Source organism: Polynucleobacter sp. UK-FUSCHL-C3 (assembly GCF_040409815.1).
Taxonomy (GTDB): Bacteria; Pseudomonadota; Gammaproteobacteria; order Burkholderiales; family Burkholderiaceae; genus Polynucleobacter.
Genome location: NZ_CP099959.1, coordinates 918,722 through 1,034,064, shown reverse-complemented (window position 1 = coordinate 1,034,064; position 115,343 = coordinate 918,722). Strand labels below are relative to the sequence as shown.

Here is a 115,343-nt window from a genome sequence, read left to right as displayed (position 1 = left end):
CGAGCTCAATGCGCTGTATGCAAAATTAGACCCCAATAAAGAGACAGTGGTTTATTGCCAAAGTGGGGTACGTGCCGCTGAGACCGCAACCGTTCTACAAAATCTTGGATACAAGAACGTCAAGATATATGACTCGTCATGGTTAGGGTGGGCCAGTCATTTAGCCTCCCCCGTTGCTGATGAGACCTATCTGAACGTTGGGATGCTCAACGCTAGGATTGCTGCGATGCAAAATAAGATTAATGAGCTTGAGACCGCATTAAAAGGAAATAAAAATTAATTTTTCCTAAGGTGATTGCGTATTGTAAGGATTCAGCTAATATCAAGCCATTGTGCCAAAACCAGCCACCAAATACTTTCCGGAAGGAAATTACACCGAACTGGATTTAGTCAGCCTATCCTACGTTAGTGATGCGGCTGAAGAGTTCGGTATTTTGAGTTTGATGCAAATGGTTGATAAGGCTTCGCGCCGCAATAAGGCTCTAAATGTAACGGGTGTCCTGTCCTTTGATCATGGACGCTTTGGACAAATCTTAGAAGGGAAGCCCAAGGATGTTGAGGCAATCTGGGAGCTAATTCTGAATGATCCCCGTCATACTAATGTAGTTTCTTTAGGTATGAAGAAAATTAATACTCGGCGCTTTGCTAATTGGTCGATGCGCTTGTGTGGCCGAGAGGAGATTGTGGCAGCCGAGCCACAGCTAAAAATATAACTACTTGTTCAGGTGACACACCAGAATCAGTGAGCCATCGGATAGTCGAGCCTCTAAAGCATCGGTCGTTTTGCCCACATACACCCTCACTCCTTGGCCATCCCCAATATTATTCACATTCGTAAAGTGGGCAGTCTTCTCATCTAAACGCTTGAAATTTGCAATGATTGTGGGCTCACCAATGCTAAATTTTGATCCGACCCAACGGTCAGGACGAATAAACTCGCCATTGACCGTCTTACCCCGGTAGGTTTTCATATAGGTGCAGTCTTTCTGATTGAGCATCATGGCGGCTGGATCCTTTGGGCGATCAAATAAACCAGCGTGCGCAGGGCTTATTAGCAGACAGGTAAGAAGGGCAGTAAATACAATAACTAGACGCATAAGCTAAACAGATCAGACTTACATCAATTAAGGACCTTGTATCCGCGACCAACGAGACACTTTTTAACAACTGCTTCTTGCGAGTCATTCCCTTTATAAGCACCACCAGCACCACCAATGATCGCACCTGCACCAGCTGCCTGAACGATCCCTGTTGTATTACTTCCGGTTACTAAGCCTAGAAGTCCGCCAACAACTGCCCCTGCTCCTGCGCCCTTTGCGGCGGTGCCGCCCATCCCAGTAGCCTGCTTTGCATAATCTTGGCACTCGGCTAAATCTTTCTCATAGCGCGCCTCATTTACGCCATTCATATCCACAATTGGGCGCACCTCGGCACCGGCGCACGCAGTAAGAAGTACGGCGCTAGCTATTAGAGAGATGGTAAGGCGAGAGCGCTGCCAGGTCATAGAGGCCTCCTTTTGATCCATTAAAGCAAACTCAACTCGTATCGTCAAGATTGGGTGATTGGTTCAGAATGGGCTGATGCCAATTAGATGCCCATCTCTTTAAATACCTCTTTGGCATTTCGGAAGCTATCAATTGCTGCGGGAACACCACAGTAGATGGCGGTTTGTAAAAATATCTCACGGATCTCATCTTTGGTAAGACCGTTGTTGATAGCGCCCTTGATGTGTAATTTCAGTTCATGGGGTCGATTGAGTGCAGTAATCATTGCCAGGTTCACAATACTGCGGGTCTTACGATCTAGTCCAGGACGATTCCAAATCTCGTTCCAGCAATATTCAGTGACCAACTCTTGCATTGGTCGGTTGAACTCATCCGCATTCTGGATTGATTGATCCACATACTCAGCACCCAAAACCTCACGGCGTGTCTTTAAACCCTTCTCAAATGCATCGCGATTCATGTTCGTCTCCCAGTGTGTTTAACAAATAGCAGTATAGTAATAATCATGCATAAGCCCAGCACCCCAAGCCTCGTTTCTTTAGCCTTGATTTTCCTGCTGACGGCCTGCGGCACTCCCCAAAGTGGATTTCGGGTTGTGAATCGGTCCGATGGCATGATTGGTGTGCAAGCAATTAAGGGCGCCAAAGAACTAGAGGCCCATGAACTGGCAGTCAAAGAGTGCAAAAAGATGGGCAGATCGTCTGCAGCGATTTCTGAGGCCAAGACCACCCACAATGATCAGTTTCCAATGATCTATATTTATCAATGTGTTCGTTAAATAGAGTAAATCGTTTATGTCCGTCTATACCCACGTCCAAACTATTCCGATCTTTCCATTAGGAACCGCTCTTTACCCAGACGGTATTCTTTTATTAAAGATCTTTGAGGTGCGTTACTTAGATATGGTCAAGCAATGCGTTCGTGAGGGATCTGGATTTGGAGTGGTTACCCTAAATGGTGGAACTGAAGTACGAACACCCGGGGAGCAGGTTAGTTTTAATGACGTCGGTACTCTTGCTCGTATCAAAGAATTTGATCCAGTACAACCTAGCCTCTTTATGATCCAGTGCCATGGCGAGCAACGTTTTCGGGTGAAGAGTAGTCAGACCCAAAAAAATGGTTTGATCACTGCCGAGGTAGAGTTTCTGAAAGAAGATGCACCTACCGAAGTTCCTGACGAGCTCAAACCCGCCTCTGAGGTTTTGGGTAAAGTAATCCAGTCATTCAAGGAGCAGGGTGCTGCAGTCGGTAAAGAATTACCCTTTCATAAACCCTATCGCTTTAATGAATGCGGTTGGGTTGCCAATCGCTGGTGCGAACTCCTGCAACTTAGCCCTGGGCAAAAACAGTTTTTCCTCGAACAAGAGAACCCCCGACTCAGACTTGATCTGGTCAATGAGTTACTAGAGGAGATGGGCGTTTATAAAGCGGTGAAGTAAACGTGAAGCCTTCATTTGAGTGCCCCACCTGCGGTAACCCCCGAGCGATGCTGGGCGATTGCCCCTTCTGCGAAAGCAAAGAAGCACCAAGTGCGAATACGGATACTGCAATCGTAAATCTGGAGATCGGTGGACCGACGCGTGAAGAGGCGCTTGATACCCTTACTCACCATATACGAGCTGCTGCTGATGTGCAAATACGTGCATTGATTATCATCCACGGCTATGGCTCATCTGGACAGGGAGGAGGCATACGACGCACCGTTCGAGAAGCTCTTGAGAACAACTTTTTCTCAGACCGAGTTGATGAGTACTATCATGGAGAAGATTTAGTGCATCGTAGTGAGCTTTATCAGACCCTCATAAAACGTCGCCCCACGCTAAAGCAGCACCTCAAGCAATTGAAAGAGGGGAATGCGGGGATGACCTTGTTAATCATGCGGCATTGATCTAGTGGACAATAGCACTGATTATTTTAATTACTGACCCTATGCCAAATTACTGGGCCCATTGTGGCTTTGATACCCTGCAAGTTAGTCCCGATAACCAACTATTGGTGACCGATGATTTCTTAAGAACCTATTTATCAAGACCTGAGTTGGCCTTGGTTCCAGAATCTTGTCCCAAAGAAAGAGCAATTCATCAGCGTCTCTTAAATAATCCCCGTGAAGAAGTGGCACAAGCAGAGATTGAGCAGATGGCTGATGCAGATATTCAGGCTAATTATGCGATTTGGTTTCGCTACCGCACCAAACTATTAGCCGCAAGCTCGCTTGAGAACTTCTACATGAGTTTGTTTGAAGGTGAGGGTGTTGATGTGCCACCTTTATTCGTTGCACAACTCACCCAAATCTTTCTCAGACATATCCTTGGTACCGAAGTAAACCCTTTTGATGCCCGAATCGCAGAGCTCTTCTTTCGACCACAAAAGATCACCATTTTAGAGGATGGCATTGTTATGGCAGCTGACCATGAGACCATTGAGCGTAATGCTCAGGCGAGTGAGTTCGGCAATATTATTGACCTTCTAAAGAGTCAGTCCATCGCCATGCGCACGGTAGATCTAGATGTCCTCCACGAAGACAATGCCAAATCCTATTGGGGTAGGGATCAAGCACATGATTTTGCAATCCAACTTAATTTTGATCAAGCGACATTGCCTGCATTAGCAAAAATCTTGGAGAAATGGATTAATCATTTCTTGGGGATAGCAACTACGATTACTCCCCTAAAAGAGATTAATGATCCCAAGTGGGTTTGGCATGTTGGTTTGGATGCCTCTGCAACCGAGATATTGAACTCCCTCTACAACAAAGAGCGGGTTGATGAAGCTACTCTTTCCAGGATTATTTGCCTCTTTAAGCTCGACTTTAATGATCCTAATACGGTCATAAGCCAAATCCGCGGCAAACCTATCTATCTTGGTATGGCCATGAATGGAGAATCCCTTCTGAAGCTTAAACCCCAGAATGTGATCTTTAACTTGCCCTTAAACCCAGTTTCTTAAGGGATTTTTAGTAATTCTTGGTATTGTGCAGCGCAATATAATTACGGGTATACTCCTAAGTATTAACCCTAATATATGGAGAATATCTTGACCCAAGCCGCTAGTATCAACACCTCAGTTGTAAGCCAAACATTTAACAACACCATTTCCGCTGGTAGCAAAGCAATCAATACCGTCATCGCTACTTTGCGTATCATTGCATCAGCTTGGGAAGAGTCCCGTGCGGAATATAAAAAACATGCCATCTTAGGTGGCGGCTGGGAATAATTGAAAACGGTTCGCATTGATTTCGTATCTGACATCGCCTGCCCATGGTGTGCCATTGGTTTGGCATCCCTAGAAAAGGCTTTGGATGATGTTGGTAGCGAAGTGAATGTTGAAGTCTACTTTCAACCCTTTGAGTTAAATGCTCATATGCCCCTCGGTGGGCAAGATGTGATTGAGTACCTTACCGAGAAATACGGCAGCACTGTTAGTCAAGTAAAAGCTAATCAAGAGAATATTCGGAAACGTGCCGCTGAGATGGGTTTTCTGTTTCATCCGGAAGGGCGCAAGCGCGTGTACAACACCTTTCATGCCCACCGCCTCTTGCACTGGGCGCAAGCTGAGCACGGGCTTGATGCCCAATACATGCTCAAGAAAGAACTCTTCGCAACGTATTTCACCTTAGCGGTCAGCGTTGATGATCCTAATAATCTGCTGGCTGCGGTTGAGCGTGCAGGATTACCGAGTGAGCGTGCTCGAGCTATTCTGGAAAGTGATGAATATGCGCAAGCGGTCAAGGATCAAAAAAAGAAGTACACCGAGTTAGGTATTAACTCAGTACCAGCCATCATCTTGGATAACAAATATATGATTCAGGGGGCGCAAGCACCTGAGATGTTTGCTAGCGCTCTGCGCGATTGCGCCCAAGAATCAAATCATTAGCGAGTCCGTTAATCGACTTACTCTTTGATGTTGTTCTGAATCACAAACTTACCCCAAATACCAATCTGCTTTGCCACAAATGCATTAGCTGCTTCTGGGTTCAAGCTTTGCACCTGAATGCCTTGGGTCTTTAGCTTCTCGGCCACAGCAGGGGTCTTCAAAGCCTTATCAACCGCACGATACATTGCATTTACAACAGCAGGCGGGGTCTTTGATGGGGCAATCACGGCCCACCAAGCGGGTGCCTCAAAGCCTGGGTATCCACTCTCCGCCAAGGTAGGAACCTTTGGCATATCGGGTGAGCGCTTTGCAGTGGTCACAGCCAAAGGAATCAAGCCGCCACTATCAGCATGCGGCTTAATTAAGAACATACTGCCAACCACTAGAGGAACTTGACCAGCAAGACCATCCTGAATCATTGGGCCGCCTCCACGATAGGGGGCATGCACCCAATCAACATCTGTTTTCTTGGCAAAGTCAGCAATTGCAAGATGGCCTAAGCTACCGATACCAATAGAGCCATAAGTAAATGGTTTCTTGGCCTTAGAGTCAGCCATTAACTGTTTCATGCTGGTAATACCAGATTTCTTACTGGCTGCTAAGACCATGGGTGAAGTTCCAATCATATTGACCGTGACCAAATCTTTGAGCGTGTCATAGGGCAGGTTATCTTTAAGAGATGGATTAACGCCATGTGTATCAAATACCAGACCAAAGGTGTAGCCATCGCCAGTGGCTCTAGCAACCGCGGTGGTACCAATCACACCCGACGCGCCACCAATATTCTCCACAATCACATTTTGCTTAAGCTCCGCTTGCAAAACCGGTGCCAATATACGAGCAACTTGATCAACCGATCCACCCGGAGGAAAGACCGCAATAATTTTGATGGGGCGTTGGCTTGGCCAATTACCTACATCACTCTGGGCAATTGCAGGAGTAATCACGCAAAGGGCAAACAAGACAGAAACGATCTTTTTCATTAGGGTAGGCATAACGGCTCCTTTAAGTAGTGCTGAGTATCATACTGGAACTTACCCCTTGATCCTAAGCAATCAGCAAAGCAATACAATTGCCTAAACTCCAGTAAAGGATTGTATTGATGAGCCATGGTATTCATATTTCCCCCCGTGTTGAACCTTCTACCGCTGGTATCAATGCCCTACGAGGCATACCCAGCACAGTCATTAGTGATATGTTGGGGCGCACCTTAGTGGCTAATGGGATCCAACCCATTCATCGCTCTCCCATGTCTATATGCGGTAATGCGTTCACGATCAAACTACATGTTGCTGATAATTTAATGGTCCACAAAGCACTGCAAATGGTGCAAGCGGGCGATGTGATGGTGATTGATGTGGAGGGTGATACTGGATGCGCAGTCATTGGCGAGATCTTAATGACCGTCGCTAAGAGTAGGGGAGTGCTTGGTATTGTGGTTGATGGGGCTGTGCGCGATGTGGATGCCTTTGATACAAATTCATTTCCCTGTTGGGCCAAGGGGGTCAACTTGCGTGGTCCCCTCAAAGAAGGACCGGGATCCATTAATGTACCGATCTCTATTGGCGGAATGATTGTTCATCCAGGCGATATTATTTTGGCTGATAGCGATGGCGTCATTGCAGTGCCGCCTAGCCAGGCATTAGAGGCAGCACGACTCGGTCAGGAAAAAGTTAAACAGGAGCAAGAGATACTCAAAGCGATCCAGGCAGGTCAGTATGCTACGCCATGGGTAGATGAGATTCTTAAGAAAAAGGGCGTGATTTAATTACACCCTTACATCTTCAGAAGACATTGATTCGAAACACCAGCATTCCTGAGTCGCTCTGCGCCCAGTAAGCCTGCAATCTCAAGTAAACAAATCGCTCCACTCACTTTGGCTCCCGTACGCCCAATCAGTTGATGAGCTGCCATGATGGTGCCGCCGGTAGCCAATACATCATCGACAACCAAGACAGAATCATTGGCACTTAATACATTGGTGCTAATTTCTAGGGCATCGTTGCCGTATTCCAAGCCATAAGACTCGCGATGGGTCTCGGGTGGTAATTTATTTGGCTTGCGTACCAATACTAAGCCTTTGTTCAGATGGTTTGCTAAGGCCGCGGCGAAGATGAATCCGCGGGATTCAATACCGAGAATGTGAGTAAATGGATAAGCCTGAGATAGTTGACCCATGCCCTGAATAGCGGAGGCAAAGGCGTCAGTATTGGCAAGTAGGGGGCTAATATCTCTAAACAGGATGCCCGGTTTTGGAAAGTCAGGAACGCCTGGTAAAAAGTCTTCAAGTCTCATGGGATTACACTCTCAGTATGACTGCCAATCAAATCCCAATCTTACTGCTAGTGGCGCTTAAAAATGAACTAGAAGCGATTTCAATACCAAAGAGTATTCCTATTGCATATACCGGTGTGGGGAAGATTAATGCAGCGACTGTAACTCAGACCGCAATTGCGCATCATCAGCCGCAACTTATCATTAACTTTGGCACTGTTGGCAAAATCAATCCAGATCTATCAGATCTCATCACCATCAAGCGCGTTGTGCAGCGTGACATGAACGCAGAGCCATTGGCCCCCAGAGGCGTTACGCCATTTTGCTCAAAGCCAGCGGAGTATCAGGCGCAATCTGGCCTATATACCTGTGGCACTGGTGATAGCTTTGTCACCAGCACAGACCCTTGGTTGGTCGAGCAGAAGATTGATGTAGTAGATATGGAACTCTTTGCTATTGCAGCAATTGCTCACCAGCATCACATCCCCTGGCTATCATTTAAGTTTATTAGCGACTCTGCTGATAGCAAAGCAGGCGAGCAGTGGCATGAGAAGATCAACCATGGTGAAGAGTTATTTATGGAACAGTTAAAACAGCTGATCTCTTAAAAATACAATCGTAAATTACAATATTGATCATTGAGTATTGCCAACAATAAAATAGAAAGTAATCATGAGTACTACTTACGTTATCAATCCCCCAGAGATCCCATCTCTCCCTGTACAGGGGGACACTAAACGATTTGCAGTTAATCGTATTTATTGTGTTGGCCGTAACTACGCTGACCATGCGCGCGAGATGGGGCATGACCCAGACCGCGAGCCACCATTCTTTTTCATGAAGCCTGCTACCGCAATTGTGGCTGATGGCAAGAGTATGGCGTATCCCGCTTTATCGAAAGACGTGCATCATGAGATTGAGATGGTTGTTGCACTCGGTAAGGGTGGTTCGAACATTTCTGCGGATAAAGCGCTCGAGCATGTCTGGGGTTATGGTGTTGGTCTTGATATGACCCGCCGTGATCTCCAAGGCGAGGCTAAAAAGATGGGGCGCCCTTGGGATACTGGTAAAGCATTTGATCAATCAGCACCTTGCTCGGCGCTAGTACCAGTTAGCCAATGCGGACATCTTGCGAAGGGACGGATTCATTTAAAGGTAAACGGAGACGTGAAGCAAGACGGAGATCTAGCGATGATGATCTGGAACGTATCCGATACGATTGCTTATCTATCGACCTTATTTACTTTGATGCCTGGTGATCTAATATTTTCAGGAACCCCAGCGGGCGTTGCTGCAGTATCTCGAGGTGATGTTCTGGAAGGACATATCGATGGCCTGCCAACACTCAAGACCACGCTGGTCTAAATAGACTAGAGCTCGGTTTGGTTCTCAATCGAGAACAGTTTTAAGGTATCCAGATCAACGTGATCGAGAGCATTCAGATGAGTGCTCTCAAGTTTTATAAGAGGCGCACAGCCGTTGGCAAGTGCTTCTTGCCAACGGGTGATACATAGGCACCATTGATCACCAGCTCTTAGACCCGGAAACTGAAACTCAGGACGAGGTGTAATGAGATCATTACCCCGTTGGTAACTAAACTCTAAAAATTCTTCGCTCATGATGGCGCACACCAAGTGCAAACCAATATCCTCTTGATTAGTTTTGCAACAGCCATCCCGAAAAAATCCTGTTAGAGGATCAAACGAGCAGGGAACCAGAGGTTGTCCAAAGACATTGCGAACGATATCTGGCATTACTTTCCTTTCCACTGCGCAGGCTCACCTGCTAAAAACGAACGCACTCCATCTTTAAAGTCAGAGCTGCCATACACCTCACGGATTAAATCACTGCAATCAGGTAAAGAGTGATGGATTACCCGTGCCATGATCTGCTTCGATGCCTTCTGAGTCACGGGAGCCAAGGCTGAGAGCTGTTCTGCTAAGTCAAGTGCCATTTGCTCAAGTTGTTCTTGCTCACCAATTTTGTAGACGAAGCCTTGGGTATGTAGCTCGGATGCGGGGATTAACTCTGCTAGGAGCAACATCCGTTTAACAATAGCAACACCAAGGTGGGCCACTAACCAAGCAATATTACTCGGCGATAAAGTGTTACCAAGAGTACGGGCGATGGGAACTCCGAACTTAGCGGTAGGCGTTGCAATTCGGAAGTCGCACAGAGATGCAATTGCTAAGCCGCCACCGACAGCTAAACCATCAATGACCGCAATGGAGGGCATGCATAATTGCTGGAGAGGGCCTAGGTAGTGATCAATGAGTTTCTCATACCGAACTCCATCCTCACCATCCTTAAAAGCAGTGAACTGCGCAATATCACTTCCAGAAACAAAGGATTTACCGCCAATACCTCGCAAAATAACTGCACGTACTTGAGAGTTCTGATTAAGCTCCAGACAAATACTGCGCAATTGCTCATACATCTCTTGGGTCATTGCATTGCGTGCAGCGGGCTGATCAAAAAAGAGATGCGCAAACTTCCCTTTGATCTCCACATAGACGCGAGCATTGGCATTCATGCGGCAAAGGCTCCTTGTTGTTCTAATAATTTAATCTCATCATCTGTAAATCCTGCTTGCATTAGGACCTCTTGGGTATGCTCACCCAGAAGAGGAGGATGACGCCGAACTTCTTGCGGAGTACCTTGCATCTTGACCGCAAAACCAATGTTGGGGACCTTACCCTCAAGCGGGTGATCGATCTCGATACGCATTTGGCGATGCTTACCATGCTCGCTGTCAAATGCTTGCGGATAATCTAGGATAGGACCCGCTGGTATGCCTTGCGCCAAGAGTAAATCAATCCACTCATCCGCAGTCTTTAAGGCAAAAGAGCTCTCAAGCTCATGAATTAATTGCTCGCGCTGACCTAGGCGACCCGCAATGGTTTGGTATTGGGGATCTTGGATCAGGTCAGGCCGTTGCAAAATCTCACAGAGTTTCTGCCAGAGTTTGTTATTGGTTGCACCCATCACAAAATAACCATCCTTGGCTTTAACCGCCTGATACGGCGCGGTCATGCGATTAGCGGTGCCTAGTGCAACTGGTGGTTGACCGGTGCCCCAGTATTCGGAGGTATCCCAGATGGAGAAGGCCAAAGCAGAATCAAATAAAGAGGCATCGATGTATTGTCCTTGACCGGTATTCTTCGCCCCAATATATGCGGAGAGAGCGGCATACGTTGCAAAGAGGGCACAACCAATATCAGCAACCGGTACTCCCGCTTTCACGGGTTTACCATCACCATGCCCGGTGACACTCATGATCCCTGACATCGCCTGAGCCATTAAATCAAAACCTGGGCGCTCAGCCCAAGGACCGCTCTGACCAAAGCCCGAGATGCTGACATAAACGAGCGCAGGATTAATCTTGCTCATGACCTCATAGCCAACGCCTAAGCGTTTCATGACACCAGGACGATAGTTCTCGACCAAGATATCGGCTTCTTTAACCAGCTTAAACAGAACGGATTTGCCTGCTTCCGACTTGAGATTGATCGCAATGCTTCGTTTATTACGATTCATATTGAGAAATCCCATGCTATCGGGACCCTTCATCTTGAATCCCATCGCACCGCGTGTTTGATCGCCTCCACCCGGAGGCTCTATCTTAATAACATCGGCACCCATATCCGCCAGTAACATGCAGGAGTAGGGACCGGCCATCACTTGACTCACATCAAGAACTTTGACACCAGCCAGAGGAAGGGGGCGTTTAGTGCTTTCTGTAGAAGAATTCATCACAGCATTCTAAACATAAAACCCTTTTGGTTAATACACATTGCTCTTGTAAAATTCACCCCATGAGAATTTGCTTATCATTTGCAACAATGTGCCCCTCCTTTAATTGTTTGCAATGCCTAGTGATTTAAGTCGAAATCGAAGCGGTTTAATACAAAGAGCTCTCATAGGGCTCAGCATACTACTTGGTAGTTTTGCTGTTCATGCTCAGACTAATTCATCATGGCCTAGAGAGACCATCCGGATTGTGGTGAGCTTTACCCCGGGTGGTGCGCCTGATACCTTGGCGCGAGTCTTGGCGGAGGATTGGCAAAAGACCTTAGGTGTTCCCATTCTGGTTGATAACCGCCCTGGTCATGGCGGCAATATTGGCGCAGATCTAGTTGCTAAAAGTAATCCAGATGGCTATACCTTATTGATTGGAACCGTAGGTATTCATGCGATTAATGGCGCTCTTTACGAGAAGTTACCCTATGACCCGATTGCGGATTTCACGCCCATTAGTTTTCTAGCAAGCACCCCCAATGTGCTGATTGTTAACAAACAGCTAGGTGTTCAATCGCTCAAAGAGCTTATTACTCTGGCCAAGTCAAAACCCAATGAGCTAACCTTTGGCTCCTCTGGTACGGGAACTTCAATCCATATGTCCGGGGAACTCTTTAAAGATCTGGCAGGTGTTCAGATCCGTCATATTCCATACAAAGGCAGAGCACAATCTCTCCCCGATCTTGTAAGCGGACGCATCTCCATGCTCTTTGATAACTTGGCATCAGCACAACCATTAATTAGAGCCAATGAAGTCATCGCCTTAGGTGTAACAACCCTCAAGCGCTCGCCATCAGCCCCAGATATTCCGACTTTGGCAGAGCAGGGATTAAGAGGGTTTGAGGCGGTATCGTGGTTCTCCTTGATGGCCCCAGCTAAATTGCCTAAAGAGATACAAGCTCGCCTCAATCAATTAACCGTTCAGACCTTATCAAAACCAGAGATTCGGTCTCGTCTCTCAAACGGGGGGTTAGATCCTAACCCAGGCAGCCCTGAAGAGCTCAGTCGCTATATTCAGCAAGAAGCCTCTAAATGGCGCAAGATTGTTCAGCAGTCTGGTGCAAGGGCGGAATAAAATAAAGGTAATCATGTCAGCCAACATGGGATAGCGGGCGTTAATAGTATGTATAAGACCTTGCTATCACCCAAATAGGAGATAAAGATGAGATTAATCAGGTATCTGCCTTTTTTGCTCATCATCACAGCCAGTTCATTGGCACAAGCAGCACCGCAGTATTCATGGAATATTTCAGTAGGAACTGGGGTTGGCTATTACGGCAGGCCATATGTGGGGCCTTATTACCCTCGACCCTTTTATGGACGTCACTACAATCCTTACTACCGAGCTTATTATTCGCCGCCACCTGTTTATTACCCCGCACCCTATTACGTAGCACCCGCAGTGCTTCCCTTGATCTCACAGTCACAACCGCCCGTCTGGTATTACTGCGAACCACAGCAGCAGTACTACCCGATTGCAAGTTCGTGCAATGAAGCATGGAAGGTCGTACCAGCAACACCGCCTCAGTCTACAAACCCTTATCATCCATCTACTAATCACTAATTTAGGTTGCTCGTGAAACTACACTCCATTCTTTTAGTCGGCGTTACCTTATCCAATCTGGTTCTGACCGCTTGCGTCTCTGCCCCAACAGGGCCGACCATCACTGTTATGCCTAGAGAAGGAAAGCCCTTTGAAGTATTTAAAAAAGAAGATCAAGAGTGTCGAGAGTTTGCTCAAAATTCTGTTCAAGATGGCAATGCAGCTGCTCTCAAGGCTGGAGCCATTAGTGCAGCAACTGGGGCAGCCATTGGCGCAGCAGCGGGGGCGATGTATCAAGGCGGAAGTGGTCCGAACGTTGGCACAGGAGCGGCGATTGGAATGGTAGGAGGCGCTGCTGTTGGAGCAATGGGTGCATCCAATAAGGAGACCCAAGCGCAAACTCAATACAACACTGCTTATCAGCAATGTATGTACGCTAAAGGTAATCAGGTTCCTGGTTTTAAACCGGTTAATGAGTTCAAGCCGATTAAGTGAGTGGTCTTACTGCAACACTACATTAGGATTTTAGAGATTCTTGAGCTTCCATCTTCGTAGAGAAACTGGATTTCATATTCGCTGATGATTTCAGCCTTTTTCAATATGCTAGGACCATAGGGCACTTCAATAACGAGGCCTAATTCTTTATCCTCAACTACGGCTACTTTTTTGGTTGAGTCAATAGATTTAATGACAAATGGACTAGTTTTCTTAAAAAATCGCTCCAGCATAAATCCACATTTCTATTTAATTTGTATAAGTTTATGAAAATTATATTATTTTCCATGGATACACAAATAAATAGCCTGCAATGCTTAGGTCTTTGCTAATAATTGAAGAGGGGGGGGATTTGGTAAGAAAAGGATCGTTCATACACCCAAGGGCTAATCAGGTGTAAAATTTGATTTATTATTTTTGGTAATCCAACTTATATTTCCCCATAATTACTATTAACGGGACTGCTATGGACCTACTGTCTAATTACTTTAGTTTTGCTGAAAGTCGTGACAAGATTCATCTTAAGTACAAGGTAAGTCATCGTGAGTGCATCATTCTTCGCATGATAGCTAGCGCCCATTATGAGGGTCATAAATTAACAGTGTCTGATGTGATTCAGATGAAATCGATTGCCTCACCTGCAACTTCGCATGCTTCTTTGAAGGCCCTGATCGAGAAAAAATTGATTGAGAACAGGCCGTGTGCCAAAGATGCTAGGGTAAAAAAATTAATACCCACTGAGAAAGCAATGAAGCTCTATAAAGAGCTTGGCATGTTACTCATTCAAGATAAGAAGAACTAGACCGTGACCGGCGGCTTAGTTCTTTCATAGTGGGCTGCCGTTCTTCTAAAAATCCAGAGTAATAGGGCAGCAGCTACAGCTAGACTCAAACTATTTGCAATCCAAAATCCATTGACTCCTTGTAATAGTGTTGGCGTATTACCAAACACATTAAAGCCCAAGAGATAGCCGCCGCCTAGACCGATACACCAGAGAGAGCCGGCATACACAATCATTGGCAAGAAAGAGATGCGATAGGCCCGCAGAATAAATGCAGCTACAACTTGTACTGAGTCTACCAATTGATAAAAGCAAATAAATAAGAATAGAGGCGCTGCTAATAGTTTGACATCGGGAGTTGGGTCGTACAGATCAAGCAACTGAAATCGCAGCACCCAAACTAATAGACCAATCACAATACATAAGCCGCCAGTGAATAGAACGGACGACCAACCAATTTCTTCTGCGCGATGTTGTTTGCCTGCCCCAATCGATTGGGAAACAAGAGTCATGGTCGCAATTGCTAATGAGAGTGGCACCATATAGATTACCGTACCTAAATTAGCCACGATCTGATGCCCTGCAAGGGTAGTAGTTCCCAGACGAGCAATAAATAGGGACATAAAGGTATACGAGGTGACCTCAATGAAATAACTTAAACCAATGGGTGCGCCTAAGCGTAATAGTGTCCAGATACGATGCCATTTAGGCCAGCTAAAGCGCTCAAAAATATTAAAGGGCTTATAAAACTGACCCCACAGCACAATGATCAAGATTGAGAAAAACCACAACCAATTAATGATGACGGTGGCAACGGCACAACCGGGGCCTCCCATTGCATCAATGCCAAAGCCGCCGTAGATGAAGAGCGCATTAAGCGGAAACTTAGCGGCTAAACCAATCAACTGAAGGATGGTAATAATGCCTGGTCTGGAAACGGCATTATGAAAAGACATTAAAACCCGCATGCCCATGCTGGCAGGTAGGCCTAAGGCAAGGATCTGAAGATATAAGCGGGCTTTGTTCTCTAAATCAAGATTGACCTGTGAGATCGCTAGCAAGTGGTCAGCGTTCAAAAGAATCAGGGTGCCAACGATCGTCAAGCCGACCGCCAGCCAGCCAGCCTGACGAACCTCTTCACCAATCTCCGCATAATGCTTTGCCCCAAAGAGTTGACCCGCAATGGGGGTGAGGGCGGCAATTACACCGGTCAAACCTACATAAACACTAATAAAGATTGCACTTGCCATCGCTAATGCCGCAAGATCTTCTGAGGAATAGCGTGCGGTCATTGCCGTATCTAAGACCCCAAATGTAATGACGGCTAGTTGGCCTACCAAAAGAGGACCGGCTAATTTGAGAAGCTCAGGAATATCTTCTCGCAATCGCGAGATTCGATAAAAGGACATCGTGATCAGTTACTCAGACAAGACCTGATATAAACGCAAACGCTCCGTGCGGTCAGATGCCCGACGATCCTCCCACAATAGCTTGAGTTTCTTATCGTTGAGGGCCGAGAACGCAGAGGCGGTGCTGGCATTATGAGTCAGCATATAGGGGCAATTGGGGTTGTCGGCCAAGGCTAGTTTTGTGAAGTAACTAAAGGATGCCAGCTGGGCTAGGCCTAAATAACTGGTATCAATGCACTTAGCATCTGCCGGTACCGCCTTGACCAAACGCTCAGCCACAAAACGATAGGTCTTGGCATAGTTAATCGTAGGAAGCCATAAGGTCATCAAAAGAACCCACATCAGGGTTGTGCCAGCTGCTGAGATAACCAAGCAGCGCCAAATAACCTTTGGCGCGCGTGAGGTACGCCATTGCACTACCCATAACCAAAGTCCTGTAATGATGAGGGCAATCACAAGTGTTAGCCCACTAAACTGAGCCTCAAAGCCAGGAATGAAGCGCGCCACATTAGCAGCGATCGGTGCAGGATAGCCAGTGGTCTTTGCAAACCAAATGAACCAAATCGCAATAGCAACGATCGTAAAACTCAACATTGCAAACCAATCAATAAAGCTAATGACACTACGACGCAAGATGGGCAAACTAAATGCAGCCAAAATAGCCATCGGCGGTATCAACACAATCAGATCATGTTCATTAGCCTCAACGCGAAATAGCACATAAATAAAACCAGCCAGCAATAAACCAAGCGGAATACAAATGTGTGGAGCACGCCATGTGCCTGCATCGTGGTTGCGACCCCAGTGAACCAAAGATACCAAGGCTAAAGGCCAAACAGGCCATGCGTAAGCCCAAAAATTAATGCTCATAAACTGCAAGGAGCCCCAAGCAAGATAGCGATGCATGGGCGGCGTGTTAGCCCACGCGTTTAGGGCGGAATCTTGCAACTCTGGACTGAGATGAAACACGTGCCACAGTAAGGGCCAAATACCAATACCAAGAATTGCTATCACAATAGAACTAAGGGTCCACCGAAAACGAAGTTTTACCTGACACAGCAAAACTGCAAGACCGATGGCCAGGGCAATTAAAGCAGTCAGCGCCCAATTACTTGAGAGCCCCAAAATAACTAAGCCCAATCCGGTCCAAGCGCCTCCTTGCCAAGGCTTATCTAAGCCACGCACAGTGCCATACAAAATAATCGAGAGCCCCATCAGGTGAGCCATCATGGGGGTGGTCTCATGAGAACGCTGTGCCAAACCAATGCAGGCTAAGAAGATGAGCAATGCCCCATCCGCTAAGGTCATGCCATAGTCGCGTGTATTAGGTTGACCGCCTAAGGCAAAACTCATGGGCTGCACTTCCTGACGACGTCCTAATAAATACGTGGCATACCAAATCGCAATGGCAGAAGTAAAGAAGCAAAGCGCTGAATACAGTCTGGCTGCATTGGCGTCACCGATTATTGAACCAAATAGATCAATGAATGTTGCACCTAACCAGTAGGGCAGTGGTGCACCCATGGAAAGATCACGACCAGCAAGCCCCGGAACCAACCAGTCTTGCCAAGAACCTAAATGCAAATTCCACATCACCCCAAAACCAATGGAGTCTTCATTCTTCCAAGGATCACGACCAAAGAGACCCGCTAAACCATAAACGAGGGTCAACGCAAAGATCACAATGCGTGGAATTGAGACGGTGGCGGCAGCAGTGAGTTTGACCATACTAAAAAGAATAAAACAGAAATAAAAAAGGCAGCAAACGCTGCCTTGTGTACATCAAGTCAAGATTAAAACCATGCCGAAGCAATTACTTCGCTTTCTTGGTAGCCACTTTCTTGGCAGCAGGTTTCTCGGTCTTCTTGGCTTCAGCAGCTGCAGCGCGTTTCTCAGCAGTCTTAACAGCGCCGTCACCAGTGGACTTCGCAGCAGCCTTACCACCAAATTTCTGGCGGAATTTCTCAACACGACCAGCGGTATCGATAATCTTCTGGGTACCGGTAAAGAAGGGGTGTGACTCGGAAGAGGTCTCAATCTTAGCTAATGGATACTCATTGCCATCTTCCCATTTGATTTTCTCTTTGGTGTTGATGGTAGAGCGAGTTTTGAAGCTAAAGTTGTTGGAAACATCAACAAAAACAACTTCGCGATATTCGGGGTGAATGCCTGGTTTCATAATCAATATCCTTGGTACGGGTAGCCGTTGAAGGTCAAAAAAGGGATTCCCTCAATACTTGCCCAGGTGGTCAATACAGCAAAAGCGAAATTATGCCACAAAATCAATAGGAAAGCATCGAAAATGCCTTCCCAGGCCCTTAGCCGCCACGGCGCATGAGGTCAAAGAACTCAGCATTATTCTTGGTTGATTTGAGCTTATCCACAATAAAGTTCATGGCCTCGATCTCGTCCATATCAGCCAGGAGCTTACGAAGCACCCAAATTTTCTGGAGATTCTCGGGTTTAACCAGGAGTTCTTCACGGCGGGTACCCGACTTATTGAGGTTGATCGCAGGATAGACACGGCGCTCAGCTAGGCGACGCTCTAAATGCACTTCCATATTGCCGGTGCCTTTGAACTCTTCATAGATCAGGTCGTCCATTCGGCTTCCGGTCTCAATTAAGGCGGTTGCCAAAATAGTGAGGGAGCCACCTTCTTCAACATTACGAGCCGCACCAAAGAAACGCTTTGGACGTTGCAAAGCATTGGCATCGACACCGCCTGAGAGTACTTTGCCAGATGAAGGCACTACCGTGTTGTAAGCACGTGCTAAGCGTGTAATCGAGTCGAGCAAAATAATGACATCTTTTTTCATCTCAACCAAACGTTTGGCTTTCTCAATCACCATCTCTGCAACTTGTACGTGACGCACGGCAGGTTCATCAAAGGTAGATGCAACGACTTCACCATGCACCGAGCGTTGCATCTCAGTAACTTCCTCAGGACGCTCATCAACCAGCAAAACAATCAAAATGGCTTCTGGATGATTCTGGGAGATCGCATGCGCCACATGCTGCATCATCACGGTCTTACCTGATTTAGGAGAAGAAACAATCAAGCCACGCTGACCAAAACCAATCGGCGAGATCATATCGATAATGCGACCAGTCAGATTCTCTTCTGCCTTGATATCGCGCTCTAGAGAGATAGTGCGATTGGGGTGGAGCGGTGTTAAGTTCTCAAACATGATGCGGTTTTTGAGATCTTCTGGGGCCATGCCATTAATCTTGTCTACCTTCACCAAGGCAAAGTAACGTTCACCTTCTTTGGGAGTGCGCACCTCACCCTCAATGCCATCACCCGTATGTAAATTAAAGCGACGGATTTGAGCAGGGGAGATATAAATATCATCAGGCGAGGCCATGTACGAGGATTCAGGAGAGCGTAAGAAACCGAAGCCATCGGGCAGAACCTCTAAGACCCCATCCCCAAATACCTGTTCACCTGCCTTGGCTCGCTTTTTAAGGATAGCAAACATCAGCTCTTGCTTACGCATGCGCTGGGTGTTCTCGATCTCAAGGCTAGCAGCCATCTCAAGAAGTTGGGAAACGTGGAGTACTTTTAGTTCAGTCAGTTGCATGGTGTGCTTATGGTTCTATCAAACAGGAAAAAGGAAGGGAAATAAGAGGAAGGGGGAGAAATTAGAGGGGTTTTGGGATCGCCAATCGGGTATACAAGACGGCAATGCAAAACAGTGATAACGAAATTAGCTTAAATCGAAATGAGTAATCAGGGTATTAAAGGTAGATTGGGAGAGAAACTAGAAATTTTGGGGAGAGCCGCAAGCGGACTCTGCAATGAGATGTAATTTTACACTAAAAACGCCCAAAACCAGAATACTTCAAGAAGCTTGGCCTAAAAACAACATCAGGCTCAACTCCTGAGCCTGATATCGGTCATTCTAGCGGGTAAATTGTAATGACTAAGAACTGCCTCAAATATTGCTATCGATGAACGCTGAGAGCTGGGATTTGGCTAATGCACCCACTTTCTGGGCTGCAACGGTGCCATTTTTGAACAAAATAAGAGTTGGAATGCCCCGAATATTGAACTGGGCAGGAATACCTTGGTTCTCATCCACATTCATCTTGGCAATCTGGATGCGATCGCCGTACTCAGCCGAAAGTTCCTCCAATATGGGACCAATCATCTTGCAGGGGCCGCACCACTCAGCCCAAAAGTCGAGAAGAACGGGTTTGTCTGCTTTTAGAACGTCTTGTTCAAAAGATGCATCACTTACATGTTTAACACCGGCACTCATGAATATTCCTTATCAATTTATCGGGTTGGAACTGCTCTCATTCGAAAGCGTCCCAAGCCCTTATATTATCAATAAGCTGTGAACCATGCCCAATTCCCTTAGAACGATTGCAAAATAAGCACTCGCTATGCAAACCCTGACGATCACCCCCAATCAAAATGCCCTTTTGGAGATGGCGGAGCATATTTGGGAGATTGCTAAGAGCAGCAAGACTAGACCGCTCGTGATCCTGCCCACTGCTGGACCGAATGCCAGTTTGCGCCAAGCCCTTGAGCGCATTCGGCCTTCCTTGGATCAAGCAAATGTTCCCTTTTTGCCAGAGGTGCACAGTCTTAGTGATTGGTTAGAGCTGGCGCCAGATATTTTCTTAATACCCGATCAACAATCGCAAACCGAGCGCATCTTACAAACCTATGCTTCGATTGATGCTCACCCTGAGTTACAAACTTGGTTTGCTGCCGAAGGAGAGGGCGGGGTGTGGAGTCTTGCGCAAGCCATTGTGAGCGCCTGTGAGTTACTCTCACAAAGCATCATGCCGCATTTATCGTGGGATCCGAATACGCTCGATCTCAAGGGCGATATGCAAAAGCTTGAGTCTGTCTTGCAAAGTGCAATCGACACAGCATACCCAAAACTAGCGCACGCCTTGGTTAGCAAAGAAGCAAATGTCCTATTGGCATTCTGGAGATACCTAGGCTCGGTCCGCGATCCCATCATTCGGAAGCATTTGGCCTTAGCCTCTTATGTGCAGCAGTTTGCACAACACCCACAGTCGCGCAGACCCCTAATCTGGATTGATACCGTCGAGCCGCAACCTGCGCAAGCTAGTATGCAAACCCAATTCTTGGAAGCCTGCACACCTTACATACCAGTGCATCGCTTGCAAATGGATTGGAGCTCAGTCGCCTTGTGGTCTGAGGCCGTCAGCGCGGAAGTTGGTGCACAAGAAGAGGCGCAAGCTCAGCACAATATTCATACCCTAAAAACCAAAACCATTCACTGCATTACTGCGAATCGCTTTGAAGATCTAGCCTGGGAGGCAACACGACGGATTGAGACGCATCTAAAAGAGGGGCGCAAACACATTGCCTTAGTCGCACAAGATCGATTGTTGGCCAGAAGAACCCGTGCACTATTGGCGCGCCTAGGTCCTAGTTTAAGTATTGCCGATGAGACCGGCTGGAAACTGTCTACGACACGCGCTGCTGCGGCACTGCATGCATGGCTTGAGTTATTGCGTTCTCCCAGCGAAGGACCAAGCGCTAGTACATTACTGGAGTTCTTAAAAAATCCCTTTCTGGATCTCGAGCATCTTCTTAATACCCAAGAGAGTAATTGTGATCTGCTCATCACCGAGTTAGAGAACGCTTTACTGATTAAACAGGCACACTCCTCCTGGGTCAGTTTCTATCTAACAATAGAGGCAGGAACTAGCTCAGAATACGATCCGCGCTTACAGACCCTATTGCAAGTGATTCGGCAACGCGTGGGGCAATGGCAGAGCAAAGCAATGCAAACACCGTATTGCGCAGAAGCTCTCTTACAACTTCACGAAGACCTATCAGCCTTTGGAATGAAGCAAGGCTTTGAGCAAGATGCTGCGGGCCTGCAGTTGCTCCATATGCTGCAAACACTTGGAATGCAACAAAGCAAGTTAGGCCAGTTGCGCATGCCTCTAAACGAGTGGTTGATCTTGCTAAAGACCGTCATGGAGGAAGAGGTCTATCGAGAGCAGGGTGCACAAACCAGTGCGCGCGTATCGATCTTGCCACTGAGCTCCACCCGCTTGCGCTATTTTGATGCCGTGGTCATGGTGGGTTGCGATGAGCGCCAGTTACCCGCGTTTTCAGAGCCCCCCTTATTTTTCTCGGAGACGCTCTGCCAAGTATTGGGAGGGTCGAGTATCGCTTGGCAATTCCGTCAGCAAGCAAGAGATCTCTCACAGCTAATCGCCAGTTATGAGCACATCGATCTTCTTTGGCAGAGTGAGGGAGCTCGAGGAGAGCCATTGCGAGCAGCACCGTGGATACAGAGACTGCAAAATCACTTACCAACATTGGCGACCATTCAGGCAAAGGCAGAGCAACGCACCGCACAAGCAAGACCAAGCGCTATGGCTAGCGCACATCGACTACCTGGTCTTCCGATGCCAACCCGCATGAGCCCCAGTGCCTACCGAGCACTTCGATCCTGTCCCTATCAATACTACGTGCGCAACTTATTAGGCTTACGTAAGCGCAAAGGACTTGACGAAGAGCTCGATGCATCCCTGCTGGGTCAGACCTTACATCAGATCTTGCGCAACTTCTTTCAAGAACTTAAGAGCACTCAGATCCGTGAACCCCGTTTACAGGATCCGCAATACCGACAAACCTGGATGCAAGAGCATTTGCACCATGCTTCAGAGCAGGGCTTTCTAAAACTACTTGAGGGTGATAAACGAATTTTAGGAAGCTTGCGGGATTGGCAAAAACAAATCCCAAGCTTTGTCGCGTGGCAATTGGAGCGCGAGAGTCATGGCTGGCAATTTCATGATGCTGAGCTCAAGGTCGGCTTTGAGTTTTCATTCGCTGATGCTCACCACCAAGAACATACTGTCCGCATTGAAGGATATGCCGATCGATTAGACATCAATACAACTCTCAGACAAGCGGCGGTGCTCGATTACAAACATCAGAGTCCCGATAAGATCAAAAAACGAGCAGACCAACTGATGGATGACCCGCAACTCCTGCTCTACACCAAGGCTATTACCGAGGAGCAAAAGGCCACAGACCATCCGGTCATCGAGGCCGATTGGGTCGCTCTCAAAATGAATCTCAAGAAAAAAGATTCCAGCGAGCGCTCGTTCAAGCTTAATCATTTATCGGATCAGGTCTTGGTCCTTGAGAAACAGTTACAACAAGACCTCAGTGCGGTTTGGTCAGGATCGGCTATGCAAGCCTTTGCACCCGAGAGTGCCTGCCGCTATTGCGAGGCCCGTGGTATTTGCAGAAAAGGAATGTGGTGATACCCATGCCTAGCAAACTCAATATCCCACTAGTCTGCAATCCCGCTCGCTCGGTCGTAGTCTCTGCGTGTGCAGGGAGTGGAAAGACCTGGTTGCTAGTGGCGCGCTTAATTCGGATTCTGTTAGCAGGAGAGTCGCCTCGCTCTATTTTAGCTCTTACCTTTACCCGTAAAGCTGCCCAAGAGATGCGTGATCGACTCTATAGTCTTCTGCACGAATGGTCTCAATTGACCGACAAAGATTTAATCACTGCATTGGAAGAACGGGGCCTTACTCAAAGCGAGGCAATGCAATCGATCCATCCGGTGCGCGCTTTATATGAGACCTTGTTGGCAAACCCGCATTCGGTCGTCATCGATACCTTTCATGGTTGGTTTGGTACTCTCTTAAGTGGTGCACCGGTATCGATGGGAGCACAGCAAGGATTTAGTCTACGCGAGGATGCAAAACGATTACAAACTGAATGTCTAGAGGATTGGTGGGCATCATTACCCAAAGAGATTGAAGCGCACTATGAGGTCTTGCTCGATCATCTAGGTTCTTACCAAACTACTCAATTTCTGTTGGGGTCGAGTAGCTTGCTGCGACAGAAGGGCGCTTGGGTCTTCTTTGAGAAAGCTTGCAAGGCGCAAGGACTGACCCCTTTAGAGGTTCTCAAAGCCTATTGCAAAGACCATCAAAGCCCAAACCCACTCCTTGATGCCTTAGCTAATCAGCATGCACTAGAAGAACTAAAACAGATACTCGATGGTTTACAAAACGGCGGCAAGAAGGACCAAAATTTAGTTCCTGATCTTGAGCTCACGATCGAGCATCTCGCAAACAATGACCTTGCCAGCGCAGTCACCATAATTGTTCCAGTGTTCATGACCCAAAATGAGTTACCCAGTTATCGCAAGGATAATGACAGTGCTAGTAAGACCATCTTGGCCTATCTCGAAGCGCAACAGCACAACTCCCAAGAGTTCATTCAAGTTCGGCAATATTGGGGACGAGTGTGTGAGCAATACATTGAATGGCGAACACAGCGCGACGCAATTGCTCTGAACCAAGCATGGTTTGCAGTGAGCGCCGCAATCTTTAAACATACCCAAAGAGCGAAGGAGCGTCTGCGGGTCCGAGACTTTGATGATCTCGAACTCGGTGTCGCACAAATGATCGCAGACCCACGCATCGCAGCTTACTTACAAGCACGTTTGGATGCGCGCTACAAACATATTTTGATCGATGAGTTTCAGGATACCAATCCATTGCAATGGCAAATCCTCAAATCATGGCTAGAGGCTTATGGCGAAGACGCTAATCGACCCAAGGTATTTATTGTGGGCGATCCGAAGCAATCGATCTATCGCTTTCGTCGTGCTGACCCACGTTTGTTTACAGCAGCCACACATTTCTTAGAAAAGCACTACGGCGCTGCACTGGAAGAACAAAATACCACCCGACGCAATGCCCCGAAGATTGTGGAAGCGGTCAACGCCATCTTTTCTGCAGACCGTATACCCGAGTCCTATCCATTTAAAGAGCAAGATACTCATTGGACCGCACCGTCATTGCCAGAGCCAGCTGTTTATCAAAGCGGCGAGGCTTATCGCTTGAACCTTATTCCCTATGAGGAGCCATCAGAAGATCAACGCTTTGGCAATGCCCTCGAGGCAGCTTTGGTTGATCCTCACGAGACCCCTGCAAAAAAACAGCGTGCGCAAGAAGGGCGAAGAATTGCGAGCCTTATTACGCATCTAATGCAAACTCGACGGGTCTTAGACGAAGAGCTCGACACAAGTAATAGCAAGGTAAAGCGCATCGTCTGGCGACCAGTACGACCAGGAGATTTTTTACTATTAGTAAAGCGCCGTGCTTACTTATCAGAGTATGAGACAGCACTACGTGACGCTGGACTTCTCTATGAGAGCCCGCGCTTAGGTGGATTGCTAGAGACCCTTGAGGTCGATGATCTAATTGCCTTACTTACTATATTAGTAACTCCTGGTAATGATCTCGCTTTGGCACAGGTCTTACGTAGTCCACTATTTGCGCTCGATGAAACACAAATGCAAACCTTGGCTGAGTTGGTACAAAGTAATCAGGGTTACCGCAATTGGTGGGAGGCACTGACCCATGGTGAGAGCCATTCCCATCAGGCCCAATTCCAAAGCATTACCCAACACATCAAGCAATGGATTGATCTAGCCAAACACCTACCGGTTCATGATCTGCTCGATCATGTGTATTTCTCGGGGGATGTCCGGCTTAAATACGCGAGTCATTGTCATGAGAGTGATCGCGATCAGGTATTAGCCAACCTAGATGCCTTCTTAGAGCTAGCGCTTAATCTTGATGGCGGTCGCTACCCAAGCTTGGGACGTTTTATTACTCAACTGAATCGGATGCGACGCGGCGATGAAGACGAGACCCCAGACGAAGGGGAGATGAGCGCAGAGGCTCAGAACGAAGACCCCGATGATTTTGATTCAGACCATGAACAGAGTGATGTGTTGCACGAGCAAAGTGGTCGACGTGCACAGCGGGTACGCTTAATGACCATTCATGGTGCTAAAGGATTGGAGGCACCCTTTGTGATCTTGCTCGATAGTAATAACACTGCTGCACCTCATTTTGGAAGTGGTGTCTTACTCGATTGGGATCCCGAGCAAGCCGGACCGAGTCATTTATCCATGTTCACCAAACTCAGTCTGGGTGCAGGACGCGAAGACCTCAAGCAACAAGAAAAAGAGATTGTCCTGAAAGAGAACTGGAACCTACTCTATGTAGCAATAACCAGAGCTAAGCAAGGTTTTTGGATGAGTGGTGTGGAGAGCTCGCAGAATCGAGAGGACGCTGGGGTGAGCAAAGATAGTTGGTACGCACGCGCACGCAGCGCAGAGCTTCCCCTCTTTACCGAGCTCGATGACGATCTGCAGTCATCGATTCGGATACAAAAGCACATAGCAACTAAAGCACCAACACCAGATACACCATCAACACAATTTGAGCTAAGGGATTTGGTCTTGAGCTGGTGGGGTGATGAACTAGTTGGGGGTGATCCCCTCAGCATTAGCCCCGAGCGACAACAGGCTTTGGATGAAGGATTATGGTTTCATGGGGTATTGCAACGCATCAGCCCACAACAATATCGACCGGTCTCTCACACTATTCCGGAGCCTAAAGCGATTGCAAGTGCATTCATGATCTCGCTTGCAGATGCAGAGCGCGCCTTACAGCGCGCCATCACGGTTTACCAGGCACCTGAGCTACAGACTTATTTTGATCCTAAGCAATATCAGGAAGCGTGGAATGAGCTCGATCTGGTGAGCACCGAAGGTAAAAGTATGCGCATTGATCGTCTAGTCGAGCTTAGTGATTGCTTAGTGATTCTGGATTACAAACTCACACTCCCTAAGCTCGATGATCCGCTCTACCAACAATACACAGAACAATTAACAAACTACCAAGTCGAGGTGCAACGTATTTACCCACATAAAGCCATTAAGGCGATCCTAATTGATGCCCAAGGAAAAAGCTTGCCGCTAATTCACTAGCAGCAACTAAATCTCAACAATCATCTCAATCTCCACACAGGCTCCCAAGGGAATCTGTGCAACCCCAAATGCGCTGCGAGCATGCTTGCCCGCATCACCAAAGATCTCACCAAGAAGCTCAGAGCAACCATTGACCACTAGGTGATGTTCTGTGAACTCGGCGGAAGAGTTCACGAGACCCATGAGCTTCACAATTCGCTTGACGCGATCTAAGGAGCCTAAATGGGCATTAAGGGTTGAGAGAAGATCAATGGCAATACTGCGAGCCGCTGCCTTACCCCTTGCGGTATCCATATCAAGACCCAGCTTACCAACCCAAGGCTTGCCATCTTGTTTGGCAATATGACCTGAAAGAAAGACCTGATTGCCGCTGGTAACTGCCATCACGTAGGCAGCGGCAGGGGTGCCAGGCGTGCTGAGGGTGATTCCGAGTTTGGATAATTGTTGGGCAATAGCGCTCATCTGTACCTTTCAAATAAGTGGGGGAATAAGGGTGCTATTAGAGCTTGCGCTCAGACACCCATCAGTATAAGAAATTGGCAAAAATACCTGACAAATTCCCTCTCCGCTATACTTCAGCCTACAAAATATTAACCATGTTGCAATACGCTTAAGCATATGAACAAAGCCATCATTTTCTCAATCGGCACAGCACTAATTGCTAGCCTATTTTCTATTAATGCCCAAGCTCAAGACGTCAAGGGTACTGCCCAAGCCGGTCAAGCCAAAGTATGGATCTGCGTAGGTTGCCATGCGATCCCTGAATACCGTGCCGATTGGCCACAGGTTTACCGAGTGCCTAAATTGGGTGGACAGAACGCTGAGTACATTATTGCTTCCTTAAAAGCCTACAAGTCAGGGGAGCGCAAGCATCCCACCATGCGCGGAATTGCTGGCAGCCTGAGCGATCAAGATATGGCTGACATTGCTGCCTACTATGCTGCGCAGAATGCGAACTCACCCCGTAACCCATTAAAGTAATTGGAATAGAGACCATGATTAAATCCGCTCTTATTCTTGCCTTACTCAGCGCCTCTGTAGGAATTGCGCATGCAGCCGATATTGCCAAAGGTAAAGAACTCGTTGAAAAGAACAACTGTGCAGCTTGCCACGGTGCTGGCTTAAAGGCGCCTGTAGCAGCTGCGTATCCAAAGATTGCTGGCCAGTACCAAGACTATTTGTACTTCGCATTGAAGTCTTACACTGTAAATAATGCGAATGTTGGTCGAAACAATGCGATCATGCAATCCCAAATGAAGCCATATAGCGATAAAGATCTACGTGATATGGCTGCCTACATCGCTTCATTACCAAGCGACCTAGTGGTCAAGAAATAAGTTCCAGACTTATTAGCAGAAAGCCCCGTAAGTCGGGGCTTTTTATATTCTGACTTCTATTTAGCAGCCTCTAAGCCTCGGGCTAGATGCGTGCGCATGGCTTGCTCAGCCGCAATGGGGTCACGCTTGAGAAGGGCTTTCAGAATCTCACGATGCTCCGACAAGGAGGATTGCAAACGACCTGAACGACTTAACGAGTCCTTGCGCTGTAACTTCAATACTTTGCGAAGATCCGCAATCACACTGGTCATCCATGGATTATTGGCAATAGCAATGATGCGTTCATGAAACCGTACATTAATCTCAAAGAACTGATCTAGATTGCGATCGGCCGCAGCCTTCTCTAAACGCAAGTGCATGTCATCCAAGTCATTGAGATCTTTCTCCTTCGCTTTGCTGGCAGCCTCTTTGGCGGCTTCACCCTCTAATAGGGAAAGGATCGTAAATATTTGCTCTAAATCACCCCGATTAACCTCGGTGACGTAAGCACCCCTGCGCAGCTTCATGGTGATGAGCCCCTCGGCCGCCAAGACCTTGATGGCCTCCCGCAGGGGAGTGCGGCTAATCCCAAACTCTTTAGCCAGACTTTGTTCGTCAATCCAGGCGCCTGGAGCCAGATCATGGGCAAAGATCCGTACCCGCAGCTGGTCTGCAACCTCTTCGTAGAGCGGCCTAGATGCGAGTATCTTACTCATATTAATCTCTTAAGGTACTGTTTATAAACATTTTTTTCTAAAATGATCAATATTCTGAATTCATAATTATGTATCCAATTCTATAGACAAATAGATTAAAGTCAAGCAAAATACCTGTATTCCTACCCATTGATGGAAAGCACATGAGTCAGAAATCCCCAAAGGCTAGAGCAGTCTGGCCAGACGCCCCAACCCCCAATCAGGAGGCTTGGCAAGAAGCTGCAAGCAAATCAGCACCAAATGGTAATGTCGATGGCCTCGGCTGGGAGACCCCGGATGGGATCCATTTAAAGGCCTTGTATACCCAAGCTGATTTGGCTGGAGTGCCTTATACCAATAGCCTGCCAGGGTTTGAGCCTTATCTGCGGGGCCCGCAGGCAACCATGTATTCCGTTCGTCCTTGGACCATTCGTCAATACGCAGGGTTCTCCACCGCCGAAGAGTCCAATCTCTTTTATCGCAAAGCATTAGAGGGCGGCGGTCAAGGTATATCCGTAGCATTTGACCTCGCCACACATCGTGGTTACGACTCGGATCATCCTCGGGTTGTGGGTGATGTCGGTAAAGCAGGTGTGGCAATTGATTCAGTGGAAGACATGAAGATATTGTTTGATGGCATACCGCTAGACAAGGTCTCAGTCTCGATGACCATGAACGGTGCTGTTCTCCCTGTGCTTGCTGGTTACATTGTGGCCGGTGAAGAGCAGGGTGTTACGCAAGCCCAATTAAGCGGCACGATTCAGAACGATATTCTGAAAGAGTTCATGGTGCGCAATACCTATATCTATCCACCCGCACCATCGATGCGCATCGTTGGCGACATCATTGAGTACACCGCCAAGAACATGCCTAAGTTCAACTCGATCTCCATCTCGGGTTATCACATGCAAGAGGCTGGCGCTAATCAAGCACTCGAACTTGCATTCACACTGGCCGATGGTAAGGAGTATGTCAAGACCGCATTAGCAAAAGGTCTTGATGTGGATGCGTTTGCTGGCCGCCTTTCATTCTTCTTTGCAATCGGGATGAACTTCTATCTAGAGGTAGCCAAACTACGAGCTGCGCGTATGTTGTGGTGGCGCATCATGAAAGAGTTCAATCCTAAGAACCCCAAGTCATCGATGTTGCGCACGCATTGCCAAACCTCGGGATGGTCCTTGACCGAGCAAGACCCCTATAACAATATTGTGCGTACCACTGTAGAAGCGATGGCTGCTGTATTTGGCGGAACCCAATCCTTGCACACCAACTCCTTTGATGAAGCGATTGCCTTGCCATCGGAGACCTCATCGCGCATTGCGCGGAATACGCAATTGATTTTGCAAGAAGAGACCCATATCACCAGCGTGGTGGATCCATGGGCAGGTTCTTACATGATGGAGAAGCTTACTCAAGAGATGGCTGATGCGGCCTGGGAAATTATTGCCGAAGTTGATGCAATGGGTGGTATGACCAAAGCGGTAGAAAGCGGTTGGGCCAAACTCAAGATCGAATCAGCAGCTGCCCAAAAGCAAGCCAAGATTGATGCTGGTGCAGATGTGATCGTCGGTGTCAATAAATACAAACTACAGGAAGAGAGTTTGGTAGATGTCTTGGTGATCGATAACGATAAGGTACGCGATAACCAGATCGCTCGCCTGAAATCGATTAAAGCTAAACGCGATCCTAAAAAAGTACAGGAAGCACTCGCTGCACTATCTCAAGCGGCAGAACAAAACACAGGTAATTTATTAGATCTAGCGATCAAAGCAATCCGTTTACGCGCAACGGTGGGCGAGGTGTCGGATGCTTTGGAAAACGTTTATGGCCGCCACCGTGCCGATACACAAAAGGTGACCGGAGTGTACGCAGCCGCATACGATTCAGCAGAGGGTTGGGAGAAGCTTAAAGGCGAGATCGCCGAGTTTGCAAAACAATATGGCCGTCGCCCACGAGTGATGATTGCCAAACTAGGCCAAGACGGTCATGACCGTGGTGCAAAAGTGGTAGCAACCGCCTTTGCAGATCTGGGCTTTGATGTGGATATGGGACCCTTGTTCCAAACACCCGAAGAGTGCGCGCGCCAAGCAATTGAGAACGATGTGCATGCACTCGGTATCTCGACCTTGGCAGCTGGACATAAAACACTGGTGCCAGCAATTATTCAGGAGTTACGCAAGCAAGGCGCCGATGACATCATCGTCTTTGTAGGCGGTGTTATACCAAGGCAGGATTATGAGTTCTTGTATGAGTCAGGGGTCAAAGGGATTTATGGACCAGGCACGCCGATACCAGCATCCGCTAAAGATGTCTTAGAGCAAATCCGAAAGCACCAAACCTAATCCATGCCCGCCGATCAAACCGATGAGCAACTGATTGCAGCCTTGTTGGGCAAACCGTGCCCAGCACAGCGCCGTGCGCTTGCTAAAGCAATTACTCTCTTAGAGTCCACCCGCACCGATCATCGTGAGCGTGCCGATACCTTACTCAATACGATCTTGCCCCATACCGGCAAATCATTCCGTTTGGGGATCTCTGGCGTGCCGGGTGTGGGTAAATCAACTCTGATCGAGAACCTTGGGATCTACTTAATTAAACAAGGCCATCGGGTAGCAGTGCTAGCAATAGATCCATCCTCGAGTTTGTCGGGCGGATCAATCTTGGGCGATAAGACCCGCATGGAGCTTCTCTCTGTGAACGAGAACGCATTCATTCGTCCTAGCCCTTCATCCGGAACACTCGGTGGTGTCGCAGAGCGAACTCGCGAGGTGATGCTCTTAGCAGAAGCCGCAGGCCATGATGTCGTGATTGTGGAGACCGTAGGAGTTGGCCAAAGCGAGATTGCGGTTGCAGGCATGACCGATTTGTTCATGTTGTTGCAATTACCCAATGCTGGTGATGATCTACAGGCGATCAAAAAAGGGGTGATGGAGATTGCGGATCTCATCGTGATTAATAAAGCAGATATTGACCCCGGCGCCGCAACACGTGCTCAAGCCTTTATTACAAGCTCACTTCGTTTAATGGGATTTCAGGGGAACCCCGATCATGCTACCCATGTGAAGGAGGAGTGGCACCCCTCAGTTTTGCGCATGAGTGCACTCTTGGGTGAAGGGATCGATGAATTGTGGAGCGAAGTAAAGCGTTTTCAGAAACTCGAGACCGCCAATGGTCATCTGCAAGAGAGGCGTAAGCAACAATCCAGCTCTTGGATGTGGGAGCGGATCGATAGTGCTCTCAAAAGCCAGTTCAAGAACCATCCAGCCGTCCAACACTTACTGCCCGAGATGAGCGTTGCGGTTAATCAAGGAAGCATAGCCCCATCGGTTGCTGCCCGTCGACTACTCGAAGCGATGAAGTCATAAGACTACCCAATTTATTACAGGAGTTTGTATGCAAGACATTATTTCTCAACTAGAAGCCAAGCGCGAGTTAGCTCGCCTTGGTGGTGGTCAGAAGCGGATTGCTGCCCAGCATGCCAAAGGTAAGTTAACTGCTCGTGAGCGCATTGAGCTCTTACTCGATGAAGACTCCTTTGAGGAATGGGATATGTTTGTTGAGCATCGCTGCACCGATTTTGGGATGGCCGATCAAACTGTTCCGAGTGATGGGGTAGTAACTGGTTATGGAATGATTAATGGCCGCTTGGTCTTTGTGTTTTCACAAGACTTCACGGTCTTGGGTGGCTCGCTCTCGGAAGCGCATGCCGAGAAGATTTGTAAGATCATGGATCAGGCCATGAAGGTGGGTGCACCCGTGATTGGGTTAAATGACTCTGGTGGTGCGCGGATTCAGGAAGGAGTTGCATCGCTCGGAGGGTATGCCGAGATCTTTCAGCGCAATGTCTCTGCCTCAGGAGTGATCCCTCAAATATCGCTGATCATGGGGCCCTGTGCGGGCGGTGCGGTGTATTCACCGGCTTTAACGGATTTCATCTTCATGGTGAAAGACACTTCTTATATGTTTGTGACCGGTCCTGAAGTGGTCAAGACCGTTACGCATGAGGATGTCAGTGCCGAAGATTTGGGAGGGGCAAGCACGCATTCATCGGTTTCAGGAGTGTGTGACCTGGCCTTCAATAATGATGTGGAGGCGATCATGATGTTGCGTCGTTTCTATAGTTATCTGCCACTGTCTAATAAAGAGAAAGCACCATTCTTGGGCGGCTTGGTCTGGTCAGATGAACCCGATTATTCCTTAGATACCTTAGTACCGAATAATCCCAATCAGCCCTATGACATGAAAGAGCTGATTCATAAGGTAGTTGATGATGAAGACTTCTTTGAGTTACAGCCGGACTATGCCAAGAACATCATCATCGGCTTTGCACGCATTGGTGGACAAACCGCTGGCATTGTTGCAAATCAACCCTTAGTCTTGGCCGGTTGTTTGGATATCAAATCATCTATTAAGGCAGCGCGCTTTGTCCGTTTCTGTGATGCATTCAATATTCCAGTAGTAACCTTGGTTGATGTGCCAGGCTTTATGCCAGGAACCGCACAAGAGTACGGCGGCATTATTAAGCACGGTGCTAAATTGCTCTATGCCTATGCCGATTGCACTGTACCTAAGGTAACGGTGATTACACGTAAGGCCTATGGTGGTGCCTACGACGTGATGGCTTCTAAACATTTGCGGGGCGATGTCAACTTTGCCTGGCCTTCTGCAGAGATTGGTGTGATGGGACCCAAAGGTGCGGTCGAGATTATTTTCCGTGAGGAGAAGGGCGACCCCAGCAAGATTAGTGAGCGCGAGGCCGAGTACAAGGCTAAGTTTGCAAACCCCTTTGTGGCAGGACGTCGCGGTTATATCGACGATGTGATCATGCCGCACGAGACTCGCAAGCGCATTGCACGCTCTCTAGCGATGTTACAAGACAAAGACCTACAAAACCCACCCCGTAAGCACGGCAACATTCCTCTTTAATTGAATGACCAGAACACATTATGTTTAAGAAAATACTAATTGCGAATCGAGGCGAGATCGCCTGCCGAGTAATGCTTACAGCGAAACGGATGGGCATTCAGACCGTTGCTGTGTATTCAGAGGCAGATGCGGAGGCGCGCCATGTGCGCATTGCCGATGAAGCAGTGTGCATTGGACCTGCGCCATCGCGAGAGTCGTATTTGCAGATGGATCGCATTATTGCAGCCTGTAAAGAAACAGGTGCACAAGCCGTTCATCCAGGCTATGGATTCTTATCCGAGAACGAAGAGTTTGCTAGACGAGTTGAAGAAGAAGGCATTATCTTCATTGGCCCCAAGCATCAATCGATTGCTGCGATGGGCGATAAGATCGCTTCTAAGAAGCTGGCTCTAGAGGCTAAGGTCAATACCATACCAGGTCACAACGCAGCGATTGATCAACCTGAGGATGCGGTAAAGATCGCCAAAGGGATTGGGTATCCAGTGATGATTAAAGCCTCAGCGGGCGGTGGAGGCAAGGGCTTGCGCGTTGCTTATAACGATCAAGAAACTGCCGAAGGATTTGTGGCCTGCAAGAACGAAGCGCGTAATAGCTTTGGTGACGATCGTGTCTTCATTGAGAAATTTGTTGAAGAGCCACGGCATATTGAGATACAGGTGCTCGGTGATGCTCATGGCAATACCGTGTATCTGTGGGAACGCGAGTGCTCGATTCAGCGTCGTCATCAAAAGGTAATCGAAGAAGCTCCATCCCCATTTTTGGATGATGTGACCCGTAAAGCAATGGGAGAGCAGGCGGTTGCATTAGCGAAGGCTGTGCACTATCAATCGGCAGGAACTGTTGAGTTTGTGGTGGGCAAAGATAAATCCTTTTACTTCCTCGAGATGAACACACGACTCCAGGTAGAGCACCCTGTTACAGAATGCATCACTGGCTTAGACCTCGTTGAACAAATGATCCGAGTAGCAGCAGGTGAGAAATTAGCCTTTGGTCAAGGTGAGATCGCCCGCAAAGGCTGGGCAATGGAGTGCCGGATTAATGCCGAAGACCCATTGCGTAATTTCATGCCATCGACCGGCCGCTTGGTGAAGTATCAACCACCCGCACCACAGAATGGTGTGCGAGTCGACACAGGAGTGTATGAGGGTGGCGAGATCCCCATGTATTACGACTCGATGATTGCTAAGTTAATTACGCATGGTGCCAATCGAGAAGAGGCGATGAGCAAAATGCGCAATGCTCTTAACGAGTTTGTGATTAGAGGTATTCATTCGAATATCCAGTTTCAAGCGGCACTCTTGCAGCATCCTCGGTTTACATCGGGCAACTTCAATACAGGATTTATTGCCGAAGAGTTTCCCAAAGGCTTTCAAGCTAATTCAGTGACACCGGCCGACCCTAATCGCTTGCCAGCCCTGGCAACCTTTGTGCATCGTCGTTATCTCGAAAGAGCAAAACTACTCGAAGGACAACTCCTTGGCCATGAAATGAAACTCACCCAAGAGTTTGTGGTGATGGCTGGTGAAGATTCTTACAACACTAAGATCGAGCACAAGGATCAGGGCTATCAAATTTCAGTGAAGGCCAATCAAGGCAAACGACTCATTAAGGAGTACCTCTTGGAGAGCGATTGGGTGCCAGGATCAATCCGATTGCCATATCAAATCGATGGTGAGCCAGCGCTCTGTGCCCAAATCGAACGCCCAGGCTTGGGTTATCAAATCATGCAAGATGGTGTAGGCTTTGCATGCATTGTTCTAAGCCCCTTTGGTGCAGGGATGCAAGCCCGTATGCCATACAAAGCACCACCCGACACCTCCAAGCTATTGCTCTCGCCAATGCCAGGCCTCTTAAGTAAGTTGCATGTTGCCAAAGGCGATAAGGTGACCGCAGGACAAAAGTTAGCAGTCATCGAGGCTATGAAGATGGAGAACACCTTATCGGCAGCGCAAGACGGTATTGTGGAAGAGATCTGCGTAGCCGAAGGATCAAGTCTGGCGGTTGATCAAATCATTATTCAATTTGCAAAGTAATAACCATGACACGCCCATTCAAAATACTTGGAGTTCAACAAATCGCAATTGGCGGCACCGATAAACAGAAACTCAAAACATTGTGGGTTGATTTATTGGGATTTCAGTACAAAGACACCTTCGTTTCAGAGCGCGAGAATGTTGATGAGGATATTTGTGCAATTGGGAAGGGTGCCCATGAGATTGAGGTCGACCTAATGCAACCCCTCGATATTGATAAAAAGCCTGCAGTCCATCAAACTCCCTTAAATCACATCGGCCTTTGGGTCGATGATCTACCCAAGGCTGTTAATTGGCTAACAGAGCAAGGCTTGCGTTTTGCACCGGGCGGTATTCGTCCAGGAGCAGGCGGACACGACATCATTTTTGTGCATCCAAAGGGTAATGAAGAGTTTCCATTTGGGGGCGAAGGTGTCCTTATCGAGCTTGTTCAAGCACCACCGGAGATCATCAGCGCTTTGGCGTAAATCGCTATTGGTTGCAGTGCAACATATCGGGCATAATAGAATTTAATTTGTCATTTATTCCTCAAAAACCCATAGGAGAATTCATGTCTGGCGCCCCAACCATCGAGTCCAACGGCATTGAGCTAAAAGCAAAGCTAAATCCGGACTTCGCATCCGTTGTTTCCCCCGAAGCACTGGAGCTTGTTGCGAAACTCCATCGTGCCTTTGAGCCTCGTCGCCAGGAGCTCCTAAAAAAACGTGTTGAGTTAGCCAAAAAACTGGATGCGGGTCAGAAACTTGATTTCTTGCTTGAGACCAAATCGATTCGTGATGGAGATTGGAAGATCTCTCCAGTACCAAAAGCACTTGAGACCCGTCGTGTGGAGTTAACGGGCCCTGTAGACGCCAAGATGGTGATTAATGCCCTGAACTCAGGCGCTGATTCTTATATGGCTGACTTCGAAGATTCCAATAGCCCATATTGGGAGAACATTATTCAGGGTCAGGTCAATCTCAAGAAAGCAATTCGCCGTGATATTGCACTCAATCTCTTTGGTAAAGAATACAAACTGAATGAGAAAACCGCCACGTTAATTGTTCGCCCACGCGGTTGGCATCTGGATGAGAAGCATGTCTTGGTCGACGGCCAGCGTGTCTCGGGCGGTATCTTTGATTTCGCCATCTTTACCTTCAATAACGGTAAATACCTTGAGACCCGAGGCTTAGGCCCATTCTTCTATTTGCCCAAGATTGAGAGTCATTTAGAGGCTCGATTGTGGAATGAGATCTTCACCATGACCGAGCAAGAACTTGGTATTAAGCATGGCTCGATCAAAGCAACGGTTTTGGTCGAGACCATTAACGCCACCTTTGAGATGGATGAGATTTTGTATGAGCTGCGTGATCACAGTGCGGGTCTGAATGCCGGGCGCTGGGATTACATCTTCTCGGCGATTAAAAAGTTCAAGCTCGATAAAAACTTCTGCTTAGCCGATCGTGTGAAGGTCACCATGACCTCACCCTTTATGCGTTCCTACGCCCTTTTCTTATTAAAAACCTGCCATAAGCGGGGTGCACCCGCCATGGGCGGTATGAGCGCCTTCATACCGATTAAGAACGATCCTGAGAAGAACGCTATTGCACTAGCCGCGGTCTCAACCGATAAGCGTCGTGAGGCAACCGATGGCTATGACGGCAGTTGGGTCGCTCACCCAGGTTTGGTTGAGCTTTGCATGAACGAGTTCAAGGCCGTATTGGGTGACAAGGGTAATCAGTTTGATCGTCAACGTGACGATATTCAGGTAACGGCTGCCGACATCCTCAGTTTTGCACCCGAGGGTCCGATTACGGAAGCTGGCTTGCGGTACAACATTAATGTGGGTATCCATTACATGGGTGCTTGGTTAGCAGGTAACGGTTGTGTACCGATTCATAATCTGATGGAAGACGCTGCTACTGCTGAGATTAGTCGCTCGCAAGTTTGGCAGTGGATCCGTTCTCCAAAAGGTGTCTTAGATGATGGACGTAAGGTCACGATCGAGCTTGTACGCAAAATGATTGGGGAAGAGCTCAACAAAGTGAAGGACTCTGGTGCAGTCGGCCAGTTTGACCGCGCTGCCAAGATCTTTGATGATCTGGTCGCCAATGATCAGTTTGTAGAGTTCCTGACCCTCCCATTGTATGAAGAGTTTTAACAGCTAGAGCATCATGTTCTAGTTCTGCTCGCATGCGAATACTGGCCATCGACACTTCGACCTCGTGGTGTTCGGTGGCCTTGTCGTTTGATGGACAGATCCAACACCGCCATGAACTCATTGGTGCAGGTGCTAGCCAACATCTTCTACCTTGGATTAATGAGCTACTCCATTCCGTAAACGCTCAATATCATGATCTTGATGCAATCGCAGTGGGGATTGGCCCCGGTGCATTTACAGGTGTGCGTCTATCGGTCGCCATTGCGCAAGGCTTAGCAGTCGGAGCCAAACGACCCGTAATACCCTTAGCTAGTCTTGATGCCATGGCGATGCAAGTGGTCCAGAGCAATACATTCCAAAGAAGCTCACCAGCAGCCGATACTCAGTTCTTAATTGCCTTGGATGCCCGTATGGGAGAGGTGTATTGGGCACGCTATCACGTTAATCCCATTTCTAATCAGCCTCCCAAGCGCATTGGAGAGATTGCCTTAAGCAGCCCCGAGAGTATTAACCTTGATGGTCTTGCATATGCGGCCGGCAATGCATTCCAGGAGTATCCTAAACTCCTTGAGTCATCACCATTAAAGGATCGTATGGATACTCAACTGGTACCCAATGCCCTTGGTATCTTGGACTGGGCGAAGCCTCTACTAGAGGCTAAACAAACTATTGCGGTAGAGCAACTAGAGCCTTTGTATATTCGGAACAAGGTAGCTCTTACCACTGAAGAACGATCTGCCGCAGCACACAGTACCCCAACCGGTCATTCTGTTGGCTGAGTTAGTGCTAGAGCTGATGAGCGATGCTGACCTCGACGAGGTTCTGCTGATGGAGTATGCATCGCACGCCCATCCTTGGAGCAGAGGTAATTTCTTAGACTCGATTGCCGCTGGGCACTGGACGTATTGCATGCGCGAGGCCAATGAAGAGCCAAAAACAATTTGGGCCTATTGCATCCTTCTTCCCGCAGTCGATGATTTACATCTTCTCAACATTACAGTCAATCCAAGTATGCGGCGCCAAGGACTAGCACTGCGTTTGATGCAAGCGATTGAGTCGATTGCCCAGAATTTACAAATCCCACGCATTCTATTGGAAGTACGTCCCAGTAATTTTGCTGCAAAAGCTCTCTATACCAAGATGGGCTTTACCGAACTCGCAACTCGCAAAGCCTACTATCCCTTAGAATCCTCCACGGGTCAGCGTGAGGATGCGCTGGTAATGACTAAAACACTGAAGCAACACGCCAATCTGTATGAGCACTGAACAAGCCTCGATCTATTTAAAAGAAATGGGCATTAGCGAATGGTCCTTACGCGAGACAGGCCCTAGTTTTACTAAGGAAGAGCAAGCTTCGGCCCCAGAAACTCCATCCCAAACCAAGACAAACTTGGTACCCAAAGTGTATTGGCTGTTTTATGGCAAAGCGCCTTCTGGCGATGCAGAAGTATTGTTTAAGAACATCGTTCGTGCTCTTGGCCTATTGCAAAGTGAGTGGGAGTGGCGTGAACCTAGCAATACTAAAGCGCCAGATACCAGCTTACCTTGTATTGCATTTGCGTTTGGTCAACAGGCGGCACATTCTTTAAGTGGCGAGCATGAACCCTTAGAGAACCTGCGTGATGTTGTTCTAGAACTCGGTGGACTGGATTTACCTCTGGTGGCAAGCTTTGATCTAGCCCATCTGCTACAGAAGCCAGCAGATAAGGCGCTTGCCTGGCAGGACCTACTCTTAGCGCGCTCCGTACTGCAGTCTCTCTAAACCTAGTGCTTAGACTCACCAATTAAGTGAAGTGAGTCATACTCAGCTTGATTGGCCTGATGTTTCTTGATTACCAACCACATGGTGACTGCAACCGTAATGCCAAAGCCTGTAATCACAATCGGTACGGGCACATCAAGCCAAATCAATAAGGCATAGAGCATCAACATCATGAGAACTGAGAGGTTCTCATTAAAGTTCTGGACCGCAATGGAGTGACCCGCTGACAATAAAACGTGACCACGATGCTGTAAGAGGGCATTCATGGGCACCACAAAATAACCCGCCAGCCAACCCACAGTAATTAGCAATACATAGGCTGGCAAGAGATTAAAGTTAACTACAAAGCCGCCGACCGTGAACAAGGCAAAGGAGGGAAGATATTCAATATGGTAAATGGCCATGACACAAACCAATAAACCCATGACCACCCCATAAGGTAAAACTTTCAGGGCAGACTTCAATGGAATCCGCGAGGCAGCCCAAACCGCACCCCCTGCAACACCAATAGCCGAAACTGCTTGAAGGATGGCGCCTTGGGAGAGGTTCATGTTGAGAGCTGTCTCTGCCCACTTAAGCACAATGAACTGCAGGGTTGCACCGGCACCCCAAAACAGGGTGGTTACTGCTAATGAAATCTGACCTAAGCGATCACGCCAAAGGACATGAAAGCCCACAAAAAAATCCTTTGTGAGCTGAACTGGATTAATCTTTTGTTCTGGATAGCGAGCGCCTGTATCGGGAATTCGTAAATTAAAGAGTGCCGCAATCAGATAAATGAACATGATGATTGAGATGGCTGACTCGGCAGGGCTATCCACCCCAGTGGTGATTGCTGGTAAGTCAAAGCTCATTAAGCTATTAGAGACGGCAGTACTAATTAATACCCCACCCAAAACTGTGCCCGCAATAATCGACCCTACGGTTAATCCTTCTATCCAACCATTGGCTGCGACCAATTTCTCGGGGGGCAGGAGTTCGGTCAAAATTCCATACTTGGCCGGTGAGTAAGCGGCAGCCCCTAAACCAACGATGGCGTAGGAAGCTAAGGGATGCGCCCCAAATAACATAGCAGCACAACCCACAATTTTGATGGTGTTGGTGATGAACATGACTTGACCCTTGGGTCGAGAGTCTGCGAAGGCAGCCACAAATGCAGCTAAGAGAACATACGATAAAACAAAGAACAGCTTAAGAAGTGGGGTCATCCACGCAGGAGCAGCAAGCTGAGCCAATAGGGCAATCGCCGCGATTAGGAGAGCATTATCTGCGAGCGACGAAAAAAATTGCGCCGCCATAATAGTGTAAAAACCAGGTTTCATTCGTACAATTGCTTCATTTACTAGATTAGAGCATGAAAGGGGAGTTTTCTGGAGCGCCCGATTCTCGCATCGATTGATACAGGTGCATTAAGCCACAACTTGGCAAGAGTCCGTGAGTTAGTAGGTAATTCTCGGATATGGTCTGTGGTTAAAGCCCGTGCTTATGGGCATAGCCTGAAGGCTGCCTTGGCCGGCCTAGGCCAAACGGATGGCTTTGCACTCCTCGATCTCGATGATGCCCGTTGGCTAAGAGCCCAAGGCTGGGATAAGCGCATTTTGCTTCTAGAGGGCTTATTTAATGAGGATGACCTCAGCTCGGTCATTGAGCTCCGGTGTGATCTAGTGGTCCATTGCGCCGAGCAAGTTAGTTGGCTAGAAAAGCAAAGCCATCCCATCACCGTGTTTCTAAAACTCAACTCTGGAATGAACCGTTTAGGATTCACCCCTGACGCCTACCGCCTTGCCTACCACCGTTTGCATGCGCAAGGTCACCACGTTCATCATATGACCCATTTTGCCAATGCAGATCGGGTCGATCGTGAGCCTTCTGTTGGTGCACAAATGGAATGCTTTAGCAAAACGATTGATGGCCTTCAGGGCGAGACCTCCTTAGCAAACTCTGCCGCCGTACTTTGGCATCGAAATGCCCTAGGCGATTGGGTAAGACCCGGGATCATGTTGCATGGCATCTCACCCACTGGCGCTTATAAAGACATTGAGCACGCTCATCTTAAAACCGTAATGAGCCTCTCTAGCAAAATTATTGCTGTACAAGAGCTCCAAGCGGGGGATGCAGTGGGCTATGGAGCGCGTTATGTAGCCAAACAGGCAATGCGCATTGGGGTGATTGCGTGTGGCTATGCAGATGGCTATCCACGACATGCCGTAGACGGCACTCCTGTTTGGGTCAGCGGACCCACTGATAAAACCTCAGGGATTATCTGCCCCATAGCCGGGCAGGTATCGATGGACATGCTCACCATTGATTTGAGTCATGCGCCGTGGGCAACGCTTGGCACTTCGGTGGAGTTGTGGGGTAAAAATCTACCGGTAGACGATGTCGCTAATCAAGCACAAACGATTGGGTATGAGCTCGTATGTGCGATCGCACCTCGAGTACCCGTCGAGATTATTTAGTCACCCAGAACTGCCACCACCTGCGTTCTTTCTGAACCCGAACGCCGGTTTTAAAGATCTGACTATCGGGAAAGTTCAGCTTAAAGACACGCATTGCGTCGGAGCTAAGGTCATTCATTCCAAGGGCTTGATAGGATTGCACCAATATGTAGAGCGCTTCTTCAACAGCAGGTGCGCGATCGTAATCACGGATAACCAACTGAGCGCGATTGGCAGAGGCTAAGTAAGCTCCGCGTTGAAAGTAATAACGCGCCACAATGACATCTGCCTCAGCGAGTGAGTTGACGATATAGCGCATGCGATCAATCGCATCCGGAGCATACTTACTATTAGGGAATCGCTCGGCCACGACCTTGAAGGCCTCAAAGGCTTCTTTGGCTGCTTTGGGATCGCGCTCGCTCAGATCCTGCCCAGTGAGCTTGCCCATAAAACCCAGATCATCATTAAAGGTAATTAAGCCCTTAAGGTAATAGGCGTAATCAAGATTAGGGTTACCTTGGTGTAATTTAATGAAGCGATCAATTTGCACGAGGGCTTGAGCAGGCTCCTGCGCTTTCCAGAAACAGTAGGCCGAGTTAATTTGTGCTTGTTGCGAGTACGGACCAAAGGGGAACCGAGCCTCGAGTTTCTCAAAATACTTGCCGCATTTATCAAAGTCACCCTCAGCCATCTTATCTTTGGCTTCGGTAAAGAGTTTGGCCTCAGACCAGGCTGCAGTTTCATCGGTATTGGTATTTGCACAAGCACTCAAGAGCGCGCCAGCACAAATCAGGAGGGTAAGCTGGACAAGCCTTACACTAGCAAGATGGCGCCCCACGGTGGGTAAGTTCAACACAATAAGGTCCTTCAAGCGTGGCATTGCCGCAAACTCCTAATCCGAATCCCTCTGATTATATCGATGATGAGGATTTCATTGCTCTAGAGATTCCAGACCATATGGCCGGTGAGCGATTGGATAAGGCATTGGCTCATTTTTTGAGTGACTATTCTCGTAATCGTTTACAAGCTTGGGCGACCCAGGGAGCAGTGTTAGTAGACGGCAAAGTGGTCAAGGCTCGCCAAATCCTGCGTGGCGGCGAGCAAATTCGGGTCTTTCCCCAAGAGATGCCGGAGCAACATGCCTTTTTGCCAGAGAACATCCCACTTGATTGCATCTACGCAGATGACACAATTCTGGTCTTTCATAAAGTAGCTGGAATGGTGATGCACCCAGCTGCTGGTAACTGGAGTGGCACCGTTCTGAACGGCTTACTCTTTCATTACCCGGAGTTACAACATCTACCGCGCGCAGGCATTGTGCACCGACTCGATAAAGATACCTCGGGATTATTTGTGGTGGCACGTACTGCGATTGCACAAACAGCCCTAGTGCGTTTATTACAAGATCATTTAGTGGAACGGCGCTACTTGGCATGGGTCTGGGGCGATACTCCATTACGTGGCACGATTGATGCCGCCGTGGGTCGTGACCAGCGTGATCGTTTAAAGATGGCCGTGGTGAGCGCAAGCCAGCAAGGCGCAAAAGCGGCGGTGACCCATTACAAACGTTTAGCACTTGGATCGATGGGAACTGCTAAGGTCTCTTTATTAGAGTGTCGCCTAGAAACTGGTCGCACCCATCAAATTCGTGTTCATCTTGAGTCATTGGGATACCCCCTCTTGGGCGATCCGGTGTATCGCAAAAAGATACCTGCAGCAGCCAAGGAACTGAACTTGCATCGACAAGCTTTGCATGCCTTTGCACTGCAGTTCATCCACCCTAAGACCCAAAAGCCCATGAGCTGGTTTGCCCCAGTGCCTGCGGATCTCTTGGCATTAAATAGCGCAGTGCAATTAAATGAAGCGGTCTTGCCCACTGCAGCATCCAGTGCATTATCTGAGGCTAATTAGATGATCGCGCTCACAGTGATTCGGGCTCAATGGCCAGCACCTGGTCATGTTCATGCGTTCACGACCACTCGTCACGGCGGCTTTAGCAAAGCCCCCTTTGATGGTTTCAATCTGGGTGCTTACGCTGGTGACGAGCTCGAAGCAATTCTGCAAAACCGTAGGGTCTTAGATGCCTTGCTCCCTCAAGGCCCTTATTGGATTAAACAAGTACACGGTACCCGAGTAGTCAAGGTGCAGGGAAGCAATCCAGGTATTCATGAGAATGTGGTCGAGGCAGATGCCTCGTTCACCCAAACACCCCAAACAGTATTAAGTATTTTGGCGGCAGACTGTATGTCGGTCTTGTTGACTAACCAAGCAGGTACAGCGATCGCCGCAGCACATGCAGGCTGGCGTGGATTGTGTGAGGGAGTGCTTGAGAACACCGTGGCCCTATTTTTACAAGAGCAGTCCGAACTGGCAGATCGACTCATTGCTTGGATCGGACCGAGTATTTCTGTAAAGCACTATGAGGTGGGAAGTGAAGTACGGGATGCCTTCTTAAGGGCAGCTGAGCACAGAGGACATACGCTCAGTGATTCTTGTTTTGAGAAAAGTATAAATGCCAAGCGTTATATGGCCGATTTACCTAGAATTGCAAAAGAACGTCTATACGCAATGGGTGTGAAGCAGGTATTTGGTGGGGATCTTTGTACCTACAGTGAGCCTGAGCGTTTTTACTCCTACCGTCGTCAAAACCCCACCGGGCGCTTTGCCAGCCTGATCTGGTTTAACCCAAAGCCTTAGAATCAAGGGTCCTGAGGAATAGACCGCCCTCAAAACCTCATTAGGGCTAGGGTTAGTGCTTATAACCCTAGAGCAATAATCGTCTGAGAATAGGGCTGTACTTTTTGGTTTTACATATTGCTTAAAGATTGCACCGATTATGAACTTGGGAAATTCACCAACACTAGCACCGCAATACATGGCGATGATTCCACCTGTAAAACTTTCAGAGATCCAAAAAAAATACCTCGAGGATTTGGGTAAGTTGGGCAAGGATCCTGATGCTCTCGAGATTAAAGATCGGCGCTTTCAAGGGCAGGCTTGGCAAAACCCGTGGAGTAAAGCATTGGTCTCCACCTATTTACTCAACTCACGTTATCTCAATGAACTCGTGAATGCGGTAGAAACCGACCCCAAGACCTTGCAGCGCATTGAGTTTACGACCCAGCAAATGATTGATGCCTTATCGCCCGCCAATTTCTTTGCCACCAATCCTGAGGCCTTAGAGACCATCTTGCAAACGCAGGGGCAGTCTCTGCAAAAGGGAATCGTTAATTTATTAGGCGATTTGGGTAAAGGTAAGGTTAGTCAGACCGATGAGAGTGGCTTTGAGGTTGGTCAGAACTTGGCACAAACCGAAGGTGCTGTGGTGTTTCGGAACAAACTCTTTGAACTCATTCAATACAAACCGCTGACCGATCAGGTCTATGAGCGCCCATTTTTAATGGTGCCGCCGTGTATTAATAAATATTACATTCTGGATCTGCAACCCGATAACTCGGTGGTGCGCTATATGGTGAGCCAAGGGCATACGGTGTTCATGGTCTCCTGGAAAAATGCCGACGCCAGCATGAATCAAATCACTTGGGATGATTATGTTGGTCAGGGGGTCTTAGAAGCGATTCGGGTGACCCAAGAAATTAGTCAGCAAGACAAGATCAATATCTTGGGATTTTGTGTTGGCGGTACCTTAGTCAGCTCCTCGCTAGCGGTCTTAGCGGCACGCAAGCAAGAAGCGATCGCTAGTCTTACCTTACTCACTACCTTACTAGACTTCACTGATACAGGGATCCTCGATGTTTTCATCGATGAGTCTTTGGTTAAGCTGCGTGAGAAAACTATTGGTGGAGCAGAGGGGCGCTACGGACTTCTCTCTGGGTTGGAGTTGGGTAATACCTTTTCTTTCTTGCGACCCAATGAACTGGTCTGGAACTACGTAGTGGACAACTATTTGAAGGGTAACTCACCGCCACCATTTGATCTACTCTACTGGAACGGTGATTCCACGAACTTACCAGGCCCGATGTATTGTTGGTATTTGCGTCACACCTACTTGCAAAATGATCTAGCTAAGCCTGGGGTACTGAAGGTCTGTGGTGAGTCGGTTGACCTTACTAAGATTAATTGCCCAGCATATGTATTTGCATCGCGCGAGGATCACATCGTGCCTTGGCACTCTGCTTATCAAAGCACGCAAATTCTGAAAGGGCCTATTCGTTTTGTGATGGGCGCTTCTGGTCATATCGCCGGTGTGATTAATCCGCCCCATAAAAAGAAGCGTCATTACTGGACCAATTCTCAGTTACCCAAAAAAACAGAGCAATGGTTAAAAGGTGCCAAGGAGGTTGCAGGAAGTTGGTGGCCCGATTACACCGAGTGGTTGGCCGAGTACGGTGGTAAGAAAGTAGTCGCCCCCAGCCAATACGGTGGTGGGAAGTATAAAAAATTAGTTGCCGCGCCTGGCACCTACGTCAAAGAGAAGGCGCAAAAGGTTTAAGTGGTTGATCGATCACACCAATAACAAGGAGTAAATCATGGCTCAACGAATTGCATATGTGACTGGCGGTATGGGTGGTATCGGAACCTCAATCTGTCAGCGTTTATCAAAGGGTGGATTTAAGGTGATTGCAGGTTGCGGTCCAAACTCACCGCGCAAGGATCGCTGGATCGGCGAACAAAAGGCACTCGGTTATGAGTTCATTGCATCGGAAGGTAATGTATCCGATTGGGAGAGCACCAAAGCCGCCTTTGAAAAGGTCAAGGCTGAAGTGGGCCGTGTTGATGTGCTGGTCAACAATGCCGGCATTACCCGTGACAGCGTATTCCGTAAGATGACCCCCGAGGATTGGAAGGCGGTGATTGATACCAATCTGAACTCACTCTTTAATGTCACCAAACAGGTGATCGACGGCATGATTGATAACGGCTGGGGCCGCATCATTAATATCTCCTCCGTGAATGGTCAAAAAGGCCAGTTTGGACAAACCAACTATTCCACTGCGAAGGCGGGTTTGCATGGGTTCACGATGGCCCTAGCGCAAGAGGTAGCTAGCAAAGGTGTAACCGTTAATACAGTCTCCCCAGGCTATATTGCAACCGATATGGTCAAAGCGATTCGGGAAGATGTGCTTGAGAAGATCATTGGCACCATTCCAGTCAAGCGTCTTGGAACCCCAGATGAGATTGCCTCAATCTGTGCCTGGATTGCCTCGGATGATGGCGCATTCTCTACCGGCGCAGACTTCTCCCTCAATGGTGGTATCCATACAGGCTAAACTAGGGTAAATTCTGCATTGCACCATATAGCAAGGGAAACCATGTCATCACGTACCAAGAAGGCTGGCGAAGAACGGTTAATTAAGAAGTATCCGAACCGGCGTCTTTATGACACCCAGACGAGTGCCTATGTCACCTTGTCTGATATTAAAGAGTTGGTCATGGCGGCGGAGGCCTTCAAGGTAGTCGATGCTAAAACCGATGAAGACCTAACCCACAGCATCCTCTTGCAAATCATTTTGGAAGAAGAGGCCTGTGGAGTGCCAGTGTTCTCGACCCAGATGTTGCAGCAAGTGATTCGTTTTTATGGCCACTCGATGCAAGGTCTGATGGGTAATCATCTTGAGCGTACGATGCAATCCTTTATGGATATGCACCAGAAATTAAACGATCAAAGTAAAACGATGAGCGGTGGTGGTACCGAAGCCTGGACCCAAATGATGAACTTGCAAAACCCCTTTATGCAAAATTTGATGTCGAGCTATATGGATCAGAGCAAAGATCTCTTTCTAAAAATGCAAGAGCAAATGCAAGGATCAAACACTTTATTTACTGGATTTCCGTTTAATTCAAAAACACAGAACTCCGACAAGGATTCTTAGAACAAAACCCAGCGCACCCGCGCATGGGTATTATTTCTTTTTCATAAATAGATAGGGCATTTGGCGTGGTTGCAAAAGTTGGATTTGTGTCATTAGGTTGCCCAAAAGCCTTAGTGGATTCTGAGTTGATCTTGACCCAACTCAGCGCCGAGGGTTATGAGACCGCCAAAGAATACGCTGGTGCAGACCTCGTGATTGTGAACACCTGCGGCTTTATCGACTCTGCTGTGGAAGAGAGCCTCTCAGCCATTGGTGAGGCATTAGCTGAAAACGGTAAGGTAATTGTGACCGGATGCCTGGGTGCCAAAAAAAATCCCGATGGGAGCGATCTTGTCAAAAGTATCCATCCTAAAGTCTTAGCTGTGACCGGACCCCATGCCACTGCAGAGGTAATACAAGCAGTCCATGCGCATTTACCAAAGCCGCATGATCCATTTCTCGATCTAGTGCCACCTGCTGGAGTTAAGCTTACTCCCAAGCATTACGCCTATCTCAAAATCTCAGAAGGTTGTAATCATCGGTGCAGCTTCTGCATTATTCCCAGTATGCGTGGCGATCTAGTATCACGACCGATTGGTGATGTTCTTAAAGAAGCCAAACAACTTTTTGAGGCAGGCGTAAAAGAGTTACTCGTGGTCTCGCAAGACACCAGCGCTTACGGAGTTGATATTCAGTATCGAACTGGTTTCTGGGATGGCAAACCCGTGAAGACCCGCTTGTACGATCTAGCTCTAGCCCTTAATCAATTGGCTAAAGAGTATCAAGCCTGGGTACGCCTGCATTATGTATATCCCTATCCACACGTCGATCAGATTGTGCCGATCATGGCGGAGTTTAAAGAGCATGGTTATGGCTTATTGCCCTATCTCGATATTCCCATGCAACATGCACATCCTGATGTACTTAAACGCATGAAGCGTCCTGCGAGTGGCGAGAAGAACCTAGACCGTATTGAGCAGTGGCGCGCCGTATGTCCAGACCTCGTGATCCGCAGTACATTTATTGCTGGCTTTCCTGGCGAGACCGAAGAGGAGTTTCAGTACCTCCTAGACTTTATGCAGGAGGCGAACATTGATCGAGCAGGCTGCTTTGCCTACTCGCCGGTTGAGGGGGCTGCTGCCAATGAGCTCGATCATCCGGTTCCGCAAGCAATACGGGAAGAACGCCAAGCCCGCTTTATGGAGGTAGCCGAGACGGTCTCGACCAAGCGGATTAAGCGCTTAGTAGACCAACGGATTCGGGTCTTGGTGGACCGTCTGGATGATCAGGGTGGTATTGGCCGTAGCGCCGGAGATGCCCCTGAGATCGACGGATTAGTACGCATACTACCCCCCAGTAAGCCCTCTAAGCGTTATCGGGTAGGAGACTTTATTAAAGCGACCGTAATCCAAACGCAAGGACACGATCTGATTGTGGAAGTGTAGATAATGTTAGAAAACTAGCTATTAAGCTAATATGGCTGGTCAACGGCTAATGTAAATGAGAGGAATGATGATGAGTAGAGACGTTGTAGTGTTAAGTGCGGCCCGTTCTGCGATTGGTGGATACGGTGGCAGCTTAAGCAGTGTTGAGCCCTGCGAACTCGCTGGTACGGTCATGAAAGAAGCGGTTGCCCGATCTGGTGCAGACCCTGCCAAGATTAACTATGTAACGGTTGGTAATACGATGCCTACCGATAACCGCTATGCCTATGTTGCCCGAGTAGCCTCTATTCAAGCAGGACTGCCGATGGACTCGGTTGCGATGGCAGTTAATCGTTTATGCAGCTCTGGTTTGCAAGCTATTGTGACCACTGCCCAAGGCATCATGCTCAATGACTATGACTATGGTGTTGGTGGCGGTGTTGAAGTGATGTCTCGCGCTATGTATGGTGCAACCGCAATGCGTAATGGTGCGCGGATGGGCGATACCAAGATGATCGATCTGATGGTCTCGGTTCTCACAGACCCATTTGGGGTGGGCCATATGGGTATCACCGCAGAGAACTTAGCAGAAAAGTGGAAGATTACGCGTGAAGAGCAAGATGCGTTTGCAGTCGAGTCACATCGTCGTGCTGCGCTTGCTATTAAAGAAGGTCGTTTTAAATCACAGATCGTACCGATTACCATCAAGACCCGCAAAGGTGATGTGGTGTTTGATACGGATGAGCATTGCAAGCCCGATACCACCATGGAGACCCTGGCAAAGATGAAGCCAGCGTTTAAGAAAGAGGGAGGTACCGTAACGGCTGGTAATGCATCGGGTGTGAACGATGGTGCGGCATTTATGGTGCTAGCAGCTGCTGATGTGGCTGCCAAGGCTGGTCAAAAACCGATTGCACGCTTGGTCTCCTATGCGGTAGCTGGCGTACCTAATCACATCATGGGTGAAGGTCCCATCCCGGCAACCAAGATTGCATTACAACGCGCTGGTTTAACACTCGATAAGATGGATGTGATCGAGTCCAATGAAGCGTTTGCTGCTCAAGCAATTGCCGTTACAAAAGGTTTGGGATTAGATCCTGCCAAGACCAATGTGAACGGTGGCGCAGTAGCGCTCGGTCACCCCGTAGGTTGCACTGGCGCAGCGATTGCCACCAAAGCGATTCATGAGTTGCATCGCACGAACGGTAAGTATTGCCTGGTCACCATGTGTATTGGTGGCGGACAGGGGATTGCTGCGATCTTTGAAAGGATCTAAAAGAAGATCAAACCACAAGAATCTAATTTGCTATAGCAGTTGCAAGACTGCATCTAAGCCGACAAAGTCAAGTGCAATGTCGGCTTTTTCTTTGACCACTTGCTTTGCACGGTAGGCAACACTCAAGCCAGCATCAGCCATCATCAACAAATCATTGGCGCCATCGCCCATCACCAGTGCATTTTTTTTGGTGAGACCGAGGGTAGTGCAAGCAGAGATAACGTAGTGATTCTTGGCTGTTCCATCCACAATCTCACCCAAGACTCGACCGGTGAGTATTCCATCGACGATCTCGAGTTCGTTCGAATGGGTCTCACTCAGATGTAAGCGTTCTTGCATACGACCCGTAAAGAAGGTAAATCCGCCGGATACCAAGAGGGTGTGCATATGACGTTCATGTGCCCCCGCAATCAATAACTCAGCACCGGGGTTGAGTTGCAAACGTTGCTCATAGACCGAATGCAGAGCGGTATGGGGAACACCTGCTAGGAGGGCAACGCGTTTAGAGAGACTCTCAGAGAAATTAACAATCTCCCCACGCATGGTGGCAGCGGTGATCTCAGCAACCGCAGCTTTCTTACCTGCAAAGTCAGCGATCTCATCAATGCACTCGATATTAATCAGGGTAGAGTCCATATCCATTGCCAATACCTGTAAAGCATCGGCCGAGAACTGAGCTGGCAAGATTGCGAGGTCATGAGAACGTACTGCACAAAACTGCCGCAGGCCATTACGCTCAAATAACTCAAGCTCTCTACCAAGTAAAAAACGCTGCTCTACTTTTGTGTAAGCAATTTCTAACTTCACCAAGGCTTTCTCAAGACCGATCAAGACCTCTGACGAAACAAGCCCTGGGGCTAAAACTTGGACTACTGGAAAAGGATGGGGGGAAGACTTTGCCATGATTGCATTATGCAGAAAGTGCCGGTGTAGGCAAGGCTTGAGCACTAGCGACCAAAGCGCTACTGAGTAATTTCATGAGCTGCCGAATACCTTCAATGCGCTGCTCTAGTTTCTCAAAAGAAGCGTCCTTGGGAGGCAGGTACTTAATCCGATCTTGACCGTTTAGATGGATGGCAGGATTGGATTGCACAATCCGAATAATCTTGACCGGATCGAGTGGTGGCTGAGGTATAAACTGCAGCTGAATGGCTGAAGTACTCGCATCAATTTTCTTGATACCCAATAAACTCATCTCTAAACGCAAGCGGTGGGTTTCATAAAAGGCTTTAGCCGCATCGGGTAAGTTACCAAAGCGATCAATCAACTCCTCTCGCAAGAAACTCAAGTCTGTAAAGTCTTCGCAACTAGCGAAGCGCTTATAAAGCGAGAGACGTTCGTGAACATCCGGACAGTAATCGGCGGGTAATAAGGCGGGAGCACCTAAGCTCACATCGGTTGTTGCTTGCATCGGTGATAGTAGATCGGGCTCTTTGCCACTGCGCAACGATTTAACAGCACGGTTAAGCATCTCGGTATACAACTGAAAGCCAATTTCATGAATATCACCCGATTGCTTATCGCCCAAGACCTCACCGGCTCCTCGGATCTCGAGATCATGCATGGCCAGATAAAAACCAGAGCCCAATTCTTCCATTGCCTGAATCGCATCCAAACGTAAGTGCGCTTGCTTACTGAGCGCCTCAGGATCGGGTACCAAGAGGTAGGCATAGGCTTGATGATGCGAACGACCAACACGACCGCGCAATTGATGTAACTGCGCTAAACCAAACTTGTCAGCGCGATGCATGATGATGGTGTTGGCAGTCGGTACATCGATACCAGTTTCAATAATGGTGGTGCACAACAATAAATTACTGCGCTGAGTCACAAAATCACGCATGACCGATTCCAGTTCACGCTCATTCATTTGCCCATGCGCTACTGCAATGCGCGCCTCGGGTAGTAAAGTTTGTAAAGCCTGCTTGCGATTCTGGATGGTCTCGACCTCATTGTGTAAGAAGTACACCTGACCACCCCGTTTAATCTCTCGCAGGACCGCCTCACGGATCACGCCATCGCCTTCACGCCGTACAAAAGTCTTAATCGCTAATCGTTTCTGAGGCGCAGTCGCAATCACTGAGAACTCACGCAAGCCCTCGAGTGCCATCCCCAATGTTCTTGGGATTGGTGTGGCGGTTAGGGTCAAGATATCGACCTCAGCACGCATGGCCTTGAGGGCATCTTTCTGACGCACCCCAAAGCGATGCTCTTCATCGACGATTACCAAACCCAAGCGCTCAAACTTTGTTTCTTTCGATAAGAGCTTATGTGTACCAATCACAATATCAGCCTCTCCAGAGGCGATTGAAGCCAGTGCTGCATTAATCTCTTTGGTGGTCTTAAAGCGTGAGAGTTCCACAATCCGCACGGGCCAAGCCGCAAAGCGGTCTTTCCAGGTGGCAGCGTGTTGCTCGGCGAGTAGGGTGGTAGGCGCTAAGATGGCTACTTGCTTCCCACCTATCACTGCTACAAAGCTGGCTCTGAGAGCTACCTCGGTCTTCCCAAAACCAACATCACCGCACACCAATCGATCCATGGGATTGCCACTGGTTATATCACCAATGACGGCAGCAATCGCATTGGCTTGGTCTGGCGTTTCTTCAAACCCAAAGCTCTCTGCAAAGGCGGCGTAATGATGCGCCGAGAACTCAAAGGCATGACCTTTACGAACTGCGCGCGCTGCATAGAGATTAAGTAACTCAGCAGCGGTATCACGTATTTGTTGGGCAGCCTTGCGCTTTGCCTTATCCCATTGCCCCGAACCCAGTTGATGCAGCGGTGCTGAGTCTGGATCAGCGCCTGCATAGCGAGTAACTTGATGCAGTTGCTGCACGGGAACATACAAGGTTGCACCTTGTGCATACACGAGATGTAAGAACTCCTCAAAGGCCGGAGCCTCTTTAGAAGTAGCCATATTGAGTAAGACCAAGCCTTGGTAACGACCAATGCCATGTTCTACATGAACTACCGGATCGCCGACCTTAAGTTCCGACAGATCTTTAAAGAGCATATCGGGGTCGGTGTTACTGGTTTCTTTGCCCCGACGCTGCCGTGCGGTTTGGGTAAAGAGTTCGGATTCTGTAACGATGAGAACGCCATGGGCATGCCAAGTAAAACCATTAAAGAGTGGTGAGATACAAAGAGAAAAACGCTCAGATCCTTTTAAAAACTCTGCAACACTATCAGCGGATGAAGGATGCAATGGAAAGAGGGAGGCACTATCAGAACTCTCGCCTAAATTACTTTCTTCCATGAGCTGCCGAATGGACTCACTGCGGCCAGCACTTTCGGCACAAATAATCACACGCCAAATATTTTGCGATAGCAACTGCCGAATTAGCTTGAGGGGGTCTGCATCACGACGATGAACAGAGACGTCAGGTAGAGAAGAGAAGATGAGGCTCTCATCAAGATCTTTCTCAGCACCTTCCTGGGGACCTATTTGTAAGACAATGCGCGGATGGCTCTTGGCATGGATAAAAAATTGATCTAGCCCCAGAAATAAATCGCTGGGATTCATGACCGGACGCTCGGGGTCGTGCTTCAGAAAGGAATAGCGTTGCTCCGTATCTTTCCAAAACTGTGTAATGCTAGACTCAATATCACCCACATAGACCAAACATACTGAATCACTGGCAGCGCTCTCGCTTCGCATGAAGTAGTCAAAGATTGTGGCGGTCTCATCAAAGAAGAGGGGCAAATAAGACTCAATGCCTGCCGTCGGAATGCCCGAGCTCACATCTTTATAAATCGAGCAACGAGTCGGATCACCCTCAAAATACTCACGCCAGCGTCCCCGAAATGCGGTTCGCGATCCTTCATCGAAGGGAAACTCATGACCAGGCAGCAAACGAATCTCTTTGACCGGATAAAGACTGCGTTGTGTATCGGGGTCAAAGGCACGGATCTGCTCGATCTCATCACCAAATAAATCCAAGCGATAGGGCAAAGACGATCCCATCGGAAATAAATCAATCAAGCCACCACGGATACTGTATTCACCGGGGCGCATGACCGCGCTCACTGGGTCGTATCCTGCTTGCTGTAATTGCAAACGTAATGCCTCTTCATTGAGGTGCTCACCCTGTTTAAAGAAAAATGTGTGGGCAGATAAAAAAGCAGGGGGTGCTAAGCGTTGTAAGGCCGTGGTCACGGGTAACAATATGAGATCGCAACTCCCGTTTTGCATCTCATAGAGGGTAGCTAGGCGTTCTGAAATTAAATCTTGATGGGGTGAGAAGTGATCGTAAGGCAGGATCTCCCAATCGGGTAGTAAACGGATACGAAGTTGCGGAGCAAAAGTGGGGATCTCTTCCAAAAGCCGCTGGGCATCGAGTGCACTCGCACAGAGAACCACCATTTGGCTGTAATGATTGCGATGCGCTAAGGCGGTTTGAGCAATCAGGGCTGCATCAGAGGATCCTACGAGCTGTTTGAAGGTAAAGCGCTGCCCAGCCCGAAGCACCGGGATAGGGGGTGTTAGTAAAGCAGCAGGCCTTGGCGCTGCCGCTGGATTGACAGCATCCGACATCTAGGACCATTATAGAATCAGGTATGTATTTGAAGATGAAACGCACATGAGCAATCCCCAAAGACGCTGTCATGCCTTATTACCCTCTGCTGGAATGGGGGCTCGCTTGGGCGGAGACCAGCCTAAGCAATTTAGGCATCTGGCAGGAAAGCCCATGCTGCTCTATGTCTTAGATGCCTTCTTTGAGTGCCCTGAGATCGATTCGGTCTGGATTGGGATGAGTCCTGACTCTGATCAACTGAGCGTTGACCTTAAAGCATGCTACCCAAAACCCGTAAAGCGCTTTGAGTTCTTGCAGACCGGTGGCCCTACACGCCAACAGACTGTATTAAACACCTTGGCTGCAATGCAAAAAGCCGGAGTGCATGCACAGGACTGGATCTTGGTTCATGATGCCGCACGTCCTGGTATTACACCGGCCTTGATTGAGCGACTGATTACGCTGGTCAAAGACCAGGCGGATTCCAAACGGGATCTTGATGGCGGCTTATTAGCAATCCCTGTAGCCGATACCATGAAAGAGACCACCGAGGACGCGATGCGTGCCAAGGGTACGATTGATCGTTCACGCCTATGGCAGGCGCAAACACCCCAGATGTTCCCACTCAAGGTCTTACACGATGCCTTGTACGAAGCCATTGCAGCAGGAGCCAACATCACCGATGAGGCTAGTGCGATTGAGAGAGCCGGCGGACAACCACTCTTGGTAGAAGGTGCAACTCGCAATTTCAAGGTAACGCATCCAGCCGATTGGGAGTTGATGGAGCTGGTTCTGCGAACACCACACTAGAATAGACCCATGACACAAACAGCGCACAGTATTCCGTTTCGGATTGGCCAAGGCTACGACATTCATGCCTTAGTGCCAGGGCGTCGATTAATACTGGGAGGGGTGCATATTCCCTATGAGAAAGGTTTGTTAGGCCACTCAGATGCCGATGCGCTTTTACATGCCATCACTGATGCATTATTAGGTGCCGCGGGACTAAACGATATTGGACAAATGTTCCCCGACGATGATGAGCGCTTTAAGGATATGGACAGCAGGGTGTTGCTGCGCGCCGCCTTACAAAAGGTTCAGGCTGCGGGCTACCAAGTGGGTAATGTGGACGCTACTGTGATCTGCCAAAAGCCGAAGCTCGCCAGTCATTTACCGGAGATGATTCGTCATATTGCGAGTGACCTACATGTCACCCCAAGCCATATCAACCTCAAAGCCAAAACCAACGAATCCCTAGGTCATCTAGGCCGAGGCGAGGGAATTGCCGTACACGCCGTAGCTCTACTCTGTAAGGCATTGTAGAATCTACCTTTTATGTGAATTCTTGGCTGGGTAGTGTCTGCAGCGCTTGGGATATAGCGAGGATGGCGAAATTGGTAGACGCACCAGGTTTAGGTCCTGACGCCAGAAATGGTGTGGGGGTTCGAGTCCCCCTCCTCGCACCACAAGGCTCGGCTTAGTGTTCACAAATAACCTTGACTAAAGAGGCTGTAGTGCAAATCGAAAACTTAGGTAGCTTAGACCGCAAAATGACTCTGCAATTTAATCGTGCAGATATTAATCAGGCACGTGAAGCCCGTTTAACCAAAATTAGTAAATCCATGAAGATGCCGGGATTTCGTCCAGGCAAGGTCCCCAAGAAAATGGTGGAGCAGCAATATGGAATGCAAGTAGATTTTGAAGTGCAATACGACAAAGCCACGCAACTCTTTTATGAGCTCAGCAAACAAGAAGGTCTTAAGTTAGCCAGTCAACCTCGCCTTGAGCCCAAGAGTGAGATCGATGCCGATGAGATTGTGTTTGATGCATTCTTTGAAGTGCTCCCCGAGGTCAAGATCGGTGACTTCAGCGCCTCGGAGCTCACCCGTTACACAACTGAAGTGAATGACCCTGAGATTGATCGTGCTCTAGATGTCTTACGTAAGCAACGCGTGCATTACCACTCTCGTGGTGAGGCTGGCGACCACGGTGATGGCGGCAGTGATACGAGCGCTCAAAAAGATGATCAAGTCACTATCGACTTTGTTGGCAAAATTGATGGCGTTGAGTTTGCTGGAGGCAAAGCAGACGATTTCCAGTTTGTAATTGGCGCAGGACAAATGTTGCCTGAGTTTGAGGCTGCCACATTGGGCCTTAAAAAGGGTGAAAGCAAAACCTTCCCAATGAAGTTCCCGGATGATTACCATGGTGCTGAAGTGGCTGGCAAGACCGCCGAGTTCACCGTGACCATGAAGGATGTCGCTTGGCCTCATATGCCGCCTGTGGACGAAGAGTTTGCGAAGTCGCTCGGTATCACCGAGGGCGGCGTCGAGAAGATGCGTAGCGAGATCAAGACCAATATGGATCGCGAAGTAAAACGTCGCACCGAAGCGCTCCTTAAAAACCAAGTGATGGATGAGTTGGTCAAGCAATGCCCCTTGGATGTTCCTAAGTCGCTAATTACTGGTGAGCAAGAGCGTTTGATGGAGGCGGCACGTAATGATCTCATTCAGCGTGGCATCCCCAATGCCAAAGATGCCCCCATTCCTCCCGAGATGTTTGCCGAGCAAGCTAATAAGCGAGTCCGTTTGGGATTGATCCTCTCGGATCTTGTAAAGCAACAAAATCTGACCGCAACCCCCGAGCAAATTAAGGCCTCAATTGAAGAGACCGCAGCGACCTATGAGGACCCTAAAGAGGTCATGCGTTGGTACTACAGCGATCCTAGCCGCCTGAAAGAGGTTGAGGCCGTTGTCTTGGAAGAGAACGTGGTGAAGCATATTTGTAGCTTGGCGAAGGTCACCGATAAAGCGGTCACTTTCGAAGATCTCAGCAAAATGAGTTAATCTAGACCTATTACTAATAATTGTTGCACCAATCAGAAAGTTAGCAGAGCACATGAGTCCGATATACGAGCCAATGAGCGCACTAGATACCCAAGCCCTGGGTTTGGTCCCCATGGTGGTCGAGACCTCAGGACGAGGTGAGCGTGCCTACGATATTTACTCCCGCTTATTAAAAGAGCGTGTGGTCTTTTTGGTGGGCGAGGTCAACGACCAAACAGCTAATTTAGTGATCGCTCAATTGCTCTTCTTGGAAAGTGAGAACCCCGATAAAGAGATCTCGCTCTACATTAATTCTCCCGGTGGTTCAGTATCTGCTGGGCTTGCGATCTACGACACCATGCAATTTATAAAGCCCCATGTCAGCACCTTGTGCATGGGTATGGCCGCCAGTATGGGCGCGTTCTTACTCGCTGCGGGTGAGAAGGGCAAGCGTCATGCATTACCCAATGCTCGAGTCATGATTCATCAACCCTTAGGCGGAGCTCGTGGTCAAGCATCGGATATCGAGATACAAGCGCGGGAGATCTTGTACTTGCGCGAACGTCTCAACAAAATTTTGTCAGATCGAACTGGCCAAACCATTGAGACCATCGCCAAAGATACCGATCGTGATAACTTTATGTCAGCCGAGCAAGCCAAAGACTATGGCTTGGTTGATAAGGTGATTGAGAAGCGCGGTAGTTAAGCGCTCTAAGAAAGGACACAATGAGCGAAATCCTATCAAGCGATAAAACACTCTATTGTTCCTTCTGTGGTAAAAGTCAGCACGAGGTCAAAAAACTCATTGCTGGACCATCAGTTTTTATCTGCGATGAGTGCATTGACCTTTGCACCGACATTATTCAGGAAGAGATTGCTAAAGAACCCTTAGCAAGTAAGCGTGATGCACTGCCATCCCCTCAAGATATTCGTCTTAATCTCGATCAATATGTGATCGGACAAGACCTTGCCAAGAAGACCTTAGCAGTGGCGGTCTATAACCATTACAAACGTCTCATGCATCTGCCGGCGCCTAAAGTGAAACAGGTCGAGGAAGATAAACAGGATGCCAGTAAGACTGCCAAATCGGGTCCAAATGCAAAAGCGGGTAACAACAAACCACTCGTCGATGGCGTTGAATTAGCCAAGAGCAATATCTTATTAATTGGCCCAACGGGTTCAGGCAAGACCTTATTAGCTCAGACCTTAGCGCGCATGTTGGATGTGCCCTTTGTGATGGCCGATGCCACCACCTTAACCGAGGCTGGGTATGTGGGCGAGGATGTGGAGAACATCATCCAGAAGCTTTTACAAAACTGCGACTACAACATTGAGAAAGCCCAACGCGGGATCGTTTACATCGATGAGATTGATAAGATCTCCCGTAAATCAGATAACCCATCGATTACCCGTGACGTATCGGGTGAGGGCGTTCAACAGGCATTACTCAAACTCGTTGAGGGCACGATGGCCTCGGTGCCACCGCAAGGGGGACGCAAACACCCTAATCAAGATTTCTTACAAGTGGACACCACCAATATCTTGTTCATCTGCGGTGGGGCATTTGACGGACTCGAGAAAGTTATTCAGCAGCGCACCCAAAAGACCGGTATTGGCTTTAGTGCCGAGGTAGCAGCCAAAGATGGCCGTGGTATTGGCCAACTAATTGCCGAGGTTGAGCCCGAAGATCTGATTAAGTTTGGTCTGATCCCAGAGTTAATCGGTCGCCTACCCGTTGTAGCTACCCTTGCTGAGCTTGATGAGACCGCCTTGGTTGCGATTCTGACCGAACCCAAAAATGCATTGGTCAAGCAATACCAAGCGCTCTTGGGCATGGAAGGAGTGGAGTTAGAAGTTCGTCCTGAGGCACTCTCTGCGATTGCCAAGAAAGCGATTGCTCGTAAAACGGGTGCCCGCGGTCTACGCTCGATTCTGGAAGGCGCTTTGATGGACGTGATGTACGAGTTACCTTCCATGAAAAACGTCCAGAAGGTCGTGATTGACGAAAGTACCCTAGAGACCGGCGCCAAGCCTTTAATGGTCTATAAACAAAGCTCTGCAGATTCGGCAGGGTCAGAGCCAAGTCTTTCCAAGAAGGCTTAAACTACTCTCGTTTTGTATAAAACAGCCATTTTTGATCCATTTTTTGTAGATTTACCCCCATTTTTGGGTGATTTTCACCTTTTTAGTACCATTGGTATTGAGTTTGGGGTAGACCACCCCATATAGGTAGTATGCTTATTACAGAACTAACTGGAGACCAGCGCAATGCCAGGACAATTATTACTTCCTTCTGAACCCATCCAGTTACCTTTGTTGCCCTTAAGGGACGTGGTGGTGTTTCCTCATATGGTGATCCCATTGTTTGTGGGTCGCCCTAAATCCATTAAAGCTCTTGAGGCTGCTATGGAGACCGGCAAGAGCGTCCTCTTGGTCGCACAAAAAGCAGCTGCTAAAGATGAGCCCTCGGTAGAAGATCTCTACGAAGTGGGTTGTATCGCTAGCATCTTGCAGATGCTGAAGCTCCCCGATGGCACAGTCAAAGTATTGGTCGAGGGATCACAACGCGCTGAAGTAAGCCAAATTGAAGATAGCTTGGGCTACTTTAGTTGCGAAGCAACTCCCAAAGAGATCGAAGTGGTTGACGCCCATGAGACCGAGGCACTGCGCCGCGCGATCATGGCGCAGTTTGATCAATACGTCAAACTCAACAAGAAGATCCCGCAAGAGATCCTAGCCTCACTAGCAGGCATTGATGATCCTAGCCGTCTTGCTGATACGATCTGCGCTCACTTGCCTGTGAAGCTTGAGCAAAAGCAACGCCTCTTAGAGATGAACGGGGTCATCTCTCGCTTAGAAAGTCTTCTGACCGATCTCGAAAGTGAAATCGATATTCTCCAGGTTGAAAAACGTATCCGTGGTCGCGTGAAGCGTCAGATGGAAAAGAGTCAGCGCGAGTATTACCTGAACGAACAGGTCAAGGCAATTCAGAAAGAATTAGGTGAGGGTGAAGAAGGCGCTGATCTTGAAGAGCTCGAGAAACGCATAAAAGCTGCGCGCATGCCTAAAGAGGCTCTCAAGAAAGCAGAGTCTGAACTTAAAAAACTCAAGCTGATGTCGCCCATGTCGGCAGAAGCCACCGTCATCCGTAACTTCATTGATACCTTGGTGAACTTACCATGGCGCAAGAAGAGCAAGATCAATAATGATCTGACCAATGCTGAGAAAGTTCTGAACGAAGATCACTACGGGCTTGATAAGGTTAAAGAGCGGATCTTGGAGTATCTCGCTGTGCAACAACGGGTTGATCGTGTGAAGGCGCCGATCCTTTGTCTCGTTGGGCCGCCTGGAGTTGGTAAAACCTCCTTAGGACAATCCGTGGCACGAGCCACCAACCGTAAGTTTGTGCGTATGGCCTTAGGTGGAGTGCGCGATGAGTCGGAGATCCGTGGTCATCGCCGTACCTATATTGGGTCGATGCCAGGCAAGATCTTAACGAGTCTGACGAAGGTAGGCGTACGTAATCCATTGTTTCTGCTCGACGAGGTCGATAAGATGGGTATGGACTTCCGGGGCGATCCCGCTAGCGCCTTACTTGAGGTCTTAGACCCTGAACAAAACCATACCTTCCAAGATCACTATGTCGAAGTAGACTTTGATCTATCGGATGTGATGTTCGTAGCAACAGCAAACTCACTCAATATCCCGGGACCATTACTCGATCGGATGGAAGTAATCCGTTTGGCTGGTTACACCGAAGATGAGAAGCTCAGCATCGCTGTTAACTATCTCATTCCTAAGCAGATCAAAAACAATGGTCTTAAAACTAATGAACTCAGTATTGAAGAGAGTGCGATTCGGAACATTATTCGTTACTACACCCGTGAAGCGGGCGTGCGTGCCTTAGAGCGCGAGATTAGTAAGATCTGCCGCAAGACCGTGAAGATGCTCTTATTGAAGAAAGAAAGCGCTCCGGTGAAGGTGGATGCTGATAACCTCGAGAAGTTCCTCTCTGTGCGCATGTTTGACTTCGGAATGGCTACCAAAGAGAACCAGGTGGGTCAGGTTACTGGCCTTGCATGGACCGAGGTAGGCGGTGATCTGCTTACCATTGAAGCCGCTCTGATGCCAGGCAAAGGCACCATCACCCGCACGGGATCGATTGGTGATGTGATGAAGGAATCTGTCGAAGCTGCTCGTACAGTGGTGCGCTCGCGTGCCAAAGGTCTTGGTATTACCGATGAAGCCTTCGAGAAAAAAGATATCCACATTCACTTTCCAGAAGGCGCCACACCGAAAGACGGACCTTCTGCAGGTATTGCAATTACTACCGCACTGGTCTCCGTCTTTACTGGTATCCCAGTTCGAGCAGATATTGCCATGACCGGCGAGATCACCTTGCGTGGCGAAGTATTGCCAATTGGTGGCCTCAAAGAGAAATTACTTGCAGCTCATCGCGGTGGTATCAAATTGGTCTTAATCCCTGAAGAAAACGTTAAGGATTTGATCGATATTCCGGATAATGTGAAGAACGCGATCGAGATCGTACCTGTTCGCTGGATCGACAAGGTCTTAGAGTTAGCGCTAGAGCGCAAGCCCGAGGCCCTGCCAGACCCTAGCCCAGAAGAGCTGGCCAAGAAGGCAGCCGAGGCAGCCAAACAGACCGCAAGTACCGCAACCGGGGATGTTATTAAACATTAAGTTACAATCTCGACTGATCGTTTTTTGGGGTGCTTAGCTCAGCTGGTAGAGCGTCTGCCTTACACGCAGAATGTCAGCGGTTCGATCCCGTTAGCACCCACCATTCCTTTTAATCCATGCTCGATTCCGTCCGCAAACACCAAAAAATACTGCAGATCATTCTGCTTTTATTCATTGTTCCCTCGTTTGCGTTTTTTGGGATCTCGAGCTACTCCGACTTCTTTGACAAAGATACTGACCTCATTAAGGTCAATGGCAAAGCAATTACCTCCCTTGAGGTAGACAACAATGCCAAGCGTCAAGCAGAGCGCTTTGGGGGAAACAGCCAAATTGCACAAAGCCTGCCATTTCGGCAAGCGGTCCTTGATGAGCTTCTCCAACAACGTCTCTTAGCATTTGCAGTGAATGATCTCAAGCTCAATGTGAGCAATGCATTTCTCAGCCAGACCTTGGCACAAATTCCAGAGATTAAAGCGCTCTATAAACCTGACGGCACATTTGATGCAACAAAGTATCGACAGTTGCTTGCTAACGTTGGTATGAGCGTTGATCAGTTTGAGAACTCTCAACGTTTTGACATCATGGTGCAACAGTTGGTTACTTCAGTAGCACGTACCGAGTTACCCAATAAAAAGCTGAGCGACATTATCTCGACCATGTATGAGACCGAGCGCCAAGTACAAGCATTACGCTTTACTGCATCCGACTATGTAAGCAAGGTATCGCCCACCGATGCTCAGTTACAAGAGTATTACCAAGCCAATACCAAATTATTTGAAGCTCCTGAGAGCATCGATGTTGAGTTTCTGGTTCTAAAGGCAGACCCTAAAGAGGATGCTAAGGCTTTTAATGAGAAGGCCGATCAGTTTGCCAACATCACTTACGATCAAGCCGATAGTCTTAAACCTGCAGCAGATAAGTTAAAGCTTAGTATTCAAAGTGCAAAGGGAGTGGGGCGCAGCGGTCAAGCCAGCCTAGGCAAAGATCACCCCATGAACGATCGCAGAGTAGTACAAGCTCTTTTTAATGAAGAGGCTCTAAAGAACAAACGTAATATCGAGGCAGTACAAATAGCGCCCGGTATCTTTGTATCTGCACGGGTAAATAACTTCTATCCAGCGAAGGTCTTACCCTTTAAAGATGTGAGCGCAGAAGTAAAACGGCAGTTCAGCATCAAGGCTGCTCAAAAGATTGCGGCTGAAGCAGCGGGCACACGCTTTGAGGCTTTGCAAAAGAACCCCAATGACACCAATGGCTTTGCTAAAGCAGTCTGGGTGTCACGTAATAAGCCGACTGATCTCTTGGCACCACAACTCGATGCCATCATGGCAGTTGATCCTGCTAAGTTACCAGCGGTGGTCTCCTCCACGAACTCCGATGGCGGCATCACCCTCTATCGCGTTGACCAAGTGCGTCAACCACCTGCCAGCGATGCCAAAGTACGCGCAGCGCAAGCACAACAGATTGAAGCATTAGCAGCCCAAGCTGAGTTTGCAGCCTTCCTTAATCACATGCGTATTCTGGCAAACGTGAAGGTGATCAATCCGCTCAAGCCAGCTAGCGGAATATCTAATTAGTCGATAGCTTTCAAAAAGTTGCAATAAGCAACCTTTGTATATATAATAGTAACCATTGATATTATTACTTGGGTAAGTCATGGCAACAGCAATTAAGCTATCTTCTGTTTTTATTAAAGATGCAAAACCCTATGCTGACGCTATGCATAGGTCAGTCCCCAAACAAATCGAATATTGGGCAAGGATAGGAAAGATTGTTGAAGAAAATCCTGACCTTCCTTTTTCTATGATTCAGGATATCTTAATCGGTATTGAAGAAGTGAAAGCAGGTAAATATTCGGAATATACATTTGGATGATTGTCTCGATATCTGCAAGACTTCAACGCGTTATTAAAAAATTAGATAAGTCCGAAAAAAAAGCTTTAGACGCATCATTACATTTAATCATTGCCCAACCTAAGATTGGTTTCTTGAAAACGGGTGATTTAGCAGGAACTCGTGTTTATAAATACAACTTTAATCGACAGTCCATGCTGCTAGCCTATGTTCTAAGCCTTGATGAAAAGCATTTGGTACTTATAGGTTATGGCAGTCACGAAAATTTTTATCGAGACTTAAAACGCTAGTAATTAATTAGATTGGAGTAGGGCTCTAAAAGGTTCCATCGCCTTCCATACATTGCCAAACATAATGGGCTGCGCTTGCTCATTTGGATGAATCCGATCGGCTTGAAAGAGTTCTGGTCTAGTAGCTACTCCTTCAAGGAAGAAGGGCAGAAGAGCTACTTGTTCGGATTGAGCCAGACTCACAAATAAACGTACAAATTGCTTGGTGTATTCCTGTCCGTAGTTAGGAGGGATCTGCATACCCAGTAAGAGAACCTCGGCGCCGCTTTTCTTGCTCATCACAATCATCTCTTTGAGGTTCTTCTGACTTGCCGTCAAGGATAGACCGCGAAGGGCGTCATTAGCCCCCAGCTCAATAATTACTAGGCGAGGTTTAACCCGCTTTAAAAGATCCGGCAAACGACTTAAGCCACCGGCTGTGGTTTCACCACTAATACTAGCGTTTGTGATCTGCCACGAGCTACCTTCTTTGCGTAACTGATTACCCAACAAGGTTACCCAGCCAGCCCCACGGGGTAGACCATATTCAGCAGAAAGACTATCGCCCAATACCAAGAGTTGTGGACCAGACTGTGGGGCTTTAATGCTCTGTGCCAGCAAAGGTGAACTGGTCACGAGTAAGATGGAGGCCAATCCAACGACAAATTGTTTAAACAAAGGTTTCACATTGAGTATTGTGCATGAATCTACCCCAGTCTTGCAGGCTAGTCATGTGGGTAAAACAGTCCAGACCAGTGATGGACCCCTCGCAATCTTGCAGGAGATTGATTTCTCGATCACAGCAGGAGAGTCCATCGCCATTGTGGGTGCGTCCGGTTCTGGTAAAAGCACACTCTTAGGCATCCTGGCCGGCTTAGATCTCCCAAGTAGTGGCACTGTGCACCTGATGCAAGAGGATCTAAGCAAGCTTGATGAAGATGGCCGTGCCCGATTACGGGGTCAATACGTCGGCTTCGTGTTTCAGTCCTTCCAGCTTGTGCCGCATCTCAATGCTCTGGAGAACGTGATGCTTCCTTTAGAGATTCGGGGTGATCCACTTGCAAAGTCGCGTATTGCCGCCGCAGCCTGCTTAGCTAAAGTTGGTCTTAGTGAGCGTCTCTCGCATTACCCTAAAACTCTATCGGGTGGAGAGCAGCAACGTGTTGCCCTGGCTCGCGCCTTTGTGAGTGAGCCCAATATCTTGTTTGCGGATGAGCCCACCGGAAGCTTAGACGAGGCAAGTGGAGCACGTGTGATTGAGCTCTTGTTTCAACTCAATCGTGAGAACGGCTCCACCCTGATCTTGGTGACCCACGACCCACAACTGGCTAAACGCTGTAGCCGCCAGCTCACCCTTCAGGGTGGGCGTTTGGTCTAATCCAGGAAGCAGAACCCACGGCACTCTTATAATCACGGAATGTCATTTTTCCGTTGTCTGCCCGGGGCCGATGCCCTTTCTGTCTTCCGTCAACAACGGCTCTTAAGCCACCTTTCAACTCAAGGAATTGAGCTTAGTAGCATCACTGCACAGTACCTGCATTTTGTCTGGTCAGATCAAGAGCTCTCAGCCAGCCAAGTCGCCATCCTAGAAGCTTTATTGCATTACGGTGAGCCCTTTGCAGGAAGCAAGGCAAACCAATCCGCAATCGTGATTCCTCGATTTGGGACGGTCTCCCCTTGGGCCAGTAAGGCCACCGACATTGCTCGTCAATGCGGTTTAGAGGTCTTACGGATTGAGCGCGGTGTGCGTTACCAATGGAACGCCAACATAAATCTGAACGCCTCACAAGAGCAGATCTTGGAGACAGCATTATTTGATCGGATGACCGAAGTCATCGTTACTGCCGAGAACGATGTACAAGCTCTATACCAATCATTACCCAATCGACCATTCACACGCATTGATGTCATGGGGCAGGGTAAAGCTGCGCTCGAGCACGCTAATCAATCCTTAGGCTTGGCACTCTCTGCTGATGAGATTGGCTATTTAGAAGAAAACTTCAAGCGCCTAGAGCGCAACCCAAGCGACGTTGAGCTCATCATGTTTGCACAAGCTAATAGCGAGCACTGCCGCCATAAAATCTTTAATGCCAGTTGGACCATCGACGGTAAGAAGCAAGAGCATTCACTGTTTGCCATGATCCGTAATACCGATCGCTTGCAACCGAAGGGAACCATCGTCGCTTACTCGGATAACTCCGCCATCATGGAAGGCTGTGATGCGGATGTGTGGAGCTCAGTAGGCCCTGCGGGACACTATCAAACTAAGCGTGCATTAGTACACACCTTAATGAAGGTGGAGACCCATAACCATCCCACTGCGATTGCACCGTTTCAGGGGGCAGCGACCGGATCGGGTGGTGAGATCCGAGATGAAGGTGCAACGGGGATTGGCGGTAAACCCAAAGCAGGCCTCACCGGATTTTCCGTATCGAACTTACATATTCCTGGCACGAACCTCCCCTGGGAGAAAAGTCCTTATGGCAAGCCTGAGCGTATTGCGACCCCATTACAGATCATGATCGATGGACCAATTGGTGGAGCGGCATTTAATAATGAGTTTGGAAGACCAAACTTGGGTGGTTACTTCCGAGTGTTTGAGCAAACCATTGGCGGACAACGACGTGGTTATCACAAGCCCATCATGATCGCCGGTGGTATTGGTGCGATTGAGTCTATTCATACGCATAAGCATCCCATCGAAGATGGTGATCTCTTAATTCAGTTAGGCGGCCCCGGAATGCGCATTGGCATGGGTGGTGGTACCGCCAGCTCGATGTCGACCGGAGCTAATACCGCAGACCTGGATTTTGATTCTGTACAACGTGGTAATCCAGAGATTGAGCGTCGTGCGCAAGAGGTGATTAATCAATGCCGTGCACTAGGAGAACATAATCCCATCGTCTCGATCCATGATGTAGGGGCAGGAGGCTTATCCAATGCATTTCCAGAGCTAGCCGATAGTGCAAAACTGGGTGCACAATTTGAGCTACGCGCTATTCCTCTCGAAGAGAGTGGCATGAGCCCTGCAGAGATCTGGTGCAACGAGTCGCAAGAGCGCTATGTGATCGCGATTCATCCGAAAGACCTAGATCGTTTTGCCAAGATGTGTGAGCGCGAGCGCTGTCCGTATGCGGTCGTCGGACACACCACTCAAAACCGTCAACTGCAATTGCACGATCAACAGCAAACCAAAAATCCAGATCAACAGTACCCCATTGATATGCCGATGGAAGTACTCTTGGGCAAACCCCCCAAAATGCATCGGGATGTTCACACCACACAAGAACAGCTCTCCCCATTTAATTGCAATGCAATCGAACTCAAAGAAGCAATCGAGTTGGTTTTGCAACAACCTACTGTTGCCAGTAAATCATTTCTGATTACCATCGGCGATCGTACGGTGGGTGGTCTTAACTCACGCGACCCCTTTGTGGGTCCATGGCAAGTACCTGTTGCAGATTGTGCGGTGACCACCATGGATTACTCTGGGTATCTGGGTGAAGCCATGAGCATGGGTGAGCGTACTCCCGTTGCACTCTTTAATGCACCAGCAGCAGCCAAGATGGCAGTGGGTGAGGCGATTACTAATATTCTGGCTGCTGATATTACTAGCATCGAAGACATTAAGTTATCGGCTAATTGGATGGCAGCTTGTGGTCAACCCGGCGAAGACGCCAAACTCTATGAGTCTGTTAAAGCAGTAGGGATAGAGCTCTGCCCAGAGCTGGGTATCTCGATCCCCGTAGGGAAAGATTCTTTATCGATGGCTACGAGTTGGCAGGATCACAATCAAGCAAAGCAAGTGGTTTCGCCCGTATCACTCATCATCTCGGCATTTGCTCCTGTGCGTGATGTACGCAAGACCCTCACACCACAACTGCAACCCCAGACCGATACCGAACTAATCCTGATTGATCTAGGACGTAATCAAAATCGGATGGCTGGCAGTATTGTGACCCAGGTATTTGAGCAAACGGATACACACGCACCGAATGTCGATCACGCAAGTGATCTCAAAGCCTTTACGAATGCCATCATTGCCTTGCGTGAGCGCAATGCTATCTTGGCCTACCACGATCGCTCTGATGGTGGCTTATTAGCCTGTATCGCTGAGATGGCCTTTGCAAGCCATTGCGGTATCTCTCTAAACGTTGACCTCTTGTGTATTGATCCACAGACCGAACCAGATTATGGTGATGCCAAGAACTGGGCTTCTCAGGTCAGCGGTCGTCGTCACGAGCAAACCATCCGCGCGTTGTTCAGTGAAGAGCTAGGTGCGGTCATCCAAATTGAACGATCGCAGCGCGATGCAGTATTTGCAGTCTTACGTGAATGTGGCATTAGCGCCTTTAGTCATGTGATTGGCAAACCTAATCAAAGCGATGCCTTAGAGATCTGGCGTGATGCCAAGTGCGTTTACACCGAAAGCAGAGTGCATCTTCAAAAACTCTGGCAGAACACCAGTTATCAGATCGCTCGCTTGCGTGATAACCCCAACTGTGTAGATAGCGAGTATCAAAGCGTAGAGGATGTAAGTGATCCTGGGATGAGCCCCATCCTGCGTTTTGATCCTAATGAGAACCCCAGTGCACCATTTATTAACAAGGGCACACGACCCAAGATGGCTATCTTGCGAGAGCAGGGTGTTAATTCCCATCTTGAGATGGCCTACGCGATGGATCTCGCTGGCTTTGCTAGTCATGATGTTCATATGAGCGATCTACTTTCTGGTCAAGCCAAACTTGAGGACTATCAGGGCTTAGTAGCCTGCGGTGGATTTAGCTATGGCGATGTGCTCGGGGCCGGTGAGGGCTGGGCCAAGACCATTCTGTTTAACCCACAACTCAGCGAGCAATTTGCAAGCTTCTTCCAACGTAACGATAGTTTTGCCTTGGGTGTTTGTAACGGCTGCCAGATGATGAGTAATCTAGCGAGCCTAATACCAGGTGCTAAGGCATGGCCTAAGTTCACGCGCAATCAATCCGAGCAATACGAAGCACGGCTTGTGATGGTAGAGATACTTCAGTCACCATCCATGTTCTTTAATGGAATGAGCGGTAGCCATTTACCCATAGCGGTCGCACATGGTGAAGGCTACGCAAACTTCAAACACCAAGGTAACGCACGTGAGATTGAACATAATCAATTAGCCGCCATGCGCTTTATTGATCATCAGGGCAATGCCACTGAGCGTTATCCATTAAATCCGAACGGCTCACCGCAGGGATTAACTAGCGTCACCACAGCCGATGGCCGGTTCACAGTGATGATGCCGCATCCAGAGCGCGTTTTTAGGAATGTGCAAATGAGTTGGTATCCCAAAGAATGGAACCAAACCAAGGATGGTGCCAGCCCATGGTTACGCATGTTCCGCAACGCCCGCGTTTGGGTGAACTAAGTGGCACAAACACGTTTACCCGCTGAGCCGGTCACGTTCTCAGAGTCCGGCGGGATTCGGTATTTGCATTTAGGAACACCATGGATACAAGGAGCCATGCGTATTCGGGATCCGAGCGAGATCTATCTCGAGTACTCGCAACAGATGATGGCCTGGTTACTCTTTTTACAGAGTAAGCCCAAGATGCAAATTGCGCAATTAGGCCTAGGTACTGGCTCCTTAGCCAAGTTCGCCCTTGAGTATTGCCCAGGCGTAATCAATACCGCAGTAGAGCTGAACCCAGCGGTCATCATTGCAGCCAGAACCATGTTTGATCTGCCTCATGATCATGACCAGTTAAAGGTAGTGCAAGACGATGCCCTGAGTTTTGTGAAGAATAAACGCCATCACCAGCAGTTCGATGTCTTGCAAGTAGATTTGTATGATGCTGATGCCAAAGGGCCTGTACTAAGCTCGCTCGAGTTTTATAAGGCCTGTTTTAATACCCTAAAGGCCACTGGGGTGATGACCGTTAATTTGTTCTCACAGCACAAAAGTTTTGATATCAACCTCAATAATATGTGCAAAGCCTTTCAGGGCAGGGTGCTGATATTCCCGGAATCACACGATTGCAATGCAGTAGCCATCGCCTTTAAGGGCCCTATGATCAATGCTAATTGGAAGAATATTGAGCAACGCGCCAAAATAATCCATGATCAGACTGGCCTACCGACTAAGTGCTGGGCAAAAGGCTTACGGTCAGTTAATGCTCGCCAGGAAGAGTGCTTACAAATTTAATGAAGATACAGATGAACTTTCTGGGGAGCCCAATCGCTAGGAAATTTAAAAACTATCTGTTCACCCTGATTAGCCTCTTTATTTGCTTTGCGCAAATATCAAATGCAGAGAGCGTTGGAAAAAAAACAGAAACTGTGACTGTAGCCAGTAAGCGCTTTACAGAGTCGTATATCTTGGCTGAGATTATTGCGCAGACCCTAAAAAATAACACGGATTACGAGATTAAAACCAAATTAGGGCTTGGTAATACAACCATTCTGTTTAGTGCACTCATACAAGGCAATATCGATGTCTATCCAGAATATCTTGGCACGATTACCAAGGAGATTTTAAAAGAGGACGGCACCCTCTCTTTGGAGCAGATCAACAAAAGATTACTTCCATTCAAAATACAGGCGGGTGTATTTCTGGGCTTTCAAAACTCCTATGCCCTAGCAATGAGAAAAGATCGGGCAATGCAGCTTGGGATCACAACAATTGCGGATCTTGCAAAACATCCAAGCCTAAAGATTGGCTTTTCACATGAGTTTCTGGGTAGACCAGACGGATGGCCTTCCATTCAGAAAATTTATGGCCTTTCAAACCTGAGCGCTAAGGGACTGGATCATGGCCTTAGTTATTCCGCTCTAGAAAAGAAACAGGTCGATTTAATCGATGCATACACCACCGATGCGCAACTCAGTAATGAAAAGATTGTCCTCCTCATAGATAACCAACGATTTTTCCCCTCGTATGAAGCCGTTTTGCTTTATCGTATAGAGAGTTTTAAAGATAAGCCTAATGCCTTATTGGCCTTAGAGGGTTTATCGCAGAAGATTTCGCAAATAGAGATGCGAAATATGAACGCTGAAGTGGAGGTGCAAGGGTTAACCTTTTCCAGTACCGCCCAATCGTTTATCATCAAAGAGCAAATATCTTCTGAGCCTCTTTCATTTATGAAGCAATTATTTGGGCCAGATTTTTTGCGTCTAAGTTATGAGCATTCTATATTGGTCTTTTTGTCATTGTTCATTGCCATGATCATTGGCATCCCGCTGGGGATTTTGACCTTCTGCAATCCCTCAGTAGGTAATCCAATGTTGTATGTATCCGGAATTTTCCAAACGATCCCATCTCTTGCATTACTGGCTTTCCTGATCACAATTTTTCAAACGATTGGCCCGCTACCAGCAATCACTGCATTATCACTTTATGCCTTACTCCCAATCATTGAGAATACTAATACAGGCTTGCTAACAGTTAATCCATCATTACGTGAGTCTGCCAGAGCTTTAGGGGCTAATCGATGGGTCTGTTTAGTAAAAATTGAGTTACCTGCAGCCATCCCTAGCATTGTTAGTGGAATCAAAATTGCTGCTATTACTGCAACGGGTACAGCCACCATCGCAGCATTTGTGGGAGCAGGGGGTTATGGTGAGAGGATAGCGCAAGGATTGGCGACCAATAATACGCAGACGATGCTTGCTGGAGCAATACCAGCCGCAATTTTTGCTACTTTGATACAAGCTCTTATCAGCCTCTATGCGCGCTTTGTGGCGCGCTCTCGAGCCTAATTATTCATTGATTAATAATGTCTGATCATTGTCAGTATTCTCCCCACCCAACGGCTCAGCAGCTGCGAGAGTGGATTAATAGTGCAAATGCGCTGACTCGTAAAATAATTGAAGGGCTTGCCCCAGGAAAAGAGCTCGTTCCACAACAAGCAACTCTTAATCCACCGTATTGGGAGTTTGCGCACATTACTTGGTTCCATGAGTTTTGGATTCATCGCAAGGGTCGTCAAGAATATCCATCTTTGTATAGAGATTCAGATGCGTTATTTAATTCATCAACCGTAGCGCATGCAGATCGCTGGAGCATTCCACCTCTATCGATTGAAAGTTTGTTACGGTATAACAACGAGGTATGCAATAAAACAAGCGAGCTTCTCAGTAAACCCTTAAGTGACGAAGATGCCTACTTTATACAGTTAGTGATTCATCATTACGATATGCATAACGAAGCATTTGCCATTATGTGGCAGTCACTTGAATATCCCATGCCTTTTGAGCCATACAGTGTTTCAACCAAGACAGTCTTTAATAAAAAGTTCATTGAGTTTTCAAAAACTGATATGACTCTAGGATCGTCCACTCAGCAAGGGTTCATATTTGACAATGAGAAATGGCAACACCCTCTGACTGTAGAGCCATTTGCGATATCAAGCTCAGCGGTCTCCAATGAACAATATCGTGAGTTTGTCTTAGCAAAGGGTAGCCAAGCGTTGCCAAAACATTGGAAGCAAGAAGGCGGGGTTTGGTATGAACGCTTTTATGACCAATGGCGTGTGATGGATGATCAGCAAGCTGTACGCCATATTCATTATGAAGACGCTGTGGAATATGCCACCCAGCAACATCTTCGCCTACCTACAGAGGCTGAGCTCATCTTACTCATGGCAACAAACCCTAATGACTGGCAGGCATCAGATTTGTGGGAATGGACCAGTAGTCCATTTTTACCCTTTGCAGGATTTACACCAGACCCATATCTTGATTATTCACAACCCTGGTTTGATGGTACATACCAAGTGTTAAAGGGTTGGAGTCCATTTACAGTGGAGCGCATGCGCCGTTTAGGATTTCGGAACTTCTATCAAACAAAGCGAAATGACATCTTTAGCGGCTTTCGGGTTTGCCGTCTTTAAATGCTCTAAAAAAAGTCACAATGTGACTGCCTGACTATACCCAGTTAATTCTAGATAGCCTCGGCCAATAACAACTTGGTTCTGACTCATTTCAACTGCCCCCTCATAGTAAAACCCACCCGTGCTAGCGCGAGCATCTACCTCCTGATCTTGCATAAGGGTTTGTAATCGAAACTCTTGATTACCCACCCGAATTAAAAAGCCTTTTGGGTAGTTTGCAAGGGATCGTGGCGAACTCCATTGGTCCACCGCCTCCCAAATAGCATTTGAGTGACGTTCCAGAACCCGACCAGTTTGATCACGTCGATCCCACTCACTGAACAAAGCCTTGCCTGCCTGATCTCGTATCCGAAAGGCCATGATGCTTCCTCCATTAAGAAGATTTATCCCAATCCAATCCCATCCAACTGCACCTGGCATTAGTAAGCTACTCGACCATTCGTGATCAAACCAGCCAATCCCAGAACGTTTAAGAAGAGAGGCCTGCTTGCCTTTTGATGATTTGTCTTTAATCTCAATTTGTGCTGTTACATTCAGCTGAGGACGGCTGTAGTAATAACTAGCGAGATCAGGGCTAGGGCCTTTGGCAGAAAAACCTTGATTGCCTCTTAAAACAGGCGTTTGTGAAGGAGTAGCTTCTAAACGTATCGTGAATGTATCTGCTGGAATATCAAATTGATAGCGATCATTTATAGTCCTCTCCATTGTCCAATTAGCTAATCGTAATTTTGTATCAGCAGTGTCAAATACAGCACCCGCAGTGCCAACTCGTCCTGCGACATCCGCATGGCGTAATTTTCTTTCTTCCGGAATGGCCAAGGCAGCATGCGCAAATAGGAGCTGGGTAGGCGCAAAACGACTTGGGTTATCCGGTGAATGTTGGGTTCGACTACGAAAGAAGGTAATCTGAAAACCTATAGCATTTTCACCTGAGCCAAGCCAACCAGTGAGATACCACCATTCGGTTCTAAATTCTGGGTGTGCACCGTGATCTCGTGGGAATATTAATTTTCTTGGACGAACCGGTGGATAGGCCACTGAAGAATTTGCCCATTGAGAAACAGGTAGAGCACAAGATATTGCTAATGCCTGCATAAAATAACGACGTTTACGATGGTGCATTACCATTCCTCTCGTAATGCAGTTATTAAATTTGCTGGGTTTAAATTATGCTTTGAAGCCAATAAGGCTGCTGCAATACCTGAGCTAATTAAAGCGAGCATAAGAACAATCAAAGCAAAGTACGGTACGCTTGTATCCATCGTCCAATGAAAGGATTGTGGGTTGATGCGATGGATTAATATCTGGCTCATTAATAAACCCAATAGAGTTCCCCAAATAACAGCTAAGCCTAACAATAGGCCTGATTCTGTACTAATCCAGGCCATTCGCTGAGTAGTTGATTGACCGAGGTAGTACACCAGGGCATATTCTTTCTGACGAAGTAGGGCTTGACCTGCAAATCCTGTCGCTACTGCAAAAAGTGCCACAAGAAGGGCGGCAATCTCCAGAGCATATGTTAGGGCAAAACTTCGATCAAAGATTCTTAACGATAGGGCCCGAAGGTCACTGCGATTCATAAACTCTTGATCGCGAAACTGTGGAATGGCAGTTCGAAGCGTATTAAGAACTGCGGCCGGATCGGCTTGATTGACCAACCAAATGGCGATACCTGAATACTGTTGATCACCGCTCATCAATTGGTATATGCCAAGATCGATAACCAGCGCACCATGCTGTCGACCATAGTCTCGAAAAATCCCTGCAACCCATACTTTTTGGGAGCCATGCCGTTCATTAAATGCCGGCAGTGTCTGAATCGTACCGGGACGCCAGTCATAAAAATCAACCATTGCTTCAGAGACATAGACCATCGGTAAGGATGACTGATCAGATAAAGCACTTAGTGGGTAGATCGGTCCAATTAAAGGAAGCGTTTGCGCTTCTCGACCCTGCTGGATTGGTCTAGCGATTAAGGTTACTTCAGGCCGATCAGATTGAAAAAGGACCTTACGTTGTACGTTTAGTTCATACCGTTCAATACCCGGAACCTTCTCAAGGCTAGCTAAATAATTAGGGTTCTTCAGAAACTCATCGCCTAAATTTAGCTGTTTAAAGTTTGCATATAAATCTGCTGGCAATACTTGGTCAAGCCACTGGGTCATCGAATCTCGAAAACTAGCAACCATCACCACCATGGCTACGGTAAGCGCGAGAGCAGCAACAACACCCGCAATTAGTCCTGCAGCGTTAGCCGGAGCGTGCGCCAAGCGCCAGATTGCAAATATGAGGGACGATGGTTGCTTTTGCCAACGAGATAAACTATTTACGAGACTTAAAAAACAATACTGAACTAACCATGGAATAAGCGCTAAGCCCGCAAATAATAAACATGCAATCGAAGCATATGCAGCTAGGGGAAGTTCATTAATAGCAGGCATAAATGCTAGAACGAAGCTAGCGAGGCTCAAGATAATAGCAATGCGATGATGCATAACAGGTCGCAATACGCGTTCAGCAGAGCCCGCTCTCAATTGTTCAGTAGGCCGTCTTGATGTTGCAGCTTTTGCTGGAAAGTAAGCAGCTAATAAACCAACTGCAATGGCAAGAATCCAAAAGCCAAAAAGAGCTAAGGGATCAATCTCAATGGGCGGTACTGTGCCAGAGAAATAACCTCCTCCTAAATCACCGCCTAAAACATTAAGTAAGACAAATGCGACAGTAAGCCCCAAGCCAATACCGAATAAACCTCCCAAAGCAGAAATACCTGCAGCCTGCGCAAGAACTAGAGAAAATATCCACTGAGAGCTTGCGCCTAAGATACTGAGAAGTGCCAGTTGGGATTGTTGTCGTAATACGGAAAAGCTAATGGTCGTAAAGACCAAAAATGCACCGGTAAAGAGGGCAACTAGCGCTAAGACATTTAAGTTAACACGGTATGCGCGCGATAAATTTGAAACGCGCCGATCACGCTCTTGAGAGCTGATTAACCGTACGCCAAGATTTAATTTCTGGAGAGCATTAGCTACTTCCTCGACCCCCTTACCATCTTGAAGCTGTACATCGATGCGACTAATCTTACCAAGCCCTCCTAAACGCCACTGAAGCGTCCCCAAGTCCATCACAGCAATCGCTTGGCCAATTGCACCCGGCACAGTACCAGCAACCTTGAATCGAACAGCCTTGCCTTCGTAATCGAGCGTAATGAGGTCGCCAACTGATAGTTGTAACTTTTGCATTGCGGCAGCCGATAAAAAGATGGCGTCCTCTGAAAAGAGTTGTTGCTGTTGATTTTCAGAAACAAACGGCATCAAAGAAGGTGATACACGACCCGCTTGAAAAATATCAATTCCGAGTACACGAATTTGTGCAGTATTGCGTTCTAAAACTGGACTGATTGCGCGGATTCCAAGCTCGGTTTGATATGTAACAATTTGGTCATATAGCTGGTCCGAGAATTCGCCGGTAGGCATGATGATTTGGGCCGAAGCCTGACCATTGACTAAATCTAAGGCGCGGCTAAATTCACTGAGAGCCGAGCGATTGACTGTATGAATGGCGACTGCCAGTGCAATACCCAAAGCAACGGCAAGTGCCGCTATCAACCAGCGGCCTGGCTGTGCCCTAAAGGCAGATGATAGTAACCAATAAAACAGCATTAGTTTGTTAAAAACAAACGCCGATCTAAGCGCTCAGCTGCTTTTTCTGAATGAGTCACCATTACTAAGGCGGCATTATGCTCACGACAAGTACGACACAAAAGCTCTAAGGCGAGATTAGCAGTTACTGGGTCTAGGTTACCCGTTGGTTCGTCCGCCAGAACAACTTTAGGGCGATGGACCAAAGCTCGTGCAAGGGCTATTCGTTGTTGTTCGCCCCCAGATAAAACGGCTGGAAATTGTTCATACGTAGCAGCCAGACCCAGTTCGCTTAAAAGTACCTGTGCACGATTTTTTGCTTGGTCAAGGGGCACCCCAGCGATCAAACAGGGCACCATTACATTTTGTAGAGCATTGAGATGTGGCATTAAATGGAAAGCCTGAAAAACGAAACCGAAGGCAGTACGGCGAAGATAGAGTTGCTCATTTGCCCCCATTGTTTTGAAATCTTTACCCTCAAATAACAACCGACCCTCGTCGGGTTGATCTAGCCCCGCTAAGAGATTTAGCAGCGTCGACTTACCCACCCCAGAGGCACCCTGAAGCGCAAGTTGCTCGCCAGCAGCAAGGGCGATATTGAGGTCTCGAAACAGCCAGCGATCGGCTGAGACTCGACGAGAGATCCCCTCAGCTTGAAGTAAGATCATTAAAAAGTCTTACGTTGAAGAATAAAGAACATGTTCGTATTGTTACATTCTCTTGCTATTTATGGGATCCACCAAGAATTTTGGCAGGCGTACGCATTCTCTTAATTCTCTATACAATTTTCCTATCCATTCATTAATAAGGTACAAAAATATGTCACATTATTTAAAAGCCATTCTTTGCTTTTTACTATTTAGTACTTCAATTAGCCTTAGCGCGCAAACTGTATTACGCGTGACAACGATCCCTGAAGAGGCGGCAACCGAGCAAATCCGCAAATTTGGCCCCTTGACTAAGTATTTAGAACGTACAGTAGGAATGAAGGTCGATTTTGTACCTGTTAATGACTATCCTGCTGCCGTAGAAGCGCTTGTTAATAAGCAAGTAGAGTTGGTATGGTTCGGTGGCTTCACATATGTTCAGGCTCAAATCCGCTCAGGCGGAAAGATCATTCCAATTGCACAGCGTGAAGAAGATACTAGCTTTCGTTCAGTGTTCATCACCCAAACAAATTCTGGGATTAAACGCCTTACTGATTTAAAAGGAAAGCAAGTAAGCTTTGGTTCCCAATCAAGTACCTCTGGTCATTTAATGCCACGCTCATTTTTGTTAGAGGCTGGAATCGATCCGGACAAAGACTTTAAACGGGTGGCCTATTCGGGAGCACACGACGCAACTATTGCAGCGGTTGTAAGCGGTCGAGTGGATGCGGCAGCACTTGATATAACGGTATGGCGTAAATTTGTTTCAGAAAATAAGGTTGACACCACCAAGGTCGATGTATTTTATACAACGCCCCCTTACTTTAATTACAACTGGTCAGTACACGCAGATATGCCCGCTCCTCTGCGCGAGAAAATCACAGCAGCGCTTCTCAACCTCAATATGAACAATCCAGAGGGTAAAGAAATCTTGACCCTCAATCGGGCTACGAAATACATCCCCACAAAACCCGAAAACTATAAAGGTTTGGAGAACGCAGGACGTAGTGCTGGCTTGATTCGTTAATCACGACGTGCCAAACCAACTCTCTGCTCGTAAGGACTTTGGCATCGAGCTTAGCGACGTCACTGCTTATCATCCTGCAGCGACTGCGCAAGCTCCCCCAGCGATTCAGGGGCTTAGTTTATCTATAGAGCCAGGCGAGCATGTAGCAGTCATCGGCCCATCTGGATCAGGCAAAACAAGCCTTTTATTAGTTATTGCCGCCGCTTTAAAAGTAAAGTCTGGAAAGGTCTTACTGAACCATCAGTCTGTTTGGGAGCTAGCTACTCGTAAACTACAAGAGCTACGAGGCAATCTTTTTTTTGCACCGCAAACCCCGCCATTACCTCCAAGACAACGCGTTATTACTGCCTTACTTGCAGCCAAATTACCAAGACAATCTTTCTTCGTAAGCCTAACTAGTCTGATCTATCCCAGGGATAGTAAAGAAGCTAGTGAGGCTCTTGCGCAATTTGACCTTGCCGATAAGCTTTGGCAACGGGTAGACCGACTCTCTGGCGGAGAGCGCCAACGGGTTGGCTTGGCGCGTGCCTTACTGTCTCCCGCAAAGATCTGGTTAATTGATGAGCCGCTCTCAGCCTTAGATCCAACCCGAGCACGACAGGCGATGGATAGTTTGATTACACATGCCAAAGATCATGGGATTACATTAATTACGAGCTTGCATCAGGTGGATGTAGCAACCAGCAAATTTCCTCGTGTCATCGGTTTGCGTGATGGGAAATTAGTCTTTGATCTGCCTAGCAGTGAGGTCAGTAAGGAACTATTGGCAGATCTGTATAGACAACACGAACACGAGCTGTACCAAAATGCGCCGGTCTTACCAGATAGCCCGCCTGAGCCAGCCCCAGTTAAGATTATTCATTGTCGGTGATCAGTGGTGACTGCAACTCTAGTTCAGCCTAGTAACCCCGCGCTCAGAGACCCGGCCTGGACCGGTCGACTATTTTGGTTCATTGCGCTGCTTATTCTTTTGGTACCGGCATTCGTAGCAACCGAGTTTAGGCCTTGGATTTTGCTTGAACCCGAGAACCTCAAAGTAAGCTCCAAATTTCTAGCTGATTTTTTTCCTCCCCAGACCAATCCAGAGTTTTTATTACTGATTGCTAAAGAGGCCTGGCGAACGATTGCAATAGCCACCGCCGGTACATTTCTGGCACTAGTGCTTGCGATCCCAATGACATTGATCTCAACACGAGTGTTATCAATCTCATCCCTATCGGGACGAATGCATCTTCTCCCTTTTGCCGTGCGTCAAGTAATCCGCTGGATCTTAATCATCCTGCGCAGCGTCCCCGAGTTAATTTGGGCTCTAGTATTTGTGAGGGTCGTAGGTCTTGGACCAGCTGCTGGGGTCTTAGCAATTGGTCTAACGTACTCAGGAATGCTTGGCAAGGTCTATACCGAGATCTTAGAGAGCGGTGAGCACCACGTGGCTACTAATTTAATGCGTAATGGCTCTAGCCGATTGCAGGCATTCTTTTACGGAGTCTTGCCACAGAACTCAACCGAACTAACTAGTTACACCGTATATCGCTGGGAGTGCGCCATTCGTGCATCTGCAGTACTGGGATTTGTCGGAGCAGGGGGCCTAGGGCAGCAACTGGATAACTCCATGCGTATGTTTAATGGCGGCGAAGTAGCAACCATTCTGATCGTCTTTATGCTCCTAGTTGGCCTAGCAGATCTATTAAGTGCATGGCTCAGAAAGGTCATGCAATGATTAACCCTCAAGCAAACCCATGGTTTCGGTGGAACTGCTCAGTGTGCTGGGTCACACTAGGCTTAGTGCTATTAACCATCCTTAGTTTTTGGACCCTTGATCTTCAGTTGGGCCGCTTATTTTCAGTAGATAGCGCTAAGCGTATGGGTCGGTTTTTAGGTGAACTACTATCGCCGGACCTACGAGCAATCTTTTTACATAAACTTTGGATCGCTGGGCTAGAGACTCTTGCGATGTCGGCAGTTGGCACTATCTTGGCAGCGTTCTTTGGCTTACTGCTTGCAATACCAGCTAGTAAAAGCCATGCTAATGATCCTGCGCATTGGCGCTTTTTGTGTCGCTTAGTACTAAACGGTCTACGCTCAATACCCGAGCTAGTGTGGGCCGCTCTAATTCTTATATCGGCTGGTCTAGGACCATTCGCTGGTACGTTAGCATTAGCACTTCACACCACGGGAGTGCTCGGTCGTTTGTTCTCGGAGTCGATTGAGAACGCACCGCAAGGTGCAGCGCAGGCACTGCGGGTTCAGGGCGCTTCAGAGAGCCAAGTATTTTTATATGCCACCTTACCCACTATCATTCCACAACTCATGTCTTACACGCTTTATCGCTGGGAGAACAATATTCGTGCGGCTGCTGTATTAGGCGTTGTGGGCGGCGGTGGCTTAGGACAAATGCTTGCTTTTCATATGGGACTATTTCAGATGCAAGAGACCAGCAGCATATTGATTGCCATCATTCTATTAGTCGTTCTGGTTGATACCATGTCATACGTCGCGCAACGCCTGATGTCACGCTAACCCCACTATGAACCCCTTAATCCTACAAGAGCTCACCATTGGTTTACAAGCGAAGCCGGCGCATATTGCCCCGAAGTTCTTTTATGACGAACTCGGCTCTAAGTTATTTGAAGCCATTACCTTGCTCGATGAGTACTATCCAACTCGCACCGAGGCGCACATTATGTCGCGTTACATCCACGAGATATCAGCGGCAGTGGGGGATTGCGATGCCTTAGTTGACCTAGGCGCTGGGAACTGCGCTAAGGCAAGCGCTTTATTTGAAAGTTTGCAGCCAAAACAATATTGGGCATTGGATATCTCAAAAACGTTCCTTGATACAGCAATTGCTAATCTACAAAAACAATTTCCTAACATTGCCATGATCGCCCAAGCATGCGATCTATCGCAAGCAATTCAGTTACCTGATATCGCTGCCCAGAAGAAGATATTTTTCTACCCAGGATCATCGATCGGTAATTTTGATCCCAAGGAAGCCCATCTATTTTTGCAAGGTATCGCTCAATTATTAAATGGCAGTGGTGGTCTGCTAATTGGGGTGGACCTTGTTAAGAATAGAGAAGTATTACATCGCGCTTACAACGATTCACTGGGTATTACGGCGGCATTTAATTGCAATGTCTTATTACACATTAACCGTTTAATCGGCACTAATTTTTGTTTAGAAGATTGGGAGCATGACTCCTTTTTTAATGAACAAGCATCTCGCATTGAAATGCATTTACGAGCCAAGCGAGACGTCACGGTTAGCTGGGATGGTCATTTGGCTGAGTTTTGTAAGGGTGAGACCATCCATACCGAAAATAGCTATAAATACACTCAGGCAGGTTTCCAAGACCTATTGAAGAAGGCCGGTTTTCAGAAAGTAGTCTCTTGGACTGATCAAAACCAGAACTTCATGGTCTGTTTTGCTAGTTTTGCATGAGGCCTAAATGGCTTAAAGCATCTTAGGCTCAATAGCTGCCTAAAGCCACTGGCTAATTATTTTGCACTGCATTAAAAATAGCCCTATTTACCTATCAAACAAAACTTGGGTAACTTAATTTTTACAGATTTTGGTGTAATAATTACTTTACTCAACTTATGTGAGGTAAACATGATGAACGACACAACTTTTATCACCCTTTTTATACTCTTTGGAGCATGTTTTGGGTTTGTAACGTATTCACAGCGGCACTTGTTTAGCGAGGGTCCTCACAAGGCGAGGACCTCAGATGACAACCCATTTGAAAGTCGTATTTTTTGGGTCGCGCTTTGCGCTTTGCTTTGGCCAATTTTGGTCGTCACCAGAATCCATAGCGCCTGGCTACTTCACAAACGCAGGAAGCAAGCTCAACATGCAGTCTTGCATTGATGTTTTAAATGGTCAGCTAAGCAGTAAGAACTAGAATAAAAAAAGCCCAAGGCCTAAAACCTTGGGCTTTTGCATTACAGAGGCCTATTACTTACACACTAACCGTATCCGCCACACTACTAAAGTCTTTGATCTTGTCAAAGTTCATGTAGCGATAGACATCATCGGCTTTGGCATTAAGCGATTGCACTTGCTCAAGATACTCTGCCATAGTTGGGATTCTGCCAAGGAGGGCAGCTACGGCAGCAAGTTCTGCTGAAGCAAGATAAACACGCGTATCGATTCCTAAACGATTCGGGAAGTTACGTGTCGATGTGGATACCGCAGAAGCACCTTTACGCATCTGCGCTTGGTTGCCCATACACAAAGAACAACCTGGAGTTTCCATGCGAGCACCTGTGCGCCCCAAGATACCGTAATAGCCTTCTTCTGTGAGGATCATCGCGTCCATCTTCGTAGGTGGTGCAATCCATAAACGCGTTGGGATATCGGTCTTACCTTCTAAGATCTTGCCAGCAGCACGGAAGTGACCAATATTGGTCATGCACGAACCAATGAACACCTCATCAATCTTGTCACCCTGTACTTCCGACAAGAACTTCACATCGTCAGGATCATTGGGGCAAGCCAAGATGGGCTCTTTGATCTCGTTCATGTCGATCTCAATGACCTCGAAATAATCGGCATCGGCATCAGCCTTGAGTAATTGTGGATTAGCAATCCACGACTCCATCGCTTTAATGCGACGGGTGAGGGTGCGCTTATCTTCATAACCATTCGCAATCATCCACTTCATCAAGGTGATGTTAGAACGCATGTACTCGATGATGGGTTCTTTATTGAGATGCACAGTGCATCCACCAGCAGAACGCTCAGCCGAGGCATCGGACAGTTCAAAGGCTTGTTCCACCTTGAGATCAGGCAATCCTTCAATCTCGAGGATCCGACCTGAGAACACATTCTTCTTACCTTTTTTCTCAACGGTGAGAAGACCGCGCTTAATGGCATAGAGCGGTATTGCGTTGACTAAATCACGCAAGGTAATACCGGGCTGCATCTTGCCCTTAAACCGAATCAATACTGACTCTGGCATATCCAAGGGCATCACACCGGTTGCGGCTGCAAAGGCAACGAGACCTGAGCCTGCAGGAAAGGAGATGCCAATGGGGAAGCGCGTATGACTATCGCCACCAGTGCCACAGGTATCAGGAAGTAATAAACGATTTAACCAACTGTGGATCACACCATCACCCGGACGTAGGGCAACGCCACCGCGATTGGTCATAAACGCAGGCAACTCATGGTGCGTGCGAATATCAACGGGCTTGGGATAGGCCGAGGTGTGGCAGAAGGATTGCATCACGAGATCTGCCGAGAACCCTAAACACGCAAGATCTTTCAACTCATCACGGGTCATCGGACCGGTGGTATCTTGTGAGCCGACCGTGGTCATATGGGGTTCGCAATAGGTACCAGGACGAACACCTTGACCCTCTGGTAATCCACAGGCACGACCGACCATCTTCTGTGCCAAGCTAAAGCCCTTCTTATTATTAGGAGGACTAATGGGAACACGGAACTCGGTGGATGCAGGCAGACCTAAAGACGCACGCGCTTTCGCAGTTAGACCACGACCCACGATGAGAGGAATACGACCACCAGCACGTACTTCATCCAAAATCACTGGGGACTTCAATGCGAAGTCGGTAATCACCGCACCATTTTTATAAACCTTGCCCTCGTAAGGGCGCAGTTCAATCACATCGCCCATGTTCATTTGATTGACATCAAGCTCAATTGGCAGAGCGCCCGCATCTTCCATGGTGTTAAAGAAGATTGGTGCAATCTTGCTACCCAAACAGACTCCACCAAAGCGCTTATTTGGAACAAAGGGAATATCTTGGCCGGTCCACCACAAGACCGAGTTGGTCGCTGACTTGCGAGAAGAACCGGTACCCACTACATCACCCACATAGGCGATCTGATGACCTTTTTGTTTCAAGGCCTCAATTTGTTTCATGGGACCGCGCACACCAGCTTCATCGGGCTCAATGCCAGGACGGGGGTTCTTGAGCATGATGGTGGCATGCAGGGGAATATCGGGACGGCTCCACGCATCGGGTGCAGGGGATAGATCATCGGTATTGGTCTCACCGGTGACCTTAAAGACCGTCAGGGTCATGGATTCTGGGACAGCGGGGCGACTAGTAAACCATTCGGCATTGGCCCAACTCTGGATTAGAGCCTTGGCATTTGCATTACCTTTGTTGGCTAAGTCATTGACATCATTGAAGTAATCAAACATCAATAAGGTCTTTTTCAATGCCTCCGTAGCTGCCGCGGCACAGTCTTTGTCTTCTAAAAGTTCAACCAGCGGTTTGATGTTGTAACCACCGAGCATCGTACCCAGTAACTCCGTTGCCTTGACCTTGGAGATCAATGGAGAAGCAATCTTCCCTTTGGCAACAGAATCCAAAAACTCTGCCTTGACCTTGGCCGCCTCATCAACACCAGCAGGTACTCTATAACTAATGAGTTCTACGAGTTCTGCTTCTAAACCCTTGGGAGGATTAAGCAGTAATTTAAGGAGTTCAGTAGTTTGGTCTTTGGTAAGCGGAAGTGCGGGGATGCCTTGTGCGGCACGTTCAGCAACATGGGTTTGATATGCGTCTAACATGGGTTTCCTGATCAGAAATGAGCCTAAAAGAGTAGGCTATATTGTAAAACTTTACTGACAGGCAATCCAGCCAAAATACCCCTAAACCGGGTGCATTTAGAGGATTTCTTCGTGCTTTAAGGCCCAAACCAAGGCAACTACCCAACCCAGCAAAGACCAGCCTAAAAAGAGGTTTAGGGCAAAGATCGCCCCCGTATTGGCGCGCTTACGATAAACCGCAACCGCTGTAGGGAGCAGGTAAAAGAGGGTTAGTAGGGTGATCAGTAAGGCGGCTAGAAATCGCATCCATTGATTCTACCTAGGGCAAGCCCGAATCATCTTTTTTTAGACAGATGCGCCGCTATCGCTATAATTGCGTATTACCAACAGACGTTAAGCGATGACCAAATACGTTTTTGTCACTGGTGGTGTAGTTTCTTCCCTCGGGAAAGGAATTGCAGCCGCCTCGCTTGCCGCGATTCTTGAATCCCGCGGCCTGAAAGTCACCCTCCTAAAATTAGACCCCTACATCAATGTAGACCCTGGAACCATGAGTCCGTTTCAGCATGGCGAGGTCTTTGTGACCGAAGACGGCGCCGAGACCGATCTCGATCTTGGACACTACGAACGTTTTGTGAGCGCCAAGATGCGCAAGAGCAATAACTTCACCACCGGTCAGATCTATGAGTCGGTGATTCGGAAGGAACGTCGCGGCGAGTATCTGGGTAAGACCGTGCAGGTCATTCCACACATTACCAATGAGATACAAGCTTTTGTGGAGCGGGGTGCAAAGGCTAGTCACGATGGTAAAGCCGATGTTGCAATCTGTGAGATCGGTGGCACTGTTGGTGATATTGAGTCACTCCCATTTCTAGAAGCTGCGCGCCAAATGAGCTTGCGTCTGCCAAAAGGCGACTGTGCCTTTGTGCATTTAACTCTTGTGCCATGGATACAAAGTGCCGGGGAGCTGAAAACGAAACCAACCCAACACTCGGTACAAAAGCTACGTGAGATTGGTATCTTGCCAACCGTATTACTCTGTCGTGCCGATCGACGCATTCCAGAAGATGAACGCGCCAAGATCTCGCTCTTCTCCAATGTGCGTGAAGAAGCAGTGATCTCGGTCTGGGATGTCGACACCATTTATAAGATTCCAGAGATGTTGCAAGCACAGGGCATGGATGAGTTGATCTGCAAAGAGCTCAACATCCAAGCCAAGCCTGCTGATCTTGCGATGTGGACCCACTTGGTCTACGAGATGGAGAACCCACAGCACGAGGTCACCATTGGCATGGTGGGTAAGTATGTGGACCTTACTGAGTCCTATAAATCATTAATCGAAGCCTTACGGCATGCAGGTATTCATAATCACACCAAGATCAATATTCGGTATATCGACTCCGAGCGCTTAGAGCAAGGTAATCTCGAGTGCTTGCACGATCTTAATGCCATCTTAGTACCTGGAGGCTTTGGTAAGCGCGGCACCGAGGGCAAGATCAAAGCGATTCAATACGCGCGTGAGAACGCAGTTCCTTATCTCGGTATTTGCTTAGGGATGCAACTGGCTGTGATTGAGTTTGCCCGCCACGTTGCCAAGATAGAGGCAGCGAACAGTACCGAGTTTGATCCAGAGACCCCCAATCCCGTGGTTGCGCTTATTACCGAATGGCTTGATCGCGAAGGCAAGATTGAGAAGCGGGCAGCCGATTCTGATCTAGGCGGCACCATGCGCTTAGGATCGCAGCGTTGCCCCGTGAAAGCAAACACCTTAGCGCACAGCATCTATGGCAATGAAGTGAACGAACGTCACCGCCATCGCTATGAGGTCAACAATATCTACGCACCTAAATTAGAGAAGGCAGGCATGATCATCTCAGCGCGTACTCCAACCGAGGATCTTCCTGAGATGATGGAGTTACCGCAGAGCATGCATCCATGGTTCTTTGGGGTGCAGTTCCACCCCGAGTTCACTTCCACACCGCGTGATGGACACCCCCTTTTCTTGGCATTCATCCGCGCAGCACTCGCGCGCCAACAATCCAAAACCGCAGTTGCTGCTTAATCCAACACGCATCCATCATGTTTAAAAAACTCTGCGGCTTTGATATTGGCTTAGATCAACCATTCTTTCTGATTGCAGGACCATGTGTGATCGAGTCAGAACAGTTCTCGATCGATACCGCAGGGCAGATTAAGACGATCTGCGCAGAACTGGATATTCCATTAATTTATAAATCATCCTTTGACAAAGCCAATCGCTCGTCGGGTTCATCCTTTCGCGGCTTAGGCATGGATAAAGGTTTAGAGATCTTGGCAAAGGTAAAGAAACAAATTGGGGTGCCAATCCTCACCGATGTGCACGACATTAGCGATGTCTCCTCGGTAGCAGCGGTGGTCGATGTTCTGCAAACCCCCGCATTTCTGTGTCGCCAAACTAATTTCATTACAGCGGTGGCGCAAAGCGGTAAGCCTGTGAACATCAAGAAGGGTCAGTTCTTATCTCCTTACGAGATGAACAATGTGATCGATAAAGCCAGAGCGGCGGCCCAAGAGAAAAATCTTCCCGATCAATTTATGGTCTGCGAGCGCGGCGCTAGTTTTGGGTACAACAACTTGGTCTCGGATATGAGAAGTCTCGCGATCATGCGCAGCACAAAAGCCCCCGTGGTTTTTGATGCTACCCACTCGGTGCAATTACCAGGCGGTCAAGGAAGTAGTAGCGGTGGACAACGCGAGTTTGTCCCCGTACTTGCTAGAGCAGCGGTAGCGGTTGGTATTAGTGGCTTATTTATGGAGACCCACCCCAATCCTGCTAAAGCGCTATCGGACGGACCGAACGCTGTACCCCTAGAACATCTGAAAGAGCTCTTGGCATCCTTAAAGGCCATTGATGCTAGTGTTAAACAGAACAACCTATTTTTAGAAGATCGCTTTGCAAATTACTCGTAGTGCGATCGAGTTCTAAGACCATTTATTGAGGAGATTACATGAGTGCCATCGTTGACATTATTGGAAGAGAGATCTTAGATTCCAGAGGAAACCCCACGGTGGAGTGCGATGTATTGCTAGAGTCAGGCGTCATGGGTAGAGCAGCCGTACCATCGGGTGCTTCCACTGGATCACGCGAGGCTATCGAGCTGCGCGATGGGAATCAAGAGCGCTACTTAGGTAAGGGCGTACTCAAAGCGGTTGAGAACATCAATACCAAAATTGCAGAGACCATCATGGGCCTCGATGCGACCGAACAAGCCTTCTTGGATCGCACCCTTAATGATCTAGATGGTACCCACAACAAAGCCGGGTTGGGAGCCAATGCCACCCTAGCGGTATCTATGGCTGTTGCTCGTGCTGCAGCAGAAGAGGCCGGCTTACCCCTGTATCGCTATTTTGGTGGATCAGGTGCCATGCAACTCCCCGTACCAATGATGAATATTGTGAATGGTGGGGCGCATGCCAACAACAGTCTCGATATTCAAGAGTTCATGATCATGCCCGTGGGTGCTGAAAGTTTTCGGGAAGCACTGCGCTGTGGTGCAGAAATATTTCATGCGCTCAAGAAAATCCTACACGATAAAGATATGCCGACCTCGGTTGGTGACGAAGGTGGCTTTGCACCGAACTTCAAGAGCAATCAAGAATGCTTACAAACCATTCTGAGTGCCATTGAGAAAGCAGGGTACAAAGCCGGTGACGATGTGCTACTGGCGCTTGATTGTGCCGCAAGCGAGTTCTACAAAGATGGTAAGTACCATTTGGCTGGAGAAGGTTTGCAACTAAGTTCCACCGAGTTTGCTGATTACTTAGCCAACCTAGCAGATCAGTTCCCCATTGTCTCGATTGAAGATGGTATGCACGAGGGAGATTGGGATGGTTGGGCGACCCTCACCCAAAAATTAGGACAGAAGATCCAGTTGGTTGGTGATGATCTATTTGTGACCAACACGCGCATTCTCAAAGAAGGTATTGATAAGGGGATTGCTAATTCAATTCTGATTAAGATCAATCAGATTGGCACCCTGACCGAGACCTTTGCCGCGATTGAGATGGCTAAGCGCGCTAATTACACCGCCGTGATCTCGCATCGCTCGGGAGAGACCGAAGACAGCACCATTGCAGATATTGCCGTAGGCACTAATGCAGGTCAGATCAAAACGGGTTCACTCTCACGCTCTGATCGGATTGCGAAGTACAACCAACTCTTGCGCATTGAAGAAGATCTGGGAGACATTGCAAGCTATCCTGGTAAGGCTGCGTTTTATAACCTCCGCAATTTAGGTAAATAAGCAAAACACAGCATGCGCCTGATTATCTATTCCATGCTGGGTTTACTGATCCTTATTCAGTACCCACTGTGGTTTGGTAAGGGCGGCTGGATCAAGGTGTATGAGCTCGAGCGCCAGCTTGAGGCCCAGCAAGATAAAAATGCAGCACTTGAGATACGTAATAACAAGTTAGCCGGAGATGTAAAAGATCTCAAAGAAGGAAAGCTAGCCATTGAAGAGCGTGCGCGTACAGAGCATGGCATGATCAAAGAGGGCGAGTACTTTGTACAGATCGTGCCTAAAGACAATAGCGGGCCCAGTTCTACCACTGCGCCACCTAACCCAAAGCAATAAAACACAGTAGGGCGCTAGTGTCCCTTAGAGGGAGGCCGCACCGCATCAGTAAGGGTTGAACTAGCAAAGGCTTGCTTACAGTCCACCGGATCAAAGCGGTACTGCATCCCACAAAAATCGCAGGTGGTCTCAACCATTCCTTGCTCAACCAAGATGCTATCAACCTCTTCTTGACCCAGCATCCGAATGACATCGGCTACACGTTGTCGTGAGCAGCGGCAGGCAAAGCGTACTAAACGAGTCGGGAAACTACGCACCCCATACTGCGTGGACTCTTCTAAAAAGAGGCGGCGCAAGAGGGTCTCTGGGGAGACCGTCAACAATTCCTCATTGGTAATCGTATTACCCAAGATCTGGATGCGCTCCCAACCTTCACTCATCATCACAGGGTCGTATTGCGAGGCACCCCCTGTATCGGGCAGGCGCTGTAATAAAAAGCCACCCACTGAGTCAGGGCCACACGCTAACCATACGTGAGTATCCAATTGCTCTGAGTTTTGCATATAGAGCATGATGGCCTCGCTGACCGACTCAATTGGTTCTAGTAAACCGGGATGCGAAGGCGATGGCCGATTTAGTGCCACGATGCCTTGATAGGGAGCTTGTGAGGCTTTGCGATCACTAGGGTCTAAGGTAATGGCTAGACGTCCACTCCCTTCGGCATCGAGTAACTCCGCCAAGGTGGCGTTATCGGGGATCTCGGTAACATTGGGATTAAGTTTTACGGTCGCTCGCACCTCGAGTTGCGAAGTGCATTCCACCACTAACAACTGAATCGGACCCTGACTCTGCGCCTGAATAATTAATGTGCCATCAAGCTTAATACTGGCAGTAAGCAGGGTAGCTGCCGCCACAAACTCACCCATGAGAGCGCGCACCGCGGGAGGATCATTGCGACGCTCCACAATACTTTGCCAAGTACTGCCCAAAGACACAAACTCACCGCGCACCGGAGCGCCATCGCAGACAAAGACCAAAAGCTCATTCATAACCTGAGATAATAATCCCCATGCGTATTCGAACTCGATTTGCCCCTAGCCCCACCGGCTTTATTCATTTAGGTAACCTTCGCAGCGCTCTTTACCCTTGGGCGTTTGCCCGCAGCAAGGGAGGGGATTTCATTCTGAGGATTGAAGACACCGATCAAGAGCGCTCATCGTTAGAAGCCGTTGAGGTGATCTTAGAGGGTATGCACTGGTTAGAAATGGACCCCGATGAGGGCCCCATCTATCAGATGCAGCATATGGATCGCTATCGCGAGGTTCTCAAGCAGATGCTTGCCGATGGCAGTGCGTATTACTGTTATATGAGTGAGGATGAGCTCAACCGCCTGCGCGATGAGCAGATGGCCAATAAACAGAAACCGCGTTACAACGGATTTTGGAGACCTGAGTCTGGTAAGACCTTACCGACACCTCCCAAGGATGTTAACCCCGTCATTCGGTTTAAAAACCCGATTGGGGGATCGGTGATCTGGAACGATGCTGTGAAGGGCATGATCGAGATTAGCAATGAAGAATTAGATGACCTAATTATTGCTAGACCAGATGGCACCCCAACCTATAACTTCTGTGTGGTGGTGGATGATCTTGATATGAAGATCACCCATGTAATCCGAGGTGATGATCATGTCAACAACACCCCCCGACAAATTAATATCATGAAATCCCTCGGTGGTACACCACCGGTCTATGCACATCTCCCAACCGTACTCGATGAGAGTGGCGAGAAGATGAGTAAGCGTAATGGGGCACTAAGCGTACGCGATTACCAAAAGAAGGGCTACTTGCCCGAAGCCATACTCAATTACCTAGCTCGCCTTGGTTGGTCACATGGTGATGTGGAGATCTTTAGTAAAGATCAGTTCATTGGCTGGTTTGATCTAGAGCATTTGGGTCGATCACCCGCACAACATAATCCCGAGAAACTCCTTTGGCTCAATCACCATTACATCCAAAACGGGGACCCTAAGCGCCTTGCTCAATTATGTAAGCCGTTTGCCGATCAACAAAGTATCAACATCGCCCAAGGCCCTAACTTTGAGGCCGTGGTGGCATTACTGAAAGATCGCGCCAATACCTTATTAGAGATTGTGGAAGGGGCTAAGCTCTTTTATCAAGACCGGCCGCAACTGAGCTCACAACAAATCCAAGAGAACATCCCAGAAAATATTCGGCCCGCGATCACCGAGTTTAGAGAAGCGTTAAAGACTCAAGAAGCCCAAAGCAAGGAGCAGGTTGGGGCTCTCTTAAAGACCATATTGACTCAACACAATCTCAAAATGCCTGCTTTAGCCATGCCAATTCGGTATGCGCTCTTTGCTACGACCCAGACCCCAGCCCTTGATGCTGTGATTGCAGTATTGGGTAAAGAGGAAGTAATCGAGCGTCTAGCAAAAATAGGCTAAAATCTTGGATTGTTTTGGAAGTGCGTAGACGCGAGGGGGTATAGCTCAGCTGGGAGAGCGCTTGCATGGCATGCAAGAGGTCAGCGGTTCGATCCCGCTTATCTCCACCACCAAACAAAGTAGTAGAAAGTAAGAGAAGTTTTGGTAGTCCAAGGTCCCCATCGTCTAGAGGCCTAGGACATCACCCTTTCACGGTGAGTACGGGGGTTCGAATCCCCCTGGGGACGCCAGTCATGCGATGACAAGCATGATGCTTTATACGGAGCGGTAGTTCAGTTGGTTAGAATATCGGCCTGTCACGCCGAGGGTCGCGGGTTCGAGTCCCGTCCGCTCCGCCAATTTCTTTTGATACGTATTGACGTATTGCCCGACTCACCAAAGTTTGCTCAAATGACATGATCAATTGATAAGAACAGTGAGCTCCCAAATGAACAAAACAATCCTAACTTGCGCAGTAACAGGTAATCTCACCAAACCTGAGATGACCCCGTATCTGCCCATTACCCCAAAGCAGATTGCAGACTCCTGCCTAGGGGCTGCTGATGCCGGAGCCGCAGTAGTGCATATTCATGTGCGTTACCCCGAGACCGGCAAGCCATCGATGGAGTTGGATCACTATGCTGAAGTCCTGCATCTCATTAAGGCGCAGAACAAAGAACTCATCATTAATCTCACCACCGGTCCTGGTGGACGCTATGTGCCCACCGAAGGTGACCCCAAAGTCTTTGCACCCGGCACAACCTTATGCGACCCCCTCAAACGAGTCGAGCATGTCGCAGCACTAAAACCAGAAATTTGTTCATTGGATCTCAACACCATGAACTCGGGTGCCGATGTGGTGATGAACACCCCCAGTAACGTCCGCAAGATGGCAAAGGTTATTCGTGAGGCAGGGGTGATGCCAGAGCTTGAGATCTTTGATAGCGGGGACCTAAATCTTGCCAAAGATCTGATTGCAGACGGCACAGTAGACGGTCCTGGACTCTACACCTTTGTCATGGGCGTGAAGTACGGCCTTAATACCGACCCAGCTACCTTACTTTATATGCGCGATCAACTTCCCAGCGGGGCGATCTGGGCCGCCTTTGGTATCAGTCGAGCTGAGTTCCCCATCGTAGCCCAAGCATGGCTCTTGGGCGGTCATATCCGTGTCGGCATGGAAGACAACATCTATCTGGAGAAGGGTGTGCTCTGCGAGAGCAATGCCCAACTCGTTAGCAGAGCCAAGCGGATCATTGGCGACCTTGGAGGACAGTTAGCCAGTTCTAACGAAGCCCGACAGATGCTAGGACTATAGTCAATGACCCACGTTCATTACCTGATACGTAAGATCCTTCTATCTTTCCTGCTCATCCCGGGGTTGGTGAGTGCCATGACCATTGGTCAGACTGTGGAGCTTGGCAAGCTTGAGACCTTCGCAGGTACCAACTACTCATTGCCTGCGAATAACAGTAAAAATACCTTGGTAATGATCTGGGCCTCCTGGTGCCCCTTTTGCCAACGCCAAAATGTCTATCTCGAGAAGTTCGTCAAGCAAGTACCACCGAACAGTATCAACGTCATCACTATCTCGATTGATAAGAACCCAAAGTTAGCCAAAGACTATATGAGTAAGCACGGCTATACATTCCCAGCAGCGATGATGACCCCCGAGCTCAACCAATCGCTCGGTAAAGTAAAAGGTATTCCTATCCTCCTTATTCTGGATAAGAACAACAAGATCATCCATAAAGAGATGGGGGAGATGTTTGAGGAAGACTTTGCTGACCTAAAACGCTTTGCTAAGTAAATAACGGGAGATGTATTTATTCTGAATGGCCGTGCTATATTGAATCAGACCAGCTTTAAGAACGTTTCTTAACCGCATTGCCACTAAAGGGTGATTGCCATGAAACCAAAAAATACGGAGGGGCCATTTAATTTTGATGGTCGAGAAGTGTATTTTGATCTTGAGAAGAGTGAGTTTTGGGACTCCAAAACAGACAGCTATCTTGATCATGCGATTGGTCTGGTATTAATTGATTTGTACTTTGGCCATCAGAAAGCACCTCTAGGCCCCAAAAAATAGACTGGCTAATAAAAAGCATTCTGGGCAATTAAAAAAGGTGCTAACCTGAGGCATATTACTTACTCGTGGGGGATATATGGAGCTCGATAGCGTAACGCTAGGCCTAATTTTTTCAGGTGTGGGAGTCGCTACACTGCTGATCATTATTTTCGGTAGTCGTAAACCAAACGATCACGATCATTAAACGAAATGGCCAACTAAGGCTCACTCCCGTGACCTTATGATTGGATCGTTAAAGGCCTACGATGCATAGTTCTTCAGGGCCTTTTCTAATTCAGCTCTCACTTTTGTCTTAAGACTAGCAGGGCCAACTACTTCAACCCCATCGCCATGCTTCATGATCTCCATGACCAACTCCGGATCTTGGTTGTAATCAAACTCCAAGAGGTAGCTACCATCTTTATCAAAACTAGCAACTTGCTGGCCGTGCCAAGTCTCTGCGGAGACCCAGCGTGCTTTCTCAGGAGTAAAGCGTAATTTGGCGCGCTGTGTTGCTTTACCAGAAAAGATGCCATAGCTCTCAGCAAAGTTCTCATGAAGTTGCTTCTCAGGGATTTCATCAGCCTTATCAGTTAGCAGGTGAGCCGATAGGATGCCATCCATTGCAAAGCTGCGTAGGCCCTTACGTAAATGGCAATAGGCATCTAAGTACCAGTTATCGCGATAGAAAATAATGCGCTGGGGAGAGACCTCGCGCTCAGTGGTCTCATTTTTGCCCTTAGCGTAATACTTCAGATGAAGACGTTGGCGCTTTAGTAAAGAGACCCCAACTTCCTCAAAGTTTTCTAAGTTCTTCTTACGCGCTGACATGCCAAATACCTTAATGCGCTTGCGTAATTCTTTAGCGGACACCTTGGATTGACCCAAAAGACCATCGACGATATCCATCAGCGGTGAGATGTGCGGACTTAAAAGGCCATCGGTATCAAGATTGGCGAGTAAGTGCTGCATGAGAACGAGGGCAGTGGCCTCTTTCTCCGAGAACCATAAGCCTGGTAACTCAATCTTGGCACCGTGATTAGGCTTATCAAAACGATAACCACCCATGGAGCGGTCATGCACGATTGAAGCATTCATACGATCGCGTAGGTACTCGAGATCTCGCTTAAACGTGGCTTTGGAGATCTCTAAGGTATGTAAGAAGTCATCAATGGGAACGCAACCCCGACTCTGAATCATGTATTTGATGCGATGCAAGCGCTCCATATCGCCCATATCAGTCTCCTTAAATAATTAGCAGAGCCTATGATCGATGACTACAGGCTCATTATATGAGCTAGTATAGATAAAATTACTGGCATTGCAAAGAGCGTAAAAATGATCCACTGCTCCTAATGGGGTAGCATCAGGTCTATGCACAAGGCTTACTCCACAACTAAATCAAGATGAACCTCCACGCGGACTTCAAAGAACGTATCGTCCTTAATCATCATGCGCTGCCATGGCAGATGAGCCCAGAGCCCGGCGTAGAGCGCAAAATGCTCGACCGAATAGGAGACGAGGTAGCGAAAGCAACGAGCATTGTGCGTTACGCAGCAGGCGCAAAGTTTGCTTCGCATACCCACGATCTTGGCGAAGAAATATTGGTCCTTGATGGTGTCTTCAGTGATGAGACCGGCGACTACCCAGCAGGAACATACCTCATGAACCCGCCAGGCTCGTCACACGCTCCATTTAGCAAAGAGGGCTGCACACTCTTTGTCAAACTTCGTCATTTGGGATCTGAGCAAACCGAACGCGAGATTGTGAATACCCACACAGCGCAATGGTTGCAAGGACTCGTACCGGGGCTGACGGTGATGCCTCTCATGCGCCAAGGAACAGGATCGACGCTAGTACGCTGGGCACCGCAGACCTATTTCAACCCTCACCGCCACCATGGGGGTGAAGAGATCTTCGTGGTTGATGGAGTCTTTGAGGACGAACATGGTCGCTACGAAGCCGGCTCATGGATTAGAAGCCCCCATATGAGCATGCACAAGCCATTTAGCAAAGAGGGCTGCACCATCTTTGTAAAGACCGGGCATTTACTCTAGGGCAGAGGTGACTAAGGATTGCCCAAGTAATCGCGCTTGCCAATCACAACGCCATTGGTACGCAAGATGGCATAGGCCATCGAGCTATGAAAGTACACATTGGGGATGGCATGCCCTAATAAAAACTGCATGCCCTTGTAATGGGTTTCTTTATCACCGCGCTTGGTCACAATCGCTTTGTCCTCAGTACCATCGATCTGCTCGGGTTTAAAACTCCCCATAAACGCAATGGTTTTGGCAAGACGCTCTTGCAACTCTGCAATGCTACTCTCAGTATCTTCATAGGCAGGGATATCAACGCCTGCTAAACGTGCTACGACCCCTTTAGCGGTATCGGCCGTAATTTGGATCTGACGGGTAAAATTAAACATATCAGGATATAAGCGGTAGTGCAGTAGTGCGTTGGCATCTAACTTCTTATCTGTAATATGGTCTTGTGCTTTTTGCAAGACATTGGATAAATTAGTGAGCGCATTAATAAGTCGAGGTACGCTAGCCTGATACATGGAAATAGTCATTTTGTTCCTTAGGATTTAAAAGAGAATGAATAAGAATACTCGCATTAGCAACTAAGCATTATTTACATATCACTTTGAGCGCCCACCAAATGGAACGACTACCTTGTATTGAAATTGAGACCGCTGAGCATCCCACCGCAGCCGTAATTTGGCTTCATGGGCTTGGCGCTGATGGCAACGACTTTGCCTCCATCTTGCCCCAACTCGATCTCTCGGCATGTCCGGGTATCCGCTTTATCTTCCCTAGCGCTCCTAGCATGCCTGTGACCGTGAACGGTGGTTATGTGATGCCCGCCTGGTATGACATTATTGGCAGAAGTCCAAACGATCGCGAGGATGAGTCTGGTATTGAGCGTTCGGCTAAGGCTATCCAAGCCCTCATTGAACACGAATGCAGTCATGGCATTGCCCCCAACAAAATAATCTTGGCTGGATTTTCACAAGGCTGTGCGATGGTCTTGCACACAGGGCTGCGCTACCCGCAAGCCTTGGGTGGCATCATGGCCTTATCCGGTTACTTGCCCCTTAGAGACTCCTTTGTTAAAAACCGCAACCCCGCAAATCAACAGACCCCCATCTTCATGGCGCATGGTGAGTGGGATAGTGTGATTACGCTAGATCGCAGTGAGTACTCTAAAGACGTACTCGAAGCCAATGGCTATGCGGTGCAGTGGCAGACCTATGCCATGGAGCATTCGGTACATCCCCATGAGATTGTGGATATCGGAAATTTTCTGCGTCGGGTATTAGCTACCTAAGGCCATGCTACGCATGAGAATACTCACCCTGTGTCTCATGATGGTGCTGGGCGTTTTTCATCTCAGTACGGTCGTTGCGCAAACCATCCAATCGGAGAAACAGTCCTTTCGGGTCGTGCCACTCACTCAAGGTTTGCAATACCCGTGGTCAGTGGCTTTCTTACCCGATGGGCGACTACTCATTACCGAACGTGCAGGGCGTCTTCGGATCGTGCAAAAAGATTTCACGCTCGATCCCAAGCCCGTTAGCGGATTACCAGACATTATTGCAAGCGGCCAAGGCGGATTGTTTGATGTGGTCTTACACCCGCAGTACTCTAAAAATGGTTGGATCTATTTTGCATACAGCGCACCTGGCTCAGGGGGTTGGGGTACCGCATTGGCACGCGGCAAACTCCTCGGTGATCAAATGACCAACGTACAGGTGCTCTTTAGCATGGAGCCAAAGACTCGTTCGAATCACCATTTTGGTGGGCGCATCGTCTTTGATGAGGGAGGCTATGTCTATCTCACCTTGGGTGATCGTGGTGAGATGGCGCGAGCACAACAATTAGATGATCACGCTGGCTCGATTATTCGTTTGCACGATGACGGCAAAGTTCCCAAAGACAATCCATTTGTAAATAGGGCAGGGGCTAAGCCCGAGAAATTTACTTTAGGTAATCGTAATGTACAAGGTGTGGCAATCCATCCTAAAACAGGAGAGGTCTGGACACATGAACATGGACCGCAAGGGGGCGATGAGATCAACATCATTAAACCCGCTCGTAACTATGGCTGGCCGATTATTACCTACGGCGTTAATTACGGCTTTGGTACAAAGATTGGGGAAGGAACGGTAAAGGCGGGTCTTGAACAACCTTTGTATGTCTGGGTTCCCTCAATTGCTCCTTCTGGGATGGCCTTTTACAAGGGGAATGCATTTGCCAACTGGAACAATCATCTATTCATTGGAGCCTTACGCGCAGAGACCTTGTTACGCCTAGAACTACAAGGAGACAAAGTGGTCCATGAAGAACGCTTACTCCAAGGAAGCATTGGACGGATTAGAGACGTGCGGGTTGGTCCTGATCAATACATCTACCTCTTGACCGACGAGCGCGCAGGCGGTTTATATCGACTCGAACCCAGTAAATAGCAAGTATCTAAACGGACCTGATTGGGCCGATTTGACTTCATGGAAGTGCTGTGCCAAATTGCAGTAGACTCCATTAATCTTGAGTAAACCGCCGATCCAAGGAAAGCACGATGCCTGATATTTATCGCTACATTACCGCTGCAGAAAAAACAATCCTAGTACTCATTGCCCTCTTTACGATTTATGCCGTGGGTATTGAAATGTGGAAAGTTGTGCAAACCGGTGATGTTGCCTTAACCGATTTGCTGCTCATGTTCATCTATGCCGAGGTCTTAGGAATGGTGGCCGGTTTTTATAAGTACCGCAAAATACCAATCACGATTCCAATCTTTATTGCTATTACAGCGCTGTGCCGCTTGATTATCTTGCAAGGTAAGGGTGTCAATAGCGTGGATCTGATCTATGAGAGTGGGGCAGTGCTCTTATTAGGCTTGGCTGCTTTGGTGATTCGTTGGAACTTAATTAAATTAAAACGCGATACCAACGAACCCAATCTTTAGAGGGCTCGGTCATCACAGCGCATCCCACAACGCATCCCACAGCGCATCGTTCTCCCAAATAAAAAAGGGTCCGCTATGGACCCTTACTAAGGTACATCAATAGAAAAACTTATTGAATGCCCATTACCTTTTTGGCTTCACCAAGGCTTGCCATGGATTCGGTATGCTGACCCGCTTTGTGCTGTTCTTCACCCTTAGCGCGCAAACTCTGGACCTTGCTCATATCGGCAGAGCTTAACTTAGCCGTTGGCATCGCTGCATCAATCTTTTTCATCTCACCTGGGCAGCCGTGCGCCAAGGCAAAACTCGATAGACACATGAGGGATGTTGCTAGTAATACTTTTTTCATATGAATCTCCAAAGACGTAATTAAATTAAATCCAAACAAATAGTAATCTAAAACCAAGATTATTGTTGCTTCGAGCCCTCAACAATGCGGCGCCCCAAAGAAATGGCATAGGGAGCTGTTCTAGCACGCAACATCGGATCTGCGGCGCCTTCTACTCCGACAGGCATGATATTGGGGTCAAAGGTAATGTTTAAGCATGGACCGCTGCCATCAGGGGCGACCGCCACAATTTTGAGAACACCCAAGGTAATCTTCTTGCGTCCTTCAGGAAGGGGAACGGTTGCGTTGGTGAGCGTATCGCCTGCTTGAGCAACTTCCAGATTAAAGTTAAACGCTGCATTGCCCGCTGCGACCCGTTGGCGTAAATCGTCAAATAAGAAGTTAGGCCCTTTTGCTTTGGCTTCCTCATCGGTCAAGGTTTGTACGCCCCCAACCGGTTCAAAAATCCATTTACCCCAAACCTTCTCTTTTTTGGCATTGGAGAGGCCAAAGCCATGGACTCCCCAATAATTGGTGGCAGCATAACTAGCCGGGACTGGCTGGGAGGCAAAGTATCTACCCTGAATCAATACCTCAGGATTGGCATCGGCAAAGGCCTTCACTTTGACTGGGTCAGCAACCTTCGTAGTTGGGTCAGGCTGGGTGGATTGCAAGCGACCCATGAGTTGATCGGGTGTTGCAGAACCGAATACCGGTGCAGAAATATTCCCCATTTGCCAGACTTCATTTTTGGGAAGATTAAATTGCAACGCTAAATTACGTTGAGTCTTCGTGTTATCCGCAGCCTTGGGATTAGCACCGCCCACTGAAAAACGCACAACCACCGGAATTGGTTTGCCACTAAACGCCGAAGCAGTAGAGATCTTGCGACCTTCAGCACTGCCAATAAACTCGCCAGTGGCACAAATACCCTTTGCACCCGAGCGACGAAAGCCCTCAAACTTTCCACCGGTCGCCTCAAACTGATTGACCATGGTATTAGGGTCGGGATTGGCGTGAACGAGTGTGGGGGTCAAACTGACCAGTCCTAAGGAAACTGCCAAGGAAGATGCGAGGCAATACGTTATTGTTTTCATAAAGATAACCCTATTGAATTTAGTGGCAATCCAAATCGTACTACTGTCTAGGAAATAAATCAGGTGTCCAAAATTATTGCACTGCATTAGATTGCTGGCTTATTTCACTAATTTCACATCACCATTTAGTCAGAAGACCAAAACCACATATTGATAGAACACAGCAATAGAATCCTGTAGGAAGATCCCTACAGCAAAATCCTCCCTTATTGATTCCCAATCAAAAACTAAATCGTTAATCTAAAACTCCTCAAATCAGATTTAAAAAGGAGATGTATGTTGACAAACGAAGAGGTGATGTTGGAAGTAGATATGATGTTGGATGAAGAGCATAGAAGACTTTCGCAAGAGATTAATAAACACGAGTTCTATCTTCGTGTTGTTGAGCATACTCAGTGGATACGTCAAGACAACGATCGCCTAGAAGATTTACTCCGTATCTATAGAGATAAATTGATCGAAGAAGCTAGACTAGAACAATTAGACAGTCCATTCGATAGCAATAAGACCAATCACTAACCTCTAAAGGAAATAAAATGCTACTCGTCGTAGAGCTTGTTCATCTACGCTCAAAATTCATACGCTTTGAGTTCGGAGCACTCTTTCTGGTCTTAATCATGGTGTTCATTCTGCTAACCGGATCATTTGGTTACTACTTTGGATCCTTCGTTGGATTAATGAAGTGATATGAACGATAATGGTGGTGTAGTCACACTGCACCACCCATCATGACCCTTAAATCAACCGACCTCGCCAAACGCCAAGGGCTCACCATTGCCCACCGCATGAAAAACGCCACCAAGGCGGATCTTGCCAAGAAGACCGGCAAGGGCAAAGACGGCATTAAAACGAACCCACTTTTGCAATCGATCCTGGGTAAGGTCAACAAAGACAACAATAAAGACTAATTAGTAGTCACCCCGAGTCATCTAGACTCATCTATAGTAATTGGTTATAAAAGAGAGCAATATGCAAACTATTGGTTCTCAAAACCCCAATTTAGCCCTCAAAATAGCCATTTTTTGTAATAGACTAGTTCTCATAGTAATGAATCAGGGAGATGAGCATGCAAGCCGGTCAAGCAATTAGCACAGTGGGAAGTATTCCGGGGTATATAAAAGGAAGTTGTGCTTGGCAGGGCAAAGACATCCAAGAGAGCCCAAGTTGGATCGTGCACTGGACCCCCGCGCAAATTGCTGAACTAGAAACTGCTGCCGATCACTTTGCTAAAACCGGCATTGCACTAGAGAACATCACCACCGAGTCTTTCCCAGTAGCGACCCTAAAACCATTTATCGCCGATGTATTGCATGAGCTCATGCAAGGCCGTGGCTTTGTGATGCTGCGCGGCCTACCAATTCAGAACTGGTCGATTGAGAAAGCAGCCACCATCTATATGGGCATTGGACGCCACATGGGGAGCTTGCGCAGTAGTAATGGCAAAGGCCATCTCCTTGGGCATGTTCGTGATCAAGGCGCCAAAGTCGAAGCAGGCGCTCGTTTTTACCAAACCAATAAGAAGCTTGATTACCACACCGACTCAGCTGACATCGTTGGCTTACTCTGTTTACAAAAAGCCAAAGAGGGTGGGGAGTCATTTATTGCTAGCTCGATGGCGCTCTATAACGAAATGGTTAAGCGTCGCCCCGATCTGATCCCAGCAATGTTCACCCCGTACCCAACGGATCGTCGCGGTGAAGTACCCGAGGGCAGAGACCCATGGTTTGAGATCCCCATCTTTAATTGGTATCAAGGGCATCTATCGTGCGTGTATCTGCGCCACTATATAGAAGAAGCCCAAAGTAGATTCCCCAATGCACCACGACTCACTACAGAACAAATCGAGGTGATGGATCTGATCGATGCGATCTTGCAAGAACCAGGCTTTCCTCTGCAGATGGCCTTTGAACCGGGTGATATCCAGTTCTTACACAACCATCAGATCTTGCACTCTAGGAATGATTTCTTTAACTGGCCAGAACCAGAACGGGCCCGCCATCTGCTGCGTCTGTGGATTGCACCCACCACCGCTCGACCACTGCCCGATTACTTTGCCTCCCGCTGGGGCTCTGTAACCCCCGGAGATCGAGGCGGCATCATCGTGCCAGGAACCAAACTATCGGTAGAGCTAACGGTCTAGAAGATCCAAGGTCTTTAAAAGACCTAAAGATTTTATGGTCAATTGACCTAGTTAATACCCTTATTGGATTGCCCCCAACTGGCTTGTACTATGGTCAGTTCTATATAGAACATCCCAATGTGGAGGAGACCCCATGTTTTTAAGTAAACGCCTTATTGCTAAGTCAGTGATCACAGGGGCATTAATAGCTGCCCTCGGCACAGGAACTGCATTTGCCCAAAGTTACCCCAACAAAACGATCACCCTCGTAGCACCGTATGCAGTGGGTGGCGATAGCGATTTCTCAGGCAGAAATCTCTCGGTCGTTGCAAGTAAGCTCATCGGGCAGTCGGTCATTGTTACTAACATCGTTGGTGCCTCAGGTACGATTGGCTCACAGCGCGTTAGAACTGCAGCCCCAGACGGATACACCTTATTGGTATCACGCGGTGGCTCACAAGCAATCACCCCAGCACTCGATAGCAGCACACCGTATAAGTGGAATGATTTCACATTCATTTCACTACTCGATTTCAATCCCGTGGTGTGTGTCGTGAAACCCGATGCGCCTTACAAAACGATGAAGGATCTGATTGATGCCATTCGTGCAAATCCTGGTAAGTTGAACTATGCAACCGCTGGTCCTGGAACAACCCAACACTTAGCAGTGGAAGTCATCCTCAGTCAATTAGGATTGCCATCCACCGCGGCGATGATGATTCCGTATAAGGGAGGTGGCGAAGCAACCACGGCATTACTTGGCGGACAAGTACAGTTCATTTGTAATAACCTCACCACCATGGTTGGTCAGATTAAGGGTGGCGCGATGCGCGCACTCGTAACTTCAACACCCAATCGCCTAAAAGAATTCCCAGACGTGCCTACAGCAAAAGAGATGGGCATTGGTAATCTAGAGCAAGTGATGGGATGGAGCGGACTCTATGGCCCACCCGGACTTCCTGCTGAAGTCGTTACGAAATGGCAAGCTGTCCTCAAAGAAGTAGCAAAAGATCCAAACTGGCTACGTGGTAACGATACGGTTGGTGCAATCCCAGCGATTCGCTCACCACAAGATACCGAGAAATTTGCCAAAGAGCAATTTGATCTTTATAGCAAACTAGGTACCCAGCTAAATCTCAAAAAATAATCGAGTAACACCTGCACGAACGGCCCACAAAGATAGCTGCGTGGGCCGTTTTGCTTCCCGTACCCATTCAAGAAATACGCCATGACCACCCCAGCCATCATCTCTGTTGCGATTACCGGATCCGTCCCTCGTAAAAAAGACTGCTCTGGATTACCAGTAACCGTCAGCGAACAAATTGAGTCAACCCATGCGGCCTATGAAGCAGGCGCAGCTCTGGTGCACATTCATGTGCGCAAGCCCGACGAGAGCCCAAGCTCAGACCCGGATCTTTTTGCCCAAGTGCAAGAGGGCATTCGTAAACATTGCCCAGACATGATTGTGCAGTTCTCTACGGGTGGCAGAGGGCGCAGTCAAAGTGAGCGCGGTGCAATGCTCAAGCACGCTCCCGATATGGCATCCCTCGCAACCGGATCAGTGAACTTCCCCAACATGATCTATGAGAACCCACCATCACTCATCGACGAGCTCGCCCAAGCGATGCAAACGTATCGCGTCAAGCCAGAAATCGAGATTAAATGCAAGAAATACCTATGATTTAGTATTCAGGCATCAAGACATGGGGGGGTGGGTCTCTAGCCAATAAAAAACTCAACGGTGCTGCTTAATTGCATAAGAGATTATTAATTAAAAATATGATAAAAATATAAATCTAATAAATTTCTGGAATTCTCAGTGCGAAAATTTATAAATAAGTTTCTAGCAAGTCGGGGTTACGAGGTCAATAAAATTGGACGAACAATCTATTTTTTAGACAGGCTTGTTAAAAAACAAGGTGAAATAAGTTTTATACAGGTGGGTGCAAATGATGGCATCAGCTTCGATAACATCTATCCTTTTTTTAAGAGTCGCAAATGTAAAGGTCTTTTAATTGAGCCTTTGCCATACTTTTTTGACAGGCTAAAACTTAACTACGCTGACTCACCAAACATCATTCCTCTTAATATTGCCTTGCACCCTACAGCAGAAAAATTTAATATCTATTCAGTCAACCAAAAAGAGTTACATAAATATCCTCATTGGGTGTCAGGCATTGCATCGTTTAATAAAGAGCATCTAATTAAAAATAGCGTTAAAGAGAGTGACCTAGTCGCTGAAGCAGTGACTTGCAAACCTCTATCGAAATTGCTTGAAGAGTACGAACTGCTTAAACTTGATTATTTACAAATCGATACCGAGGGCTTTGATGATGAAATTATTAAGATGATTAATTTTAGCCAAGTTAAACCCAAGCTAATTAAGTTTGAATCTGTACATTTAAGTTCGGAAAAGAAATTATCTACTGTCAATCTACTAAAGTCTCAGGGCTACAAGATAATCGATGAAAGAAGGGATATGGTTGCTCTCTTAGAGCGATTCTTTAACTAAATCTCCCAACTTTTGGATTTGTTAGATTGATTTCAACCTTGCTTGACCCACCAGCAGAACCAGTCCACTTAGCATTTAAAGTTCCATATTGACCAGCCTTCTGAAGTACCACTTGCATTGACGACCTTAGAATCTCCTCAATTACGGCTTGCTTATCTTCTGGCACTAAATATTCTTCATGTATTGGAATAAGTGGCAAATCAATGGCGTCAGCAAATTTCAATACTTGATGCGTTACCGCCCCGTCAAAACCCTGAAGCTGCAATCCAATTCCAGAACCTACGGCATCTATAAAATCAGGGTGCATTAGCTTAAAGTTGCCAATAAACTTTTTGACCTCATCATCATCTTTAAATATTGGACTTCCCCAACGCTTCTTTTTGCCCCTATAGTCCTCCAGATATTCTTTGTGCCGTCTTGCCTGACCCGTCCACTCTTACCACTTCGTGTCGCTGTAGCCCCACAAACTGCACATACGCATAGTCCACTCAATGGATGAACACTGTGACTATCTCTGGTGCTCTTAGAAGCAACACCTTGAAACCTAGTCTTAATCCAGAGCTTCTCAGAGATAACTCTAGGGTAATAATTCTCATGCCTTACACCATCAGCAGTATTTAATAACCCTAGTACCGCTTCAGAGTTCAGCACCTTCTTAACGCTAGATATTCCCCACCTAGTAGCCTTGCTTGTCGGAGGAGAAACACCTTCATCATTAAGTAGCGTAGTAATCCTCTGTCCACCAAGACCTTCAGCAGATAGCCTGAAAATTCTCTTAACTACTGCAACCTTATCGGCAATAGATTTAGTCCTATCTTCCTTAACAATCCAGAAAGGCACTCTCTTTGTAAGCTGCACACCATCGGCAACTCTAAGCATCTTTTGTCGCCAAGCTCTACTTACCCTATCTGCTTTCGTTGCAGATTCCTCATGAGCTCTAGACATCAGCATGATTGCAAACATAAGGCTCATGCCACTGTCTTCATCCATCGAGACGCTGGTATAAACCTTATTGTCATTAAGTGTTACAACAACAATTCCTTCATCAATCAAGGCACCAAGTTGAGCAAGAGCTTTTCTGGGTGTCTGTCTACTTAATCGGTCTAAGGACTCAACCAAGAGATATGAACCTCTTTCAATCTTCCCATCCTCAACTAAGCGATTAAACACACCCAATGAACCTTTGGTCTGAGCAACTCCTTTATAGGCACTCAACCCTTCATCAGTAAGCTGTAAGCTGGTGTCCAACTCTAAACCTAGCTGAGAATTACGCTCTATGTACTCAGATGCTAAGTCTTTCTGCCTGCGAATGCTGTCACCCTTAGCCTGCTTCTCAGAGCTGAACCTAATGTACGAATAAGCAATTGGCATAAATATTTCCCTTATGATGGGTATATCTTATACATAATTGAGATCTTTGATCTGGCCATGCTCTATAACGCAGTCAATCTGGTTGAGCGCGGACTCATCGCCTCACCAGCGCATGTGCAATTTGTGATGGGTGTACCCAATGCCATGCCAGTCAAACGTTCGGTCTTGGAGTTTTTGATTAAAGAACTCAAGGAGGTGATGCCAGAAGCCACTTGGACCGCAGCTGCGATTGGCAAACATCAACTCACGATGAACGAGTGGGCACTTGAACTAGGCGGTCATGTGCGTACCGGGTTAGAAGACAATGTGCGCTTTGATAAAAGCCGTGTGGCTAATAGCAATGCGGAGCTTGTAGAGCGCGTTGCCCAACTGGTAATTAGTAAGGGCAGAACGGTGGCCAGTGCAAGGGAGGCACGTAAACTCTTAAGCCTTTAGAAGAGGCCCACCACCTTGCCATTGATCAGATCAATCTTATCGGCCGATGGCACTTTTGGAAGGCCTGGCATGGTCATGATGTCACCACAGACCATCACCACAAACTGAGCACCTGCTGCAAGACGAACCTCACGGATATTAATCACATGATTATTCGGAGCGCCACGTAACTTAGCATCGGTTGAGAACGAGCTTTGGGTCTTGGCAACGCATACGGGATAGTGGCCATAGCCTTGCTCTTGCAAACCTTGGATCTGCGCTCTAATCTTGGAGTCTGCGGTCACCTCGCTAGCACGGTAGACCTTCTTCGCAATGTGATTGATCTTGTCCCACAAGGAGTCAGTCTCTTCATAGACAAACTGCATTTGGGAAGGAGAGTCGCAAAGCTGCACCACAATCTTTGCTAGCTCTTCTGCACCTTTGCCACCATGGGCCCAATGCGAGGCAATGACTACTTTGACACCTAGTTTCTCCATGCGCTTCTTGATGAGATCGATCTCAGCAGGCGTATCGCTTAAGAACTGATTGATGGAGACCACGCAAGGTACTTGATAAACCTGTGTGATGTTCTCAACATGGCGCTCTAAATTAACGAGACCTTTCTCAAGCGCAGAGAGATTCTCTTTGGTGAGATCAGCTAGCTCTGCATAGCCATGGTATTTCATGGCGCGTACGGTAACAACGATTACTGCAGCAGCAGGGCGTAAGCCTGACTTGCGGCATTTGATATCAATAAATTTCTCAGCGCCTAGGTCAGCACCAAAGCCCGCTTCGGTCACCACATAGTCGGCTAACTTCAAGGCTGCCTGCGTGGCAATCACCGAATTACAGCCATGCGCAATATTGGCAAAGGGGCCACCATGCACAAAGGCAGGATTGTTTTCAAGAGTCTGAACTAAGTTTGGCGCAAGAGCGTCTTTGAGTAAAACGGTCATTGCGCCATGGGCATTTAGATCCTTCGCCAAGATGGGCTTGAGATCCCGCGTATAGGCCGCCACAATGTTTGAAAGACGCTCCTTGAGATCATCAAGAGAAGTTGCAAGACAAAAAATTGCCATGACCTCAGAGGCCACCACAATATCAAAGCCATCCTCACGCGGATAGCCATTACCCGGGCCACCCAAGCCATTCGTGATGTGACGTAAGGCACGATCATTCATATCCACGACACGCTTCCATTGAATGCGCCGACTATCAATGCCTAAAGCATTGCCATGGAAAATATGGTTATCAATTAATGCAGCCAGAAGATTATTAGCAAGCGCGATGGCACTAAAGTCACCCGTGAAGTGCAAATTAATGTCTTCCATCGGCACAATTTGTGCATAGCCACCACCCGCAGCACCGCCTTTGACACCAAACACCGGACCCAAGGAGGGCTCACGCAAACAGATCATGGCTTTCTTACCAATATGATTCAGAGCATCGCCTAGACCAACGGTGGTTGTGGTCTTGCCTTCACCAGCAGGGGTGGGATTAATGGCAGTTACTAAAATCAGCTTGCCATCTGGCTTACCCTTTAGGGTCTCTAAGTAGGGCAGTGATACCTTCGCTTTGTAATGGCCGTAGGGCTCTAGATGCTCATCCGCTATCCCTAATTTTTCCTTAGCAACTTGCGCAATACGCTTCATCGTGGCTTGTTGGGCTATTTCAATATCGCTTGGCATTAAAACTCCTATTTAAGGGTTAGTCCTAGTGTTAACAGTTGCTAAACAGGCAAGCATTCATCTAATATGTTACTAATATATATCAGAAGCATTAGTCACTCAAGGAGAATTCAGTGAACACTTTTTCTAGACCCATGGTGATGACAGATCGGCAGAAGAAGTTTCGTGAGAGCTATGTCAATCAAATTAGCCCCTTCTATAACGGCTTATTTCATATCGGAGTCATGTATACCGCAGGCATTGCGGCAATCTATTACTGCGCTACGCAACTTGACAATCCCACATGGGCATGGCTCACCATTATCCCAGTGGCAATCGCCGGTAACTTTGTGGAATGGGGTATGCATAAATATGTGATGCATCGCCAAATCGATGTCTTTGCACTGCGTGCTATCTATGATCGCCATACGCGCCAACATCATCAATACTTTACGGATACCGACTACACCATTGATACGGTTAAAGAGCATCGGATCGTTTTCTTCCCATGGCGAGTTTTAACAGTCTTGGCTGTTTCTGGCACCATCTTTGGCTATATCGCTGCCCAAATCTTCACCTCTAACGTGGGTTATATCTTGTTTATGACCATGGTAGGTCATTACATCCTCTATGAGACCTTTCATTATTGCTGCCACGTGAAAGAGAACTGGTTTGTACGCAATATGCCATTCATTAATACGATTCGTCGCCATCACGCGGCACACCATAATCTTGGCATCATGATGCACAAGAACATGAACCTGACATTCCCGATCGCAGATTGGATGATGGGCACGAGTGATCTAAAGCGTAGTTTGATTGGAACGCTTCTGAACGGTTTTAGCCAAGAGCATATTGATCCCAAGCTCAAACCCATCATTGAAAAGTTTCAGAATGGGCGAGTTCAGGACGAGAAAGTAACCCTCGAGGGACCCATCCTCGATCAACACGAACAAAAAGCGCTCCAGTCCTAGGATATCGCCATGACCCAAGCCGTACTCTTTGATGTGCTCCCAAAGCCTGGGCATGTTGATCAGTATTTTGAGATGGCGGCTCAATTAAAACCAATCGTGCAACAAAATCCTGGGTTCTTGTCGGTAGAGCGCTTTGCTAATCTTCAAAAACCAGATTGGTACTTGTCGTTCTCCTGCTGGAAAGACGAAGAATCACTAGCACAATGGCGTTGCCAGCCTGATCATAATGGCGCACAAGTATGTGGACGACATGAGGTTTTTGCTGATTACCGCTTACGGGTCTCTGCAGCCAAGGCAAAAGAAGGGCTTAGCGTAGCTCTTAATGCAGCTCATTCCCGAGAGTTGGTCATGCTTCTGATTGGCGACTATGAGGCAATACAAAAGTCATTACAGGAAGGCGTATTACGAGAGCAAGCAGCCAAATCGTATCAAGGCGTATTGGATCCAAAGCGTGGCTTATCGGTGTGCGAGTTTCCTGCCCATACATCCCCTCATCCAGATCTACTGGGTCTGAGCGCTACAGAGGCAATTGATATCCATTGGTTTGGGGTATTGCGCGACTATGGCATGTTTGATCGAGCGGAAGCACCTACACAGTTTGCATAATGCCAAACGGTAAAACATCTAACCTCGCCTTAGTGATTAGCGCTGAAGAAGCCTCACTTTCCGATCAGGCCTATAGCCAAATTGAAGAAATGATTGTGACCATGCAGCTCGCACCTGAGACGCCGGTATCAGAAGCTCAGCTATCTGCATTCTTAGGCATAGGGCGCACTCCCATTCGAGAAGCTATTCAGCGTCTTAGTCGTGAGCATTTGGTCACCATTGTTCCCAAACGCGGAATCTTTATATCCGACCTCAATACGCAAAAGCAATTACGTGTATTAGAAACCCGCCGTGAACTAGAGCGCCTGATTTGTAAAAAAGCAGCCAAACGAGCAAGCTCAGAGGAGCGCAAGGAACTTGAGCGCCTAGCGAAGGATTTTCGTAAAGCCGCCAAAGAGAAAGATGACACCTTGTTCCGAAAGGCTGATAAGGAACTCAATGATTTAACGATCTTAGCAGCGCGTAATGAATTTGCAGCAGCGGCAATGTCGCCCCTTCATGGCATGTCACGGCGTTTTTGGTTTGGAAACTTTCATCAATTTGCAGGCGCAACGGAAATGGCTAATTTGCATGGTGCATTGGCATTTGCGATTGCAAAAGGCAATGAAGCGGAGGCCGGTCAGGCCTTAGATGATTTGATTGATTGTGTAGAGAATTTGACCCGCAAGACCTTTTCCGTTGCGGATTAAAGCGGTAGGAAAGTAGCAAAAAAGAAGTAAGGAAAGAGCATTGCAGTAAACCAGTAAAACTTAGTTGATCTTAAAAGGAGACGTAAGATGAAGAAGCGCGAATTTTTAAAAACGGGTGGGGCTGTTGCCGCTGCAATGTCATTTCCATTGACAGTACAAGCGCAAGGAGCTACCTACAACTGGAAAATGGCTACTGGTTGGGGTGGTGGGCCGCTTACAGATATTGGAACAAAAGCATTTGCCGATAAATTAGAGCAGTTCAGTGGCGGGCGCTTCAAAATACAAATCTTTCCGGGCGGTGCACTGGGTAACGCATTGAAAGTTCCAGAGACTGTTAAAAATGGTATCGCTGACCTTGGACATACCTGGATAGGTTGGGATTGGGGTAAAGATCCAACAACTGTTTTATTTGGAGGTTACGCTGGCTCATTTGACTCTGAGCGGATGTTGCATTGGTTGTATTCTGCTGGCGGCATAGATATGCAAAGAAAATACCGTGACCAAACCGATGAAATTATTTCCATGCCTTTATTCATTCGGACTGCAGAGGCATTTTTACATTCCCGCAAAGCTGTTCGAACCTTAAACGACCTGAAGGGATTAAAAATACGAACTGCTGGAGCATGGCTTGAGATGTCAAAAGAGTTAGGCGCTGCACCAGTAACAACACCTGCTGCCGATATTTATCCCATGCTTGAGCGTGGTGCAATTGATGCTGTGGAGTGGGGTACGCTTTATGAAAATATTCCCATGGGCTTTCACAAAGTGGCTAAGTTTGTGATCTACCCTGGAATTCATCAACCCTGTGCGCCATTTGAGTTGGTGATCAATAAGGGTGTCTGGTCTAAGTTATCCGAAGCAGACAAGAAGTTGATCGAAATGGTTGCTAAATTAACAACCCTTGAAAGTTGGCTAACCGTTGGTCAGGAAGATGCCAAAGCTCTTGATTTCTATCGGAAAGCGGGCAATACCATTATTGAATTGTCTCCAGAACTTCAATATGCAGCCCGCAAAATGGGATTGGAATGGGCCACTAAGACCGCCAAAGAAAATAAGTATCCATTCTTTGCATCGGTCTTTGAAAGCCAACAGCAACTCGATAAGTTGTGGGAAGGTGCTTCCGGTTGGAGAACCGTGAAGACGAGAACAGTTAGCGCTGCTCCGCCACCTGCTAAGAAGTAGTGTATGAGGGGTCTAATTTATTAGACCCCTTTTTAATAACTTGACCAATAAGAAAAACTAATATGAGCCCACTTGTTAATCGGATTGAACGAATAACAACGAATATAGGAATTATTGCTGCATTGACACTCGTGCCATTAATTCTAACTACGACCTACGAGGTACTCGCGCGCTATCTTTTTGATGCGCCCACGATTTGGGCCTATGAAGTAGGTTACATGCTCACTGGAACCCATTTTTTATTAGGGATGGCCTACACGCTCCAACAAGGGCAATTTATTCGGATTGATATTTTTAGTCAGGATATGAGTGAGAAGACTAGAGCATTCATTGATCTTTGTGCTTACTCCGTGATTTTGCCATTAATGATGTGGCTAACGTATGGATTAACTGCCTATTTAATTTCTGGATTCATTAAAAATGAACGTACCGGTCAATCGGCAATGAATATGGTAGTTTGGCCATTTCGAGTTGTCTTCTTGATCGCATTTACATTACTGGCCTTACAAGTCTATGCCGAAATTATTAAATCACTCGAAAAATATAAGGCTGCCAAAGCATGATCGATATTATTCCTTTTTTCATGCTACCCGTAGCATTCGTGCTCATGTTTTTGGGCGTTCAAGTTGCTTTTTCCATGATGATTACAGCCGTACTCTTTGGGCTACATATATTTGGCGATCGCGTTATTTTTCAGTTCATCGAAAAAATTGAGGACATCTCTTCCAACTTTGTCTTTGCAGCCATTCCACTGTTTGTATTTATGGGAGCTATCCTCGAGAAATCCGGAATTGCTGATAAATTATTTGAAGCTATTCACATTTGGACACGCCGACTACCGGGTGGCTTAGCCCTAGCGACCGTCATTATGTGCATTATCTTTGCAGCATCGAGTGGTGTGATCGGCGCTACGGAGTCTGTGGTTGGATTATTAACCATCCCCATCATGCTGCGCTATAAATACGATAAGGCCATGATATCGGGCACGATTTGTGCAGGCGGTTCATTGGGAACCATTATTCCCCCCTCTGTCGTAGCCGTTGTGATCGGCCCACTGGCAAACGTCTCGGTTGGCGATTTGCTGTATGGGATGGTATTTCCCGGTCTCATTATGGCCGCCTTGTACTTGGTATACATCTTCACTTTATGTCTAATCAAGCCAGAGTTCGGGCCACGCATTCCACCAGAACCAGGTGACCCGAGTTTTACAGAGAAGATTTGGATTTCCACAAAAAATCTTGTGCCACCGTTATTAATGATTGTGGCGGTTTTGGGTTCCATCCTATTTGGTTTAGCGTCTCCCACAGAAGCTGCGGCCATTGGTGCCATTTCTTCCGTATTACTGACTGTTCTTTACAAAAACTTTACCTGGAAAGGTTTGTACGACGCACTACTGAAAACGGTATTGATCACTGCCATGATCATGGCAGTTTTACTAGCCGGCTCTTTGTTTACAGGAGTCTTTATCGGCGGCGGCGGAATTAATACGGCAAATACATTAATCAATCAAATGCAACTCAGTCCTTGGATCTTATTAGGCTTAATGATGCTGATCATCTTTATTGCCGGGTTCTTCTTGGATTGGATCTCAATTGTCCTCATCTTTGTTCCGCTATTTACGCCCTTAATCACAGCCGCAGGGTTTGATCCAGTTTGGTTCTGTATTTTGTTCTTGATCATGATTCAAACATCCTACCTGACCCCACCAATGGCGCCGGCGATCTTCTATTTAAGAGCAGTTGCGCCACCAGAGATCACCATTAAACACATGTATCGCGGTGTGGTGCCATTTATTACTCTGCAATGCTTAACTTTGGTGATCGTGATTCTTTTCCCAACCTTGGTGACCTATTTGCCAAGCGTTATGTTGAACTTCCGTTAAGGAGACTTAAATGACCCCAGAGCAAATACTCAAGATCCCTGCGCGTGTTTTAAGTCAACAGCAGCGTGAGGATTACTTCACGAACGGATATATTCTGCTCGAGCGATTTATTGGTGATGAGTGGTTAAAGAAGTTACGCGATGCGACCAATGAACTGGTTGAGGAGAGTAAAAATGTCACTAAATCCGATACTATTTTTGACCTAGAACCTGATCACACCCCCTCACAGCCTCGTTTACGCAGAGTTTCAAACCCCACCGAGCATCATCCTATATTTTGGGAGTATGTGAGTAAGTCACCAATGCTCGATGCCGTTGCTGACTTAGTGGGGCCCGATGTTAAGTTTCATCACTCCAAATTGAACTTTAAGTGGCAAAAGGGCGGGGAAGAAGTCAAATGGCATTACGACATTTCTTTTTGGCCCCATACCAATTACTCCCCATTAACCATTGGTACCTATTTATATGATTGCGGTATGGATCAGGGGCCACTGGGGGTCATTCCGAAAAGCCATTTGCTAGAACCGATGTTGAGTCAATACGATGATCACGGAAAGTGGGTCGGTTGTCTATCAGATGACGATGTTAGAAAAATACATATCGAGAAAGCTGTTTACCTAACAGGACCAGCCGGATCACTGACACTCCATAATTGCCGCACGGTACATGGCTCCCCAGCCAATCAGTCCGACCAAGGTCGACCACTCTTGCTATACACCTTAACCTCGGCCGATGCATTTCCATATACTGTGAACCCACTTAAACCCAAACATGATCAGGTCATACTCAGCGGTAAACGCGCGCAATTTGCGCATCATGATCCGGTGCCGTGCCTAATCCCACCTGATTGGTCAGGCGGATATTCCTCCATCTTCTCCTTGCAGCAAAAAGAGGATGCAGCAAATACCATGATGTAACGAATTAATAGGAGATAACATTGAATACAAGTGCCGCAACAGCGCCCGAGAAAAAGAAACGTAATCTTCAAGACATCCTCGAGTCTAAGAAGACCGGCGAGAAAATGGTCTATATGTCTGTACCAGACTACACATCGGCAAAATGGGCAGAAGCTGCTGGGGTAGACGTTGCAGTAGTGGGAGATAGCTTGGCAATGATTGCCCATGGCCATAGTAATACGATTCCGGCCACGATGGATATGATGGTAATGCATGCCACGTCGATTCGTCGCGGCGCCCCCAATACCTTTGTCTTAGGGTGTATGCCGTATCAAAGTTACAACACGGTTGATCGTGCCTTACAGAATGCAACGCGCTTTATGCA

116 protein-coding genes, 5 tRNA genes and 2 pseudogenes (2 of these 123 running past the window's edge) are annotated in these 115,343 nt (G+C 47.7%); 89 read left to right on the top strand and 34 right to left on the bottom strand.

Going from position 1 to position 115,343, the window contains the following annotated elements:
* Together NKE59_RS05175 and NKE59_RS05170 are read left to right on the top strand one after the other, a co-directional pair.
* Nucleotides 1-280 carry the final stretch of a rhodanese-like domain-containing protein gene (locus NKE59_RS05175; RefSeq protein WP_353437897.1) on the top strand. Its footprint begins 725 nt before the window's first position, so only the last 280 of its 1,005 coding nucleotides appear in the window; its start codon lies beyond the left edge, outside the window; its stop codon occupies nt 278-280.
* Nucleotides 281-332: 52 nt separating this feature from the next.
* The gene (locus NKE59_RS05170) at nt 333-713 is read left to right on the top strand and encodes a BLUF domain-containing protein (protein ID WP_353437896.1); all 381 of its coding nucleotides are present in this window, start codon (nt 333-335) and stop codon (nt 711-713) included.
* On the opposite strand, the gene NKE59_RS05165 is transcribed toward NKE59_RS05170, so the two are convergent.
* From NKE59_RS05165 to NKE59_RS05155, 3 genes are all read right to left on the bottom strand, one after another.
* Nucleotides 714-1,097: a hypothetical protein gene (locus NKE59_RS05165; RefSeq protein WP_353437895.1), complete on the bottom strand. Its 384-nt coding sequence runs from the start codon at nt 1,095-1,097 to the stop codon at nt 714-716.
* Nucleotides 1,098-1,120: 23 nt separating this feature from the next.
* A complete protein-coding gene (locus NKE59_RS05160; protein ID WP_353437894.1) occupies nt 1,121-1,504 on the bottom strand; it encodes a glycine zipper family protein in 384 nt (127 codons plus the stop codon).
* A gap of 83 nt (nt 1,505-1,587) precedes the next feature.
* Nucleotides 1,588-1,965 carry a carboxymuconolactone decarboxylase family protein gene (locus NKE59_RS05155; protein WP_353437893.1) on the bottom strand — a complete coding sequence of 126 codons (378 nt, stop codon included), beginning with the start codon at nt 1,963-1,965 and terminating at the stop codon, nt 1,588-1,590.
* A 45-nt stretch (nt 1,966-2,010) separates the two neighbouring features.
* On the opposite strand from NKE59_RS05155, the gene NKE59_RS05150 reads away from it, so the two are divergent.
* From NKE59_RS05150 to NKE59_RS05125, 6 genes are all read left to right on the top strand, one after another.
* A complete protein-coding gene (locus NKE59_RS05150) occupies nt 2,011-2,283 on the top strand; it encodes a hypothetical protein (RefSeq protein ID WP_353437892.1) in 273 nt (90 codons plus the stop codon).
* Between the two features lie 16 nt (nt 2,284-2,299).
* Entirely contained in the window at nt 2,300-2,944 is a 645-nt protein-coding gene (locus NKE59_RS05145; RefSeq protein WP_353437891.1) for an LON peptidase substrate-binding domain-containing protein, read from the top strand.
* Between the two features lie 2 nt (nt 2,945-2,946).
* Nucleotides 2,947-3,393 carry a Smr/MutS family protein gene (locus NKE59_RS05140; RefSeq protein WP_353437890.1) on the top strand — a complete coding sequence of 149 codons (447 nt, stop codon included), beginning with the start codon at nt 2,947-2,949 and terminating at the stop codon, nt 3,391-3,393.
* 41 nt (nt 3,394-3,434) lie between these two features.
* Nucleotides 3,435-4,451, top strand: coding sequence for a DUF6352 family protein (locus tag NKE59_RS05135; protein ID WP_353437889.1), 1,017 nt, complete (start codon nt 3,435-3,437; stop codon nt 4,449-4,451).
* 87 nt (nt 4,452-4,538) lie between these two features.
* Complete coding sequence (locus NKE59_RS05130) at nt 4,539-4,718, top strand: hypothetical protein (protein WP_353437888.1); 180 nt, start codon at nt 4,539-4,541, stop codon at nt 4,716-4,718.
* Nucleotides 4,719-5,378 (top strand): DsbA family oxidoreductase, encoded by a 660-nt coding sequence (locus tag NKE59_RS05125; protein ID WP_353437887.1) that lies wholly within the window; start codon nt 4,719-4,721, stop codon nt 5,376-5,378.
* Nucleotides 5,379-5,395: 17 nt separating this feature from the next.
* On the opposite strand, the gene NKE59_RS05120 is transcribed toward NKE59_RS05125, so the two are convergent.
* Nucleotides 5,396-6,373, bottom strand: a complete 978-nt coding sequence (locus NKE59_RS05120) for a tripartite tricarboxylate transporter substrate binding protein (protein WP_353437886.1) — start codon at nt 6,371-6,373, stop codon at nt 5,396-5,398.
* A gap of 107 nt (nt 6,374-6,480) precedes the next feature.
* On the opposite strand from NKE59_RS05120, the gene NKE59_RS05115 reads away from it, so the two are divergent.
* A complete protein-coding gene (locus NKE59_RS05115) occupies nt 6,481-7,146 on the top strand; it encodes an RraA family protein (RefSeq protein WP_353437885.1) in 666 nt (221 codons plus the stop codon).
* Between the two features lie 8 nt (nt 7,147-7,154).
* Here NKE59_RS05115 and NKE59_RS05110 read toward each other — a convergent pair whose 3' ends face one another.
* The gene (locus tag NKE59_RS05110; RefSeq protein ID WP_353437884.1) at nt 7,155-7,673 is read right to left on the bottom strand and encodes an adenine phosphoribosyltransferase; all 519 of its coding nucleotides are present in this window, start codon (nt 7,671-7,673) and stop codon (nt 7,155-7,157) included.
* A gap of 17 nt (nt 7,674-7,690) precedes the next feature.
* On the opposite strand from NKE59_RS05110, the gene NKE59_RS05105 reads away from it, so the two are divergent.
* Nucleotides 7,691-8,260, top strand: a complete 570-nt coding sequence (locus NKE59_RS05105; protein WP_353437883.1) for a 5'-methylthioadenosine/S-adenosylhomocysteine nucleosidase — start codon at nt 7,691-7,693, stop codon at nt 8,258-8,260.
* Between the two features lie 64 nt (nt 8,261-8,324).
* Nucleotides 8,325-9,017 (top strand): fumarylacetoacetate hydrolase family protein, encoded by a 693-nt coding sequence (locus NKE59_RS05100; RefSeq protein WP_353437882.1) that lies wholly within the window; start codon nt 8,325-8,327, stop codon nt 9,015-9,017.
* Between the two features lie 5 nt (nt 9,018-9,022).
* Here NKE59_RS05100 and NKE59_RS05095 read toward each other — a convergent pair whose 3' ends face one another.
* From NKE59_RS05095 to NKE59_RS05085, 3 genes are read right to left on the bottom strand one after another with little or no spacing between them, the layout of a single operon-like run.
* Nucleotides 9,023-9,406, bottom strand: coding sequence for a DUF2237 domain-containing protein (locus NKE59_RS05095; RefSeq protein WP_353437881.1), 384 nt, complete (start codon nt 9,404-9,406; stop codon nt 9,023-9,025).
* Nucleotides 9,406-10,185, bottom strand: a complete 780-nt coding sequence (locus tag NKE59_RS05090; protein ID WP_353437880.1) for an enoyl-CoA hydratase/isomerase family protein — start codon at nt 10,183-10,185, stop codon at nt 9,406-9,408. Before NKE59_RS05090 ends, NKE59_RS05095 begins: the two co-directional genes overlap by 1 nt.
* Complete coding sequence (locus tag NKE59_RS05085) at nt 10,182-11,405, bottom strand: CoA transferase (RefSeq protein ID WP_353437879.1); 1,224 nt, start codon at nt 11,403-11,405, stop codon at nt 10,182-10,184. The genes NKE59_RS05090 and NKE59_RS05085 overlap by 4 nt, the downstream gene beginning before the upstream one ends.
* Nucleotides 11,406-11,520: 115 nt before the next feature.
* On the opposite strand from NKE59_RS05085, the gene NKE59_RS05080 reads away from it, so the two are divergent.
* The 3 genes from NKE59_RS05080 to NKE59_RS05070 all read left to right on the top strand — a co-directional run bounded on the left by NKE59_RS05080 (nt 11,521) and on the right by NKE59_RS05070 (nt 13,488).
* On the top strand, nt 11,521-12,525 hold the full coding sequence (locus NKE59_RS05080; protein WP_353437878.1) for a tripartite tricarboxylate transporter substrate binding protein: 1,005 nt from the start codon (nt 11,521-11,523) through the stop codon (nt 12,523-12,525).
* 87 nt (nt 12,526-12,612) lie between these two features.
* Complete coding sequence (locus NKE59_RS05075; RefSeq protein ID WP_353437877.1) at nt 12,613-13,014, top strand: hypothetical protein; 402 nt, start codon at nt 12,613-12,615, stop codon at nt 13,012-13,014.
* A 12-nt stretch (nt 13,015-13,026) separates the two neighbouring features.
* Nucleotides 13,027-13,488 carry a hypothetical protein gene (locus tag NKE59_RS05070; protein ID WP_353437876.1) on the top strand — a complete coding sequence of 154 codons (462 nt, stop codon included), beginning with the start codon at nt 13,027-13,029 and terminating at the stop codon, nt 13,486-13,488.
* A gap of 17 nt (nt 13,489-13,505) precedes the next feature.
* On the opposite strand, the gene NKE59_RS05065 is transcribed toward NKE59_RS05070, so the two are convergent.
* Nucleotides 13,506-13,721, bottom strand: a complete 216-nt coding sequence (locus NKE59_RS05065; RefSeq protein ID WP_353437875.1) for a hypothetical protein — start codon at nt 13,719-13,721, stop codon at nt 13,506-13,508.
* Between the two features lie 233 nt (nt 13,722-13,954).
* On the opposite strand from NKE59_RS05065, the gene NKE59_RS05060 reads away from it, so the two are divergent.
* Nucleotides 13,955-14,290, top strand: a complete 336-nt coding sequence (locus NKE59_RS05060) for a winged helix DNA-binding protein (RefSeq protein WP_353437874.1) — start codon at nt 13,955-13,957, stop codon at nt 14,288-14,290.
* Here the strand turns inward: NKE59_RS05060 and NKE59_RS05055 are convergent.
* The 5 genes from NKE59_RS05055 to trxA all read right to left on the bottom strand — a co-directional run bounded on the left by NKE59_RS05055 (nt 14,287) and on the right by trxA (nt 19,940).
* Nucleotides 14,287-15,678 (bottom strand): MATE family efflux transporter, encoded by a 1,392-nt coding sequence (locus tag NKE59_RS05055; RefSeq protein WP_353437873.1) that lies wholly within the window; start codon nt 15,676-15,678, stop codon nt 14,287-14,289. The two genes, NKE59_RS05060 and NKE59_RS05055, sit on opposite strands and share 4 nt — an antisense overlap.
* Nucleotides 15,679-15,687: 9 nt before the next feature.
* Nucleotides 15,688-17,406: a hypothetical protein gene (locus NKE59_RS05050; RefSeq protein ID WP_353437872.1), complete on the bottom strand. Its 1,719-nt coding sequence runs from the start codon at nt 17,404-17,406 to the stop codon at nt 15,688-15,690.
* Nucleotides 17,407-17,491: 85 nt separating this feature from the next.
* A complete protein-coding gene (locus NKE59_RS05045) occupies nt 17,492-17,857 on the bottom strand; it encodes a type B 50S ribosomal protein L31 (protein WP_353437871.1) in 366 nt (121 codons plus the stop codon).
* Between the two features lie 139 nt (nt 17,858-17,996).
* The gene (rho, locus tag NKE59_RS05040) at nt 17,997-19,259 is read right to left on the bottom strand and encodes a transcription termination factor Rho (RefSeq protein ID WP_353437870.1); all 1,263 of its coding nucleotides are present in this window, start codon (nt 19,257-19,259) and stop codon (nt 17,997-17,999) included.
* Between the two features lie 354 nt (nt 19,260-19,613).
* Nucleotides 19,614-19,940, bottom strand: a complete 327-nt coding sequence (trxA, locus tag NKE59_RS05035) for a thioredoxin TrxA (RefSeq protein WP_353437869.1) — start codon at nt 19,938-19,940, stop codon at nt 19,614-19,616.
* 127 nt (nt 19,941-20,067) lie between these two features.
* Between trxA and NKE59_RS05030 the strand changes: the two genes are divergently transcribed.
* Together NKE59_RS05030 and NKE59_RS05025 are read left to right on the top strand one after the other, a co-directional pair.
* Nucleotides 20,068-22,950, top strand: coding sequence for a PD-(D/E)XK nuclease family protein (locus NKE59_RS05030; RefSeq protein ID WP_353437868.1), 2,883 nt, complete (start codon nt 20,068-20,070; stop codon nt 22,948-22,950).
* 5 nt (nt 22,951-22,955) lie between these two features.
* Nucleotides 22,956-26,489 carry a UvrD-helicase domain-containing protein gene (locus NKE59_RS05025; protein WP_353437867.1) on the top strand — a complete coding sequence of 1,178 codons (3,534 nt, stop codon included), beginning with the start codon at nt 22,956-22,958 and terminating at the stop codon, nt 26,487-26,489.
* A 6-nt stretch (nt 26,490-26,495) separates the two neighbouring features.
* On the opposite strand, the gene NKE59_RS05020 is transcribed toward NKE59_RS05025, so the two are convergent.
* Complete coding sequence (locus tag NKE59_RS05020) at nt 26,496-26,951, bottom strand: RidA family protein (protein WP_353437866.1); 456 nt, start codon at nt 26,949-26,951, stop codon at nt 26,496-26,498.
* A 156-nt stretch (nt 26,952-27,107) separates the two neighbouring features.
* Here NKE59_RS05020 and NKE59_RS05015 point away from each other — a divergent pair, with 156 nt between their 5' ends.
* Together NKE59_RS05015 and NKE59_RS05010 are read left to right on the top strand one after the other, a co-directional pair.
* The gene (locus NKE59_RS05015) at nt 27,108-27,470 is read left to right on the top strand and encodes a cytochrome c (protein WP_353437865.1); all 363 of its coding nucleotides are present in this window, start codon (nt 27,108-27,110) and stop codon (nt 27,468-27,470) included.
* A 14-nt stretch (nt 27,471-27,484) separates the two neighbouring features.
* Nucleotides 27,485-27,826, top strand: coding sequence for a c-type cytochrome (locus NKE59_RS05010; RefSeq protein WP_353437864.1), 342 nt, complete (start codon nt 27,485-27,487; stop codon nt 27,824-27,826).
* 56 nt (nt 27,827-27,882) lie between these two features.
* Here NKE59_RS05010 and NKE59_RS05005 read toward each other — a convergent pair whose 3' ends face one another.
* Nucleotides 27,883-28,521 (bottom strand): GntR family transcriptional regulator, encoded by a 639-nt coding sequence (locus tag NKE59_RS05005; protein WP_353437863.1) that lies wholly within the window; start codon nt 28,519-28,521, stop codon nt 27,883-27,885.
* Between the two features lie 143 nt (nt 28,522-28,664).
* Here NKE59_RS05005 and scpA point away from each other — a divergent pair, with 143 nt between their 5' ends.
* From scpA to NKE59_RS04960, 9 genes are all read left to right on the top strand, one after another.
* Nucleotides 28,665-30,842, top strand: coding sequence for a methylmalonyl-CoA mutase (gene scpA, locus NKE59_RS05000; RefSeq protein WP_353437862.1), 2,178 nt, complete (start codon nt 28,665-28,667; stop codon nt 30,840-30,842).
* Between the two features lie 3 nt (nt 30,843-30,845).
* A complete protein-coding gene (meaB, locus tag NKE59_RS04995) occupies nt 30,846-31,865 on the top strand; it encodes a methylmalonyl Co-A mutase-associated GTPase MeaB (RefSeq protein ID WP_353437861.1) in 1,020 nt (339 codons plus the stop codon).
* A gap of 28 nt (nt 31,866-31,893) precedes the next feature.
* Nucleotides 31,894-33,426 carry an acyl-CoA carboxylase subunit beta gene (locus tag NKE59_RS04990; protein WP_353437860.1) on the top strand — a complete coding sequence of 511 codons (1,533 nt, stop codon included), beginning with the start codon at nt 31,894-31,896 and terminating at the stop codon, nt 33,424-33,426.
* A gap of 20 nt (nt 33,427-33,446) precedes the next feature.
* Entirely contained in the window at nt 33,447-35,459 is a 2,013-nt protein-coding gene (gene accC, locus NKE59_RS04985) for an acetyl-CoA carboxylase biotin carboxylase subunit (protein ID WP_353437859.1), read from the top strand.
* A gap of 5 nt (nt 35,460-35,464) precedes the next feature.
* Nucleotides 35,465-35,926: a VOC family protein gene (locus NKE59_RS04980; protein WP_353437858.1), complete on the top strand. Its 462-nt coding sequence runs from the start codon at nt 35,465-35,467 to the stop codon at nt 35,924-35,926.
* 83 nt (nt 35,927-36,009) lie between these two features.
* The gene (gene aceB, locus NKE59_RS04975) at nt 36,010-37,599 is read left to right on the top strand and encodes a malate synthase A (protein ID WP_353437857.1); all 1,590 of its coding nucleotides are present in this window, start codon (nt 36,010-36,012) and stop codon (nt 37,597-37,599) included.
* A gap of 32 nt (nt 37,600-37,631) precedes the next feature.
* On the top strand, nt 37,632-38,378 hold the full coding sequence (gene tsaB / locus NKE59_RS04970) for a tRNA (adenosine(37)-N6)-threonylcarbamoyltransferase complex dimerization subunit type 1 TsaB (RefSeq protein WP_353437856.1): 747 nt from the start codon (nt 37,632-37,634) through the stop codon (nt 38,376-38,378).
* A 16-nt stretch (nt 38,379-38,394) separates the two neighbouring features.
* Entirely contained in the window at nt 38,395-38,865 is a 471-nt protein-coding gene (gene rimI / locus NKE59_RS04965) for a ribosomal protein S18-alanine N-acetyltransferase (RefSeq protein ID WP_353437855.1), read from the top strand.
* The gene (locus NKE59_RS04960) at nt 38,855-39,361 is read left to right on the top strand and encodes a DNA polymerase III subunit psi (protein WP_353437854.1); all 507 of its coding nucleotides are present in this window, start codon (nt 38,855-38,857) and stop codon (nt 39,359-39,361) included. The genes rimI and NKE59_RS04960 overlap by 11 nt, the downstream gene beginning before the upstream one ends.
* Before the next feature lie 2 nt (nt 39,362-39,363).
* Here the strand turns inward: NKE59_RS04960 and lplT are convergent, their stop codons facing one another.
* Nucleotides 39,364-40,683: a lysophospholipid transporter LplT gene (gene lplT, locus NKE59_RS04955; RefSeq protein ID WP_353437853.1), complete on the bottom strand. Its 1,320-nt coding sequence runs from the start codon at nt 40,681-40,683 to the stop codon at nt 39,364-39,366.
* A gap of 48 nt (nt 40,684-40,731) precedes the next feature.
* Here lplT and alr point away from each other — a divergent pair, with 48 nt between their 5' ends.
* The gene (gene alr / locus NKE59_RS04950; RefSeq protein ID WP_353439919.1) at nt 40,732-41,820 is read left to right on the top strand and encodes an alanine racemase; all 1,089 of its coding nucleotides are present in this window, start codon (nt 40,732-40,734) and stop codon (nt 41,818-41,820) included.
* Here the strand turns inward: alr and NKE59_RS04945 are convergent.
* Nucleotides 41,813-42,679 (bottom strand): outer membrane protein assembly factor BamD, encoded by an 867-nt coding sequence (locus NKE59_RS04945; RefSeq protein ID WP_353437852.1) that lies wholly within the window; start codon nt 42,677-42,679, stop codon nt 41,813-41,815. The two genes, alr and NKE59_RS04945, sit on opposite strands and share 8 nt — an antisense overlap.
* Between NKE59_RS04945 and NKE59_RS04940 the strand changes: the two genes are divergently transcribed.
* The 7 genes from NKE59_RS04940 (at nt 42,673) to NKE59_RS04910 (ending at nt 50,312) form a co-directional block, all read left to right on the top strand.
* Nucleotides 42,673-43,710: an RluA family pseudouridine synthase gene (locus NKE59_RS04940; protein ID WP_353437851.1), complete on the top strand. Its 1,038-nt coding sequence runs from the start codon at nt 42,673-42,675 to the stop codon at nt 43,708-43,710. The genes NKE59_RS04945 and NKE59_RS04940 overlap by 7 nt on opposite strands.
* Nucleotides 43,711-44,496, top strand: coding sequence for a peptidoglycan editing factor PgeF (gene pgeF / locus NKE59_RS04935; protein ID WP_353437850.1), 786 nt, complete (start codon nt 43,711-43,713; stop codon nt 44,494-44,496).
* A 139-nt stretch (nt 44,497-44,635) separates the two neighbouring features.
* Nucleotides 44,636-46,252 carry a class I poly(R)-hydroxyalkanoic acid synthase gene (phaC, locus tag NKE59_RS04930; RefSeq protein ID WP_353437849.1) on the top strand — a complete coding sequence of 539 codons (1,617 nt, stop codon included), beginning with the start codon at nt 44,636-44,638 and terminating at the stop codon, nt 46,250-46,252.
* A 37-nt stretch (nt 46,253-46,289) separates the two neighbouring features.
* Nucleotides 46,290-47,030 carry a 3-ketoacyl-ACP reductase gene (locus NKE59_RS04925; protein WP_353437848.1) on the top strand — a complete coding sequence of 247 codons (741 nt, stop codon included), beginning with the start codon at nt 46,290-46,292 and terminating at the stop codon, nt 47,028-47,030.
* A 42-nt stretch (nt 47,031-47,072) separates the two neighbouring features.
* On the top strand, nt 47,073-47,633 hold the full coding sequence (gene phaR, locus NKE59_RS04920; protein ID WP_353437847.1) for a polyhydroxyalkanoate synthesis repressor PhaR: 561 nt from the start codon (nt 47,073-47,075) through the stop codon (nt 47,631-47,633).
* Nucleotides 47,634-47,698: 65 nt separating this feature from the next.
* Nucleotides 47,699-49,057, top strand: coding sequence for a 30S ribosomal protein S12 methylthiotransferase RimO (gene rimO / locus NKE59_RS04915; RefSeq protein WP_353437846.1), 1,359 nt, complete (start codon nt 47,699-47,701; stop codon nt 49,055-49,057).
* A gap of 70 nt (nt 49,058-49,127) precedes the next feature.
* On the top strand, nt 49,128-50,312 hold the full coding sequence (locus tag NKE59_RS04910; RefSeq protein ID WP_353439917.1) for an acetyl-CoA C-acyltransferase family protein: 1,185 nt from the start codon (nt 49,128-49,130) through the stop codon (nt 50,310-50,312).
* Nucleotides 50,313-50,342: 30 nt separating this feature from the next.
* Here NKE59_RS04910 and serB read toward each other — a convergent pair whose 3' ends face one another.
* Both serB and mfd read right to left on the bottom strand, forming a co-directional pair.
* Complete coding sequence (gene serB / locus NKE59_RS04905; RefSeq protein WP_353437845.1) at nt 50,343-51,215, bottom strand: phosphoserine phosphatase SerB; 873 nt, start codon at nt 51,213-51,215, stop codon at nt 50,343-50,345.
* A 7-nt stretch (nt 51,216-51,222) separates the two neighbouring features.
* On the bottom strand, nt 51,223-54,846 hold the full coding sequence (gene mfd / locus NKE59_RS04900; RefSeq protein WP_353437844.1) for a transcription-repair coupling factor: 3,624 nt from the start codon (nt 54,844-54,846) through the stop codon (nt 51,223-51,225).
* A gap of 46 nt (nt 54,847-54,892) precedes the next feature.
* Here mfd and ispD point away from each other — a divergent pair, with 46 nt between their 5' ends.
* The 11 genes from ispD to NKE59_RS04845 all read left to right on the top strand — a co-directional run bounded on the left by ispD (nt 54,893) and on the right by NKE59_RS04845 (nt 64,496).
* Nucleotides 54,893-55,636, top strand: a complete 744-nt coding sequence (gene ispD / locus NKE59_RS04895) for a 2-C-methyl-D-erythritol 4-phosphate cytidylyltransferase (protein ID WP_353437843.1) — start codon at nt 54,893-54,895, stop codon at nt 55,634-55,636.
* 9 nt (nt 55,637-55,645) lie between these two features.
* Nucleotides 55,646-56,149: a 2-C-methyl-D-erythritol 2,4-cyclodiphosphate synthase gene (gene ispF, locus NKE59_RS04890; RefSeq protein WP_353437842.1), complete on the top strand. Its 504-nt coding sequence runs from the start codon at nt 55,646-55,648 to the stop codon at nt 56,147-56,149.
* Between the two features lie 56 nt (nt 56,150-56,205).
* Nucleotides 56,206-56,292 (top strand) — tRNA-Leu (locus NKE59_RS04885).
* A gap of 48 nt (nt 56,293-56,340) precedes the next feature.
* Nucleotides 56,341-57,672 (top strand): trigger factor, encoded by a 1,332-nt coding sequence (tig, locus tag NKE59_RS04880; protein WP_353437841.1) that lies wholly within the window; start codon nt 56,341-56,343, stop codon nt 57,670-57,672.
* A 52-nt stretch (nt 57,673-57,724) separates the two neighbouring features.
* Nucleotides 57,725-58,357 carry an ATP-dependent Clp endopeptidase proteolytic subunit ClpP gene (gene clpP / locus NKE59_RS04875; protein WP_353437840.1) on the top strand — a complete coding sequence of 211 codons (633 nt, stop codon included), beginning with the start codon at nt 57,725-57,727 and terminating at the stop codon, nt 58,355-58,357.
* A gap of 20 nt (nt 58,358-58,377) precedes the next feature.
* Nucleotides 58,378-59,754 (top strand): ATP-dependent Clp protease ATP-binding subunit ClpX, encoded by a 1,377-nt coding sequence (clpX, locus tag NKE59_RS04870; protein ID WP_353437839.1) that lies wholly within the window; start codon nt 58,378-58,380, stop codon nt 59,752-59,754.
* Between the two features lie 165 nt (nt 59,755-59,919).
* Nucleotides 59,920-62,352, top strand: coding sequence for an endopeptidase La (lon, locus tag NKE59_RS04865; protein ID WP_353437838.1), 2,433 nt, complete (start codon nt 59,920-59,922; stop codon nt 62,350-62,352).
* A 27-nt stretch (nt 62,353-62,379) separates the two neighbouring features.
* Nucleotides 62,380-62,455, top strand: a tRNA-Val gene (locus tag NKE59_RS04860).
* A gap of 13 nt (nt 62,456-62,468) precedes the next feature.
* Nucleotides 62,469-63,929, top strand: coding sequence for a SurA N-terminal domain-containing protein (locus NKE59_RS04855; RefSeq protein WP_353437837.1), 1,461 nt, complete (start codon nt 62,469-62,471; stop codon nt 63,927-63,929).
* A gap of 79 nt (nt 63,930-64,008) precedes the next feature.
* Entirely contained in the window at nt 64,009-64,227 is a 219-nt protein-coding gene (locus tag NKE59_RS04850; RefSeq protein WP_353437836.1) for a hypothetical protein, read from the top strand.
* On the top strand, nt 64,224-64,496 hold the full coding sequence (locus NKE59_RS04845; RefSeq protein ID WP_353437835.1) for a type II toxin-antitoxin system RelE/ParE family toxin: 273 nt from the start codon (nt 64,224-64,226) through the stop codon (nt 64,494-64,496). Before NKE59_RS04850 ends, NKE59_RS04845 begins: the two co-directional genes overlap by 4 nt.
* Nucleotides 64,497-64,499: 3 nt before the next feature.
* Here the strand turns inward: NKE59_RS04845 and NKE59_RS04840 are convergent, their stop codons facing one another.
* Nucleotides 64,500-65,162: an arylesterase gene (locus tag NKE59_RS04840; protein WP_353437834.1), complete on the bottom strand. Its 663-nt coding sequence runs from the start codon at nt 65,160-65,162 to the stop codon at nt 64,500-64,502.
* Nucleotides 65,163-65,172: 10 nt separating this feature from the next.
* On the opposite strand from NKE59_RS04840, the gene NKE59_RS04835 reads away from it, so the two are divergent.
* The 5 genes from NKE59_RS04835 to NKE59_RS04815 are packed head-to-tail and all read left to right on the top strand — an operon-like array spanning nt 65,173 to nt 73,339.
* A complete protein-coding gene (locus NKE59_RS04835; protein WP_353439916.1) occupies nt 65,173-65,853 on the top strand; it encodes an ABC transporter ATP-binding protein in 681 nt (226 codons plus the stop codon).
* Between the two features lie 39 nt (nt 65,854-65,892).
* Entirely contained in the window at nt 65,893-69,876 is a 3,984-nt protein-coding gene (purL, locus tag NKE59_RS04830; RefSeq protein WP_353437833.1) for a phosphoribosylformylglycinamidine synthase, read from the top strand.
* Nucleotides 69,877-70,653 carry a spermidine synthase gene (locus tag NKE59_RS04825; protein WP_353437832.1) on the top strand — a complete coding sequence of 259 codons (777 nt, stop codon included), beginning with the start codon at nt 69,877-69,879 and terminating at the stop codon, nt 70,651-70,653.
* Nucleotides 70,654-70,664: 11 nt separating this feature from the next.
* The gene (locus tag NKE59_RS04820) at nt 70,665-72,206 is read left to right on the top strand and encodes a glycine betaine ABC transporter substrate-binding protein (RefSeq protein ID WP_353437831.1); all 1,542 of its coding nucleotides are present in this window, start codon (nt 70,665-70,667) and stop codon (nt 72,204-72,206) included.
* Between the two features lie 17 nt (nt 72,207-72,223).
* Nucleotides 72,224-73,339, top strand: a complete 1,116-nt coding sequence (locus tag NKE59_RS04815; RefSeq protein ID WP_353437830.1) for an SUMF1/EgtB/PvdO family nonheme iron enzyme — start codon at nt 72,224-72,226, stop codon at nt 73,337-73,339.
* 15 nt (nt 73,340-73,354) lie between these two features.
* Here the strand turns inward: NKE59_RS04815 and NKE59_RS04810 are convergent, their stop codons facing one another.
* Genes NKE59_RS04810 through NKE59_RS04800 form a run of 3 tightly spaced genes read right to left on the bottom strand, consistent with a single transcriptional unit; the run spans nt 73,355 to nt 77,645 of the window.
* Nucleotides 73,355-74,461: a lipocalin-like domain-containing protein gene (locus NKE59_RS04810; RefSeq protein ID WP_353437829.1), complete on the bottom strand. Its 1,107-nt coding sequence runs from the start codon at nt 74,459-74,461 to the stop codon at nt 73,355-73,357.
* The gene (locus tag NKE59_RS04805) at nt 74,461-76,998 is read right to left on the bottom strand and encodes an FtsX-like permease family protein (protein ID WP_353437828.1); all 2,538 of its coding nucleotides are present in this window, start codon (nt 76,996-76,998) and stop codon (nt 74,461-74,463) included. The genes NKE59_RS04810 and NKE59_RS04805 overlap by 1 nt, the downstream gene beginning before the upstream one ends.
* Nucleotides 76,998-77,645, bottom strand: a complete 648-nt coding sequence (locus NKE59_RS04800) for an ABC transporter ATP-binding protein (RefSeq protein WP_353437827.1) — start codon at nt 77,643-77,645, stop codon at nt 76,998-77,000. The genes NKE59_RS04805 and NKE59_RS04800 overlap by 1 nt, the downstream gene beginning before the upstream one ends.
* 151 nt (nt 77,646-77,796) lie before the next feature.
* Between NKE59_RS04800 and NKE59_RS04795 the strand changes: the two genes are divergently transcribed.
* The 6 genes from NKE59_RS04795 to NKE59_RS04770 all read left to right on the top strand — a co-directional run bounded on the left by NKE59_RS04795 (nt 77,797) and on the right by NKE59_RS04770 (nt 82,559).
* On the top strand, nt 77,797-78,651 hold the full coding sequence (locus NKE59_RS04795; RefSeq protein WP_353437826.1) for a putative selenate ABC transporter substrate-binding protein: 855 nt from the start codon (nt 77,797-77,799) through the stop codon (nt 78,649-78,651).
* Nucleotides 78,652-78,658: 7 nt separating this feature from the next.
* On the top strand, nt 78,659-79,522 hold the full coding sequence (locus NKE59_RS04790; protein WP_353437825.1) for an ATP-binding cassette domain-containing protein: 864 nt from the start codon (nt 78,659-78,661) through the stop codon (nt 79,520-79,522).
* A gap of 6 nt (nt 79,523-79,528) precedes the next feature.
* A complete protein-coding gene (locus NKE59_RS04785) occupies nt 79,529-80,371 on the top strand; it encodes an ABC transporter permease (RefSeq protein ID WP_353437824.1) in 843 nt (280 codons plus the stop codon).
* A complete protein-coding gene (gene phnE, locus NKE59_RS04780; protein WP_353437823.1) occupies nt 80,368-81,171 on the top strand; it encodes a phosphonate ABC transporter, permease protein PhnE in 804 nt (267 codons plus the stop codon). Before NKE59_RS04785 ends, phnE begins: the two co-directional genes overlap by 4 nt.
* Before the next feature lie 7 nt (nt 81,172-81,178).
* Nucleotides 81,179-82,096 carry an L-histidine N(alpha)-methyltransferase gene (gene egtD, locus NKE59_RS04775; RefSeq protein ID WP_353437822.1) on the top strand — a complete coding sequence of 306 codons (918 nt, stop codon included), beginning with the start codon at nt 81,179-81,181 and terminating at the stop codon, nt 82,094-82,096.
* A gap of 289 nt (nt 82,097-82,385) precedes the next feature.
* Nucleotides 82,386-82,559 (top strand): hypothetical protein, encoded by a 174-nt coding sequence (locus tag NKE59_RS04770; RefSeq protein WP_353439864.1) that lies wholly within the window; start codon nt 82,386-82,388, stop codon nt 82,557-82,559.
* A gap of 57 nt (nt 82,560-82,616) precedes the next feature.
* Here the strand turns inward: NKE59_RS04770 and acnB are convergent, their stop codons facing one another.
* A complete protein-coding gene (gene acnB / locus NKE59_RS04765; protein WP_353439863.1) occupies nt 82,617-85,202 on the bottom strand; it encodes a bifunctional aconitate hydratase 2/2-methylisocitrate dehydratase in 2,586 nt (861 codons plus the stop codon).
* Nucleotides 85,203-85,298: 96 nt separating this feature from the next.
* Nucleotides 85,299-85,487, bottom strand: a complete 189-nt coding sequence (locus NKE59_RS04760; RefSeq protein WP_353439862.1) for a superinfection immunity protein — start codon at nt 85,485-85,487, stop codon at nt 85,299-85,301.
* A gap of 94 nt (nt 85,488-85,581) precedes the next feature.
* Between NKE59_RS04760 and NKE59_RS04755 the strand changes: the two genes are divergently transcribed.
* Genes NKE59_RS04755 through ftsB form a run of 4 tightly spaced genes read left to right on the top strand, consistent with a single transcriptional unit; the run spans nt 85,582 to nt 89,797 of the window.
* A complete protein-coding gene (locus NKE59_RS04755) occupies nt 85,582-87,243 on the top strand; it encodes a CTP synthase (protein ID WP_353439860.1) in 1,662 nt (553 codons plus the stop codon).
* Nucleotides 87,244-87,260: 17 nt separating this feature from the next.
* A complete protein-coding gene (kdsA, locus tag NKE59_RS04750; RefSeq protein WP_353439859.1) occupies nt 87,261-88,130 on the top strand; it encodes a 3-deoxy-8-phosphooctulonate synthase in 870 nt (289 codons plus the stop codon).
* A gap of 38 nt (nt 88,131-88,168) precedes the next feature.
* A complete protein-coding gene (gene eno, locus NKE59_RS04745) occupies nt 88,169-89,464 on the top strand; it encodes a phosphopyruvate hydratase (protein WP_353439858.1) in 1,296 nt (431 codons plus the stop codon).
* 12 nt (nt 89,465-89,476) lie between these two features.
* Nucleotides 89,477-89,797, top strand: coding sequence for a cell division protein FtsB (gene ftsB / locus NKE59_RS04740; protein WP_353439857.1), 321 nt, complete (start codon nt 89,477-89,479; stop codon nt 89,795-89,797).
* Between the two features lie 14 nt (nt 89,798-89,811).
* Here ftsB and NKE59_RS04735 read toward each other — a convergent pair whose 3' ends face one another.
* The gene (locus NKE59_RS04735) at nt 89,812-90,786 is read right to left on the bottom strand and encodes an Hsp33 family molecular chaperone HslO (protein ID WP_353439855.1); all 975 of its coding nucleotides are present in this window, start codon (nt 90,784-90,786) and stop codon (nt 89,812-89,814) included.
* Between the two features lie 14 nt (nt 90,787-90,800).
* Between NKE59_RS04735 and gltX the strand changes: the two genes are divergently transcribed.
* The 7 genes from gltX (at nt 90,801) to NKE59_RS04700 (ending at nt 94,272) form a co-directional block, all read left to right on the top strand.
* The gene (gene gltX / locus NKE59_RS04730) at nt 90,801-92,204 is read left to right on the top strand and encodes a glutamate--tRNA ligase (RefSeq protein WP_353439915.1); all 1,404 of its coding nucleotides are present in this window, start codon (nt 90,801-90,803) and stop codon (nt 92,202-92,204) included.
* A gap of 34 nt (nt 92,205-92,238) precedes the next feature.
* A tRNA-Ala gene (locus NKE59_RS04725) sits at nt 92,239-92,314 on the top strand.
* Nucleotides 92,315-92,358: 44 nt separating this feature from the next.
* A tRNA-Glu gene (locus tag NKE59_RS04720) sits at nt 92,359-92,434 on the top strand.
* A 31-nt stretch (nt 92,435-92,465) separates the two neighbouring features.
* Nucleotides 92,466-92,542, top strand: a tRNA-Asp gene (locus NKE59_RS04715).
* Nucleotides 92,543-92,631: 89 nt separating this feature from the next.
* Complete coding sequence (locus NKE59_RS04710; RefSeq protein WP_353439854.1) at nt 92,632-93,501, top strand: 3-keto-5-aminohexanoate cleavage protein; 870 nt, start codon at nt 92,632-92,634, stop codon at nt 93,499-93,501.
* A gap of 3 nt (nt 93,502-93,504) precedes the next feature.
* Nucleotides 93,505-93,993 (top strand): TlpA disulfide reductase family protein, encoded by a 489-nt coding sequence (locus NKE59_RS04705; RefSeq protein WP_353439853.1) that lies wholly within the window; start codon nt 93,505-93,507, stop codon nt 93,991-93,993.
* A gap of 99 nt (nt 93,994-94,092) precedes the next feature.
* The gene (locus NKE59_RS04700; protein WP_353439852.1) at nt 94,093-94,272 is read left to right on the top strand and encodes a hypothetical protein; all 180 of its coding nucleotides are present in this window, start codon (nt 94,093-94,095) and stop codon (nt 94,270-94,272) included.
* 240 nt (nt 94,273-94,512) lie between these two features.
* Here NKE59_RS04700 and NKE59_RS04695 read toward each other — a convergent pair whose 3' ends face one another.
* Nucleotides 94,513-95,487 carry a WYL domain-containing protein gene (locus NKE59_RS04695; protein WP_353439850.1) on the bottom strand — a complete coding sequence of 325 codons (975 nt, stop codon included), beginning with the start codon at nt 95,485-95,487 and terminating at the stop codon, nt 94,513-94,515.
* 170 nt (nt 95,488-95,657) lie between these two features.
* Here NKE59_RS04695 and NKE59_RS04690 point away from each other — a divergent pair, with 170 nt between their 5' ends.
* Nucleotides 95,658-96,308: a cupin domain-containing protein gene (locus NKE59_RS04690; RefSeq protein WP_353439848.1), complete on the top strand. Its 651-nt coding sequence runs from the start codon at nt 95,658-95,660 to the stop codon at nt 96,306-96,308.
* 11 nt (nt 96,309-96,319) lie between these two features.
* Here the strand turns inward: NKE59_RS04690 and NKE59_RS04685 are convergent, their stop codons facing one another.
* Nucleotides 96,320-96,826 (bottom strand): DUF1993 domain-containing protein, encoded by a 507-nt coding sequence (locus tag NKE59_RS04685; RefSeq protein ID WP_353439847.1) that lies wholly within the window; start codon nt 96,824-96,826, stop codon nt 96,320-96,322.
* An 89-nt stretch (nt 96,827-96,915) separates the two neighbouring features.
* Here NKE59_RS04685 and NKE59_RS04680 point away from each other — a divergent pair, with 89 nt between their 5' ends.
* From NKE59_RS04680 to NKE59_RS04670, 3 genes are all read left to right on the top strand, one after another.
* Nucleotides 96,916-97,584: a carboxylesterase gene (locus tag NKE59_RS04680; protein WP_353439846.1), complete on the top strand. Its 669-nt coding sequence runs from the start codon at nt 96,916-96,918 to the stop codon at nt 97,582-97,584.
* Nucleotides 97,585-97,597: 13 nt separating this feature from the next.
* A complete protein-coding gene (locus NKE59_RS04675; RefSeq protein WP_353439845.1) occupies nt 97,598-98,722 on the top strand; it encodes a PQQ-dependent sugar dehydrogenase in 1,125 nt (374 codons plus the stop codon).
* A gap of 110 nt (nt 98,723-98,832) precedes the next feature.
* A complete protein-coding gene (locus tag NKE59_RS04670; RefSeq protein ID WP_353439844.1) occupies nt 98,833-99,222 on the top strand; it encodes a phosphate-starvation-inducible PsiE family protein in 390 nt (129 codons plus the stop codon).
* A gap of 109 nt (nt 99,223-99,331) precedes the next feature.
* Here NKE59_RS04670 and NKE59_RS04665 read toward each other — a convergent pair whose 3' ends face one another.
* The gene (locus NKE59_RS04665; protein WP_353439842.1) at nt 99,332-99,571 is read right to left on the bottom strand and encodes a hypothetical protein; all 240 of its coding nucleotides are present in this window, start codon (nt 99,569-99,571) and stop codon (nt 99,332-99,334) included.
* A gap of 59 nt (nt 99,572-99,630) precedes the next feature.
* On the bottom strand, nt 99,631-100,647 hold the full coding sequence (locus NKE59_RS04660; protein ID WP_353439841.1) for a catalase family peroxidase: 1,017 nt from the start codon (nt 100,645-100,647) through the stop codon (nt 99,631-99,633).
* Nucleotides 100,648-100,923: 276 nt separating this feature from the next.
* Between NKE59_RS04660 and NKE59_RS04655 the strand changes: the two genes are divergently transcribed.
* From NKE59_RS04655 to NKE59_RS04625, 7 genes and pseudogenes are all read left to right on the top strand, one after another.
* On the top strand, nt 100,924-101,166 hold the full coding sequence (locus NKE59_RS04655) for a hypothetical protein (RefSeq protein ID WP_353439840.1): 243 nt from the start codon (nt 100,924-100,926) through the stop codon (nt 101,164-101,166).
* 17 nt (nt 101,167-101,183) lie between these two features.
* Nucleotides 101,184-101,333, top strand: a complete 150-nt coding sequence (locus tag NKE59_RS04650) for a hypothetical protein (protein WP_353439839.1) — start codon at nt 101,184-101,186, stop codon at nt 101,331-101,333.
* A 42-nt stretch (nt 101,334-101,375) separates the two neighbouring features.
* Nucleotides 101,376-101,555, top strand: a complete 180-nt coding sequence (locus NKE59_RS04645; RefSeq protein ID WP_353439838.1) for a hypothetical protein — start codon at nt 101,376-101,378, stop codon at nt 101,553-101,555.
* Nucleotides 101,556-101,713: 158 nt separating this feature from the next.
* Entirely contained in the window at nt 101,714-102,787 is a 1,074-nt protein-coding gene (locus NKE59_RS04640; RefSeq protein WP_353439837.1) for a TauD/TfdA family dioxygenase, read from the top strand.
* A 133-nt stretch (nt 102,788-102,920) separates the two neighbouring features.
* Nucleotides 102,921-103,913: a tripartite tricarboxylate transporter substrate binding protein gene (locus NKE59_RS04635; RefSeq protein WP_353439836.1), complete on the top strand. Its 993-nt coding sequence runs from the start codon at nt 102,921-102,923 to the stop codon at nt 103,911-103,913.
* 81 nt (nt 103,914-103,994) lie between these two features.
* Nucleotides 103,995-104,426 (top strand): annotated as a pseudogene (locus NKE59_RS04630) (3-keto-5-aminohexanoate cleavage protein); the annotation flags it as partial.
* Nucleotides 104,427-104,585: 159 nt separating this feature from the next.
* Nucleotides 104,586-105,278, top strand: a complete 693-nt coding sequence (locus NKE59_RS04625; RefSeq protein ID WP_353439835.1) for an FkbM family methyltransferase — start codon at nt 104,586-104,588, stop codon at nt 105,276-105,278.
* Here the strand turns inward: NKE59_RS04625 and NKE59_RS04620 are convergent.
* Entirely contained in the window at nt 105,271-105,585 is a 315-nt protein-coding gene (locus NKE59_RS04620) for a hypothetical protein (protein WP_353439834.1), read from the bottom strand. The two genes, NKE59_RS04625 and NKE59_RS04620, sit on opposite strands and share 8 nt — an antisense overlap.
* On the bottom strand, nt 105,585-106,649 hold the full coding sequence (locus tag NKE59_RS04615) for a recombinase family protein (protein ID WP_353439832.1): 1,065 nt from the start codon (nt 106,647-106,649) through the stop codon (nt 105,585-105,587). Before NKE59_RS04615 ends, NKE59_RS04620 begins: the two co-directional genes overlap by 1 nt.
* A gap of 36 nt (nt 106,650-106,685) precedes the next feature.
* Between NKE59_RS04615 and NKE59_RS04610 the strand changes: the two are divergent.
* A pseudogene (locus tag NKE59_RS04610) lies at nt 106,686-107,084 on the top strand (3-keto-5-aminohexanoate cleavage protein); the annotation flags it as partial.
* On the opposite strand, the gene NKE59_RS04605 reads toward NKE59_RS04610, so the two are convergent.
* Nucleotides 107,081-108,751 carry a formate--tetrahydrofolate ligase gene (locus NKE59_RS04605; RefSeq protein ID WP_353439831.1) on the bottom strand — a complete coding sequence of 557 codons (1,671 nt, stop codon included), beginning with the start codon at nt 108,749-108,751 and terminating at the stop codon, nt 107,081-107,083. The pseudogene NKE59_RS04610 and the gene NKE59_RS04605 sit on opposite strands and share 4 nt — an antisense overlap.
* 137 nt (nt 108,752-108,888) lie before the next feature.
* On the opposite strand from NKE59_RS04605, the gene NKE59_RS04600 reads away from it, so the two are divergent.
* The 8 genes from NKE59_RS04600 to panB form a co-directional block, all read left to right on the top strand.
* Entirely contained in the window at nt 108,889-109,704 is an 816-nt protein-coding gene (locus NKE59_RS04600; RefSeq protein WP_353439914.1) for a fatty acid hydroxylase family protein, read from the top strand.
* Between the two features lie 9 nt (nt 109,705-109,713).
* Entirely contained in the window at nt 109,714-110,310 is a 597-nt protein-coding gene (locus NKE59_RS04595) for an antibiotic biosynthesis monooxygenase (protein ID WP_353439830.1), read from the top strand.
* Nucleotides 110,310-110,999: a GntR family transcriptional regulator gene (locus tag NKE59_RS04590; RefSeq protein ID WP_353439829.1), complete on the top strand. Its 690-nt coding sequence runs from the start codon at nt 110,310-110,312 to the stop codon at nt 110,997-110,999. The genes NKE59_RS04595 and NKE59_RS04590 overlap by 1 nt, the downstream gene beginning before the upstream one ends.
* Before the next feature lie 87 nt (nt 111,000-111,086).
* Nucleotides 111,087-112,181: a TRAP transporter substrate-binding protein DctP gene (gene dctP / locus NKE59_RS04585; protein ID WP_353439828.1), complete on the top strand. Its 1,095-nt coding sequence runs from the start codon at nt 111,087-111,089 to the stop codon at nt 112,179-112,181.
* Between the two features lie 62 nt (nt 112,182-112,243).
* Entirely contained in the window at nt 112,244-112,744 is a 501-nt protein-coding gene (locus NKE59_RS04580; RefSeq protein ID WP_353439826.1) for a TRAP transporter small permease subunit, read from the top strand.
* Nucleotides 112,741-114,063, top strand: coding sequence for a TRAP transporter large permease subunit (locus NKE59_RS04575; protein ID WP_353439825.1), 1,323 nt, complete (start codon nt 112,741-112,743; stop codon nt 114,061-114,063). The genes NKE59_RS04580 and NKE59_RS04575 overlap by 4 nt, the downstream gene beginning before the upstream one ends.
* A 10-nt stretch (nt 114,064-114,073) precedes the next feature.
* The gene (locus tag NKE59_RS04570; protein WP_353439823.1) at nt 114,074-114,979 is read left to right on the top strand and encodes a phytanoyl-CoA dioxygenase family protein; all 906 of its coding nucleotides are present in this window, start codon (nt 114,074-114,076) and stop codon (nt 114,977-114,979) included.
* 20 nt (nt 114,980-114,999) lie between these two features.
* Nucleotides 115,000-115,343, top strand: partial view of a 3-methyl-2-oxobutanoate hydroxymethyltransferase gene (gene panB, locus NKE59_RS04565; protein ID WP_353439821.1) — the beginning only. The gene runs 541 nt beyond the window's last position; only the first 344 of its 885 coding nucleotides appear in the window; it begins with the start codon at nt 115,000-115,002; its stop codon lies beyond the right edge, outside the window.

Coding starts and splice junctions, on each gene's coding strand:
- NKE59_RS05100 (WP_353437882.1), top strand. CDS start 8,325: ATGAGTACTACTTACGTTATCAATCCCCCAGAGATCCCATCTCTCCCT.
- NKE59_RS04945 (WP_353437852.1), bottom strand. CDS start 42,679: ATGCCACGCTTGAAGGACCTTATTGTGTTGAACTTACCCACCGTGGGG.
- NKE59_RS04640 (WP_353439837.1), top strand. CDS start 101,714: ATGCAAGCCGGTCAAGCAATTAGCACAGTGGGAAGTATTCCGGGGTAT.
- NKE59_RS04800 (WP_353437827.1), bottom strand. CDS start 77,645: ATGATCTTACTTCAAGCTGAGGGGATCTCTCGTCGAGTCTCAGCCGAT.
- egtD (WP_353437822.1), top strand. CDS start 81,179: ATGAACCCCTTAATCCTACAAGAGCTCACCATTGGTTTACAAGCGAAG.
- clpX (WP_353437839.1), top strand. CDS start 58,378: ATGAGCGAAATCCTATCAAGCGATAAAACACTCTATTGTTCCTTCTGT.
- dctP (WP_353439828.1), top strand. CDS start 111,087: ATGAAGAAGCGCGAATTTTTAAAAACGGGTGGGGCTGTTGCCGCTGCA.
- phaC (WP_353437849.1), top strand. CDS start 44,636: ATGAACTTGGGAAATTCACCAACACTAGCACCGCAATACATGGCGATG.
- NKE59_RS05105 (WP_353437883.1), top strand. CDS start 7,691: ATGACTGCCAATCAAATCCCAATCTTACTGCTAGTGGCGCTTAAAAAT.
- NKE59_RS05010 (WP_353437864.1), top strand. CDS start 27,485: ATGATTAAATCCGCTCTTATTCTTGCCTTACTCAGCGCCTCTGTAGGA.
- NKE59_RS05030 (WP_353437868.1), top strand. CDS start 20,068: ATGCAAACCCTGACGATCACCCCCAATCAAAATGCCCTTTTGGAGATG.
- aceB (WP_353437857.1), top strand. CDS start 36,010: ATGTCTGGCGCCCCAACCATCGAGTCCAACGGCATTGAGCTAAAAGCA.
- NKE59_RS05115 (WP_353437885.1), top strand. CDS start 6,481: ATGAGCCATGGTATTCATATTTCCCCCCGTGTTGAACCTTCTACCGCT.
- purL (WP_353437833.1), top strand. CDS start 65,893: ATGTCATTTTTCCGTTGTCTGCCCGGGGCCGATGCCCTTTCTGTCTTC.
- NKE59_RS05025 (WP_353437867.1), top strand. CDS start 22,956: ATGCCTAGCAAACTCAATATCCCACTAGTCTGCAATCCCGCTCGCTCG.
- NKE59_RS04850 (WP_353437836.1), top strand. CDS start 64,009: ATGGCAACAGCAATTAAGCTATCTTCTGTTTTTATTAAAGATGCAAAA.
- NKE59_RS04620 (WP_353439834.1), bottom strand. CDS start 105,585: ATGCACCCTGATTTTATAGATGCCGTAGGTTCTGGAATTGGATTGCAG.
- NKE59_RS05145 (WP_353437891.1), top strand. CDS start 2,300: ATGTCCGTCTATACCCACGTCCAAACTATTCCGATCTTTCCATTAGGA.
- pgeF (WP_353437850.1), top strand. CDS start 43,711: ATGATCGCGCTCACAGTGATTCGGGCTCAATGGCCAGCACCTGGTCAT.
- NKE59_RS04605 (WP_353439831.1), bottom strand. CDS start 108,751: ATGCCAAGCGATATTGAAATAGCCCAACAAGCCACGATGAAGCGTATT.
- phnE (WP_353437823.1), top strand. CDS start 80,368: ATGATTAACCCTCAAGCAAACCCATGGTTTCGGTGGAACTGCTCAGTG.
- NKE59_RS04815 (WP_353437830.1), top strand. CDS start 72,224: ATGTCTGATCATTGTCAGTATTCTCCCCACCCAACGGCTCAGCAGCTG.
- clpP (WP_353437840.1), top strand. CDS start 57,725: ATGAGTCCGATATACGAGCCAATGAGCGCACTAGATACCCAAGCCCTG.
- NKE59_RS04680 (WP_353439846.1), top strand. CDS start 96,916: ATGGAACGACTACCTTGTATTGAAATTGAGACCGCTGAGCATCCCACC.
- ispD (WP_353437843.1), top strand. CDS start 54,893: ATGAGCAATCCCCAAAGACGCTGTCATGCCTTATTACCCTCTGCTGGA.
- NKE59_RS05005 (WP_353437863.1), bottom strand. CDS start 28,521: ATGAGTAAGATACTCGCATCTAGGCCGCTCTACGAAGAGGTTGCAGAC.
- NKE59_RS05065 (WP_353437875.1), bottom strand. CDS start 13,721: ATGCTGGAGCGATTTTTTAAGAAAACTAGTCCATTTGTCATTAAATCT.
- NKE59_RS04685 (WP_353439847.1), bottom strand. CDS start 96,826: ATGACTATTTCCATGTATCAGGCTAGCGTACCTCGACTTATTAATGCG.
- NKE59_RS05160 (WP_353437894.1), bottom strand. CDS start 1,504: ATGACCTGGCAGCGCTCTCGCCTTACCATCTCTCTAATAGCTAGCGCC.
- NKE59_RS05135 (WP_353437889.1), top strand. CDS start 3,435: ATGCCAAATTACTGGGCCCATTGTGGCTTTGATACCCTGCAAGTTAGT.
- NKE59_RS04910 (WP_353439917.1), top strand. CDS start 49,128: ATGAGTAGAGACGTTGTAGTGTTAAGTGCGGCCCGTTCTGCGATTGGT.
- NKE59_RS04595 (WP_353439830.1), top strand. CDS start 109,714: ATGACCCAAGCCGTACTCTTTGATGTGCTCCCAAAGCCTGGGCATGTT.
- NKE59_RS04810 (WP_353437829.1), bottom strand. CDS start 74,461: ATGCACCATCGTAAACGTCGTTATTTTATGCAGGCATTAGCAATATCT.
- NKE59_RS04655 (WP_353439840.1), top strand. CDS start 100,924: ATGTTGACAAACGAAGAGGTGATGTTGGAAGTAGATATGATGTTGGAT.
- NKE59_RS05085 (WP_353437879.1), bottom strand. CDS start 11,405: ATGAATTCTTCTACAGAAAGCACTAAACGCCCCCTTCCTCTGGCTGGT.
- NKE59_RS04700 (WP_353439852.1), top strand. CDS start 94,093: ATGAAACCAAAAAATACGGAGGGGCCATTTAATTTTGATGGTCGAGAA.
- NKE59_RS04660 (WP_353439841.1), bottom strand. CDS start 100,647: ATGAAAACAATAACGTATTGCCTCGCATCTTCCTTGGCAGTTTCCTTA.
- rho (WP_353437870.1), bottom strand. CDS start 19,259: ATGCAACTGACTGAACTAAAAGTACTCCACGTTTCCCAACTTCTTGAG.
- NKE59_RS04635 (WP_353439836.1), top strand. CDS start 102,921: ATGTTTTTAAGTAAACGCCTTATTGCTAAGTCAGTGATCACAGGGGCA.
- NKE59_RS04925 (WP_353437848.1), top strand. CDS start 46,290: ATGGCTCAACGAATTGCATATGTGACTGGCGGTATGGGTGGTATCGGA.
- NKE59_RS05045 (WP_353437871.1), bottom strand. CDS start 17,857: ATGAAACCAGGCATTCACCCCGAATATCGCGAAGTTGTTTTTGTTGAT.
- scpA (WP_353437862.1), top strand. CDS start 28,665: ATGAGTCAGAAATCCCCAAAGGCTAGAGCAGTCTGGCCAGACGCCCCA.
- kdsA (WP_353439859.1), top strand. CDS start 87,261: ATGTTTAAAAAACTCTGCGGCTTTGATATTGGCTTAGATCAACCATTC.
- NKE59_RS04645 (WP_353439838.1), top strand. CDS start 101,376: ATGACCCTTAAATCAACCGACCTCGCCAAACGCCAAGGGCTCACCATT.
- NKE59_RS04845 (WP_353437835.1), top strand. CDS start 64,224: ATGATTGTCTCGATATCTGCAAGACTTCAACGCGTTATTAAAAAATTA.
- NKE59_RS05060 (WP_353437874.1), top strand. CDS start 13,955: ATGGACCTACTGTCTAATTACTTTAGTTTTGCTGAAAGTCGTGACAAG.
- NKE59_RS04710 (WP_353439854.1), top strand. CDS start 92,632: ATGAACAAAACAATCCTAACTTGCGCAGTAACAGGTAATCTCACCAAA.
- NKE59_RS04580 (WP_353439826.1), top strand. CDS start 112,244: ATGAGCCCACTTGTTAATCGGATTGAACGAATAACAACGAATATAGGA.
- mfd (WP_353437844.1), bottom strand. CDS start 54,846: ATGTCGGATGCTGTCAATCCAGCGGCAGCGCCAAGGCCTGCTGCTTTA.
- rimI (WP_353437855.1), top strand. CDS start 38,395: ATGAGCGATGCTGACCTCGACGAGGTTCTGCTGATGGAGTATGCATCG.
- ispF (WP_353437842.1), top strand. CDS start 55,646: ATGACACAAACAGCGCACAGTATTCCGTTTCGGATTGGCCAAGGCTAC.
- tsaB (WP_353437856.1), top strand. CDS start 37,632: ATGCGAATACTGGCCATCGACACTTCGACCTCGTGGTGTTCGGTGGCC.
- NKE59_RS05120 (WP_353437886.1), bottom strand. CDS start 6,373: ATGCCTACCCTAATGAAAAAGATCGTTTCTGTCTTGTTTGCCCTTTGC.
- NKE59_RS05050 (WP_353437872.1), bottom strand. CDS start 17,406: ATGGTCAAACTCACTGCTGCCGCCACCGTCTCAATTCCACGCATTGTG.
- NKE59_RS04760 (WP_353439862.1), bottom strand. CDS start 85,487: ATGCGATTTCTAGCCGCCTTACTGATCACCCTACTAACCCTCTTTTAC.
- NKE59_RS05155 (WP_353437893.1), bottom strand. CDS start 1,965: ATGAATCGCGATGCATTTGAGAAGGGTTTAAAGACACGCCGTGAGGTT.
- NKE59_RS04805 (WP_353437828.1), bottom strand. CDS start 76,998: ATGCTGTTTTATTGGTTACTATCATCTGCCTTTAGGGCACAGCCAGGC.
- NKE59_RS04575 (WP_353439825.1), top strand. CDS start 112,741: ATGATCGATATTATTCCTTTTTTCATGCTACCCGTAGCATTCGTGCTC.
- NKE59_RS04755 (WP_353439860.1), top strand. CDS start 85,582: ATGACCAAATACGTTTTTGTCACTGGTGGTGTAGTTTCTTCCCTCGGG.
- NKE59_RS04670 (WP_353439844.1), top strand. CDS start 98,833: ATGCCTGATATTTATCGCTACATTACCGCTGCAGAAAAAACAATCCTA.
- serB (WP_353437845.1), bottom strand. CDS start 51,215: ATGGCAAAGTCTTCCCCCCATCCTTTTCCAGTAGTCCAAGTTTTAGCC.
- lon (WP_353437838.1), top strand. CDS start 59,920: ATGCCAGGACAATTATTACTTCCTTCTGAACCCATCCAGTTACCTTTG.
- NKE59_RS04675 (WP_353439845.1), top strand. CDS start 97,598: ATGAGAATACTCACCCTGTGTCTCATGATGGTGCTGGGCGTTTTTCAT.
- NKE59_RS04650 (WP_353439839.1), top strand. CDS start 101,184: ATGCTACTCGTCGTAGAGCTTGTTCATCTACGCTCAAAATTCATACGC.
- meaB (WP_353437861.1), top strand. CDS start 30,846: ATGCCCGCCGATCAAACCGATGAGCAACTGATTGCAGCCTTGTTGGGC.
- NKE59_RS04990 (WP_353437860.1), top strand. CDS start 31,894: ATGCAAGACATTATTTCTCAACTAGAAGCCAAGCGCGAGTTAGCTCGC.
- NKE59_RS05165 (WP_353437895.1), bottom strand. CDS start 1,097: ATGCGTCTAGTTATTGTATTTACTGCCCTTCTTACCTGTCTGCTAATA.
- NKE59_RS05020 (WP_353437866.1), bottom strand. CDS start 26,951: ATGAGCGCTATTGCCCAACAATTATCCAAACTCGGAATCACCCTCAGC.
- NKE59_RS04615 (WP_353439832.1), bottom strand. CDS start 106,649: ATGCCAATTGCTTATTCGTACATTAGGTTCAGCTCTGAGAAGCAGGCT.
- NKE59_RS04695 (WP_353439850.1), bottom strand. CDS start 95,487: ATGGGCGATATGGAGCGCTTGCATCGCATCAAATACATGATTCAGAGT.
- NKE59_RS04960 (WP_353437854.1), top strand. CDS start 38,855: ATGAGCACTGAACAAGCCTCGATCTATTTAAAAGAAATGGGCATTAGC.
- NKE59_RS04570 (WP_353439823.1), top strand. CDS start 114,074: ATGACCCCAGAGCAAATACTCAAGATCCCTGCGCGTGTTTTAAGTCAA.
- acnB (WP_353439863.1), bottom strand. CDS start 85,202: ATGTTAGACGCATATCAAACCCATGTTGCTGAACGTGCCGCACAAGGC.
- NKE59_RS05055 (WP_353437873.1), bottom strand. CDS start 15,678: ATGTCCTTTTATCGAATCTCGCGATTGCGAGAAGATATTCCTGAGCTT.
- NKE59_RS04665 (WP_353439842.1), bottom strand. CDS start 99,571: ATGAAAAAAGTATTACTAGCAACATCCCTCATGTGTCTATCGAGTTTT.
- NKE59_RS04795 (WP_353437826.1), top strand. CDS start 77,797: ATGTCACATTATTTAAAAGCCATTCTTTGCTTTTTACTATTTAGTACT.
- eno (WP_353439858.1), top strand. CDS start 88,169: ATGAGTGCCATCGTTGACATTATTGGAAGAGAGATCTTAGATTCCAGA.
- NKE59_RS05015 (WP_353437865.1), top strand. CDS start 27,108: ATGAACAAAGCCATCATTTTCTCAATCGGCACAGCACTAATTGCTAGC.
- NKE59_RS04820 (WP_353437831.1), top strand. CDS start 70,665: ATGAACTTTCTGGGGAGCCCAATCGCTAGGAAATTTAAAAACTATCTG.
- NKE59_RS04690 (WP_353439848.1), top strand. CDS start 95,658: ATGAACCTCCACGCGGACTTCAAAGAACGTATCGTCCTTAATCATCAT.
- NKE59_RS05095 (WP_353437881.1), bottom strand. CDS start 9,406: ATGCCAGATATCGTTCGCAATGTCTTTGGACAACCTCTGGTTCCCTGC.
- trxA (WP_353437869.1), bottom strand. CDS start 19,940: ATGAGTGCCGGTGTTAAACATGTAAGTGATGCATCTTTTGAACAAGAC.
- NKE59_RS05150 (WP_353437892.1), top strand. CDS start 2,011: ATGCATAAGCCCAGCACCCCAAGCCTCGTTTCTTTAGCCTTGATTTTC.
- lplT (WP_353437853.1), bottom strand. CDS start 40,683: ATGAAACCTGGTTTTTACACTATTATGGCGGCGCAATTTTTTTCGTCG.
- NKE59_RS04705 (WP_353439853.1), top strand. CDS start 93,505: ATGACCCACGTTCATTACCTGATACGTAAGATCCTTCTATCTTTCCTG.
- NKE59_RS05090 (WP_353437880.1), bottom strand. CDS start 10,185: ATGAATGCCAATGCTCGCGTCTATGTGGAGATCAAAGGGAAGTTTGCG.
- accC (WP_353437859.1), top strand. CDS start 33,447: ATGTTTAAGAAAATACTAATTGCGAATCGAGGCGAGATCGCCTGCCGA.
- ftsB (WP_353439857.1), top strand. CDS start 89,477: ATGCGCCTGATTATCTATTCCATGCTGGGTTTACTGATCCTTATTCAG.
- NKE59_RS05110 (WP_353437884.1), bottom strand. CDS start 7,673: ATGAGACTTGAAGACTTTTTACCAGGCGTTCCTGACTTTCCAAAACCG.
- NKE59_RS05075 (WP_353437877.1), top strand. CDS start 12,613: ATGAGATTAATCAGGTATCTGCCTTTTTTGCTCATCATCACAGCCAGT.
- NKE59_RS05080 (WP_353437878.1), top strand. CDS start 11,521: ATGCCTAGTGATTTAAGTCGAAATCGAAGCGGTTTAATACAAAGAGCT.
- phaR (WP_353437847.1), top strand. CDS start 47,073: ATGTCATCACGTACCAAGAAGGCTGGCGAAGAACGGTTAATTAAGAAG.
- NKE59_RS04770 (WP_353439864.1), top strand. CDS start 82,386: ATGACAACCCATTTGAAAGTCGTATTTTTTGGGTCGCGCTTTGCGCTT.
- NKE59_RS04980 (WP_353437858.1), top strand. CDS start 35,465: ATGACACGCCCATTCAAAATACTTGGAGTTCAACAAATCGCAATTGGC.
- NKE59_RS04855 (WP_353437837.1), top strand. CDS start 62,469: ATGCTCGATTCCGTCCGCAAACACCAAAAAATACTGCAGATCATTCTG.
- NKE59_RS04735 (WP_353439855.1), bottom strand. CDS start 90,786: ATGAATGAGCTTTTGGTCTTTGTCTGCGATGGCGCTCCGGTGCGCGGT.
- NKE59_RS04590 (WP_353439829.1), top strand. CDS start 110,310: ATGCCAAACGGTAAAACATCTAACCTCGCCTTAGTGATTAGCGCTGAA.